The 102,613-nt window shown below is 69.2% G+C and carries 93 protein-coding genes, 3 tRNA genes and 3 pseudogenes; 40 read left to right on the top strand and 59 right to left on the bottom strand.

What is annotated here, in order from left to right:
• Positions 1-207: 207 nt before the first annotated feature.
• The 4 genes from ABGB08_RS32150 to ABGB08_RS32165 all read right to left on the bottom strand — a co-directional run bounded on the left by ABGB08_RS32150 (position 208) and on the right by ABGB08_RS32165 (position 3,297).
• Entirely contained in the window at positions 208-819 is a 612-nt protein-coding gene (locus ABGB08_RS32150; RefSeq protein WP_347597839.1) for an AMP-binding protein, read from the bottom strand.
• Positions 820-838: 19 nt separating this feature from the next.
• Complete coding sequence (locus tag ABGB08_RS32155; RefSeq protein ID WP_347597842.1) at positions 839-1,921, bottom strand: aminoglycoside phosphotransferase family protein; 1,083 nt, start codon at positions 1,919-1,921, stop codon at positions 839-841.
• 420 nt (positions 1,922-2,341) lie between these two features.
• A complete protein-coding gene (locus tag ABGB08_RS32160) occupies positions 2,342-2,533 on the bottom strand; it encodes a ferredoxin (RefSeq protein ID WP_347597845.1) in 192 nt (63 codons plus the stop codon).
• Positions 2,534-2,592: 59 nt separating this feature from the next.
• Complete coding sequence (locus ABGB08_RS32165; protein ID WP_347597848.1) at positions 2,593-3,297, bottom strand: TIGR03857 family LLM class F420-dependent oxidoreductase; 705 nt, start codon at positions 3,295-3,297, stop codon at positions 2,593-2,595.
• A 218-nt stretch (positions 3,298-3,515) separates the two neighbouring features.
• Between ABGB08_RS32165 and ABGB08_RS32170 the strand changes: the two genes are divergently transcribed.
• Positions 3,516-4,070: a TetR/AcrR family transcriptional regulator gene (locus tag ABGB08_RS32170; protein WP_347597851.1), complete on the top strand. Its 555-nt coding sequence runs from the start codon at positions 3,516-3,518 to the stop codon at positions 4,068-4,070.
• Positions 4,071-4,108: 38 nt separating this feature from the next.
• Here ABGB08_RS32170 and ABGB08_RS32175 read toward each other — a convergent pair whose 3' ends face one another.
• The 3 genes from ABGB08_RS32175 to ABGB08_RS32185 form a co-directional block, all read right to left on the bottom strand.
• Positions 4,109-6,280, bottom strand: coding sequence for a 3-hydroxyacyl-CoA dehydrogenase NAD-binding domain-containing protein (locus tag ABGB08_RS32175; protein ID WP_347597854.1), 2,172 nt, complete (start codon positions 6,278-6,280; stop codon positions 4,109-4,111).
• 39 nt (positions 6,281-6,319) lie between these two features.
• Positions 6,320-7,543, bottom strand: coding sequence for an acetyl-CoA C-acetyltransferase (locus ABGB08_RS32180; protein WP_347598092.1), 1,224 nt, complete (start codon positions 7,541-7,543; stop codon positions 6,320-6,322).
• A gap of 120 nt (positions 7,544-7,663) precedes the next feature.
• Positions 7,664-8,923 (bottom strand): FAD-dependent oxidoreductase, encoded by a 1,260-nt coding sequence (locus tag ABGB08_RS32185; protein ID WP_347597857.1) that lies wholly within the window; start codon positions 8,921-8,923, stop codon positions 7,664-7,666.
• A gap of 439 nt (positions 8,924-9,362) precedes the next feature.
• Between ABGB08_RS32185 and ABGB08_RS32190 the strand changes: the two genes are divergently transcribed.
• Positions 9,363-9,731, top strand: a complete 369-nt coding sequence (locus ABGB08_RS32190) for an SDR family oxidoreductase (protein WP_347597860.1) — start codon at positions 9,363-9,365, stop codon at positions 9,729-9,731.
• A gap of 109 nt (positions 9,732-9,840) precedes the next feature.
• Here the strand turns inward: ABGB08_RS32190 and ABGB08_RS32195 are convergent, their stop codons facing one another.
• Genes ABGB08_RS32195 through ABGB08_RS32210 form a run of 4 tightly spaced genes read right to left on the bottom strand, consistent with a single transcriptional unit; the run spans position 9,841 to position 16,697 of the window.
• On the bottom strand, positions 9,841-12,018 hold the full coding sequence (locus tag ABGB08_RS32195; RefSeq protein WP_347597863.1) for a hydantoinase B/oxoprolinase family protein: 2,178 nt from the start codon (positions 12,016-12,018) through the stop codon (positions 9,841-9,843).
• Positions 12,015-14,123, bottom strand: a complete 2,109-nt coding sequence (locus tag ABGB08_RS32200) for a hydantoinase/oxoprolinase family protein (protein WP_347597866.1) — start codon at positions 14,121-14,123, stop codon at positions 12,015-12,017. The genes ABGB08_RS32195 and ABGB08_RS32200 overlap by 4 nt, the downstream gene beginning before the upstream one ends.
• Before the next feature lie 25 nt (positions 14,124-14,148).
• Positions 14,149-15,759: a class I adenylate-forming enzyme family protein gene (locus tag ABGB08_RS32205; RefSeq protein WP_347597869.1), complete on the bottom strand. Its 1,611-nt coding sequence runs from the start codon at positions 15,757-15,759 to the stop codon at positions 14,149-14,151.
• A 44-nt stretch (positions 15,760-15,803) separates the two neighbouring features.
• On the bottom strand, positions 15,804-16,697 hold the full coding sequence (locus ABGB08_RS32210; protein WP_347597872.1) for an MBL fold metallo-hydrolase: 894 nt from the start codon (positions 16,695-16,697) through the stop codon (positions 15,804-15,806).
• 188 nt (positions 16,698-16,885) lie between these two features.
• Between ABGB08_RS32210 and ABGB08_RS32215 the strand changes: the two genes are divergently transcribed.
• Both ABGB08_RS32215 and ABGB08_RS32220 read left to right on the top strand, forming a co-directional pair.
• On the top strand, positions 16,886-17,539 hold the full coding sequence (locus tag ABGB08_RS32215; RefSeq protein ID WP_347597875.1) for a hypothetical protein: 654 nt from the start codon (positions 16,886-16,888) through the stop codon (positions 17,537-17,539).
• Entirely contained in the window at positions 17,476-18,267 is a 792-nt protein-coding gene (locus ABGB08_RS32220) for a hypothetical protein (RefSeq protein WP_347597878.1), read from the top strand. Before ABGB08_RS32215 ends, ABGB08_RS32220 begins: the two co-directional genes overlap by 64 nt.
• 31 nt (positions 18,268-18,298) lie before the next feature.
• On the opposite strand, the gene ABGB08_RS32225 is transcribed toward ABGB08_RS32220, so the two are convergent.
• From ABGB08_RS32225 to ABGB08_RS32235, 3 genes are all read right to left on the bottom strand, one after another.
• On the bottom strand, positions 18,299-19,813 hold the full coding sequence (locus tag ABGB08_RS32225; protein WP_347597881.1) for an FAD-dependent oxidoreductase: 1,515 nt from the start codon (positions 19,811-19,813) through the stop codon (positions 18,299-18,301).
• A 29-nt stretch (positions 19,814-19,842) separates the two neighbouring features.
• Positions 19,843-21,408, bottom strand: coding sequence for an AMP-binding protein (locus ABGB08_RS32230; protein WP_347597883.1), 1,566 nt, complete (start codon positions 21,406-21,408; stop codon positions 19,843-19,845).
• A gap of 244 nt (positions 21,409-21,652) precedes the next feature.
• Entirely contained in the window at positions 21,653-22,525 is an 873-nt protein-coding gene (locus tag ABGB08_RS32235) for a hypothetical protein (RefSeq protein ID WP_347597886.1), read from the bottom strand.
• A gap of 206 nt (positions 22,526-22,731) precedes the next feature.
• On the opposite strand from ABGB08_RS32235, the pseudogene ABGB08_RS32240 reads away from it, so the two are divergent.
• Positions 22,732-23,160, top strand: a pseudogene (locus tag ABGB08_RS32240) (nucleotide disphospho-sugar-binding domain-containing protein); the annotation flags it as partial.
• Positions 23,161-23,508: 348 nt separating this feature from the next.
• Here the strand turns inward: ABGB08_RS32240 and ABGB08_RS32245 are convergent.
• Positions 23,509-23,688, bottom strand: a pseudogene (locus tag ABGB08_RS32245) (hypothetical protein); the annotation flags it as partial.
• An 83-nt stretch (positions 23,689-23,771) separates the two neighbouring features.
• Here ABGB08_RS32245 and ABGB08_RS32250 point away from each other — a divergent pair.
• Positions 23,772-24,329 (top strand): hypothetical protein, encoded by a 558-nt coding sequence (locus ABGB08_RS32250; protein WP_347597889.1) that lies wholly within the window; start codon positions 23,772-23,774, stop codon positions 24,327-24,329.
• A 478-nt stretch (positions 24,330-24,807) separates the two neighbouring features.
• Here the strand turns inward: ABGB08_RS32250 and ABGB08_RS32255 are convergent, their stop codons facing one another.
• Positions 24,808-25,053: a hypothetical protein gene (locus ABGB08_RS32255; RefSeq protein ID WP_347597892.1), complete on the bottom strand. Its 246-nt coding sequence runs from the start codon at positions 25,051-25,053 to the stop codon at positions 24,808-24,810.
• Positions 25,054-25,214: 161 nt separating this feature from the next.
• Positions 25,215-25,886: an alpha/beta fold hydrolase gene (locus tag ABGB08_RS32260; protein WP_347597895.1), complete on the bottom strand. Its 672-nt coding sequence runs from the start codon at positions 25,884-25,886 to the stop codon at positions 25,215-25,217.
• Between the two features lie 207 nt (positions 25,887-26,093).
• Here ABGB08_RS32260 and ABGB08_RS32265 point away from each other — a divergent pair, with 207 nt between their 5' ends.
• A complete protein-coding gene (locus tag ABGB08_RS32265) occupies positions 26,094-27,206 on the top strand; it encodes an NAD(P)-binding protein (protein ID WP_347597898.1) in 1,113 nt (370 codons plus the stop codon).
• A 70-nt stretch (positions 27,207-27,276) separates the two neighbouring features.
• Here the strand turns inward: ABGB08_RS32265 and ABGB08_RS32270 are convergent, their stop codons facing one another.
• Complete coding sequence (locus tag ABGB08_RS32270) at positions 27,277-29,715, bottom strand: ATP-binding protein (protein WP_347597901.1); 2,439 nt, start codon at positions 29,713-29,715, stop codon at positions 27,277-27,279.
• Between the two features lie 126 nt (positions 29,716-29,841).
• Here ABGB08_RS32270 and ABGB08_RS32275 point away from each other — a divergent pair, with 126 nt between their 5' ends.
• From ABGB08_RS32275 to ABGB08_RS32285, 3 genes are all read left to right on the top strand, one after another.
• Positions 29,842-29,988: a hypothetical protein gene (locus ABGB08_RS32275; protein WP_347597904.1), complete on the top strand. Its 147-nt coding sequence runs from the start codon at positions 29,842-29,844 to the stop codon at positions 29,986-29,988.
• Positions 29,985-31,394, top strand: a complete 1,410-nt coding sequence (locus ABGB08_RS32280; RefSeq protein WP_347597907.1) for a cytosine permease — start codon at positions 29,985-29,987, stop codon at positions 31,392-31,394. Before ABGB08_RS32275 ends, ABGB08_RS32280 begins: the two co-directional genes overlap by 4 nt.
• 303 nt (positions 31,395-31,697) lie before the next feature.
• A complete protein-coding gene (locus ABGB08_RS32285) occupies positions 31,698-32,870 on the top strand; it encodes a hypothetical protein (protein WP_347597910.1) in 1,173 nt (390 codons plus the stop codon).
• Between the two features lie 277 nt (positions 32,871-33,147).
• Here the strand turns inward: ABGB08_RS32285 and ABGB08_RS32290 are convergent, their stop codons facing one another.
• Positions 33,148-33,525 (bottom strand): DUF4190 domain-containing protein, encoded by a 378-nt coding sequence (locus tag ABGB08_RS32290; RefSeq protein WP_347597913.1) that lies wholly within the window; start codon positions 33,523-33,525, stop codon positions 33,148-33,150.
• A 30-nt stretch (positions 33,526-33,555) separates the two neighbouring features.
• Positions 33,556-33,630 (bottom strand) — tRNA-Val (locus ABGB08_RS32295).
• Between the two features lie 499 nt (positions 33,631-34,129).
• Here ABGB08_RS32295 and ABGB08_RS32300 point away from each other — a divergent pair.
• Together ABGB08_RS32300 and ABGB08_RS32305 are read left to right on the top strand one after the other, a co-directional pair.
• The gene (locus ABGB08_RS32300) at positions 34,130-34,546 is read left to right on the top strand and encodes an SsgA family sporulation/cell division regulator (protein ID WP_155343490.1); all 417 of its coding nucleotides are present in this window, start codon (positions 34,130-34,132) and stop codon (positions 34,544-34,546) included.
• 72 nt (positions 34,547-34,618) lie between these two features.
• The gene (locus ABGB08_RS32305; RefSeq protein WP_347597916.1) at positions 34,619-36,025 is read left to right on the top strand and encodes a hypothetical protein; all 1,407 of its coding nucleotides are present in this window, start codon (positions 34,619-34,621) and stop codon (positions 36,023-36,025) included.
• Here the strand turns inward: ABGB08_RS32305 and ABGB08_RS32310 are convergent.
• The 4 genes from ABGB08_RS32310 to hutH are packed head-to-tail and all read right to left on the bottom strand — an operon-like array spanning position 36,022 to position 40,043.
• Complete coding sequence (locus tag ABGB08_RS32310; protein ID WP_347597919.1) at positions 36,022-36,627, bottom strand: DUF305 domain-containing protein; 606 nt, start codon at positions 36,625-36,627, stop codon at positions 36,022-36,024. The two genes, ABGB08_RS32305 and ABGB08_RS32310, sit on opposite strands and share 4 nt — an antisense overlap.
• Positions 36,624-37,454: an aminotransferase class IV gene (locus ABGB08_RS32315; protein WP_347597922.1), complete on the bottom strand. Its 831-nt coding sequence runs from the start codon at positions 37,452-37,454 to the stop codon at positions 36,624-36,626. The genes ABGB08_RS32310 and ABGB08_RS32315 overlap by 4 nt, the downstream gene beginning before the upstream one ends.
• A gap of 3 nt (positions 37,455-37,457) precedes the next feature.
• Entirely contained in the window at positions 37,458-38,450 is a 993-nt protein-coding gene (locus ABGB08_RS32320; protein WP_347597925.1) for a chorismate-binding protein, read from the bottom strand.
• Between the two features lie 57 nt (positions 38,451-38,507).
• Positions 38,508-40,043 carry a histidine ammonia-lyase gene (gene hutH, locus ABGB08_RS32325; RefSeq protein WP_347597928.1) on the bottom strand — a complete coding sequence of 512 codons (1,536 nt, stop codon included), beginning with the start codon at positions 40,041-40,043 and terminating at the stop codon, positions 38,508-38,510.
• Positions 40,044-40,166: 123 nt separating this feature from the next.
• On the opposite strand from hutH, the gene ABGB08_RS32330 reads away from it, so the two are divergent.
• The 10 genes from ABGB08_RS32330 (at position 40,167) to ABGB08_RS32375 (ending at position 46,974) form a co-directional block, all read left to right on the top strand.
• Positions 40,167-40,238: transfer RNA gene (locus ABGB08_RS32330), tRNA-Gly, on the top strand.
• 10 nt (positions 40,239-40,248) lie between these two features.
• Positions 40,249-40,320, top strand: a tRNA-Val gene (locus tag ABGB08_RS32335).
• 540 nt (positions 40,321-40,860) lie between these two features.
• On the top strand, positions 40,861-41,640 hold the full coding sequence (locus ABGB08_RS32340) for a hypothetical protein (protein ID WP_347597931.1): 780 nt from the start codon (positions 40,861-40,863) through the stop codon (positions 41,638-41,640).
• Between the two features lie 262 nt (positions 41,641-41,902).
• Positions 41,903-42,178: a hypothetical protein gene (locus tag ABGB08_RS32345; protein WP_347597934.1), complete on the top strand. Its 276-nt coding sequence runs from the start codon at positions 41,903-41,905 to the stop codon at positions 42,176-42,178.
• A gap of 566 nt (positions 42,179-42,744) precedes the next feature.
• Positions 42,745-43,980 (top strand): FAD/NAD(P)-binding oxidoreductase, encoded by a 1,236-nt coding sequence (locus tag ABGB08_RS32350; RefSeq protein ID WP_347597937.1) that lies wholly within the window; start codon positions 42,745-42,747, stop codon positions 43,978-43,980.
• Positions 43,981-44,011: 31 nt separating this feature from the next.
• Positions 44,012-44,329, top strand: a complete 318-nt coding sequence (locus ABGB08_RS32355) for a TusE/DsrC/DsvC family sulfur relay protein (protein ID WP_347597940.1) — start codon at positions 44,012-44,014, stop codon at positions 44,327-44,329.
• 46 nt (positions 44,330-44,375) lie between these two features.
• Complete coding sequence (locus ABGB08_RS32360; RefSeq protein WP_347597943.1) at positions 44,376-44,843, top strand: DsrE/DsrF/DrsH-like family protein; 468 nt, start codon at positions 44,376-44,378, stop codon at positions 44,841-44,843.
• A 120-nt stretch (positions 44,844-44,963) separates the two neighbouring features.
• Positions 44,964-45,533: an aminotransferase class V-fold PLP-dependent enzyme gene (locus ABGB08_RS32365; RefSeq protein WP_347597946.1), complete on the top strand. Its 570-nt coding sequence runs from the start codon at positions 44,964-44,966 to the stop codon at positions 45,531-45,533.
• 295 nt (positions 45,534-45,828) lie between these two features.
• On the top strand, positions 45,829-46,218 hold the full coding sequence (locus ABGB08_RS32370) for a DUF302 domain-containing protein (RefSeq protein ID WP_347597949.1): 390 nt from the start codon (positions 45,829-45,831) through the stop codon (positions 46,216-46,218).
• Positions 46,219-46,332: 114 nt separating this feature from the next.
• Positions 46,333-46,974 carry a DUF2202 domain-containing protein gene (locus ABGB08_RS32375; RefSeq protein WP_347597952.1) on the top strand — a complete coding sequence of 214 codons (642 nt, stop codon included), beginning with the start codon at positions 46,333-46,335 and terminating at the stop codon, positions 46,972-46,974.
• A 372-nt stretch (positions 46,975-47,346) separates the two neighbouring features.
• Here ABGB08_RS32375 and ABGB08_RS32380 read toward each other — a convergent pair whose 3' ends face one another.
• The 10 genes from ABGB08_RS32380 to ABGB08_RS32425 all read right to left on the bottom strand — a co-directional run bounded on the left by ABGB08_RS32380 (position 47,347) and on the right by ABGB08_RS32425 (position 57,955).
• A complete protein-coding gene (locus tag ABGB08_RS32380) occupies positions 47,347-48,729 on the bottom strand; it encodes a HAMP domain-containing sensor histidine kinase (RefSeq protein WP_347597955.1) in 1,383 nt (460 codons plus the stop codon).
• Complete coding sequence (locus tag ABGB08_RS32385) at positions 48,719-49,390, bottom strand: response regulator transcription factor (protein ID WP_347597958.1); 672 nt, start codon at positions 49,388-49,390, stop codon at positions 48,719-48,721. The genes ABGB08_RS32380 and ABGB08_RS32385 overlap by 11 nt, the downstream gene beginning before the upstream one ends.
• Positions 49,391-49,727: 337 nt before the next feature.
• Complete coding sequence (locus tag ABGB08_RS32390) at positions 49,728-50,492, bottom strand: sulfite exporter TauE/SafE family protein (RefSeq protein WP_347597961.1); 765 nt, start codon at positions 50,490-50,492, stop codon at positions 49,728-49,730.
• On the bottom strand, positions 50,489-51,079 hold the full coding sequence (locus ABGB08_RS32395; RefSeq protein ID WP_347597964.1) for a rhodanese-like domain-containing protein: 591 nt from the start codon (positions 51,077-51,079) through the stop codon (positions 50,489-50,491). Before ABGB08_RS32395 ends, ABGB08_RS32390 begins: the two co-directional genes overlap by 4 nt.
• A 78-nt stretch (positions 51,080-51,157) precedes the next feature.
• Positions 51,158-52,498 carry a rhodanese-like domain-containing protein gene (locus ABGB08_RS32400; protein ID WP_347597967.1) on the bottom strand — a complete coding sequence of 447 codons (1,341 nt, stop codon included), beginning with the start codon at positions 52,496-52,498 and terminating at the stop codon, positions 51,158-51,160.
• 341 nt (positions 52,499-52,839) lie between these two features.
• On the bottom strand, positions 52,840-53,109 hold the full coding sequence (locus tag ABGB08_RS32405; RefSeq protein WP_347597970.1) for a metal-sensitive transcriptional regulator: 270 nt from the start codon (positions 53,107-53,109) through the stop codon (positions 52,840-52,842).
• 398 nt (positions 53,110-53,507) lie between these two features.
• Positions 53,508-55,124, bottom strand: a complete 1,617-nt coding sequence (locus tag ABGB08_RS32410) for an NAD(P)-binding protein (protein WP_347597973.1) — start codon at positions 55,122-55,124, stop codon at positions 53,508-53,510.
• A 17-nt stretch (positions 55,125-55,141) separates the two neighbouring features.
• On the bottom strand, positions 55,142-56,131 hold the full coding sequence (locus tag ABGB08_RS32415; protein WP_347598095.1) for a thiamine pyrophosphate-dependent enzyme: 990 nt from the start codon (positions 56,129-56,131) through the stop codon (positions 55,142-55,144).
• Positions 56,132-56,133: 2 nt separating this feature from the next.
• Complete coding sequence (locus ABGB08_RS32420) at positions 56,134-57,369, bottom strand: transketolase C-terminal domain-containing protein (RefSeq protein WP_347597976.1); 1,236 nt, start codon at positions 57,367-57,369, stop codon at positions 56,134-56,136.
• Positions 57,370-57,373: 4 nt separating this feature from the next.
• A complete protein-coding gene (locus tag ABGB08_RS32425; RefSeq protein ID WP_347597979.1) occupies positions 57,374-57,955 on the bottom strand; it encodes a 2-oxoacid:acceptor oxidoreductase family protein in 582 nt (193 codons plus the stop codon).
• Positions 57,956-58,133: 178 nt separating this feature from the next.
• On the opposite strand from ABGB08_RS32425, the gene ABGB08_RS32430 reads away from it, so the two are divergent.
• The 3 genes from ABGB08_RS32430 to ABGB08_RS32440 are packed head-to-tail and all read left to right on the top strand — an operon-like array spanning position 58,134 to position 60,978.
• Complete coding sequence (locus ABGB08_RS32430; protein ID WP_347597982.1) at positions 58,134-59,279, top strand: NAD(P) transhydrogenase subunit alpha; 1,146 nt, start codon at positions 58,134-58,136, stop codon at positions 59,277-59,279.
• Positions 59,276-59,578: an NAD(P) transhydrogenase subunit alpha gene (locus tag ABGB08_RS32435; RefSeq protein ID WP_347597985.1), complete on the top strand. Its 303-nt coding sequence runs from the start codon at positions 59,276-59,278 to the stop codon at positions 59,576-59,578. Before ABGB08_RS32430 ends, ABGB08_RS32435 begins: the two co-directional genes overlap by 4 nt.
• Positions 59,575-60,978: an NAD(P)(+) transhydrogenase (Re/Si-specific) subunit beta gene (locus ABGB08_RS32440; RefSeq protein ID WP_347597988.1), complete on the top strand. Its 1,404-nt coding sequence runs from the start codon at positions 59,575-59,577 to the stop codon at positions 60,976-60,978. The genes ABGB08_RS32435 and ABGB08_RS32440 overlap by 4 nt, the downstream gene beginning before the upstream one ends.
• Positions 60,979-61,107: 129 nt before the next feature.
• Here the strand turns inward: ABGB08_RS32440 and panD are convergent, their stop codons facing one another.
• On the bottom strand, positions 61,108-61,530 hold the full coding sequence (panD, locus tag ABGB08_RS32445) for an aspartate 1-decarboxylase (RefSeq protein ID WP_347598098.1): 423 nt from the start codon (positions 61,528-61,530) through the stop codon (positions 61,108-61,110).
• Positions 61,531-61,977: 447 nt separating this feature from the next.
• Here panD and ABGB08_RS32450 point away from each other — a divergent pair, with 447 nt between their 5' ends.
• The gene (locus ABGB08_RS32450) at positions 61,978-64,125 is read left to right on the top strand and encodes a DUF6055 domain-containing protein (RefSeq protein WP_347597991.1); all 2,148 of its coding nucleotides are present in this window, start codon (positions 61,978-61,980) and stop codon (positions 64,123-64,125) included.
• A gap of 49 nt (positions 64,126-64,174) precedes the next feature.
• On the opposite strand, the gene ABGB08_RS32455 is transcribed toward ABGB08_RS32450, so the two are convergent.
• On the bottom strand, positions 64,175-65,146 hold the full coding sequence (locus ABGB08_RS32455; protein ID WP_347597994.1) for a metallophosphoesterase: 972 nt from the start codon (positions 65,144-65,146) through the stop codon (positions 64,175-64,177).
• A gap of 161 nt (positions 65,147-65,307) precedes the next feature.
• Here ABGB08_RS32455 and ABGB08_RS32460 point away from each other — a divergent pair, with 161 nt between their 5' ends.
• Together ABGB08_RS32460 and ABGB08_RS32465 are read left to right on the top strand one after the other, a co-directional pair.
• Positions 65,308-65,973: a hypothetical protein gene (locus ABGB08_RS32460; protein WP_347597997.1), complete on the top strand. Its 666-nt coding sequence runs from the start codon at positions 65,308-65,310 to the stop codon at positions 65,971-65,973.
• Between the two features lie 38 nt (positions 65,974-66,011).
• The gene (locus ABGB08_RS32465) at positions 66,012-66,419 is read left to right on the top strand and encodes a hypothetical protein (protein WP_347598000.1); all 408 of its coding nucleotides are present in this window, start codon (positions 66,012-66,014) and stop codon (positions 66,417-66,419) included.
• Positions 66,420-66,448: 29 nt separating this feature from the next.
• On the opposite strand, the gene ABGB08_RS32470 is transcribed toward ABGB08_RS32465, so the two are convergent.
• Positions 66,449-67,027, bottom strand: coding sequence for a dienelactone hydrolase family protein (locus tag ABGB08_RS32470; RefSeq protein WP_347598003.1), 579 nt, complete (start codon positions 67,025-67,027; stop codon positions 66,449-66,451).
• Between the two features lie 249 nt (positions 67,028-67,276).
• Here ABGB08_RS32470 and ABGB08_RS32475 point away from each other — a divergent pair, with 249 nt between their 5' ends.
• On the top strand, positions 67,277-67,714 hold the full coding sequence (locus ABGB08_RS32475) for an MFS transporter (protein WP_347598006.1): 438 nt from the start codon (positions 67,277-67,279) through the stop codon (positions 67,712-67,714).
• 45 nt (positions 67,715-67,759) lie between these two features.
• On the opposite strand, the gene ABGB08_RS32480 is transcribed toward ABGB08_RS32475, so the two are convergent.
• A complete protein-coding gene (locus ABGB08_RS32480) occupies positions 67,760-68,239 on the bottom strand; it encodes a TetR/AcrR family transcriptional regulator (RefSeq protein WP_347598008.1) in 480 nt (159 codons plus the stop codon).
• 5 nt (positions 68,240-68,244) lie between these two features.
• Here ABGB08_RS32480 and ABGB08_RS32485 point away from each other — a divergent pair, with 5 nt between their 5' ends.
• The gene (locus tag ABGB08_RS32485; protein ID WP_347598101.1) at positions 68,245-69,147 is read left to right on the top strand and encodes an NmrA family NAD(P)-binding protein; all 903 of its coding nucleotides are present in this window, start codon (positions 68,245-68,247) and stop codon (positions 69,145-69,147) included.
• A gap of 132 nt (positions 69,148-69,279) precedes the next feature.
• On the opposite strand, the gene ABGB08_RS32490 is transcribed toward ABGB08_RS32485, so the two are convergent.
• From ABGB08_RS32490 to ABGB08_RS32505, 4 genes are all read right to left on the bottom strand, one after another.
• The gene (locus ABGB08_RS32490) at positions 69,280-70,011 is read right to left on the bottom strand and encodes an SDR family oxidoreductase (protein ID WP_347598011.1); all 732 of its coding nucleotides are present in this window, start codon (positions 70,009-70,011) and stop codon (positions 69,280-69,282) included.
• Positions 70,012-70,217: 206 nt separating this feature from the next.
• A complete protein-coding gene (locus tag ABGB08_RS32495) occupies positions 70,218-71,246 on the bottom strand; it encodes a permease prefix domain 1-containing protein (RefSeq protein ID WP_347598014.1) in 1,029 nt (342 codons plus the stop codon).
• Complete coding sequence (locus ABGB08_RS32500; protein WP_347598017.1) at positions 71,243-71,578, bottom strand: PadR family transcriptional regulator; 336 nt, start codon at positions 71,576-71,578, stop codon at positions 71,243-71,245. The genes ABGB08_RS32495 and ABGB08_RS32500 overlap by 4 nt, the downstream gene beginning before the upstream one ends.
• A gap of 248 nt (positions 71,579-71,826) precedes the next feature.
• Positions 71,827-72,174, bottom strand: coding sequence for a CATRA system-associated protein (locus ABGB08_RS32505; RefSeq protein ID WP_347598020.1), 348 nt, complete (start codon positions 72,172-72,174; stop codon positions 71,827-71,829).
• 106 nt (positions 72,175-72,280) lie between these two features.
• Between ABGB08_RS32505 and ABGB08_RS32510 the strand changes: the two genes are divergently transcribed.
• Positions 72,281-74,341 (top strand): CATRA conflict system CASPASE/TPR repeat-associated protein, encoded by a 2,061-nt coding sequence (locus tag ABGB08_RS32510; RefSeq protein WP_347598023.1) that lies wholly within the window; start codon positions 72,281-72,283, stop codon positions 74,339-74,341.
• 26 nt (positions 74,342-74,367) lie between these two features.
• A complete protein-coding gene (locus ABGB08_RS32515; RefSeq protein WP_347598026.1) occupies positions 74,368-75,480 on the top strand; it encodes a macro domain-containing protein in 1,113 nt (370 codons plus the stop codon).
• A 1,410-nt stretch (positions 75,481-76,890) separates the two neighbouring features.
• Here ABGB08_RS32515 and ABGB08_RS32520 read toward each other — a convergent pair.
• From ABGB08_RS32520 to ABGB08_RS32530, 3 genes are all read right to left on the bottom strand, one after another.
• On the bottom strand, positions 76,891-77,070 hold the full coding sequence (locus ABGB08_RS32520; protein WP_347598029.1) for a hypothetical protein: 180 nt from the start codon (positions 77,068-77,070) through the stop codon (positions 76,891-76,893).
• A gap of 169 nt (positions 77,071-77,239) precedes the next feature.
• A complete protein-coding gene (locus ABGB08_RS32525) occupies positions 77,240-77,962 on the bottom strand; it encodes a tetratricopeptide repeat protein (protein ID WP_347598032.1) in 723 nt (240 codons plus the stop codon).
• Between the two features lie 5 nt (positions 77,963-77,967).
• Entirely contained in the window at positions 77,968-81,087 is a 3,120-nt protein-coding gene (locus tag ABGB08_RS32530) for a CHAT domain-containing protein (protein WP_347598035.1), read from the bottom strand.
• 174 nt (positions 81,088-81,261) lie between these two features.
• Between ABGB08_RS32530 and ABGB08_RS32535 the strand changes: the two genes are divergently transcribed.
• Positions 81,262-82,848, top strand: coding sequence for an alkaline phosphatase D family protein (locus ABGB08_RS32535; RefSeq protein WP_347598038.1), 1,587 nt, complete (start codon positions 81,262-81,264; stop codon positions 82,846-82,848).
• A gap of 5 nt (positions 82,849-82,853) precedes the next feature.
• On the opposite strand, the gene ABGB08_RS32540 is transcribed toward ABGB08_RS32535, so the two are convergent.
• Positions 82,854-83,807 carry an HD domain-containing protein gene (locus ABGB08_RS32540; RefSeq protein ID WP_347598041.1) on the bottom strand — a complete coding sequence of 318 codons (954 nt, stop codon included), beginning with the start codon at positions 83,805-83,807 and terminating at the stop codon, positions 82,854-82,856.
• Positions 83,804-84,115 carry a helix-turn-helix transcriptional regulator gene (locus ABGB08_RS32545; protein ID WP_347598044.1) on the bottom strand — a complete coding sequence of 104 codons (312 nt, stop codon included), beginning with the start codon at positions 84,113-84,115 and terminating at the stop codon, positions 83,804-83,806. The genes ABGB08_RS32540 and ABGB08_RS32545 overlap by 4 nt, the downstream gene beginning before the upstream one ends.
• 414 nt (positions 84,116-84,529) lie before the next feature.
• Here ABGB08_RS32545 and ABGB08_RS32550 point away from each other — a divergent pair, with 414 nt between their 5' ends.
• Positions 84,530-85,591 carry an acyltransferase family protein gene (locus ABGB08_RS32550; protein WP_347598047.1) on the top strand — a complete coding sequence of 354 codons (1,062 nt, stop codon included), beginning with the start codon at positions 84,530-84,532 and terminating at the stop codon, positions 85,589-85,591.
• A gap of 45 nt (positions 85,592-85,636) precedes the next feature.
• Here ABGB08_RS32550 and ABGB08_RS32555 read toward each other — a convergent pair whose 3' ends face one another.
• Positions 85,637-86,347 carry an SDR family oxidoreductase gene (locus ABGB08_RS32555; protein ID WP_347598050.1) on the bottom strand — a complete coding sequence of 237 codons (711 nt, stop codon included), beginning with the start codon at positions 86,345-86,347 and terminating at the stop codon, positions 85,637-85,639.
• Between ABGB08_RS32555 and ABGB08_RS32560 the strand changes: the two genes are divergently transcribed.
• Positions 86,262-86,642 carry a substrate-binding domain-containing protein gene (locus ABGB08_RS32560; RefSeq protein ID WP_347598053.1) on the top strand — a complete coding sequence of 127 codons (381 nt, stop codon included), beginning with the start codon at positions 86,262-86,264 and terminating at the stop codon, positions 86,640-86,642. The two genes, ABGB08_RS32555 and ABGB08_RS32560, sit on opposite strands and share 86 nt — an antisense overlap.
• A 234-nt stretch (positions 86,643-86,876) precedes the next feature.
• On the opposite strand, the gene ABGB08_RS32565 is transcribed toward ABGB08_RS32560, so the two are convergent.
• The 5 genes from ABGB08_RS32565 to ABGB08_RS32585 all read right to left on the bottom strand — a co-directional run bounded on the left by ABGB08_RS32565 (position 86,877) and on the right by ABGB08_RS32585 (position 90,130).
• Positions 86,877-87,590, bottom strand: a complete 714-nt coding sequence (locus tag ABGB08_RS32565) for a sigma-70 family RNA polymerase sigma factor (protein ID WP_347598104.1) — start codon at positions 87,588-87,590, stop codon at positions 86,877-86,879.
• Positions 87,591-87,604: 14 nt separating this feature from the next.
• Positions 87,605-88,162 carry a hypothetical protein gene (locus ABGB08_RS32570; protein ID WP_347598056.1) on the bottom strand — a complete coding sequence of 186 codons (558 nt, stop codon included), beginning with the start codon at positions 88,160-88,162 and terminating at the stop codon, positions 87,605-87,607.
• A 199-nt stretch (positions 88,163-88,361) separates the two neighbouring features.
• A complete protein-coding gene (locus ABGB08_RS32575) occupies positions 88,362-88,853 on the bottom strand; it encodes a CBS domain-containing protein (RefSeq protein ID WP_347598059.1) in 492 nt (163 codons plus the stop codon).
• The gene (locus ABGB08_RS32580) at positions 88,850-89,719 is read right to left on the bottom strand and encodes a universal stress protein (protein WP_347598062.1); all 870 of its coding nucleotides are present in this window, start codon (positions 89,717-89,719) and stop codon (positions 88,850-88,852) included. The genes ABGB08_RS32575 and ABGB08_RS32580 overlap by 4 nt, the downstream gene beginning before the upstream one ends.
• A 129-nt stretch (positions 89,720-89,848) precedes the next feature.
• Positions 89,849-90,130: a PLDc N-terminal domain-containing protein gene (locus ABGB08_RS32585; protein ID WP_347598065.1), complete on the bottom strand. Its 282-nt coding sequence runs from the start codon at positions 90,128-90,130 to the stop codon at positions 89,849-89,851.
• A 201-nt stretch (positions 90,131-90,331) separates the two neighbouring features.
• On the opposite strand from ABGB08_RS32585, the gene ABGB08_RS32590 reads away from it, so the two are divergent.
• The 3 genes from ABGB08_RS32590 to ABGB08_RS32600 are packed head-to-tail and all read left to right on the top strand — an operon-like array spanning position 90,332 to position 93,599.
• Entirely contained in the window at positions 90,332-91,270 is a 939-nt protein-coding gene (locus ABGB08_RS32590) for an ABC transporter ATP-binding protein (protein ID WP_347598068.1), read from the top strand.
• A gap of 5 nt (positions 91,271-91,275) precedes the next feature.
• Complete coding sequence (locus ABGB08_RS32595) at positions 91,276-92,445, top strand: ABC transporter permease (RefSeq protein WP_347598071.1); 1,170 nt, start codon at positions 91,276-91,278, stop codon at positions 92,443-92,445.
• Positions 92,442-93,599, top strand: coding sequence for an ABC transporter permease (locus ABGB08_RS32600; RefSeq protein WP_347598074.1), 1,158 nt, complete (start codon positions 92,442-92,444; stop codon positions 93,597-93,599). Before ABGB08_RS32595 ends, ABGB08_RS32600 begins: the two co-directional genes overlap by 4 nt.
• A gap of 34 nt (positions 93,600-93,633) precedes the next feature.
• Here the strand turns inward: ABGB08_RS32600 and ABGB08_RS32605 are convergent, their stop codons facing one another.
• The gene (locus tag ABGB08_RS32605; RefSeq protein ID WP_347598077.1) at positions 93,634-94,470 is read right to left on the bottom strand and encodes a universal stress protein; all 837 of its coding nucleotides are present in this window, start codon (positions 94,468-94,470) and stop codon (positions 93,634-93,636) included.
• Between the two features lie 229 nt (positions 94,471-94,699).
• On the opposite strand from ABGB08_RS32605, the gene ABGB08_RS32610 reads away from it, so the two are divergent.
• Positions 94,700-95,047 (top strand): spore germination protein GerW family protein, encoded by a 348-nt coding sequence (locus ABGB08_RS32610; protein WP_347598080.1) that lies wholly within the window; start codon positions 94,700-94,702, stop codon positions 95,045-95,047.
• 13 nt (positions 95,048-95,060) lie between these two features.
• Here ABGB08_RS32610 and ABGB08_RS32615 read toward each other — a convergent pair whose 3' ends face one another.
• The 5 genes from ABGB08_RS32615 to ABGB08_RS32635 form a co-directional block, all read right to left on the bottom strand.
• A complete protein-coding gene (locus tag ABGB08_RS32615) occupies positions 95,061-95,777 on the bottom strand; it encodes a CBS domain-containing protein (protein ID WP_347598082.1) in 717 nt (238 codons plus the stop codon).
• A gap of 78 nt (positions 95,778-95,855) precedes the next feature.
• Positions 95,856-96,908: a site-2 protease family protein gene (locus ABGB08_RS32620; RefSeq protein ID WP_347598084.1), complete on the bottom strand. Its 1,053-nt coding sequence runs from the start codon at positions 96,906-96,908 to the stop codon at positions 95,856-95,858.
• Positions 96,909-97,344: 436 nt separating this feature from the next.
• Positions 97,345-97,782, bottom strand: a complete 438-nt coding sequence (locus tag ABGB08_RS32625; RefSeq protein ID WP_347598086.1) for a hypothetical protein — start codon at positions 97,780-97,782, stop codon at positions 97,345-97,347.
• A 237-nt stretch (positions 97,783-98,019) separates the two neighbouring features.
• Entirely contained in the window at positions 98,020-98,178 is a 159-nt protein-coding gene (locus tag ABGB08_RS32630) for a hypothetical protein (RefSeq protein ID WP_347598088.1), read from the bottom strand.
• 660 nt (positions 98,179-98,838) lie between these two features.
• Positions 98,839-100,287, bottom strand: coding sequence for an IS110 family transposase (locus tag ABGB08_RS32635; protein ID WP_347598090.1), 1,449 nt, complete (start codon positions 100,285-100,287; stop codon positions 98,839-98,841).
• A 419-nt stretch (positions 100,288-100,706) separates the two neighbouring features.
• Between ABGB08_RS32635 and ABGB08_RS32640 the strand changes: the two are divergent.
• Positions 100,707-102,613, top strand: a pseudogene (locus tag ABGB08_RS32640) (hypothetical protein); the annotation flags it as partial.

A 102,613-nucleotide genomic window follows, 5' to 3' on the forward strand; every position in this document is an offset into this window, starting at 1 on the left:
CACCAAGCGGATCACCTCATCAGGGACAAAGCACGCACCCGGCTCGGCGTGTCGCCCGGCAACCCATGAACCTTGCTCGCCACACGAGGCTCACGAACACCCAGAGTCACTGGCGTGAATGTTTACCATGATTTCTCCTTTGAAGGTTTCGGTGTCTCGGATATGAATGCGCGAACACCGCCCTAGTCGAAAGTAACATAGAGCAGTCTATGAAGAAAGGTGGCGCGTCGAGAATGGCATGCCCGTGAAACTCAGGCACCCTCGTCGAGCACGCTCTTCCTCAGCTCGCCCTTCATCAACTTGCCCGTTTCGGTCCGCGGCAGGGAGTCGACGAAGCGCACGGACTTCGGCGCCTTGTAGGACGCGATCTTCGACTTCACGAAGGCGATGATCTCCACCTCGAGCTCCCGGCCGGGCCGCACGCCCGCCGCCGGGTGCACGAAGGCGGTGACGGATCGCGGGCAGAACCTTCTCCACCGTCTCGGCCATGGCCGAGTTCACGATCAGCGCGGTCGCGCCGGAGTCGTCGACGATGTAGGCGGTCTCTTCGGGCGAGAGATGATGATTGATCGACGTGATGTAGCAGCCGGTCCGGAGCGCGGCCCAGAAGATCTCGAAGGCGCGGAGGTCGTTGTCCGTGAGCAGGGCCACCACGTCGCCCCGTCGCAGGCCCGCGTCCCGGAGGACGTGCGAGAGCCTGACAGACTGGTCCTCGAGCCTGCCGAAGGTCAGCGACTCGCCGGTTTCAAGCATCAGGGCGGCGATCCGATCGGGTGCGGCGGCCGCATGGGTGCCGGGATAAATCAGTGGTCCCTCCAAAGGCTTCGTCCGAGGGTGATCATGCGGGCAGGGCGTCGAAGGAGTCGTTCTCCAGGACCTGGTAGGCGTGCCTGCGCAGCATCGTCGAGAACATCTGTTCGCCGCGCTCGGTCTGCTCGACCTGGACCGCGGAGATCAGCGTGACGACGAACCCCGCGAAGGCCTGCGCGCGGTAGGTGGTGAGGCAGTCCTCCCAGGAGAACCCCTCCACTCCGCCCGCCCGGAGGGCATCGTGGTACTCACGGAGCAGATCCCGTTCGTGTGTCCGGCGATCCGACTCGGTCAGGCCGTTGCCCAGGAAGTAGCTGACGTCCGCGACCGGCGGCCCGGGCATGATCCCCTGCCAGTCCACCACGACGAGCGGGTCCCGGTCGTCGGGCCGGAACAGCATGTTGTCCAGCCGGAAGTCGCAGTGCCACAGGCACCGCGGCCGGAGCGAGGACAGCCAGCGCGGGAACGCCTCGACGAAGCGATCCCCGATGTCCAGGTGTTCGGGCTCCACCAGGTCGGAGTACCGGGCCCGGAACATCGCCTGCAGGGCGGCGAGATTCGCACCGAGCTTTGCGAAGAACGCGAAGGGGTCCCGTTGCCAGGTGAGCCCGAGGAGGTCCTTCCGCCCCCACGAAGACGCGTGCAGAGCCGCGGCCTGCCGCACGGCCAGTGCGGCGCACGCCGTCGTCGTCCCGGTGAGCTGATCCTGGATCTCGGCCGGGTCGATGTCCTCCAGGAGCAGAACGAAATCCCGCTCGTCCGCGGACACGTCGGCGTGGTAGCACCTGGGCGTCCGGACGGCGAGCCTGTCCGCGACGTCCCGGTAGAAGTCGACCTCGACCGCGTGGAGACGCGCGCCGCGGGCGAACTCCAGACTTGCGGGGTCCTTCGACAGAAGTTTGGCCACCAGGCTCGGCGGGGCCTCGCCCCGGTCGCCGTCGTAGGTGGGAACGAGGCGGTGGCATTCGCCGAGCTGCCCGGTTCCGATCTTCTCGGTGCGCAGGTCGGCGACCGCTCCGTCGGGAGGCAGGACCGAGCGGCGCAGCACGTCCGTGAGCCACTGGGGGGTCATGGTCTCCGCGCTGTAGACCGGGGTCGGGGAACTCATCATCGGATCTCCTGTGTGTCCAGAAGCTGGACGGGATATTTCCGCTACGGCCACTCCGCCATCCGCTTCGACAAGATCAGGAACTACGCGTTCAACCGGCTGGCCGGATTCGTCGGCAAGAGGCACAAGCGGGGATACCGCTTCGGCCTGCCAGCCGTTGCCTACCTGTCGGCTGACCAGTACGGCCTGATCCGCCTTGCGGGAACACCAGGGCGGGCAAGCCCTGGCGGGAGAAACCGAATGCCGCCGGTGAACGGCGTCGGTGAGCCGCGTGCGGGAGAACCGCATGCACGGTTCGAGGCGGCGGGAGCAGGAGAAGGGAAGAGCCGACCGGGAACCGGCGGAAGAAAAGCCCTGGGCCCTACCGTTGAGCATCACTCACCTCGCCTGCTCCCGACCCAACCGGGGGTGGGCTTCGAGGGTTCAGTCCATGAGCTTCAGCGCGGCCGTCGGGCAGCCGCTGACGGCGGCCTCGACCGCGGCCAGATCCGCTTCGGACACGTTCTCCTGCAGCACCGCGAGCTCGCCGTCGTCGTCGACCTCGAAGTGATCAGACGCGAGTGACTCGCACACCCCCAGGGATGTGCACAGGGCACGGTCGACGACGATCTTCATAATGGATGCTCCTTCCTCCGGCCCGCGGGCCGGACTCCAACCTTGCTTGCGGCGACGAACTAGTTTGCGCCGCCGCTCGGCCTCGGCAGGTAGTCGCCGACGGTGGCCAGGCAGGCCCAGACCTTCACCGCGTCCGGATCGCGGCCCGCCCGTTCCGCGGACCGTTTGACCAGGTCGACGCAGCGGCTGGTCGTCTCGTCGGTGAAGAAGGTGTGCAGCACGACGGTGTCGAACGCCCTGCCGGCGAGTTCCAGCGTGCGCGGGCCCAATGCCACGAGGCCGAGCGGGATGACCTCGTCGAAGGCCGGATCGAGCGCGAGCAGCTGGTGATCTCCTGCTGGGCCGGAATGGCCGACGATGGTCTCGCCACGCCACAGCCTGCGCATCAGGCCCGCGAAGTCCTCCAGCTCCGCCGTGGTGATCGCCGGCAGGCCGAACATGTCGAACATGACCTTCGAGCCGCGCCCGAGACCGAGCGTGAACCGTCCTCCCGTGAGCCGGTGCATCGTCGTCGCGAAAGAGGCCGTGACCAGGGATGGCGGGTGTTGCTGTTCGTCGCCGGTGACGATCCGCAGCGAACTGCTCACGGCACCGGCGGCGCCGCACAGCGTGGCCGCCTCCTTGATGTTCCACCGCTCCGAGATGAAGGCAGAGCCCAGCCCGAGTCGCTCCGCCTGCACGACCTCGTCGATCAGGTCGCGCGGTGAGCGGGGCGCGCCCGCGAGTAGATAGCAGCCGAGCTCCGGATAAGTGGTGTCCTGCATGTCTTCCACTCCTGACAAAGAACGTCGGAGAATTGGAAATGAGCGGGTTAATCGCCGCGTCGAATTCCGTTCCGCGCATCCCGATGACGAATGAAGTACAAATGATCAAAAGGGTCTCGAACGGCGTTTCAAGACGGTAACATAGAACACTCTATCATTAAAGACCAGCCGATATCATGCTGGTACGATTCAGCGCGCAGTCCGATGGAGGTCATCCCTTGCCGCACTACGTCAGCCGAGACGACTACTTCGAGGCGGCGACCGCGATCCTTTCCGAGGTCGGCGTCAAGGGCCTGAAGATGACCGCGCTCCACCAGCGCCTCGGCGTCAGCAGCGGTTCGTTCTACAACTACTTCCGCAACTGGCCCGACTTCGTCGGGCAGTTCCTCGAGCACTGGGTCGGCCGCACCGACCAGATCGCCGAACAGGCCGCGGCGCCCAGCAACGCGCTCGACCGGCTGGAGCTGTTGCGCAAGCTCTCGCGAACCGTCCCCCACGACGCCGAGGCGGCGATCCGGATCTGGAGCACCATGGATCCCGCCGTCGCGGAGGTGCAGGCCGAAGTCGACCGGCGCCGACTGGCCCTGATCCGCCTGGCGGTCGCCGAGGTACGGGGCCATGAGACGGACGCCGAGGACCTCGCCCGCTTCTGCCTGTCGCTCGTGGTCGGCGCCCAGCAGTTCTCCCGACCGGTCGATATCGACGTGCTCGACGACCATCTCGAACGGTTCATCAAGATGGTCGTCGGCGAGCCGGGGCGACCGCCGCGGTGAGCCCCCGGTAGAGCCCCGGTGAGCATGGTCATCGCCGCTCAGACGTACTCCTCCTTCGCCTCGGCCCGGCGCACCAGCGACTCCGGCGGGGTGAACCGGTCGCCGTAGCGCTCCGCCAGTTGACGGGCCCGCGCGACGAAACCCGCCAGGCCGCCGTCGTACTGGTTGATGTACTGCAGGACACCGCCGGTCCAGGCCGGGAAGCCGATGCCCAGGATCGAGCCGACGTTGGCGTCCGCCACGGAGCGCAGGACCCCCTCGTCCAGGCATCGGACGGTTTCGGCCGCCTCGGCGAACAGCATCCGCTCCTGCATGTCGACCAGGGGGATCTCGGTGTTCGACGCGCCGAACCACTCCGCGAGGCCGGGCCACAGGCCCGCTCTGCGGCCTTCGCGGTACGCGTAGAACCCGCCGCCCGCGAGCCTTCCGCCCCGGGCGAACTCGTCCACCATCCGGTCCACGACCGCCGCCGACGGGTGCTGGGGCTTGTCCACGCCCTCCGCGGCCAGGCCCGCGATCGTCTCCTCGCGGATCCTGCGGCTCAGCGTCAGGCTGATCTCGTCGATCAGGGCCAGCGCGCCGACCGGGTAACCGGCCTGGGTGGCGGCCTGCTCGACCGATGCGGCGGGGACTCCCTCGCCGACCAGCGCGATGGCCTCGTTGATGAACTCGCCGATGACCCGGCTGGTGAAGAAGCTCCGGCTGTCGTTGACGACGATCGGCGTCTTGCCGATCTGCCGCGCGATGTCGATGGTCCTCGCCAGGGTGGCGTCGCTGGTCTTGGCTCCGACCACGATCTCGAGCAGCGCCATCTTGTCGACAGGCGAGAAGAAGTGGGTGCCGATGAAGGCGTCCGGCCGCGGCACGCCGCCGGCCAGGCCGGTGATGGGCAGTGTGGAGGTGTTGCTGGCCAGGACCGCGTCCGGGGCGAGGTACGGCAGGATCTCGGCGAAAACCTTCTTCTTGAGCTCCGGGTCTTCGAACACCGCCTCGATCACCAGGTCGGCCCCCGCGGCGTCCGCCGGGTCGGCCGTGGGGTGGATGCGGGCGAGCACCTCGTCCCGCTTCTCCGGCGTACTCCTGCCCTTCGCCACCTCCTTGTCCAGGATGACCACGCTGTAGGCCTTGCCCCGCTCGGCGGCCTCGACGGTGACGTCCTTGAGTACGACGTCCAGTCCGGCCTTGGCACTGACGTAGGCGATCCCCGCCCCCATCATCCCGGCCCCGACCACGACGATCTTCGACGCCCGATGGGGCGGCACTCCCTCGGGCCTGCTCGCACCGCGGTTGATCGCCTGCATGTCGTAGAACATCGCCTTGATGATGTTCCCCGACTCCTTGCCGCAGATCAGGTCGGTGATGTAGCGGGACTCGATGACGAGTGCGTTGTCGAAGTCGACCTGCGCCCCCTCGACGGCCGCCGACAGCACCGCGGCCTGCGCCGTGGCGGGGGCGCCGCGGGTCCGCTTGCGCAGGGTCGCGGGAAGGCTGGGCAGCACTGCGGCGATCTTGGGCGAGGCGGGGCCACCGCCGGGGATCGAAAACCCCTTGCGGTCCCACGGCTGGGACGGCTCGGGGTTGGCGGCGATCCACGCGCGCGCCGCGGTCAGCCCGGCATCGACATCCGGCACAACCGCGTCCACCAGGCCCTTCTCCAGGGCGGCGGCGGGACGGAACCTCGTGCCCGTCATCAGGATGTCCTGCAGCGCCGGGAGCAGACCGAAGAGGCGAACGGTGCGGACCACGCCGCCACCACCCGGGAGCAGGCCCAGCGTCACCTCGGGGAGACCCACGGTCATACCGGGTACGTCGACGGCGACGCGGTGATGGGAGGCGAGAGCGAGCTCGTAACCGCCGCCCAGCGCCGCGCCCGCGATGACCGCGACGACGGGACGGCCGAGCGTCTCGAGCCGCCGAAGCTGCGCCTTGGAGGTGTCCAGCATGGACCGGATCGCGGGACGGTCGTCCTCCGTCGCCCGCATCATCATGGCGAGGTCGCCGCCGGCCAGGAAGGTCTTCTTCGCCGAGGTCAGGATCACGCCGGTGATCCGGTCGCGCTCCGCGTACAAGTGGTCGACGAGCTCGGACAGTTCTGCGCGGAACCGGTCGTTCATGGTGTTGGCCGACTGGTCGGGATCGTCCATGGTGACGGTGACGACGCCGTCGCCGTCGAGCTCCCAGCCGAACATCGCGTGGTTGAAGTCGCTCATCGTGAGAGTCAGCCCCTTGGGTGTCGTGTTCGAGGATGGTCAGAGGCGCTCGACGAGCGTCGCCACGCCCATCCCGCCGCCGATGCAGAGGGTGACGACCGCGCGGCGGGCCTGCCGCCGCTCCAACTCGTCGAGCACGGTGCCGACCAGCATCGCGCCGGTCGCGCCGAGCGGATGGCCCATCGCGATGGCGCCACCGTTGACGTTGACCTTCTCCGCGGGCAGATGGAGATCCTTCATGTACTTGAGCACGACGGACGCGAAGGCCTCGTTGATCTCGAACAGGTCGATGTCGTCGACGGTCAGCCCGGTGCGGTCGAGCAGCTTGCGCGTGGCCGGCGTCGGACCGGTCAGCATGATCGTCGAGTCGGCGCCGGACGTCGCCGTTGCCGCGATCCGCCCGCGCGGCGCCATGCCGAGCCGGGCGCCGATCTCCTCGCTGCCGACCAGCACGAGAGCCGCCCCGTCGACGATTCCCGAGGAGTTGCCCGCGTGGTGCACGTGCTCGACCCGCTCGATCCAGTGGTAGTTCTGCAGCGCGACGGCGTCGAAGCCGCCCAGGGAGCCCATCGCCTCGAACGAGGGCTTCAGCCCCGCCAGCGACTCCACGGTGGTGCCCGGCCGCATGTACTCGTCGCGGTCCAGCACAACGAACCCGTTCTGATCACGCACCGGCACGATCGACTTCTCGAAGTACCCGCCTGACCAGGCGGCGGCGGCCCGCTGCTGGGACTGCTCGGCGTACCGGTCGACGTCCTCGCGGCTGAAACCCTCGATCGTCGCGATCAGGTCCGCGCTCACCCCCTGGGGAATGAACGAGGTCGCGTAGTTCGTCGCCGGGTCGTTCATCCAGGCCCCGCCGTCCGCGCCGAGCGGGCACCGGGACATCGACTCGACTCCGCCCGCGAGGACCAGGTCGTCCCACCCCGACCGGACCTTCTGCGCCGAGGTGTTGACCGCCTCCAGGCCCGAGCCGCAGAAGCGGTTGAGCTGGAGCCCGCCCACGGTGTCCGGGAGCCCCGCCGCCAACGCCACGGTGCGCGGGAGTACCGAGCCCTGGTCGCCGACCGGGGTGACGATGCCCAGCACGATGTCGTCAATGAGGGCAGGGTCCAGGCCGGGATGCCGGCGCCGCAGCTCCTCGACGAGGCCGACCACCAGCGACACCGGCTTGACCGTGTGCAGGGAGCCGGAACTCTTGCCGCGGCCGCGCGGGGTTCGAAGGGCGTCGTAGATCACTGCTTCCGAGGAGGATGCGGACATCATTGCTCCGTTCATGCCGGGATTCGCGGTGCGGCGCATCGTCGAGGCGTGCCGTACCATAACCTAGCGAATATTAACTAGGCAAGTGTCTGCGGCGCGGGCGGGGGCCTCGGGCACGGATCAGGCCTTCGCCCAAGCGGCCTCGCGGGTGCGCGCGAAGTCCAGAGCTTCGCTCCAGCTGGCCCGCTTGGCGATCTGCTTGCGGTACTTCATGACGTCCGACTGCCGGTCCACGGTCAGCGCCCCCGTGAGCCGGTCCCCGGTGCGGTAGAGCGCCACGAACGCGCCGGTTTCGACCGAGCCCGAGACCACCTCGACCTGGTCACCGCCTGGAACGCCCACGAACTGGATCCGGCAGCCGTACCAGTCCGACCAGAAGTACGGGACGGTCTCGTACGGCGTGGCCGCCCCCGGGTCCAGCGCGTTGCGGGCCGCGATCGCGCCCTGCTCGGCCGCGCAGGTCCAGTGCTCGATCCGCATCGCGGCGCCGAACAGCGGGTTGTGCCAGCGCACCACGTCGCCCGCGGCGTAGACGCCGGGGAATCCGGTCCACAGTGTCTCGTCGCAGACGACGCCGTTGTCCAGCGAGAGCCCGGAGGACTCCAGCCAGCCGGTCTCCGGAGTCGCGCCGATACCGACCACCACGAGGTCCGCGGGGATCACCGTGCCGTCCACGAGCCGGACGCCGGACACCCGGGCGGTGCCTCCTGCCCCCTCAGGGGAGGTGCTCTCCAGCCCGTCGACCGAGGTGCCGCACCGCATCTCGGTGCCGTGGGCGCTGTGGAGCCCGGTGAGAGCCGCGCCCATCTCGGTCCCGATCGAGCGGACCAGCGGGGTGGGCATCGCCTCCACGATCGTCGCCGACAGGCCGCGCTTGCGGGCGGCGGAGGCGACCTCCGATCCGATGAACCCCGCGCCGATGACCACGGTGCGGGCGCCCGCGTCGAGCGCCTCCCGCACCGCGATCGCGTCGTCCAGTGTGCGGAGCGTGTGGACGCCCTTGAGGTGCTCGGTCCCCGGCAGAACGCGTGCGCGGGCTCCGGTGGCGAGGACCGCGGCGTCGTAGGGCAGCTCGCGCCCGCCCACCCGCAGGACCCGCCGCTCCGGGTCGAGGGCGGTCGCGGGCTCGCCCAGGGCCAGGTCCACGTCCAGCTCCGCCAGCTTCTCCCGCTCCCGGTAGAGCACGGAGGGGGGCTCGGCGTCGTCCAGGTAGGCCTTCGACAGCGGCGGCCGGTCGTAGGGCAGGTGCGGCTCGGAGCCGACCAGCGTGATCCGCCCGTCGTACCCGGTCCGCCGGGCGGACTCGACCGCGCGGAGCCCCGCGAGCGAGGCCCCCACCACGACCATGTCCCGCACCGATCCAGTGGCGCCGTCCGTCATGCTCTCCTCCGCTCCTTCATGGGCAATTCCGCGTTAGTTAATCATGACTAGGCTGACGATTCCACATGAGTCTCGTCACGTTCAGTAGGGGTGGGTGACCCGGAGCCCCTTGACCGTCTACATAGAACAGTCTATGTTGCGGTGGACTGATCGAGTCATACCCGTTAGGCGACGAGCCGTGCCGACGTCCTCGCACACCGAGCGGCGCTGCCGACGGACGAGAAACCGCGTCGTTCGCGCGGGAAGGATGCCATGGACGTACAGGGCCTGAGGTGCCTTGTGACCGGTAGTGCCTCCGGGATCGGCGACGCGGTGGTGCGTCAGCTGACCGCGGGAGGTGCCGAGGTTGTGAGCCTCGACCGCAGCAAGCCGACCGCCGAGGTCGCGCGGCACGTCGCTGTACAAGGACCTCCTCGGCAGGGAGACCTTCGACGAGGGCGTGGCCTGGTTCAACGAGCACCCGCCGCCGGGCAACGCCTACAACTACTCCAAGGAGGCGGCCACCTTCTACACCCTGGCCATGGGCGGCGCGGTCCGGGACATCAACGAACTGCGGATCAACGCCGTCCTGCCGGGGCCCGTCGAGACCCCGATCCTCGCCGACTTCGAGCAGTCGATGGGCAAGGACACCCTCGACGGCGTGAAGGCGTTCCTGGGCAGGCACGCCACCGTCGAGGACATCGCCCCCGCCGTCGTCTTCCTCGCGTCCCGGGAATCCCGCTGGATCAACGGAACCGCCATCGTGGCTGACGGTGGCATCTCCGGCGCCCTGCTGACCGCCCTCGTCCCGCCCCCGGACGACTTCTGACCGTTTCTTCTCCATCGAAGAGAGGAACGGGACGCCCAACGATGTCCGTGTGTGTGCAGGTCGGGGACCTGCACACACACGGTCCGCATCGTGCCGCCTATGAGTGCCGTCAGGCGAGCTCGGGCTGAGTGTCCGGCGGCGAGCCGGCGATCCCGACATCGACCGTCAGCGCTCCCGCGCAGGAGCCGCAGAAGTACTCACGCATGTTCACCACGGGCTCCTCCAACCGCTCCTTCACGTACATGTCCAGCTCACGGAACCGCTCATGGACAGGCGTCTCGCGCAGCACGACACTGCCGGCGGTCCGCCAGTTCTCCGCCGACGGCGCGAGGGTTGCCCCGCAGTACCCGCAGCCCCAGTCCGCACCCGCCTGTACGACCGCGATGCCGACGTCCGCGGGAACCCCTTGCTCCGCCGTGGGTGCGCGACCGATCCGCGCCTCCCGGACCTCGGCCCGGGTCCTGGCCGTCGCCTCGGCGTCGCAGCCGTTGTCGGGCCCGACGACCACACCGTAGGCGGCTTCCGCGTGCCGGGTGGTGATGTAGCCGTCCCGCACGTCCTGCTCGACCCGGTGCGCCGGACGGAGCAGCGGGTCGCCCAGCCCCCCTCCGCCTCCGCTGGTCCAGACTTCCACGTCGCCCCGGCCGACCCGCATCCGGCCGATCGCCGACCGGACCCGGCGCTGCGTCCCGCCGATCGCCTCCAGCTTGGGAGCCTTACCCTCCGCGATCGCCCGTGCGGCGTGGTGGTCGTCCAGCGGGGCGTGGTTGCTGCTGGCGCCCGGATATCCCCCACCGAAACCGCGCGCGGGGATCTCCGCGCTGCTGTTGAACGCCGGGCCCGCGACGCCATCGCTGAAGCGCAGCTCCCACGCCTGTTCGAGGCCCTGTCCGCCGCGGTGGTACCCCGGACCGCCGGAGTTGGGAACCACGCGGCGCCACAGCATCAGGATGGGGTCAAGTGATTCGTGGGTCTCCACTTCGCCGATGCCACAGCCGGTCTGCGCGGTGGCCCCGTAGGCGTCGAGCCCGTCGCCGATGGACTGGGCGGCGCCCCCGGCGCCGGAGGCGTTGTCGGTGTAGAACATGACCGACACGCCGCCGTGCTGGTTGCCGCCGAACAGTGCCGCACCCGCGAATCCGTCGTGGTTCTGCCCCGCGACCCGGCCGCGCAGCTCGCGATCGTCGGAGAGTGAGAACGCCTGGGCCAGCAGCGCACGGGTGATCTTGCAGGCGCGGGTTCCGATCTCCGCGTGCGCGTTGCTGCACGGGGCGGGGTCGATCGAGTTGACGACGGTGCCGGGCTCACCGACCGAGATCGTCACGGGCCGCCAGAGACCGGCGTTCACCGGGAAGTCCCCGTACACCATCATGGTCATCACCGCGTCCATGATGTTGGCCTCCATCGCCGCCGGCGCGGAGTTGACGAACGCCCCGACCTGCGGCGCCCCGGTGAAGTCGAAGCGCAGGTCGCTGCCGGAGACGGTCATCGTGCCGGTGACCTCGAGCAGGTGGTCCGGGCCCTCGTGGCCGTCGAACTCGTGCCAGTCGGTCACCCGGTAGACGCCATCCGGCATCCGCGCCACCCGCTGGCGCATCACCTTCTCCGACAGCGCCTTGTTCACCAGGTTGAGCTCGCGGAACGTGTCGAGGCCGAACTCGTCGATGATCGCCGTCAACCGCTCGGCGGCGACCCCGGTATTCGCCGCGATCATGCCACGGATGTCGTTGAGCACCGGGTCCGGCGTACGGACGTTGGCCGCGATGAAACGCTCCCACTCCGAGTCCAGCCGACCGTTGCGGATGACCTTGATCGGAGGAAAGCGCAGTCCCTCCTCGAACACGTCGTGCGCACCGGGGGCGAACCCAGACACGCCGACCCCGCCGATGTCGAGAACGTGCATGTTGGAGAAGCTCCAGCCGACGAGCTCGTCTCGGTAGAACATCGGCGTGATCGTCGCGACGTCGGCCTGGTGCATGGCGCCGCCGAAGCGCGGGTCGTTGGTCAGGAACGCGTCCCCGGGCCGCAGCGCGTCCATGTCGACGACATCGTTGATCGCCCGCACCCCGCCGAGCGACGACGCCAGGTGCATGAGCACATATCCGGAGAAGCCCAGTTGCTCCGGCACGGCGTCGAACAGCGACGTGCAGAAGTCCTTGGCCTCGTAGACGATCGGCGAGCCCGAGGTACGCACCATCGCGGTGGCCATCTCCTCGGTGAGGTGCTCGAGCGCCTTGCGGTGCAGTTCCGCGGCGACCAGGTCGACGCCGGAGGTTGTGATCGTCATCGGCCGCCCTCCCGGGACAGAATGTAGGTGAAGTGCCCGTCACGCCGCAGCCGGTGACCGGGCGGGGCGAAGATCGTGGTGTCGCCCTCGTCGACGATCGCCGGACCCACCGTGTGCGCGCCGGGACCGAAGTCGGCCGCGGCGTGGACCGGGACCTCCTCGACCGTGCCGGCCATCGGCAGGTGGACCAGCCTGGCGCCGACCGGTTCCGGGGTGAACGGCTCCGCCTCCTGCTCCTCCCGGAACGGGCTGCGGTGTGCCTGCCTGCCGCCGGCGGTCACCGACAGGTTGAGCAGCAGGACGTCCGCGCCCCGCCACACCGTCCCGGCGCCGTAGGTGTCCTCGTACAGCCGGTGGAAGTCCGCGGCCAGTTTCGGCAGGTCGTCCGGATTCAGCGGGCGGTCCGGCAGCGGCAGCGTCAGCTCGAAGATCTGTCCCTGGAAGCGCAGGTCCGCGCTGCGCCGCACCGTGATCTCGGAGTCCGCGAAGCCCTCGGCCCGGATCGCGGAGTGTGCCTGCGCCACCATCGCGTCGGCGATCGTGTTGACCTCGGCCAGCCCGTCGGCCTGGTCGAGCGGCCAGCCGACGGTCCGGTCCAGCTTCAGGACGAAGTCCGCGCCGTGCAGACCGAGGGCCGAGAACGCCGAGCTGTTCTCCGGGATGACCACCTCGGGGATGCCGAGCCGGTCGGCGATCTGCCCGGCGAGCAGCGGCAGCGTGCCGCCGTAAGCCATGAACGTGAACGACCGCGGGTCCAAGCCCCGCCCCACACTGACCTGCCGCACCGCGTTCGACATGTTCGCCACGACGATGTCGTGGATGGCCGAAGCGGCGACGTTGACATCCCAGCCGAGAACCGATCCGACCTGGTCCATGATGGCCCGGCGCGCCAGCTCGGGATCGACGGGCTGCCTGCCGCGGAGGTAGTTCGCGGGGTCGATCAGACCGAGCACGATCAACGCGTCGGTCACCGTCGGCTCGGTGCCTCCACGCCCCAGCGCCGCGGGGCCCGGCGTCGAGGACGCGCTGCGCGGCCCGACCTGCGGGGTTCCGCGCTCGCCAACCCAGGCGATGCTGCCGCCGCCAGCCCCGACGGAGATGATGTCGACGACGTTGACACCGGTGAGGAACGGACCGATCTCGATGTTCTTGGTCGTCCTGACCTCGTTGCCGATGATCACGCCGGTGTCGAAGCTGGTCCCGCCCATGTCGCCGACCAGGACCCGGTCGATGCCCATCCGCTGAGCGAGGGCCTTCGCTCCGCTGGCGCCCGCAGCGGGCCCCGAGGCGAGCAGTGCGAGCGGCGAGGACTCCGCCCGTTCCCGGCTGATCCCGCCGCCGATGCCCTGAAAGAACACCGGCTCCGAGCGCAGCCCCTCCCGCCGCAGCTCGCGGGAGACGGAATCGAGATACACGCGGGCCTCTTTGTGCACGAAGCAGTTGAGAACGGCGGTCGTCCACCGCCGGGTTTCCCCGCGGACCGGGAAGACGTTCGAGCCCATGCAGGTGAAGAGGTCCGGGTACTGCTCCCCGATGATCTCCCGGGCGCGTTTCTCGTGCGCGGGATTGAGGTGGCTGTTGAGGAAGCAGAGCGCGATGGCCTCCACCCCCTCTTCCTCCACGAGGCGTTTGGCGGACAGCGCGACGGCCGACTCGTCCAGCGGCACCACGACCGCTCCGCTGTGGTCGACCCGCTCGTCGATCTCGACGATGGCCCGGCGGAGCACCAGGTCCGGCACGTTCACCTGGAGATGGTCGTCCGTCTCGTTCAGCCGCGGACCGCCGGCGAGGCGGAAGGTGTCCCTGAAACCCGCGGTGACCAGCGCGCCCACCTTCGCCCCGCGCAGCTCGGTGATCATGTTGGTCACCACGGTGGTGGCGTTCATGCAGAGTGAGGTCGCGGCGAGCAGGTCCGTGCGGGTCGTCTCCAACTGCTCGGCGCACAGCTCGATCCCCGCGAGGATGCCGCGGCTGAAGTCGTCGTAGGTGGTCAGCGCCTTCCCGCGGACCACGCAGTCCGACGCGACGACGACCACATCGGTGTTCGTGCCGCCGACGTCGACTCCGATCGCGTACCCGGTGGGCGGTCTTTCTCCATCACTCATGCATTCCTCCCCGGTCAGGCCGGTGTCATCTGACATCGGCCACCGTCTTCTCCCGCCACGCCTGCAGCTCGTGCTTGCGGACCTTTCCCGACGCCGTCATCGGCAGGGCGTCCACCACGTGCCACTCCACGGGGATCTTCTGCTTCGCCAACCGCACCGACTCCAGATACGCGACGACCGCCTCAGGCCCGGACCACGGCACCCCGTCGGCGGGCACCACGAATGCGCAGACCTTCTCGCCCAGCCGGGGCTCCGGCACCCCGACCACGGCCGCCCGGGCCACGCCCGGGAAGGAGGTGAGTGCGTCCTCTATGTCCTTGCAGGGCAGTTTCTCCCCGCCGCGGTTGATGATGTCCTTGATCCGCCCGTCGATCCGGACCCAGCCCTCGGCGTCGACGATCCCGACGTCGCCGGTGCGGAACCAGCCCTCGGCGTCGACCTGCTCCGCCGTGAGGGCGGGATCGGTGTAGCCGATCATCAGCTGGGGGCTGCGGATCCACAGCTCGCCAGGCTTTCCGGGCGGAAGCGCGGCACCGCCTGCGTCCCGCGCCTCGATCTCGGAGCCGGGGAAGATCCGGCCCTCGAACTCGCCCGCCCGGGCCGGCGGGGTGCCCGGTGGCACCACGACCACCGTGCCGGACATCTCGGTCATTCCGTAGCCGCGCGCGGCGGAGACACCCAGGGCCGCGGCCCGTTCGAGCAGGTGCCCCGGCGTCGACGAACCACCGCTGACATAGGTCGTCAGCCGGTGGCTCGGCGATCGCCCCGCCTCGTAGAGATCGACCATGTCCTGCAGGAAGACCGGCACGCCGTGCGAGTAGGTGCCGCCCTCCCGCTCCGCGACGTCGACGACCGCCTTCGCGTCCCACTTGCGCAGCAGCACGACCCGGCAGCCGGTGACCAGCGGGATCACGCAAGCGCAGAGGAATCCGGACAGGTGGGATACGGGCGCGCCGTTGACGATCACTTCACCGCGGTGAAAACCCTGGACCCGGCGCATCGAGTGCACCGTCGCCAGCACACCGCGGCCGCTGAGCTGGGCGCCCTTCGGGGCCGCGGTGGTGCCGGAAGTGTAGAGGATCGTGCAGCACTCCTCCGCCGCCGCGGGCTCGGGCAGCGTGACCGCGCCTGCCGCGGCCGTCGGCACTGCCTCCCAGCCCGGCGCCCCGCCGTCGACGACGTACCTGGCTCGCGGCTCCACCCCGGTGTCGGCCAGCACGCGGTCGATCTCCGCGACCGGCTCCCGTCCGCCGAAGACCGCCGCAGTGACGACGGCCGCGGGCCTGCAGTCCGCGACGATCTGGCGCATCTCGTGCTCGCGGTAGATCGTGATCACCGGGACGGCCACCGCGCCGATCCGCCAGGCGGCGAGCTGGGCGACGATCGACTCCAGCGTGTTGGGCAGGTACACCAGCACCCGGTCGCCTCGCCCGACTCCGCGCCGCACGAGGTCCGACCCCACCGACCGCACCCAGTCCGCCAACTCGGCATAGGTGAGTCTGCGGCCCTCGAAGAGCAGGTACTCGCGATCCGGCCAGGTCGCGGCGGCGGAGTCGAGCAGCAGCCCGATGCGCTGCTCGGTCCACAGACCGAGGTCCCGGTAGCGCGCGGAGCGCGGGTCGGTGAGGAAAGACATGGGTGGCTCCTTGTTCTACGTCGGATGAGCCTCAGTCGGATGGCTCACCCGGCGACGGCTTGGTAGCGGCCGGGCTCGATCTCCGCGACGGCGCCGGTTCGGATGAGCCGGGCGATGTGCTGCTCCGCGGTGCGCGCCTCGACGGTCGGGACGTACGGCTCGTCGACATGGGCGCGGTAGACGAACCGGTGCCCGACGACGTCGGCGAGCGACCGCGGTTCGGCGAGGAAGCCGGTCAGCGCGGCGTCCCGCCGCACCACGACCTCCCGGTAGGCCCGGAGCCTGTCGCGGAACTCCTCCGCCCCCTCCACGACGCCCTTCTGGTGGTACGTCCCGTACCACCGGGCCTCGATTTCGGCGCAGGTCTCGATCGACCTCTCGAAGCCCTCAAGACTGCTGCCCAGGTCCCCGTAGAACGGCCCGAAGGAGGTGAGGTCGATGTCGGCGACGAAGAAGAACCCGTCTGGCTCGACCAGCAGCCCGCTGTGACCCGCCGTGTGCCCCGGCAGGTGCACGACGGTGGCCGTGCGGTCGCCGAGGTCGAAGCGGTGTCCGTCCGGCACGCCGACCGCGTCGGGCCTGCCGCGCACGCCGAACTGCGAGGCCAGGGTCTCGCGGAAGGCCGCGGCGGCCTCCTCCGGCAGCCCGTATCCCGCGAGCAGGACCTCGCTGGAGCGGACCGCGGCCAGGTCGGCCTCGTGCACGTGGACCGGCGCCGCGACGAGGTCGATCCCGGCCAGGTGGTCCTCGTGCGCGTGGCTGACCAGCACGGCGTCCGCCCCGGGCACACCGCCCTCGGCCAGGGCAAGAGAGGGGTCGACGAGGAGTGTGCCAGCGCGGCCGCGGACCATGAGCGAGTTGCCGTAGGGGTACCCGCCGCCGTTCGCCGCCTTGAGTACCCTGACCGCCCCATAGTCGTGCGGTGTCCATCCGGGCATCACCATCGACTCCGCTCAGACTTCCCGCTGGTACGGAGGCAGGATCTGCTCCATGTAGTTCTTTCCGGTGACGGCGTCCGCCGTCAGGAGGGCGGTGTAGGCGACGCCGTCCATGAACTGCCCGTAGTTCTTCACCGAGTCGCCGACGAAGAACAGCCCCTCCGATCCCGGGGCACTGCGGGTCCAGCATGCCGTCCCAGGCCTGGTCCGGCGTCGGCTGCACCGAGGTGACCCCGTCGATCGCCGGGAAGAGCGCCCACTCCAGTGCCTCGGCGAAGCCGGGGTGGCTCGCCTTCATGAAGTCGGTGATCGCCTCGGCGAGCATGACCAGCTTCCCGGCCTTCTCCAGCTCACCGAGCTCCTCGGTGGACAACCCGATCCAGCATTCGATGATCTCCTTGCCGGTCGGGGCTTTGCCCTCGACGAACAGGGAGTGCGCCTCGTACCCGAGCATGACGCCGTCCGGCAGGGCCGGGTCGTCGATCGGTACCTTCGTGAACAGCATCCCCGGGATGTCGATCACCGACCGGCTCAGCCCGAAGATCGGCACGAACGCCCCGCCGGACTTCAGCCCGCGGACGTGCTCCACGAACTCTCCGGGCAGCGCCTGCTGCGGGATCAGCCGCTCCACCGCCAGCACGGCGGGCACGTTGAGGATCACGGTGTCCGCCAGCAGGTCCCGGGTCTCCCCCGCCGAGTCCGTGACCCGCAGGCCTTTCGCCACGCCGTCGTCGACCAGCACGGTCTGCACCGTCTGGCCCGTCTTGACGTCGCCACCGTGCTCCCGGATGACGTCCGCCAGGTTGAACGCCATCTGCATGAAGCTCTCGCCGCCCATCTGACCGAGCGTGCCGTCCGCGAAGTGCAGACCGGCGTTCATCGGCATCCGGGTGGCGAGGATGAACTCCCCGGCGGACAGGTCGCGCGCCGAGTTCATCCCGACGGTGAATGCGCCGAGGATGTCGAAGAACTCCAGCACGGTCGGGTTCTGCGTGCGCGGCTCGACGAAGTCCAGCAGCGAGATGCGGTTGGCCTCGCGGATCTGCTCGATCGGCATGCGCAGCATCTCGCCGAGGATCTGCTTCATCTCCCGGTGGTCCTGCTCCTCGAACCACGGGAAGGAGCCCCGCTTGAGCTCGTGCAGCACGCCGTCGTGCCAGAAGCCGCACGCCTTCAGCGGCACGATCTCCACGGGTACGCCCAGGTGCTCCAGCACGTGCGCCATCCGGGAGTGGGCGCCGTTGACGATGTCGTGCATGCCCAGTTCGAAGCTGTACCCGGCCAGGAGCTTCCGGTCGATGATCGTATCGAGGTCCGGGATACTGTGCCCCAGTCGGCCGCGAGAGGCCCGCAGCGGACCGAGATAGTCCTCGGCCGTGGCGATCTCGTCGCCCTTGTAGTGATGGATGCGGCCGCCCGTGCCCGTCTCCCTCTCCACCACCAGGACGCGCTTGCCCTCGTCCTTCGCGAGCAGGGCGGCAACGCTCAGCCCGCCCAGGCCCGCGCCCGCTACCAGTACGTCAAAACGATCTTGGGTCATCGGTACTCCTTCGTGCCGTCGCTGTCATGATTCTAGTGATAATTCACTAGGTTGCTAGACGTCAGCGGAGATAGTCCGGGAGCAGCGGCAGGAAGTCCCGTCCGGCGACCGCGTTGGCGCACAGGATCGCCCCGTGCGCGGCCCCGTTGGTCCCGACGTCGGTCTGGGTGACCGTGTCCCCGGTGAAGAACAGGTTGGGCACCAGCGGATGCTGCACGGGCGGCCGCCGGTCGCCCCCGATACCCGGCGCGGGAGCGGCCCCGTAGATCCGGTCGGCCTGGGTGAAGATCGCCCATTCCATGTTCTCGTCGAAGCCGGGGTAGCGGCTGCGGAAAAAGTCCAGGTGGGCCTCGGAGATCCGGCGGAGCAGCTCGTCGTCCGTCGCCTCGCCCTTCGCGTGGAGCACGGTCCAGGTCTGCAGGTAGTGCCCCTCCGCTGCGCCCACCCGCCGCGTCGGGTCCAGCGCGGTGGTCTGTTCGAAGGCCAACCAGGCGTCCCCGCCCTTGAGGGGGATGCGCTGGGGCAGCGGGTCGATGAGGAACACACCGGTCGGCCGGGCCGGCTCGATCAGTTCCTTGACCCCGATGAACCCGGTCATTCCGACAGCCGAGTAGATTTTCGCGATCCGCTCGCGCAGCTCCGCCGGGAAGGACTCGATCGGTACCACGCGTCCGATCGCGTCCATCGGCAAGTTGACGATCACGGCCTGGGCGTCGATCCGCTCGGGCCCCGCCGGGCCGTCGATCTCCACGCCGGTGGCCCGGTTGCGGTCGAGCAGGACCTGACGCACCGGGGTGCCTGTCCGGATCTCGCCGCCGTTCTCCCGGATGATCTCGGCGAACACGTCCGCGATGGTCTTGAACCCGCGACAGACCTCACCGTTGCCGCCGCCGTGCGACAGGTGCATCCCGGCCGCGATCGGCAGGTTGTTCGTCCGGATGAACTCCCCCGCCGAGCCCTCGGTGGGGTCGTTCAGGGCGAGCACGAACCGGCCGAGCCACAGGTAGTAGTCACGGACGAGCTGGTCCTCGGTCACCATGTTCACGTACGACAGCAGGTCGATGTGGTCGTAGCGGGCGGACTCCGCCGGGGAGATCGCGACGCGCTCGGCGGCCACCCGCCGGTGCTCGCGGCGGGACTCCTCCGGCCAGGTGGCGCTGACGTCCTTAAGGTCGACGAACCCGTCGCCGGAATCGAAGTAGAAGCCGATCTGCGGCGCCACCGGGATGGACTTGCCGAGGGCCTTGGCCAACAGCGAGAACCGGTTGCGCCCGGTGGCGCCGACGGTGTGCCAGCCGGGATCGAGGATGAACCGGTCGAAGATCTTGTGGTCGTCGACGATCTCCTCGAGCGCGGGCTCGGTGTGCACGATCCTGACGTTCGCCGCGCCCTTGAGTGTTCGCCGGTACTCCTCGGCGGACGGGCTACCGTGGTGGCCGCCGAACGACATCACCCGGCCCCCGATCGTGTTCTCCTTCTCCAGCACCAGGACCGAGCGGCGGTCCTTGGCGGCGAGCAGCGCACCGGTGATCAGGCCACCGATGCCGCCCCCGACGACGATCGTGTCGTGCGCCATGCGAGACTTCCCTTCCTGAAGAGCGTGGGTCAAACCGTCGAACGCGCGGTGTCCGCGAGCTCGGCGCGCAGTACGCGCTTGAGCACCTTGCCGGTGGAGTTGCGGGGAAGCTGGTCGACGAAGGCGAACGAGCGTGGCTGCTTGTACCGGGCGAGTCGCTCGGCCACGTGCTCGAGCAGTTCCGCCTCGGTCACGGTCGAGCCCGGGGTCCGGACGACGACCGCGTGCACGGCTTCACCCCAGCGCTCGTCCTGGCGGCCGACTACGGCGCACTCCGCGACCCCCGGATGACTGGCGAGCTGCGTTTCGACCTCGCCGCACGCGACGTTCATGCCGCCCGAGATGATGATGTCCTTCAACCGGTCGACGACGGTGACGAACCCGTCCGCATCGATCACCGCGAGGTCCCCGGTGCGCAGCCAGTCCCCGGCCCTGGACGCGGCGGTCTCCTCGGGCATCGCGTAGTACCCCGAGGAGACCGAGCCGCCGCGGAACCACAGCTCACCAGGAGTGCTGCCGTCCCGCGGGACATCCGCACCCCCTGCGGCGACGATCCGAGCGTCGAGGTGGCAGTGCGGCCTGCCCAGCGAGCCGAGCTGCCTGCGCTGCTCCGGGGTCCCGTCCGGGTGCTGGTTCTGCGGGCTGAGGACAAGCCCGCAGGAGAAGGTCTCGGCCATGCCGAGGGTCGGGTACAGGCAGTCCCCCAGCGAGGCCCGCGCCGCAAGCACGAGTTCGCGGGTCACTGGGGCACCGCCGAGGACCACCGCCCGCAGGCTCGACGTGTCCAGCTCGTCGATCCGCGGATGCGCGAGCACCGCTGACACCATCGTCGGGACGGCCACGGTGTGGGTGACCCGGTACTCGGCGACCGAGCGCACGAAGGAGTCCGGGTCGAAACCGGGCAGCACCACGGTGCGGCCGCCCTTGAGGAACACCGGTGAGAGGTGCGCGGGCCCGCCCGCGTTGAGGTACTGGGGGATGCACTGCAGATTCGTGTCCCATTCGAGGACCGGATACTCTGCGGCCCAGGCGAAGATCGCAGACATCGCGTTGTCCTGGGTGAGCACTGCGGCCTTGAGCCGGCCGGTCGTGCCGGAGGTCGGGCACAGCATGTACGGGGCGTCGGAGGGCGGGAGCGGCGCGGGCGGCACCCCGTCCTCAGCGGCCAGGATCCGTTCGAGGTCCAGGTCGAACGGATGAGGTCCGCCGAACCCGATCACATGCCGCACCGACGGCGTTTTCCCCAGCCAGCGCCGGGCCGCCTCCGCCTGGTGGGCGTGCACGAGCAGGGCAGTGGGCTCGACGTAGTTGACGTAGTCGATCTGCTCGTGCGTCGAGTGCCGCAGGTTGAGCGGGGCGCCCACGATGCCACTGCGGGCGCAGCCGAAGAAGAACTCGACGAACTCGGCACAGTTCTCCGCGAGCATCGCGACCCGGTCCCCGCGGCCGAGGCCCAGTCGGGTCATGGCGTTAGCCCAACGTTCGGTGCGCTCGTGGAGGCTCCCCCACGTCTCGGTGCGCACCCCGGGGACGACCACGGCGTCGCGGTCGGCGTAGTACTCGGCGTTCCTGCGGGTGAGGTCACTGACCAGCACGACGTTGTCCTCTCATCGAGGCATGCCCTGGACCGAATCCCGACGCTGGTCCAGCAGCATGTGATCCAGCTCACGGATTCTAGTGATACATCACTAGGTTGCAGAAACGCAACCGTCGAGCCCGACCCGTTGTGACGCGGCCGAGCGAGCTTGCAATGCCAGCCTTATCGTCATTAACTTGTCGTCCTGGGCAGCCCTGACCACCGACGCCGCTCCGGAAGGCGGCGGCCTACCGCGGACGAAGTCATCCCCTCGATGTGCAGGCTGATCTCGTCTTGGCAGAGGACTTGCAGGAAGTCCAGGGGGCCGAGGTCGCCGGCGTGGGCTTGGGCGAGCCTGGCGTCCGGGTGAACTCGGCTGGCCAGCGGAGTCCGCGCGGCAGGATGCTGAACGCGTTCATGACGAGCTCGCCGAGGTGCTGCTGCTCGCGGGCACCAATGAGGCCGCCGACCGGCTGAACGCAGCCGCCCGAGCGATCCGCCGCGCCCGCGGCGAGCTGGATGGCCCGGACCGCCTTTACCTTCTCCCCGGCGGAAAGACGCTGCCGCTGGCGGTCGGCGAACACGTCCGCGTACGCCGCAACGATTACCGGGCCCGGCGCGGTGAGGGCCTGGACGTGCTGAACGGCTACCGGGGCCGCATCACCGCCATCGGTGCTGACCGGCGGGTGGAGGTGGAGTGGCGCTCCCGTACGGCGGACGGCCCGCGGCTGGTCCGCGAGTGGATCAGCCCGGACTACATCGCGGCCGGTGGCCTGACCCACGGCACCGCCATGACGGTGGCGGCCGCCCAGGGCTTGACCGCCGAGCACGCCCTGATCTACGGGCCGGGCCTGGACCCGCACCCCTTGTACGCCGCGATGACCCGCGACCGGCAGACCGCCCGCCTCTACCTCCCCCGCGACCTGCTGGAATCCGACGCCGACCGGGCCCGCCACGGCCAGGCCCGCACCCCCAGCGAAGAGCTGCAGCGCGCCCTGGCCGCCTACGCCGCCGCCCTGGAAGGCGACCGGGCCGACCGGCTGCTCATCCCCGAGCCCGATCCGATCGCCACCCCCGCTGGCGAGGGTCAGGGCGTGTCCGGCGAACCAGCCCGCGATCCGGATCGCGGGGCACACCGCGAGCAGCGCGCCGAGGCCCTCCGGACAACCGAACCCAAGGGCCAGGACGCGCGGCAGGTGCTGGACCCGTCCGCCGCGCCAACCTGCTGCTGTCCCTCACCCGCATCCCGCACGGGCTGGGCCTGGCCGACGACCAATAGCTGGCCGCACGCACCCGCCGCCTGGCCGCCGGGCAGGGGCTACCGACGGCCGGGGCGGAGGCAGTGTCCTGGCTGTCGCCGCTGGCCTGGGCCCAGAGCACGCGGGCCTTCGCCGATGAACGCTGGTGGCTGCTGGCCGCCGTCGCCGCCACAGGGGCCGACCTGGTCATCCACGGGCCCAGCATCCCCGGCCACCGCACCGCCATCGTCCACCACGGCGGCAGCGGCACCACCGGCGCGGCGCTGGCATCCGGCCGACCCCAGGTCATCTGCCCCTTCGTCGCCGACCAGCCGTTCTGGGCCGCCCGCGCCCACGCCATCGGCGCCGCCACCGCGCCGCTGCCGCAACGCCACCTCACCGCCCAGCAGCTCGCCGACGCGATCCGCCAGGCCGTCACAGACCCGGCCGTCACCACGCGCGCCGGCCAGCTCGCCGGCGCCGTCCGCGACGAAGAAGGGACCAAGACCGCGGTCAACATCGTGGAATCCCTCCTTCATCGCCATCGGACCGCATCGGCAACCACCCCGCGACCCTGGGTGCAGGGCCACAGCCGGCGGGGGAATAACCGGCGGGGCCTCCCGCAGGATGGGCAGCCCGATCGGGTCGTATCCCATGCCGAGCGTGAAGCGGTGGTAGCTCTCCCCCGCGTGCGCGAACGCCTCCCCCAGCAAGCCACTGGCCGCCGGAGCGGCATGGTGCAGCGGAAGAAGCCCGTCGTCGTCCGCCGATATCCACGGATTTCCCGTGCTGGTGCTCGGATCCGGCACCGCCGTCCAGCTGCCCGCCCCCTGGCGGCTGTCCAGATAGCCCTGCTCGCGCAGCCGGTCGTAGGCTGCCGTCACCCTGGTACGGCTCACGCCCAGCGCTCCGGCCAGATGCCGCTCGGCGGGCATCCCGCACCCGCGCCGGCAGCCGCCCGTCCAGAATCCGATCCCGTACCGCTTCCGCCAGCGCCCGATAGTACGGCTGGGCGTCGGCCGGCACCTCGACCAGCCGGGCCAGCTGCCCCGGGCTGACATACCGCTCCATCCCCCACGATAAAGCCATTTTCCAGAATTGGCTCTTTATTACTTCGGGAGGCGTCGGCGACCATCGACGCATTATGACCGCAACGACAGAGCTCGCGATCCCCGTCTTATCCCTTCCGGCACGGCTGGCCCGCCTCTACGCCGGCCTGGCCGCATACGGCGTCGGCATGGGGCTCCAGATCGAGTCCACCCTGGGCAACGATCCGTGGAACACCTTCCACCAGGGCCTGTCGGTGCGGACCGGATGGTCGGTCGGGACCTGGCTCGTCATTGTCGGCGCACTGGTCATGCTGGTGTGGATCCCGCTGCGCCAGAAGCCCGGGCTGGGCACCATCAGCAACGTCGTCCTGCTCGGCGTGTTCACCGACGCGACCATTTGGCTCGTTCCAGCACCCGACCACCTGGCCGTCCGCTGGGCGTACCTGCTGGTAGCGGTCGTGCTAGCGGCCGCCGCCACCGGCCTGTACATCAGCGCGGGCCTGGGGCCGGGCCCCCGCGACGGCGTCATGACCGGCCTGCACCGGCTCGGCCTGTCCATCCGGATGGCCCGAACCCTCATCGAGGCCACCGTGCTGTCGGCCGGATTTCCGTTGGAGAAGCCGGTGAGGTTGATCACCGCGTTGGGGTCGTAGTCGTCGTACACCACGTTGAGGGTTGCGGTGAGGCCTTGGTTGTCGATGACGTCCAGGGTCGCGGTGACGTGGCCGGTTTCGCGGTTCCATTTGCCGGATCCGGAGACTTTCACGTCGCTGGTCCAGCGGATGTTGCGGAAGGTGAAGGCGTAGACCGGGCCGTCGCCTTCTGTGCGGAATGTTCCGCCGCGGAGGCCGACGCCGCGGTCAACTGAGACGTAGTACCACTGCCAGATCGCGTCCTCGACGACGGCCGCGCCGATGGTGGCGAGCCGGAGCGCGTGCGCACCGGCCTGATTCCCGGGCCCGGGCACGGCCGGGACGACTTGGGCGCGCTTCGCGGGGAACGCGTCGACCAGGCGGACTTCAGGCATCTCGGTCGCGCAGGAAGCGTCCAAGGGTTGAGCCGGATGGCGGATGAACGTGCGTACCAGACCTTCGGCGCAGCCGACGTAGTCGGCTAGCGCGGAGACGTGGATCATGTTGCTGACCTGGACCCACTGGGCGTGTGGGCCCATGTGCTGGCGACCCGCTCGCCATCGGCGGGGGTGGTGAGCGAGTCCAGCTCGCCGGAGAGGACGAGCACCGGCAGGGACGGGGGCGCGATCGGGGTGCCGGACACGATGGGCGGGTCGTCCGCGGCGGGTTTCGGCCACTTCAGGCAGGAGTCGAATTCCTCGGCGCCGCTGGTCGTCCATTCCTCGACGGTGAAGGGGGCGAACATGTCGGCGGGGAGGGCGGCGACGGCCTGCCGGTATTGGGCGGCGCGGTCGCCGGTGTAGGCGAACGCCTGGGGGTAGTCGTTGCAGAAGACGGCGGAGTAGAGGCCGGCGGAGAATTCGGCGGCGGGGCCGGAGTCCTCATCGGGGAAGACCGTCCGGGCGGTCAGGCGGAGGATCGGCTGCTTGTCGCCCCGGTCGAGGTGAAGACCTGGGCGAAGTAGGTGCCGTAGGAGTCGCCGTACAGGTCGACGCGGCCGGGGGCCAGCAGGTCGAGCAGGCGGGCGATGTCGCGGGCGGCGTTGGCCGTGGTGTAGAGGTCGCTGCCGCGCACGTACGAGCCGTCGGGCCGCTGCCGGGTGTGGTTGAGACGGCGGCCGCAGGCGCCGACGGCGTCGATGTAGGCCTGGTTGCCGTCGGCCGTGGTCGCGTTCTGCAACCGGGGGCAGCGGACCGGGTCGGAGCGGCCGGTTCCGCGCAGGTCGGCGATCAGGACGTTCCGGGTCCTGGTCAGCGGGCCGAGCATGTCCAGGTAGTAGTCGCGGGAGGACGTCGAGGAGTATCCGGGGCCGCCCTCGACCGCCAGCACGGTCCCCTGGGCGTTCTCGGTCGCGGGGAACCACTCGAAATAGAGGCCGGTGGTCCCGGCTTGCGGGTCGGCGTACGAGAACGGCACCTGAACGGTCGCGCACCAGGCCAGCGCCGAGGTCTCGCACGGTTCCAGGGTCAGCGACCCGACCGTGATCGGCGCGCGCCCGGCCGCCTGGACCAGTGGGGTAGCGGTGCCGAGGCCGGCGACGATGGCCGCTACGAGCGCGACCACACGCAAGGGGGACATACCTCCAGACGATCTCCCCGGAAGTCCCCGCCGTCAATATCCGAATTGAGCGCTCAGTCAGGCTTGCCCTAGATGACGTGCTTGGAATGCGACATCGGACGCGATGCTGTCCCCGGCATGACGTCCCCTGAGTGCCACTGGCAGACCGGCCTTTGACCCGGCTCCGGTGATCTCGCCTTCGGAAATCTCAGGAGAGGACCCTTTTCCATGCGTTACGACGTCGTCATCGCCGGTGGCGGGCACAACGGCCTGGTCGCGGCGGCCTATCTGGCCCGTGCCGGGCGGCGGGTGCTGGTCCTGGAACGGCTGGACCACATCGGCGGCCTCACCGTCTCGGCCAAGGCCTTCCCCGGCGTGGACGCCCGCCTCTCCCGCTACTCCTACCTCGTCAGCCTGCTCCCCACGAAGATCGTCAAAGACCTGGGACTCTCGCTCGAACTCCGCCGCCGCCGGGTGGCGTCCTACACCCCGATCGGCGACACCGGCCTGCTGATCGACAACGCGGACCCCGCCCGCACCGCCGCCTCGTTCACCCGGACCGGCTCGTCCGACCTGAACGCCTGGAACGACTTCCACACCGCCCTCTCCCGGCTCGCCGCCCGCGTCGCCCCCACGCTGCTCGAACCCCTCCCATCCCGTACGGCCCTGCGCAAGACGATCGACGACGACACGGCCTGGCACGACCTGTTCGAACGCCCCATCGGCCAGGTGATCGACGACCGCTTCGGCAGCGACCTGATCCGCGGCATCGTCCTCACCGACGCGCTGACCACCGCCTTCACCGGCACCTTCCGCGTCAACGAGAGCGCCTCCCAGCTCGCCACCGCCTTCGACCGGGCCTCGCGCGGGCTCATCCCCGACCTGCCCCCGTCGGAGATCTACTGCCACTCCCTGACCGACGACTCCATCTTCGGCCCTTCCCTGCGCGAGACCGGCGCCCAGACGCTGACCCTGTTCGGCCTGTGCATGCCCGCCCGCCTGTTCACCACCCCCGAGGCCAAGGAACTCGCGGTGGCCAGGGCAATCGCCTCAATCAACACCGTCCTGGCCGAGCCGATCGAGAACTGCCTGCTCACCACCCCGGACGGGCAGCCCTGCCTGGAAGCCAAGACGCCCCTCGACCTGGAACGGGACGTAGCCCTACCCGGTGGGCACATCTTCCACGGCGACCTCTCCTGGCCGTACGCGGAGGACGATCACGGCCCGTGGGGCGTGGAAACAGAACACCCCCGAATCCTGCGCTGCGGCGCGAGCGCCCGCCGCGGCGGCGGCGTGAGCGGAATCCCCGGCCACAACGCCGCCATGGCCGCCCTCGGCTGAAGCCGTTCGTCCGCGCGGACGGACTTCGTGCCATCGGCCCGCTTCGCCGCGATACTCCAGCTCCAGCTGCTCACCCCGGATCCGTGAGCGGCAGGCGGAGGACGAAGCGCGCGCCGGAGGTGGGCGGGTGTTCGACGTGGAGGGTCCCGCGGTGGGCGCGGGCGATGTCACGGGCGATCGCCAGGCCGAGGCCGGTGCCTCCCGCGCCGCGGCTGCGGGCGGTGTCCAGGCGGGCGAAGCGCTCGAAGATGTGCTCGCGTTCGGCTTCGGGGACGCCAAGACCGTCGTCGGTGACCGTGAGCTCGGCGCTGCCGCCGTTGCGGCGCAGGCCGACCTCGACGTCGCGCTCCGCGTGGCGCTGGGCGTTGTCGAGCAGATTGGTCAGCACCCGGCCGAGTTGCTGGGGGACGGCGTCGATCATCACGCCGGGTTCGAGCCGGAGCCGTACCGGGTGCCGGTCGCGCCCGCGGCGGGAGACCTCGGTCTCGATCAGCCGGGCCAGGTCGACCCGCTCCGGCGTGGCCGACAGGTCGGCCCCCAGCCTGGCCAGCAGGAGCAGGTCGGCGGCGATGTCCTGCAGCCGGTCCACGTCGCCGAGCGCGTGTTCGAGCAGCTCGTCGAGGTCGGTCTCATCGGGGTGGAGCTGGGCCTCCTCGAGCTGGGCGCGCAGCCCGGCCAGCGGGGTGCGCAGTTCGTGTGAGGCGTCGGTGGTGAAGCGCCGCTCCCGATCGAGGGACTCCGTCAGCCACGCCTCCAGGCGCTCCAACTCCTGGACGCGGGTGCGCTCCATGTCGTACAGGCGGGCCCGCGCCAGGGCCTGGGAGACCAGCCCGCTGAGCCCGGTGAGCGCGGTGCGCTCCTCGCTGGAAAGGCGGCGGGGCCGGTCGAAGGAGATCAGGCACCACCCGGTGTACTGGCCGGGCACGAGCAGCGGGAGGATCGCCGAGGCGCCCAGGTCGGGGCCGTCCGGATACTCGGTCTTCGAGGTGATGAAGAGCGGAGTGCGTGATCGAAGCGCGTCGGAGAGGGCGGAGCGCTCCGGCAGCGTCTGGTTGTCCAGACGGCGGAGGATGTCCGCGGGGTAGTTGAAGGCTCCGGCCACGTGCAGACGGCCGCGGTCGATGGTGAGGATGGCCAGCCCCGCCGCGCCGAACGCCGGCAGCGCCCGCTCGGCGATGACCCGCACCAGGTCACAGGCGGTCACGGCGTCGCCGAAGGCGCGGGTCAGCTCCTGGATCCAGGCGGCCCGCTCGGCGGCGGCGCGTTCGGCCGCCGCACGCTCGGCGTCGCGCAGCCGCTTCTCCGTGACATCGGCGAGGTAGAGGGTCAGGCCGTCGGGCACCGGCACCAGCCGCACCTGGTACCAGCGCTGATCGGTCGGCCACTGCACCTCGAGGCCGACGGGCACGCGCTCGGCGGCGGCCCTGCGGCACGACGCCTGCAGCTCGTGCAGCTTCCCCGCGGGCAGGTCCCACAACACCTGACCGTAGGGGTCCACGACCCCCAGGAGGCGTTCGGCGTCGAGGTTGACGAATGTGACCCGCCAGTCACGGTCCACCGCGAGGAAGGCGTCGCTCATGTAGCGGAGCGCACAGCTGACCGATTCGCGCGCGGCGCGGCTCTCCGTGGTGTCCCAGACCGTGCCGATCATGCGTACCGGCTCACCCGCGTCGTCCAGCACCAGGTGGCCGCGCTCCTGCACCCAGCCCATCGTCCCGTCCGGGCGGCAGGCGCGGTACTCGACGTCGTACAGGCCCCTGGTGCGGAGGGCCTCCTCGGTCGCGATCATCACCCTGGGATGGTCCTCCGGGTGGATGAGGCTGACCCAGGAGTCCGTGTTGTGGGGGGCGGTGCCGGGATCGATGCCCAGGACGGTCAGCGCGGGCTCGTCCCAGTACAGCTCTCCGGTCAGGATGTTCCAGTCCCAGGATCCGATCCTGGTCGCCTTCAGCGCCTGCCGGAGATGGGAGTCGGCGGCATGCCACCACGGGCGCCTGGTGTCCGAGTCGGCGCTGGATCTCGCCAGCCGCTGGGCCAGCCAGTCGGCCAGCGACTGGAGGAACGCCTGCTGGCGGCCGGTCGGCTTGGCGGACCCGAGGGAGAGCACCGACAGCACGCCGATCGGTGCGGCACGGCCGGGCAGTGGCACGGCCGTCAGCGTCACGGCGGGCGCCGTGACCGCCTCGTCCCTCTTGTCGCGCCGGACCCGCAGGGCAGCGGACGCGCACACGGGCGCCCCGTCGCGCAGCGCCCGGACGATGACCTCCCTGATCTCCCCCCACTCCCGCAGTTCCGCCGGGGGCAGTCCGGTGGCGACCACCAGGCGCGGCTCGCCGCTGCTGGCGGGGGCGCCGGACCAGTGCACCATCCCGCTCAGCGCGCCCAGGTCGGCGACCGCCTGGTCCAGCGCGTACTTCAGCACTTCGATCTCACCGAGGCCGGCGGACGCGAGCGCGAGAACGCGCAGCCGCTCGTCCTCTTCGGAAGCCACGGCCCAGGGTTCGTCCATCGCCGTTCTCACCCCCCTGGCGGTCATGCCAGAGGCATGACGCTGGGCCGATTCGTCCGAACACTTGTCCCGTTTGTCATAATAATGACCGGTTTCTAGAGTGGGGTAAAGCTCCTGGAGGGCGTCGTGCCAAAGCAGCTCATCGAGCGGATCGAGCAGATCGACGATCCCGCGGAGCAGGGCGTGCCCTTCACCCGGGGCGACTATGTCCTGCTGTTGCTGGTGACCTTGGTGGTGCCGCTCATCGCGCTCTGGGCCGGGGCGGCGATGTGATCGAGCAGGGCGAGAGCGGGTGGCCGATTCCCCGCTCGGAGCGTCCGTGGAGTGGCCTGCCCGTGTTCTTCGCCTCGGCCTCGACCGCCATCGCCACCTGGTGCTTCTTCATCGGAGGGCAGGTCGCGGATTATCTGAACGCCACGGCGGGCACCCTGACCATCATCTGCGGGTCACTCCTCGGCATCCTGCCCGTGATCCTCGCCTGCCTGCCCCCATGCGGGAAGTACGGCGTCGACTCCGTCGTCACCAGCAAGGCCCAGCTCGGTACGCGCGGCTCGATCTTCGCCATCGCGCTCATCTACGTCTCCGTCGTCGGCTGGAACGTCCTCCTGATGATCTCCTTCAGCCGTGCGGGCGCCGAGATCCTCATCGCGACGGGGAGCGCGCCGCGGTCGGCGCGTACCCTGCTGGAGACGGCCATGTCTCTTATCGGCGCGGCCGTCGTCTGGTACGCCCTGCGCAAAGGGGCGGACTCACTGCGGAGCGCGACAACCTTCATGGCCCCCGGAGTGATCATGCTCGGGCTCGTCGTGCTGGGCCTGCTGATCCAGCGGATCGGATGGCACGAGATCGCCGCCGCCGAGCCGGTCGCCGCCCGCCCCGACCCGCGGTACAACTACGCCACGAGCGTGGAACTGCTGGTATCGAGCAACCTGTCCTGGTGGCCGTACGCCGGCGCGATCATCAGGCTCTCCCCCAGCGTCCGGGCCACGCTCTGGCCGGCGGTGTTCGGCCTGGGCCTGTCCGTGGGCCTGGTCTCACTGATCGGCCTCTACACCGGCCTGGCCGTGCCGGGCTCCGGCGGCGACCCGACCCGGCACCTCCTCGCGCTCGGCGGCCTGTGGGTCGCCCTGGCGGGCCTGGCGTTCATCGTGCTCGCCAACGTCGCCACCATCGTCGTGGGCAGCTACGTGGCCGCCCTCGCGCTGAGCCAGGTCCCTCCCCTGAACCGCGCCCACTGGAACGTCAGCACCCTCGCCGCCATCATCCCGGCCGTGATCGCCTCGGCGTTCTTCGCCGTCCCCTCCGCCGAGCACTTCCGCACATTCCTCGCGTTCTGCGGCGTCCTGTTCGGCCCGATGGCGGGAATCCAGATCGCCGACTACTACCTGCTGCGCGGCCGGCGCCTCGACATCGCGGCGGCGTTCGACAACTCGCGCCACTCCGCCTACTACTTCTGGAACGGCATCAACCCGGTCGGCTTCGCCGCGCTGGCCGCAGGCTTCGCCGGCTACTTCTACCTGCTCAACCCGCTCACCTACACATCCCACCCGCCCTACGACTACATCACGGCCGCCATCCCCGCCGCCCTGCTCTCCGCCGCGCTCTACACCCTAGGCGTCACGCTCATCCTCCGCCCGTCCGGGAAGGGCGGCTACCACCGCCAGGGCAAGTCCCGATGACAGCCGATCTATGTCCAGCGCTCGAAGAATCGGGGTCAGCTAATCAAGAAGGCCGGTTCGGCCGCTGGCCTGATGCTGCCATTCCCCTGTCGGTGGTACTGCTGGCTTTCTGTTGCGCCCATCGATCGCGTTGTGAAGCGCCTCTCTCGGTCACCCGGAACTCTCATGATCGCCCACCCGTTATCCCCCCGTGACTGGATTGACCTAGGGTGTCCTTCGATAAAACGGGGAGGCGTGGGGAGCTTGACGTCATCTGTCGAGACGAATGGATCTGCTTCTAGCGAGTCGGCCGGGATCGGTTCCATGCCTGATGCCGAAGGATACATTGTCCGGCCTGGGCCTGGTCGGCGCATTGGATTTTTCCTCCTTCTCATGGGCGTATTAGGAGCAGGCTACCTCTATCTGAATCCCGGCAATAAACCCCAGGCGATACCGGAATGGAAGCCAGGACCATATGATCCGCCGGTGCAGTACGCATTCATTCCGGATGATTCAGATTGCCCCGGTCCACTTACCGCCGAAGAAGAGGATGCCCCACCAAAAGTAGTCAGGTGTAGCGAATGGCGGCTGCGCGTGCACTACAAAACAGGTGAAGGAAAACAGGAGATAGGGATCACTTACGGCGCGGGCTGTGGCGGATATGGGGCTGATTTTAGCGAGGACGACTGCACGTCCGACATCCCCCTCTTTGATGCGGCAAGCCAAGCCCAAGTAGAAGAATCCTTCAGCCGAGGCGTACCACTCCGTGTCAGCCCTGACGGCCACCACATTGCATACTTCAGTAAGACGCGTATGCAGTTCGTCGGATGGGATCTGCCCGCCGCACAGCTCAAGCCCATCTCACCACGACTCGACGGTAAGGCGCTCGATCGTGTACGCAGTCTGGAGATATCGCCCGATGGCCGGTTCTTCGCAGTCGCATTTTCTGGCACCCAACCCCAAGTACTTCTCACCGAGTTAGCCACCGGACAGACTTCAACCTTCCCGGGCTTCTGCCGCGTTCTTGGTATCAGCGAAAGCGCCACTGCCATCGCAGTCAAGCGGACTTGCCCGGAACTCGAAGAGGATAACTCTGCTAGTAACACTGTAACCATGCTGAACCGGCAAGGCATAGTTACCAGCGAATGGGTGGGAGGTTATTTCAGTGGTGTTCTTTCCCCGGACGGCCGCCTGCTGGTAGAGGCACTTCCCGATATTAACGAGGACAACAAAGACTACCTTGTCACCTATGACACCAAGACCGGAAAAACTTCCAAGAAGCTCGAACTTCGGCTTCTGTCCGAGCCAAGCTATGCCAGTGGATATGACTGGATCAATGCCCAGGAGTACATCGTTCAGGCTAATGCCCCAGAGGGTGGCGGATCCTTCGGTTATTACGCGGTCAACGTGCAAACCGGGAAGTCTCAACGAATCCGGGACCTCGGCTTAGATCCGGGCAATATTATCTCCCTAGGCAAAGTGCGTATTAAGAACTGAAAGGTGCTTCACGCTCCCTTCGGTGGCGCCACTCCCCCACCCGAATCCGGTCGGCCAGATCGGCGGCGATCTGGCGGTACGGCGGCAGCGCGGTTGGTTCGGTGGGCCGACTCGGGATCGCGCCGGGCGAAGGTGCCCTCATCGGGAACGGTGTTGATCAGGCCTTCGTCCTGGAGCGGGCGCGTGGCCGGGCGGACGGTGGTCCGGGCGATCCCGAGCTCGCGCACAAGTTCGGGTTCGCTGGGGGGCTGCTGGCCGGGCGCGATTTCGGCCCCCTCTACTGGTCGATGCTGCTGCCCACGAACCCGATCGCCAGGAAGATCATAGGTGCGACGAGCAGGTAGCCCAGGATCAACCCGGTCACGGCCATGCCCCGGCCGCCCTTCTGGCCGTACTTGGTCTCGCTCAGCCCGACGTGCCCGCAGATGACCGCGATAATGCACGGCACGCCGAAGGAGCACCACCCGGCGAAAAGGCGAGGATCCCGAAGACCATGGATGCCGTGGCCGCGCCGGATGTGGGCGGCATGTGGACGTAGATGGGCTGAGGATAGCCGTAGGGCGGCTGCTGGCCGACGGAGCAGGCCGGGGTGCCGTGTATGACGTGCGTGGCGGCAGGTGGCCTCAGGAACGACAGAAGCCCCGCTCAGCGACACGCCAGAGGGGGCTTCACCAGGGGATTCTCTTGGTGGGCGATACTGGGATCGAACCAGTGACCTCTTCGGTGTGAACGAAGCGCTCTCCCGCTGAGCTAATCGCCCGGGATGGCCGGGCGTTGGCCCGACGTGGAAAACCATACCGCACTCGGGGGGTGGTGCGCGAAGGGCTTGGGGACGGGCGGGTGAGGATGCGATGGGTGAGCGAGTGAGTGCGGAGCGGTGGATTCCGGGGTGTTCTGGTGGTGTGAGGGGCAGCGCACCGCAAGTTGGGGCGCATCGTCACCGAAAGGTTCTCTGGAGTGCGGCGGCGTGGCGGTGTGTTGTCATAGCATCGTGATGCCCCACACTCGACCAATACGCACCACCTGAGACCGATACACCCCTCCCGACGACACGCAAAACCCTTGCAAACATGCACCTGTTGGTGACGTTTGCGCAGGTAGTCGCCTAAATGTCTTGCTGTGAACTGCGTTACAGAAGGGCCTGAGAGCGGAATCTTTCCTACAGGTTTCTTCGTTCCGCGTCATAGCACGGGACGTAGTCCGTGTGAGCAGTGAAAGCCCCGTTGAGGGGACCCGACGACGAAAAGGTTTGGCTGACGATGAACAGCACCACCGTCTCTGCCGAGCTGGGCCTTCGGCTTGTGGTCCCTGACCGTACTACCGTCCCCCTGCTCGCCGGACTCAGCTACACGGCCGAGGATCCGTACGCCATCCGGATGGCCTTCCACGTGGGGAACGACGAGCCGGTCGAGTGGATCTTCGCGCGCGAGTTGCTGACCGTCGGCATCGTCCGGCGGGTGGGTGACGGGGATGTCCAGGTCTGGCCGGCGCGGTCGGACGGTGAGCGCACGCTCAACATCAGCCTGACGTCGCCGTTCGGGCAAGCCCTGTTCGAGGTGCCGCTGGCGCCGCTGACCGAGTTCCTGCACCGTACGTATGAGCTGGTGCCGGCTGGGCGTGAAGTCGACTTCATGGACCTGGACGAAGAGTTGACGAATATGCTCTGGAGCTCCTGAACTGTTACCTATTCCCGACACAGCCCATGCTTTCCTGACATAGCGTCCTGTCTGGAGATAGGGGGCGCCGAGATGGGGCGTGGGACGGGAGCGTCGCTGCTCGCGGGGGTCTTGCTGCTGGGGGCGTGCGCGTCGCCGACGGTGGAGGAACCGCCGCAAACCCGGCCCCCGGTCGCCACCACGATCCCCCCGGAGACGGGGGGCATGCCCGGCGTCGACGAGATCAAGCACAGTGACAACGTCAGGCTGGTCGCCAACGTGCCGCTGGAAGCGCCGTTCGACGGACCGCAGGCCTGGGGGACGGATCTCGCGTTCCAAGGCACGTACGCATATGTCGGCAATTATGAGGGTTTTACGGTTGTTGATATAGCGGATCCGGCGGAACCCGCGGTGGTGTCGCGGACCGTGTGCCTGGGTGGGCAGAACGATATTTCGGTATCTGGGAATTTGCTCTTTCTGTCGGTGGATTCGCCCAGGAGCGATGACACCTGCCAGGGTCAGGCGTCGGATCCGGGCGCGCCGACGGCCTGGGAGGGCATCCGCGTGTTCGACATTTCCGACAAGGCCAAGCCGGAGTACGTGACCTCGGTGCGGACCGACTGCGGATCCCACACGCACGCGCTCGTTCCCGGTGAGACGTCGATATATGTGTACGTGTCGTCGCCGGCTTCCGTACCGGACGAGCGGAACTGCCCGCCACCGCATCAGAACCTGACGATCGTCGACGTACCGGTGCAGAACCCCAAGGCCGCCCGGGTGGCCGCGAAACCCGACGTCTTCCAGGATCGGCCGGGCGGGGACGGGGAGTCCGAGTTCAATCCGGCCGGATGTCATGACATCACCGTCTATCCGGAGCGGAAACTGGCGGCGGCCGCGTGCTTCGGGGACGGTTTCCTGCTGGACATCACCGATCCTTTGCGGCCGAAGACGCTGCAGGTCGTCCAGGACGAGAATTTCGCGATCTGGCATTCCGCGACGTTCAACAACGCGGGCACCAAGGTCGTCTTCGGGGACGAGCTGGGCGGCGGCATGGCTCCGACCTGCGACGCGAACGTGGACGAGACCCAGGGCGCGAACGCCATCTACGACCTCGTCGCCGGTCCGAAGCTCCAGAAACGGGGATATTTCAAGATTCCGCGGGCGCAGAGTCCGGAGGAGAACTGCGTCGCGCACAACGGTTCGCTGATCCCGGTGCCAGGCAAGGACGTCATGGTCCAGGGCTGGTACCAGGGCGGCGTCTCGGTCTGGGACTTCACCGATTCCGACAATCCTCGCGAGATCGGGTTCTTCGAGCGCGGCCCGCTGCCGCCGGGCAAGCAGCTCGGCGGGTCATGGTCGGCGTACTACTACAACGGTTACATCTACTCCAGTGACATCACCAAGGGCTTGGACGTCCTGGAAATCACCGATCCGCTGACCGATCCCGCCAAAGCCGTGAAAATGACCGAGCTGAACGTGCAGACCCAGCGGTCGTACTAGAGCATCTCCCGCATGCGGGCGATCTCGATCCGCTGACCGCGCGCCACGTCGGTGGCCAGGGTGCGCATCATGCGGTCGCGGCCGTCGCGGAGCTCCTCGGCCGCCATCGTCAGCGCGCCTTCGTGGTGCCTGATCATCAGGGTGAGGAAAAGCCGGTCGAAGGCCGCGTTCCTGGCCGTGCGGAGGTTGTTCATTTCGGGCAGGCTGGCCATGCCGTACCCATCCGGGTGATCGTGGGCGGGCGCGCGGCCGAGAGCGGCCAGCCAGGAGGTCATGACCGCGATCTCGGGGCGCTGCGCCACCTCGATGCGGCGTGCCAAGGCCGTGACCTGGGCATTCGTGGTACGGTCCGGGACGAGCCCGGCCATCTCCAGGGCCTGCCGGTGATGCGGGATCATCATCTCCGCGAACCGGACATCCGCGCCGGTCGAGCGGGACTCCCCCGTCCCGATCCGCTCCCCCGGCGTCGCCGTACGGCCCACGCCGCCGGGCCCGCCCGGCACGACCACCGGCGCGCCGGACCCGGCGACCAGCGGCGTTTCCGGCGTGGCCGCCGAGCAGGCGGCCACGAGCACGGCGGCGAGGGCGACGGCCGCTCTCACGGATCGAGATCGTCCGCCGAGCGCGCGGCGAAGGTCCGCATGGCGGCCAGCGTCACCGGGCCCGGCGCCTGCGGCAGGGGCTTGCCGTCGACCCAGCCGATGGGCTGGATGTCGCGGGTGGTCGAGGTGAGGAAGGCCTCTTCCGCGTCGTAAAGCGCGGAAAGCGGAACGTCCTGCTCGGCGCCGTCGCACCATTCGAGGGTCAGCGCCCTGGTCACCCCGGCCAGGCAGCCGGACGCGAGGGTCGGCGTGATCAGCCGCCCCTTGGTCACCAGGAACACGTTGCTGCCGGTGCCCTCGCACAGGTTGCCGGCCAGATTCTCGAAGATGGCCTCGCCGCCGCCGCGTTCCTTGGCGTAGGCGAGGGCTTTGGCGTTGTCGCCGTACGAGGTGGACTTCACGCCGGCGAGGGCGCCGCGCTCGTTGCGCGACCAGGGCACGACGACGACCTCGGCCGCTGCGGGGAACGGCTTCTGCTCGCCCACGATGATGATCGTGTTGGTGCCCTCGGCGCCCCGGTCGGAACCGAGCGGGCCCGGGCCGCTGGTGTAGGTGACGCGGATGCGGCCGAGCGCCCAGGCCGGGGCGGCTTCCAGGCAGCGCCGGACCCCGTCGGCGATGGCGGCCAGGTCGGGTTCGGGGAGATCGACCCGCTTCGCGGAGAGCGCCAGCCGGTCGAGGTGGCGGGTGAGCGCGAACGATTTCCCGTCCATGCATTTGATCGTCTCGAAGACGCCGTCGCCGACCATCAGGCCGTGGTCGAAGACGGACACGACCGCCTGCTCCGGTGCCAGCAGGTCGCCGTTGACCCAGATGGGGACACTCATTACCTAACCTCCAAAGGACGCCAGACCGATGAGCCGTTCGGCCTTCAGTTCGGTTTCCCGCCACTCAAGCCGGGGATCGGAGCCCCAGGTTATGCCCGCTCCGGTGCCGAAATGGATCTCTTCGCCGGAGATCCAGAAGGTGCGGATGCCAACGGCCAGCGCCGCTTCGCGCCGATCGGCATCCACCCAGCCCACCGCCCCACAGTAGGGCCCGCGCGGCTCTGGTTCGAGCCGATTGATGATGCGAAGCGCCGAAGACTTGGGGGCCCCGGTGACGGAACCGGGCGGAAAGGTCGCGCCGAACAGCTGCGGCCAGCCCGCGGTGGTACGCGCCCGGACGGTCGAGACAAGATGCACGAGACCGGGATGTTCCTCGACTTCGCACAGCGCGGGAACGCTGACGGTTCCGACCTCGGCGACCCGGCCGAGATCGTTGCGCACCAGGTCGACGATCATCACATTCTCGGCGTAGTCCTTTTCGAGAAGGTCGTCCGGGGTCACGCCGGTGCCTTTGATCGGGCGTGACTCAACTATGTCGCCATTTTTACCGAGATAGAGCTCCGGGGAGGCGGAGATCACGGCCAGGCCGGGGACGCTGATCACGGCCTCGTACGGGGCGGGGTTGCCCTCGGCCAGGCGGACGGCGAGGGCAAGGGGGTCCTGCGGGCCTTCGAGGGGGGCGGACATGATTCGGCAGAGGTTGGCCTGGTAGACCTCACCTCGTTCGATCTCGTCGCGAATCTCCTGGGCGGCGTGCTCGTAGCCCTTCTGGTCGAGGGAGGAACGCCAGGAATCCTGGGCAGGTCCTCGCCAGGGGCGGGTGGGCGTGGGGAGCGGGGAAGGCCGTACCTGGTCGAAGCGGGCGCAGGTGACCTTGCCCTCGAAATCCACGACGACCGCCCACCAGCCCTCGGAGTCCAACGCCGCGAGGTCGGTGGTCACATCCCGCAGGCCGACGGCCAGCCGGCCGCCGATATGGGCGAATGCGTCGTGCATCCCCCCATTCTCCCAGCCCTCCGCCCCTGGCGGCATTCGGCTCAGCGTCCCGAAATTTCAGGACAACTGGCCGGTTGCGGCCTCGACTGCCGCGACGAGGGATCCGTCCGCGACTAGCCGTACCATCGCCTCGATCTCGGGCGCGAGGAACCGGTCCGGCCCCGGCCCCGAGACGGACTCGCGCAGCAGCGCCACGACCGCGCCCGTCCCCGCCGCCGGCCGGTACGGCTGCCGCAACTCGATCGCCCGCGCCGCGGTCAGCACCTCGACGGCGAGCACCCGGGTGAGCCCGTCGATCGCCCGCCGCAGCTTCCGCCCCGCCGACCACCCCATCGACACATGATCTTCCTGCATGGCCGAACTCGGAATCGAGTCCACACTCGCCGGAACGGCCAGCCGCTTGAGCTCGGAAACGATCGCCGCCTGGGTGTATTGGGCGATCATGTGCCCCGAGTCCACTCCCGGGTCGTCCGCCAGAAACGCCGGAAGCCCATGGTTCCGCGCCACATCGAGCATCCGGTCGGTACGCCTTTCGGACATGGAAGCCACATCCGCCACCGCGATGGCCAGGAAATCGAGGACATATCCCACCGGCGCACCATGGAAGTTCCCGTTGGACTCCACCCGCCCGTCCGCGAGCACGACCGGATTGTCGATCGCGCTGGCCAGCTCCCGCTCCGCCACCGCCGCCGCGTGCGCGACCGTGTCCCGCGCGGCCCCCGCCACCTGGGGCGCGCACCGCAACGAGTAGGCGTCCTGCACCCGCGTGCAGGTCCCGTCCCGATGCGACTCCATGATTCCCGAACCGCTCAGCAACCGCCGCAGATTGCCCGCGCTCGCCGCCTGCCCCGGATGCGGGCGCAACGCCTGCAGATCAGCCGAGAACACCCGATCGGTCCCCAGCAGCCCTTCCACGCTCATCGCCGCGCTGATGTCCGCGACCTTCAGCAACCGGGTCAGGTCCTCGATGGCGAGGACCAGCATCCCCAGCATCCCGTCGGTCCCGTTGATCAGCGCGAGCCCTTCCTTGGCCGCCAGCTCGACCGGCTCGATCCCGGCCCGCTTGAGCGCCTCGGGCGCGTCCATGAGCACACCATCCGCATCCCGGACGACCCCCTCCCCCATGATCGTCAACGCCACGTGGGAAAGCGGAGCGAGGTCCCCGGAACAGCCCAGACTGCCGTACTCATGCACAACCGGCGTGATCCCCGCGTTGAGCAGGCTCTCCAGCACCCGCGCCGTCTTCGGCCGGATCCCCGTATGCCCCGACGCCAGCGTCCTGAGCCGCAACAACATCAGCGCCCGCGTGACCTCGTCCTCGACCTCGGCCCCCGACCCCGCCGCATGCGACCGCACCAGGCTCCGCTGCAACTGCGCCCGCAGCCCCGGATCGATATGCCTGGTCGCCAGCGCCCCGAACCCGGTCGAAACCCCATAGGCCGGAGTATCTCCCTCAGCGAGCTCCTCGATCCTCCCCCGCGAGGCGAACATCTCCGCGACGGCCACCTCACTCAGCCGCACCCCGGCCCCGTACCTGGCCACCCGCACGACATCCGCAAAGCCCAACGGCCCAGGCCCAACCTCAACGTCCATAATCACCCTCCGGAGGTAACCATCGTCAAGCATGGTAGCTCCTTACACGACAATTGATTTGGGGAGTCAGCCAGGATTCGCTAGTGTTCTCTCCGTGAGCCGGGCCCCGCCCGGCAAGATCACGCGGAAGTGGCTCAGTGGTAGAGCATCACCTTGCCAAGGTGAGGGTCGCGGGTTCGAATCCCGTCTTCCGCTCGCAGTCCCCGGACGATTAGCTCAGCGGGAGAGCGCTTCCCTGACACGGAAGAGGTCACTGGTTCAATCCCAGTATCGTCCACCCAAGAAACCCCAGGCCAACGGCCTGGGGTTTGCCGTTTCCAAGATTGTTGATCATGGAATCGGGAGCAAATCGGGAGCACACTGCTCCACCATGATCGAGACCGCTACCCGACTCGGTAGTGGTCACCGGGTAGTGGTCGGGGAGCAACCGGGAGCAGGGGTGCTCCACCACCCAGGACCGATGCAGATGAACCATCTGATGATCCAGACCACCCGGGCTGGAATGTCGCGGTTCCTCCGCCTCGGCTCGCTCTTCTAGATCTGTCCCGGTAGCAGCGGGCGCGCGACCTATGGGGCTCAAGAACTCGAATCACTTCCAGCGCAGAGCCCTTCGTCTGGTGGGACGGAAGAGTTGAGGGGTGCCGAGCGGCTGGTCCGGGCCCCTGGGATCATGTTTCGTGATCTTATCCACGGTGTACGCCGTCACCTGGCGCCTGCTGTCTTGCCCGCACTGCTGTTACGGAGCGATATCTCCAAGGAGGCGGAACTGCTGATGCTTCGGCATCAAAACGCGGTCCTACGCCGTCAGGTCCCGCGAGTGCGGTACGAACCAGCCGACCGCTTGTGGTTGGCGGCGCTCTCGCAGCTGATACCCCGCCGCCTATGGGAGAAGATCTTCCCGATCACGCCGACCACCCTTCTGGCCTGGCACCGCAAGTTCGTGGCGAAGAAGTGGGACTACAGCAAGCATCGCCGTCCCGGACGCCCGCCCACCGCGGCTGCGGTCAAGGTCCTCATCCTGCGCATGGCCGCGGAGAACCCGAGATGGGGCCACCGGCGCATTCACGGTGAACTGACCCGCCTGGGACACGCGATCGCCGCCTCGACCGTCTGGAACATCCTGAACCGGGCCGGAATCGACCCCGCCCCGCGCCGCGGCGGCCCAACGTGGAAGCAGTTCCTGACCGCCCAGGCCGAGCACATCGTCGCCGTCGACTTCCTGCACGTGGACACCGTCAACCTCAAACGCCTCCACGCCCTGGTCATGCTCGAACACGGCAGCCGCCGTACCCATCTGCTCGGCGTCACCGCCAACCCCACGGGCCAATGGGCTACCCAAGCCACCCGCAACTTCCTTATGAACTCCGCCACCAACGCGACGGACGTGAAGTTCTTGATTCGCGATCGTGCCGGCCAGTTCACCGGTGCCTTCGACGCGGTGTTCGCCGACGCCGGCCTTCGAGTCCTCAAGAGCCCACCGCAAGCCCCGAAAGCGAACGCACACTGCGAAAGGATCATCGGCACCCTACGCCGCGAAGTCCTCGACCGCATGCTCATCCTCAACGAGCACCATCTACACCGGACACTCACCCGCTAACTGCAGCACTACAACACGGCCCGACCTCACCGCGGCATCGGACAGTTATCCCCATCGCAAGCCGAAACCGGACCGCCAACCCCAATCGACCTGGCCAACCACCGAGTCCATCGCAGAGCGATCCTCGGCGGACTTATCAACGAGCACCAGATCGCCAGCTGACACCACCGAGAACCGGCAGGTTAGACATCACATCCTATTCCTGAGCCCCACAGAATCAGCCCAGTCCCGCCAGGGCCGCTACACCGAGATCTCCGACAACATGCGGGCAAAGAGGTGCGAATCAGCGAGACCCGAACGGTTCGTGATCTGCCGCAACCCCCAAGCCGCAGAGCGGGACAAGCACATACGCGAGCAGCTCGTCGCCCAACTGCAGCAGCTGATCGACGGCACCGACCCGTTGTCGGACTTCAAGCGGGGTGAGCCGCACGGGAAGATCGCGGGCAGGCCCGGCCTGAACCGCCACAGCGACACCTGCCGGGAAGCTCCGCCTCGATACCGTGAAATCAAAGCCGAGGAGAACATCGACGGCGAGTAGCTGCTTCGCTGCAGCGCCCCCACCTGCCCGCCGAGGACATTGCCCTGGGCTACAGGCAGCTCCTGGAGGTCGAACGAGGCTGGCAGGACATGAAACAGATCATCGACCTGCGGCCGGTCTATCACCGGCTCAAAGAACGCATCCACGCCCACGTCATCCTCTGCTGGCCCGCCCTGCTCCTGATCAGTCTCGTCGAGACAGCACCGGCAGCATCTGGCAGACGGCTCGCCGTGAACTCGACCGGCTCCACGCAGGCACCTTCACCGGCCTTGCAGGCCTGTACCGGCAGACCACCAACCTCACCAAGCCACAACGCGACCCGCTCGCCAAGCTCGGCATCCCTGCCCCAAGCAGGTCATCGACCTCCAGCCCGCCCCCCGCTGACCAGGCCGAACAGCACCGCCTAAAGAAACGCTCTCCAGGCGGCCTCACCCACGAACCCGGGCCACTGAAAGTGCCTATTGCTTGCGAGTCCCACTTCCACCATCGCGATCGTGGGCTTTGGTGCCGGTAAGTAGGGTCCAAAGCCACTAAGGGCCGTGAGCGTAACGGGTCACTGTGGAGTCATGCGGAAGCGGATTGTGATTTTGGGCGCGGGCACCGGCGGAACATTGACGGCCAACCGCCTGCGACGCCTGTACAGCGAGCAGGAGGCGGAGATCGTCGTCGTCGACCAGGACGACGACCATGTATACCAGCCGGGCCTGCTGTTCGTGCCGTTCGGGCTCGCCGATCCGGATGAGATCGTCCGTCCCCGGCACCGCCAGCTTGACGACGGGATCACGTTCCACCGCGCGGCCGTCGATCGCGTCGATCTCGCCGCCGACGTGGTGCGCCTGGCGGACGGGGCGGCGCTCGGCTACGACGTCCTGGTCGTCGCCACCGGCTCGGTACTGGCTCTGGACGAGACCGAAGGGCTGACCGATCCGGGATGGATGGACAAGGTCTTCACCTTCTACGACCGTGAGGGTGCGGCCGGCCTGCGGAACGCGCTGGAGCGCTTCGACGGGGGGCGCCTTGTGGTCAACGTGGTCGACATGCCGATCAAGTGCCCGGTCGCCCCGCTGGAGTTCTGCTTCCTGGCCGACTGGTACTTCCGGCAGCGGGGGATCCGCGACCGGGTCGAGCTGACCTACGTGACCCCGCTGGACGCGGCCTTCACCAAGCCGGTGGCGGCCAAGACGCTCGGCGGCCTGCTGCAGAGCAAGGGCATCGAGCTGGTGACCGAATTCAACACTGGCACCGTCGCGGCGGACCGCCTGATCTCCTACGACGAACGCGAGGTCCCCTTCGACCTGGCGGTGGTCATCCCGCCGCACGCCGGCGCCGCTTACGTTGGCCGCTCCGCGGGCCTGGGCGACGAGCTGGGGTTCGTGCCCGTGGACGAGCACACCCTGCAGTCCAAGGCCAAGCGGAACGTGTTCGCCATCGGCGACGCGGCTGGCGTGCCCACCTCCAAGGCCGGTTCGGTCACGCACTTCGAGGGCGAGGTGCTGGTGGAGAACATCCGCCGCCTTCTGGACGGCCGGCCGCTGGAGGCGTCCTTCGACGGGCACACCAACTGCTTCATCGAGACCGGTTTCGGCAAGGCACTGCTGATCGACTTCAACTACGACACCGAGCCGCTGCCCGGCCACTACCCGGCGGCGGTGGGGCTGCCGCTGCTCAAGCAGTCACGCCTGAACCACCTCGGCAAGCTCATGTTCCAGTGGTTCTACTGGCACGGCCTGCTCCCCGGCCGCGACATCCCCGGTATCGGCTCGGCGATGCCCGAGCACGGTAAGAACCGCCGGTCCGCGTGACCAGCCCCGCACACCAAGGAAGGTGCCGACCATGACCACCACAACCTACGCCGGGACGCCCGTCGCCCTCAACGACGAGGGGTTCTTCCAGGACCCCGCCCAGTGGACCGAGGACATGGCGACCGAGATCGCCGAGGCTCAGGGGATCGACGAGCTCACACCGCGGCACTGGCAGGTCATCCACTTCGTCCGGGCCGAGTTCGCGGCCAAGGGCACCGGCCCCACCGTGCGGGCCCTGGGCAAGACGTCCGGGGTGTCGGTCAAGGAGCTGTACCAGCTGTTCCCCAAAGGCCCGGCGAAGATCGCCGCCAAGATCGCGGGCATCCCCAAGCCGCACGGCTGCATCTGAGCGACCTCGCACCGCCCCGGCGCCATTCACCAAGGAGGGTCTCGTCATGGGCGAGAGCATCGAAAAGGTCTCGATCATCGTTTCCAAAGGATCTCTGGAAGGCATCTACCCGGCTCTGATCATGGCCAACGGCGCCCGGGCCGAAGGCATCGAGGCCAACCTGTTCTTCACTTTCTTCGGCCTGGACGCCGTCGCCAAGAAGTACCACGAGCACATCAAGGTCGCCACCGTCGGCAACCCCGGACTGCACCTGGCCACGCTCCTCGGCGGACTGCCCGGAATGCCGAGCCTGATGACCCGTTACCTCGAACGCAAGATGGACAAGCTCGACATCCCCTCCATCCCCGAGTTCATCGAGATGATCGCCGACACCGGCGCCGGCCTGTACGCCTGCAAGGCCTCGGTCGACCTGTTCGACATGGACAAGGACGACCTCGTCCCCCAGGTCCAGGACATCATCACCGTCGGCGACTTCTACGCCCTGGCCGCCGGCGGCCAGATCATCTACACCTGACCACCGGCGAGAAAGCAAGCCACGACATGGCGACGCGAGAAGCCGGCCCTGCGCGGGCCGCCGACGGCCGCCGGGCGCCGACCTCACCCCTGGTGGAGCGCATCCGGCTCCGGCACCGGGTTGCAGACGACCAGGTTGCGCGAGCAGGCCCGTGCGATCGTCCACCAGGCGGTCGGCGGCGGCCCCGACGACCTGGTCATCTTCTGTGGATCCGGCGCCACCGCCGCGATCAACAAGCTCATCGGCATCCTGGAGCTGCGGATCCCTCGCGGCCTGGCCGACCGGTACCGGCTGCTCGACCGGATTCCGCCGGAGGAGCGGCCGGTGGTGTTCGTCGGCCCGTACGAGCACCACTCCAACGAGTTGCCCTGGCGCGAGTCCATCGCCGAGGTCGTCGTCATCAGCGAGGACCACGACGGCCACATCGATCTGCCCGAGCTGGAGGCGCAGCTCGTCCGGCACGCCGGCCGCCCGCTGCTCATCGGCAGCTTCTCGGCGGCCTCGAACGTGACCGGCATCCTCCGCAGACCTGTGCCCGCGTCGGCGAGGAGGCCCTGGCCGGCTACCTCGACCGGGCCCGCACTCTTCTGGACGGCAGGCCCGACGAGATCGACGACCGCCATCCGGGACTCCCCGACGACTTCGAAAGGTTGCTGGTTCCACCTGCCTCGCATCTGCCTGACCTCCTGATTCCGGCGGCGGACACGCACCACGACGAGCCCCGGCTCCTCATACCGAGTTGAGGAAGGGGGTTCGGCCGAGCCGCACATGCCGCCTATACCCCCTGGGGTATAATGAACGCGTGCGATGAGGGGAGTTCACCTTGCGTCAGGAAGCCGTCCGGCTACCGCCTCGAAGTGCTGGGCGACACCGAATACCTGCGGGGACGGCGGGCCGGAGAGGAAACCGAACCGGTTCAGACGAGCACCGCGTCAACGGCCTCGCAGGCACCACAGGTACAACGACGAGATCTGGGGAGAAGACCATGGACTACGGCATGACCGTCAAGCTGCCGACACCGTTCGCCGACGCCGTGAAGCAGGTCCGAGCGGCCCTCAAGGAGCAGGGTTTCGGCGTGCTCACTGAGATCGACGTGCGGGCCACCTTGCGGGAGAAGATCGGCGCGGAAATGGAGGACTATCTCATCCTCGGCGCCTGCAATCCTGCGCTGGCCCACCGGGCTCTGCAGGCCGACCGGCGGATCGGCCTGCTGCTCCCCTGCAACGTGGTCGTACGCGTGGAGGGAGAGGAGACGATCGTCGAGGTGCTCGACGCGCAGGTCATGGTCTCCGTGGCGGGCGAGCCGACGCTCCAGTCCGTCGCCGACGAAGCCACCCGGAGACTGACTCTCGCGCTCGACGCACTGCGTCCCTGACCCGGGTCGCCAGCAGGTCTCCACGGCATCTCCACATGCGCCACACGGCGCCTGCGTGCCGACGATGGAGTGTGAAGGGGACAGCAAAAGAACAAGGAGACTCCAGGAGGAGTCATGAAGCGCACGCAGAAGATTGCCCTCGCCCTCGCGGCCGGAGCGGTCACCGGTGGCGCGTTGATCGCCGGACCGGCCGTCGCGGCCTTCGACAACGGATACTTCTCGGGAGGCACGTCGCAGAGCCGGCAGTGGGGCCCGGGCGGCGGGATGGGTGGCGGGATCGGCGGCTGCTACCTGTCGGACATCTCGACAGTGCCTAGCGGGACGCTGACCAGCGCCCAGAAGACCGCCCTCGCGTCGATGGCCGAGGAGGAGAAGCTCGCCCACGACCTCTACACCGCCTTCGCTGGCCGCTACGACAGCCCTGTCTTCAACCGCGTCGCCACCGCTGAGACCCAGCACCTGGCCGCCGTCCGGACGCTGCTGTCGCGCTACCAGCTCGCCGACCTCACGGCGGGCAAGGCGCAGGGCAAGTTCGCCACCGCCCCGGTCCAGGCCACCTATGACCGGCTGCTCGCTCAGGGCAAGACGAGCGAGCAGGCGGCGTTGCGGGTCGGCCAGACCGTGGAGAAGGACGACATCGCGGCCCTGAAGAAGGCCCTGACCGGACTCGACGCCCCCGACGTGCAGCGCGTCTACACCCAGCTGCTGAACGCGTCGCGGATGCACCAGGTCGCCTTCGAACGCTGGATCAGCTGAGCACCCGAGGAACCGGAGGCCGGGCGCCTCCGGTTCCTCGCTCGGTCGTGCCAGCGACGCCGAGCCGCCGAGCTGGTGGCTGAAACTTATAGATCAAGACAAATGCATCGGCTGCCACGCGTGTACCACCGCGTGCAAGTCCGAGAACGAGGTGCTCTCTCGGTCACCCGCACCTATGTCAAGAGCGTCGACTGTCAAGTGCGTCGACGTGGGGGTGTTCCCGCAGGCCAGGCGCGCCTACCAGGTGACCCGCCGCAACCAGCGCGACGAGCTGACCATCGCCGACAAACACCGGCGGCACGCAGCACTGTCCGGTGGTCACCGCCCGGGACAAGATGCTGCTGACCGAGTTCGACCACGACCTACAGATGGTCATAGCGCGTTGCGACGGCCGGCCGGGGGCGTGCTCGATGGCAGGTGGATGGCGAAGGCCAGGCCGCCGGCCGCCCTCGGGGTGGCCGTCACCGTGCCGTGGTGGGCGGTGATCAGTTCGCGCACCACGGCCAGCCCGATGCCCGAACCGGCGATGCCGGTGCTGGCCGGGCCGCGCCAGAGCCGGTCGAAGATGTGGGGCAGGTCCTCGGCGGGGACTCCGGGGCCGGTGTCGGCGACCTCCACGGTGGCCTGGCCGCCGGCGGCGCCGACGGTGACCATGACCGTGTCGCCGGGGCGGCAGTAGCGGGCGGCGTTGTCCAGCAGGTTGCCGACGGCCTGGTGCAGTCGGTCGGGATCGGCCTGCACGGTGACGCCTTCGGCCAGGTCGGCACGCATGTCGAGGCCGGCCGCCCGAAGCCGCGGCTCCCTGCTCCTGAGCACCGTCGCGGCGAGTTCGGCCAGGTCCACCTCGCACCGATGCAGCGACAGGGCCGCCGATTCGGCGGCCGACAGCTCGGCGAGGTCGCCGACGATCCGGCCCAGCCGCAGCGTCTGGTCGTGCAGGGCGGCCAGACGGTCCGGATCGGGCGCGGAAAGCCCGTCGCGAAGCTCCTCCAGCCCTGCCTGGAGCGCGCTGAGCGGGGTGCGCAGCTCGTGGGCGACGTCAGCGGCCAGGTGTCTTCGTGATCGCTCGGCCTGGGCGACCCGGCCAGCCATCTCGTCGAAGGCGCGCCCCAGCTCTCCCAGCTCTCCCGGGCCGGTCACCCCGGTGCGGGCGGCGCGGTCCCCGGCGGCGAAGGCATGGGCGGCGCGAGTCACACCGGAGAGCGGCCTGGTCAGCCTGCGGGTCACCAGCAGGCTCGCCGCCGACGCGACCGCCAGCGCAGCCAGGGCCGCTGCGGCGATCCACCCCCAGGCCACGCTGCGCGCCGCCTGGGTCGTCGGTGTGCCGAACCGCAACTGCGCCCATCCCACCGTGACGCCATCGACGATCACCGCGGCCATCGTGGCGCCCACCCCGGAGTGCATGCCGGGCCCTGTCATCCCGTCCTGCGGGAAGGCGCCTCCGGGGGAGAGGACCACCTGCTCGTTCCGGTCCAGGACGAACAGCCGGGCGTCGGCGCCCGCCGCGATGGCGCGCGCCGGTCCGAGATCGGCTGAGACCCAACCGCCCGCCGAAGTGTAGGCGGCCCCGGCCGCCGCGGCGGTCGCGCGCGCGGCCTCCGCCCGGTCGGCCTCGCGTGCCGCGGTGATCCCGCGGTCGGTGCCGACCAGCGCCGCGAGGCTAAGCAGGACCACCGACGAGAGGGCGACCAGCAGGAACGCCGCCAGCAGCCGCCAGCCCAGCGGTCCGAGACCGGCCGGCCGTTCAACGGTCACGGCCGACTCCCAGCCGGTAGCCCACGCCGAGGACGGTCTGAACGATGTCGGCCCCGGACAGGCCGAGCTTGTGGCGCAGATTCTTCACGTGCGAATCGATCGTGCGCTCGTAGCCGGCGAACTCGTATCCCCTGACCCGGTTGATCAGCTCATAGCGGGAGAAGACCCGACCGGGAATCGAGGCCAGGGCGGTGAGCAGCCCCCATTCGGTCAGTGTGAGATCGAGCCGGTCCCCGTCCAAGCTGGCCTCATGCCGGGCCTCGTCGATGAGCAGCCGGCCGCCGCTGTAGGAGGCGGCCTTGGCCGGGCCGGCGTCGCCGCAGGTTCGGTTCAGCACCGCCTGCACCCGCAGCGTCACCTCCATCGGGCTGAACGGCTTGACCACGTAGTCGTCGGCGCCGAGTTCGAGCCCGTAGATCCGATCCTCGACCGCGCTGCGCGCCGTCAGCACCACCACCGGCACCCGCCCCTCGCCGCGCGCGGCGCGCAGCACCTCAGTACCGTCGACATCTGGCAGCCCCAGATCGAGCACGGCCAGATCGATACCGCCCGCGTCTATCAGGCGCAGCGCCTCGGCTCCCGAACCGGTCGTCACCACTCCGTACCCGGCTCGCTCCAGGTAACGGCGCAGCAGTTCCCGGATGTCCTTCTCATCCTCCACGACTATCACTGTCCTAGCCACAACCCATATGTAACGCCTGGCGAGAAGGGGCAGGAAGGGACGAAAGCCCTGTCGTGCCAGGACTCCGGCCCATCCGGTGCAGGGGGGCCGGCGGGCGGCACCCATCGCTCTCGCGCTCGGGGAGCGCCGGCGGGCGATCGAAGGGCCGGGGACGTACGTCAACTACTCCGACGTCCTCGTGGAACGCTGGCGGAGAGGAGAACCTGTCTCGGCAGGTGGTGGGGCGGAGGAGGCTGGTGCGCGACCATCAAGCGCTGAAATGAGCAAGACCGGCAGCCGGACGGGCACTGCTCCCTTGCCGGAGGCGCTCTGCCGTTCACATGAGCGCGGGGATCTGCTGGGCGAGGACGAACACCCCCATGGCTAGGACGAACCAGCCGAAGGCCCGGCGTAGCCGGTCAGGGTTGAGGTGACCGGCCAGCCGTCCGCCTATCAGGCCGCCGATGACGGCGGCCACGGTCACGATCGCCGCCAGACGCCAGTCGATGGTGACGGAGTGCAGGTAGCCGAACAGCCCGGCCAGCGACTTCATCGCGATGACCAGTAGGGAGGTGCCGACGGCGGCGGCCATCGGCATGCCGCCGAGCAGTACCAGGGCGGGCACGACCAGGAAGCCGCCGCCGGCCCCGACGAGTCCGGTGACGATGCCGACGATGACGCCTTCGATGAGGATTTTGCCGATCGGGAGGTCGGCATGCGTCGTGGCGGTTGTGCGGTGGCGGCCCTTGATCATGGCGGTGGCGGTGAGCACCATCATGACGGCGAATCCGCCGATCAGGAGGGCTTCGGGCAGGAGCGGGCCGATCAGGCCTCCGGTGTAGGCGCCGGCCATCCCTGCGGCGCCGAACAGCAGTCCGGTGCGCCAGCGGACCCGGCCGGCGCGGGCGTGGGAGATGAGGCTGCCGGCGCTGGTGGCGGCGACCACCAGCAGCGACATCGCGATGGCGGTCTTGCCGGGCACGCCGGCGATGTACATCAGCATGGGCACCATGAGGATGGAGCCACCGCCGCCGAACAGGCCGAGGGTGACGCCGACCACGACGGCGGCGAGCACCGTCGCGATGAGGGCCGTGGTGATCACGCTGCGGTCTCACTGCCGCGCAGCCGGGTGATGGCGGCGTCGATGTCGAAGCGGGGGCCGCGGTTGTAGGGCAGCTTGGCCAGGGCCATGCCCATCGCGCAGGTGTTGGTCACGGCGGCGATCGTCAGCCCGGCTCCGATGAACCCGGCGATGAATCGAGCCGGGGCCCACCAGATGCTGGCCAGGACCGAGACGGCCACGATGCTTCCGGCCACCAGCCGCACCTGCCGCTCCAGTCCCCAGCGGACCCGGCCACCGGCGGTGGAGGTGGTGGGGGCGCCGGCGGCGGTCCAGGCGTTCATCCCGCCGTCCAGCACCACCACGCCCGCCAGGCCCTCGCGGGTCAGAGCGGTGCGCGCCTGGGTGGCGCGGCTACCGGACTGGCAGATCAGCAGCATCGTCCCGCCAGCGTCGCTGACGATGCGGCGCAGGTGCCTGTCCACCTGGTCCAGAGGAAGGTTGATGGCGCCGGGGATGTGGGCGGAGGCGAACTCGCCGGGAGTGCGGACGTCGACGACGAGCACGTCGGGGTTGGCCGAGATCAAAGCGCGGGCACTGGGCACATCGACGTTGGTCTTGACGGTCATGGAGAGGAAGGTTCCTGTTCTTCAGCGCATGGTGGATGGGTCGAAAGCGGTTGAGGGGACGGCGGATACCCGCCGGGGTCAGGCGGCGGCCTGGTGCCCGATCAGGTCGGCGACACCGGCGCTGTTCAGCACGACCGGCTGGTGGCCGGCGGCCAGCAGAAGGGACGCGGCGATGGCAGCCCGGCGGCCGGCACCGCAGGCGACCAGGACCGGGCGGGATGCGTCCAACTCGACGGGGATGCCTTCGGTGATCAGGTCGGGCACGAAACGGTGGATTCCTTCGGGCAGCGCGGCGGCGGCGTGCTCGCTGGGCATCCGCACATCCAGCAGCTGGGCGCCGGGCTGGGCCAAGCGGGCGGCGAAGGTGTCCAGGTCCAGCAGCTCGAAGGTCTGGTCGGCGGCCGGTCCGAGGTCGGTGATGACACCGCGCACGGTGTCGATGCCGATCTGGGCGAGCTGGGTGAGAGCCTCGGTGACGTCCTGGCTTGGATCGGCGACCAGCACCAGGGGGCTCTGGTAGGGCACCAGCCAGCCGGCCCAGCTGCCGAAGTCGATGTCCAGCTCGATCCCGATCGAGCCAGGGAGCAGGCCGGTGGCCTGCCGGGCGCGCGGGCGGATGTCCACCACGCGGGTGCTCTCGGGCTGGTCGGCCAGATCCTGGACGGTCAGGGCGGGCACCCTCAGTGAGGGCATCGGCGGCACGCCCAGGGTGTTGGCCGGGCCCATGTACTGGTAGAACGCCGGGATCGGCATCGGCGCGGCGAGCAGCTCGTCGGCGAACTTCTCGGCGTCGCCGATGGCCAGCAGCGGGTTCTCCGCGGTTTCGGTGCCGATGGTGGAGGTGTAGCGGCCGACGCCGCTGGAGGTGCAGAACGATCCCTCGCCGTGGGTGGGCAACAGCTCCACCCCGCCGGGCAGGCCGGCCAGCCGGTGCAGCGAGATGTACTGCAGCTTGGCGAGCGTGCGGGCCCGCGGCATGCCGAGCAGGTCGGGACGGCCGGCGGAGGACACCAGCAGGCTGCCGCCGGAGAACACCGCGACCGGCTCGCCGTCGATGAGGACCAGGTAGCTGGTGTGCTCGGGCGTGTGGCCGGGGGTGTGGATCGGGCGGATGCTCAGCCCTCGCTCGCCGGAGATGTCCTCCATGTGGAACGCCGGGATATGGGGGTAGGCCGCGGCGGCGGCTGCGGGCAGCACCAGCTGCGCGCCGGTGGCCAGCGCGGCCTGCTCGCCGCCGGAGACGTAGTCGTTGTGCAGGTGGGTCTCCAGCACGAACCGCAGTTCCACGTCGAGCTCGGCGGCCCTGGTCAGGAAGCGGTCAATGTCACGTTGGGGGTCGACCAGGACGCCGTGGCCCTGGTGGGTGAGCAGGTGGCTCTGATCTCCCAAGCCGGGGGTGTGAAAAGAGATGATCTCCATTAGTGATCCTTTCGGCCATATACCCTACCCCGTAGGGTATGTCTCGGGCCAATGTGTGCCATGGTCTGAAGCGATGTTCACGGAACTTCAGCCGGCTACGCGCCGGGTGGCACCGAGTTCGGCGCCACCTGGCGGTTCCGGTGCCGGATGCGGGGAGCCACGTCATCCCGGGTGTGCGGGCGGATCCCGATCGCGTCCGCGCGCCGTGCTCTCGGGCGATTAGGGCAGGTGGTGCGACGCGCTAGCGATGTTCGGCGCGCCCTGGGCGCATGCGGAGCCGATCGGCGCTGACCACATGAGCGTGAGTCGCCGAAGCGGGACTCCGGTCCTGGCCGGGTGGTTCAGGCGAGCGCCAGAAACAGCTTCTCCAACTCCTCCACGCTCATCGGCGCCTCCTCCCCACGCGCCTGCGCGTCCTGGCAGTGGCGTAATCCGCTGGCCACGATCTTGAAGCCGGCCCGATCGAGTGCCTTGGACACGGCCGCCAACTGGGTGAGCACCTTGGTGCAGTCTTCGCCGGCCTCGATCATCGCGATCACACCGCCCAACTGCCCGTAGGCCCGGCGCAACCGGAGCGCCGCGTCACCGACCATCGACTCGTTCATCTCCATGCCACTCACTATACCCTGGGGGGTACCCAGCGGCAAACGGCCGCATCCTTGACCCCATCCCCCGGCTCCGCGCGCAGGCACCATCGGCCGGGGCCGTACCAGGTGCAGTGCGCTGGAATTGACCGCCAGCCCCCGCCCAGAGGCGCTCCTGCGAGAACGGCCGAGCTGGTAATAGCGCCGGCGGTGATCGAGATCATTTCTGCCCGCCGCGTCTCGGTATGGCGGGTACCTTCAGCCTGGCGCATGCCGCCCGGACGGCTTCGTGCGCGAGCACGCGGTAGGCGGCGCTCACCACATCCAGCGGAAGCCCGCAGCAGCGTTGTTCTCCATGTACGGCAGGAAGTGCTGCACGCTGATGACATCGCGGGCTCTGCCTTCAGGACCAAGACCCCTGGCGGTCAAGTCTGTTCAGGTTCCATGGTGATGGCGCCGCAGGGGCATTCGGCGGCGCACAGCCCGCAGCCTTTGCAGTAGTCGTAGTCGATGGCGTAGCGCTCGCCGGGGCCGAGCTTGATGACGGCGTTGTCGGGGCAGACGCCGTAGCAGTTGTCGCATTCGAAGCAGTTGCCGCACGACAGGCAGCGACGGGCCTCGAATAGCGCCGTGGACTCGTCCAGTCCGCCCTGCACCTCGTCGAAGGTGGAGGTGCGGCGGGCGAGTTCCAGAGTCGGACGGACCGTGGCGGGGGCGTCGCTGTAGTACCAGGGGTTCAGGATGTCGAAGGCCGCTGGTGCGGGCCGTGGCGCGGGCCCGTAGGTCGTGCCGCGCAGCCAGGCGTCGATGTGCCGGGCGGCGTTCTTGCCGTGGCCGACGGCGACGGTGACGGTGCGTTCCGAGGGGACCATGTCGCCGCCGGCGAACACGCCGGGATAGCCCGTCATCAGGTTGGCGCCGACCTTCACCACGCCGTCCTCCACCTCGACGCCGGGCAGGCCCCGCAGGAGGGTCAGGTCGGCCTGTTGGCCAAGGGCGAGGACCACGGTGTCGGCGGCCAGTTCCTCGAACTCGCCGGTGGGCTGGGGGAAGCCGGTTTCGTCCAGGCACATCTTCTCGATGGTGATGCTCCCGCCGTCGGCGTGGGCGATGGTGGACAGCCACTTCATCGTCACGCCCTCTTCGATGGCCTCCTCGACCTCGAAGTCATGGGCGGGCATGCGGTCGCGGGTGCGGCGGTAGACCACGACCGTTTCGGTGGCACCCAGCCTCCGGGCGGTGCGGGCGGTGTCCATGGCGGTGTTCCCGCCGCCGTACACCACGACCCTGCGGCCGAGCATCGGCACTCCGCCCTCCATGCCGCGCAGCACCGAGACCGCGTCCAGGATGCGGGCGGCGTCTCCGGCGGGGATGTACGCACGCCGGCCGATGTGCGCCCCGACCGCCAGGAACGCGGCGTCGAAGTGCCGCATGGCGGCCGGCAGGTTCTTGACCGTGTGGCCGAGCTCGAGGGTCACGCCCATGTCGAGGATGCGCTGGATCTCGGCGGACAGGATGGTACGTGGCAGCCGGTAGCGGGGGATCCCGAAGCGCATCATGCCCCCTGCGTACGCGCCGGAGTCCATGACGGTGACGGCGTGGCCCAGCAAGGTCAGCTGGTACGCCGCTGACAAGCCCGCAGGTCCGGCCCCGACCACCATGACCCGCTTGCCGGTCGGTTCGGTGGTTACGGGGACCGTCCAGCCGCGCCGGATCGCCTCGTCGCCGAGGAATCGCTCGACCGAGTTGATGCCGACGGCCTCGTCGAGCTGGGCGCGATTGCAGGAGGTCTCGCAAGGGTGGTAGCAGACCCTCCCCATGATCGCGGGGAACGGGTTGTCGGCCATGATCTCGCGCCAGGCGCGCTCGTAGGAGCCGTCCTCGGCCAGGTACAGCCATCGCTGCACGTTCTCCCCGGCCGGGCACGCCTGCGCGCACGGCGGCAGGCGGTCGACGTAGACGGGGCGTTCGGTGCGCCAGGCACCGGTCTTGTTGGCCTTGCTCGAACCCACGGCCAAGGTGATCGCGAACGGCTTGTCCATTTCAATCCCACCAATCCTCAGTCCACCAGTCCGAAGCGGCGGATGTTGCGGTCGGCCATCGCCTGGATGCGGGCGATGACATCGGTGCGGGGCGGGTCGCCGAACAGGTGGGCATAGCGCCTCTGCAGCCGCAGGTAGTCCTCCACCGGCACCTGGTGACGGATCTTCACCACATCGGTGACCTCGCCGTGCTCGGCCTCGAAGACCGGGAACAGGCCGGACTCCTTAGCCAGCCGCGCCACCCGGATGGTGTCGCAGGACGCGCTGCCCCAGCCCAGCGGACAGGGCACCATGACGTGGATGTAGCGGGCGCCACGGAACTCCATCGCCTTCCGCACCTTGCACTCCAGGTCGCGGAGCTCGGCGACGGTCGCGGTCGCCACGTACGAGATCTCGTGGGCCATGGCGATCAGCGGCACGTTCTTGCCCTGGCCGAACACGTTGCCCGGCTCGGGACCGACCGCCTGGGTGGTCATGGTGCGCGCGGCCGGCGGGGTGGCGCCGGAGCGCTGCACCCCGGTGTTCATGTAGGCCTCGTTGTCGTAACAGATGTACAGCACGTCGTCGTTACGCTCGAACATGCCGGACAGGCACGCGAAGCCGATGTCGACGGTGCCGCCGTCGCCGCCCTGGCCGACCACCCGGACGTCGGTGCGGCCCTTGGCCTTCATCGCCGCCGCCACTCCGGTGGCCACGGCGGGCGCGTTGCCGAACAGCGAGTGGATCCACGGGATCCGCCAGGACGTCTCCGGGTAGGGCGTGGAGAACACTTCCAGGCATCCGGTGGCGTTCACGGCGATTACCTGGCCATCGGTGGCGCGCATGGCCGCGTCCAGGGCGTACCGTGCGCCGAGCGCCTCGCCGCAGCCCTGGCAGGCCCGGTGGCCCAAGGTCAGCGAGTTGGTGCGGTCGGCGGTGGATTGCACAGATCGCTGTCCGGGGTCCAGGAGCCGGTTGCCGGCCGCGTAGCTGCCGATCTGGTAGAACTTGATCTGCTGTGCGGGCATGGTCACACCACTCCTCCAGCCGCCAGGTCACGCAGCATGTTCTCGGCGCTCGGCCCGGAACGCCTGGTCCGCTGGGCGCGCCGCAGCTCACGCTCGATCAGGTCCTGGTTGAGGTCGAGGAAGGTCAGCGGGTGGAGCCGGTCGGCCGTGGCGTCTGCGACCAGGCGGTGCAGGGACGCCTTGGTGATCGGCCGGCCGCCCAGTCCCGCGATCACCGTATAGCCGTGCAGGTGGATGCCCGACAGGGCCATCCGCACGTTGGCGGACACGATTCCGCCGATGCCGACGGCCAGCGCCTTCTCCAGCACCACGACGCGCTTGGCGTGGCCCAGCGCCTGCCGTACGGCGTCCAGGGGAAAGGGGCGGAACGAGGTGATGCCGACCACGCCGATCTTCACGCCGCGGTCGCGCTGCTCGTCCACCACATCCTTGATCGTTCCCAGGACCGAGCCGAGTGCGACGACGATCGTCTCCGCGTCCTCGGTGCGGTAGGTGCGGATAAGACCGCCAGAGACCCGGCCGAACGCCTTCTCGAAGTCGATCGCGATCAGGGGGATGAGCTCGAGTGCCGCCATCTGCCGGGCGTGCGCGAGATAGCGCACCTCGGTGAACGCCTCCGGGCCGACCATGGCGCCGATCGAGACCGGCTCGGCCGGGTCGAGCACCTGGCGCGGGACGAAGGGCGGCAGAAACGCGTCGACCTGCTCCTGCGAGGGCAGGTCCACGCGTTCGTAGGCGTGCGTGAGGATGAAGCCGTCCATGCACACCATTACCGGCAGCGACAGCTCCTCGGCGATCTTGAAGGCCTGGATGTGCAGGTCGGCCGCCTCCTGGTTGGTCTCGGCGTACAGCTGGATCCAGCCGGAGTCGCGCTGGGACATGGCGTCGCTGTGGTCGTTCCAGATGTTGATCGGTGCCCCGATCGCCCGGTTGGCCACCGTCATCACGATCGGCAGGCCGAGGCCGGAGGCGTTGTAGAGGGCCTCGACCATGTACAGCAGGCCCTGGCTGGCGGTGGCGGTGTAGGCGCGGGCGCCGGCCGCGGAAGCGCCGATCGCCACCGACATCGCCGCGAACTCCGACTCCACGTTGACGAACTCGCACGGCGCCAGCCGCCCCGACTTCACCAGGGCGCTGAGCGCCTCGACGATGTGCGTCTGCGGGGAGATCGGGTACGCGCAGATCACCTCGGGACGGCAGAACCCCACCGTCTCCGCGACGGCCTGAGAGCCCTCCATCTGCCTAAGCATCCACGGCCTCCCTCAGCTGCCCCCGCACGTACGCGAACGCCTCCTCGGCGGCGGCCGTGTTGGCCTCCGCCAGACGCCCGGAGAACTTTTCGCCGATGGCCTTGCACACCGACTCCAGCGACACGAGTCCGCTGATGGCGGAGAACCCGCCGAGCAGCACCATGTTCGGGACCGGGCGGCCCACGTGCTTGAGCGCGAGTTCGGTCGCGGGCACCGTCACCAGCCGCTCCGGGCGGAACCTCGTCACGAACTCGCGCAGCCCCAGCTCGGTGAACCCGCGCGTGGAGTTGATCAGCATGTATCCGTCCGCCGCCAAACCGTTGAAGACGTCGGCCTGATGCAGCAGCGTCGCGTCCTGGATGATCAAAGCCTCCGGGCGCGTGATCGGTTCCCGGACGCGGATCGGCTGGTCGTCGATCCGGCAGAACGCCACCACCGGCGCGCCTGTCCGCTCGGAGCCGAACGTGGGAAAGGCCTGTGCCTGCCGGCCTTCGAGGAACGCGGCAATCGACAGCAACTCGGCCGCGGTCACGACCCCTTGGCCGCCTCGTCCGTGGATCCGTACCTGGAACACGGCCTTCTCCCTTCAACCCGCTTCAGCCCTGTCTACGCCTAGGTCCGCGGACCCGGCAGGGCCGAATGTCCTGAATGGAAAAGGGCTACACGGCCTGATCTAAGGGTCTTCGGCCTCTCGGCGAAGCGCCCGCGACGGCGAAGCCTGGCGAAAGGGTCCCGGACGAAAGGTGCCGCGCATGAACGCGCTAACGGTAGGGGTCGTCAAGGAGGCCGCGGCAGGGGAGCGCAGGGTGGCGCTGATCCCGGACGCGGTCGCCCGCCTTCGTGATCAAGGGTTCAACGTGCTGGTGGAGTCTCGCGCGGGCACCGCCGCCTGGTTCCCCGACACCGCCTACGCTCAGGCCGGAGCTGTGATCGTCACCCATGCCGAGCTGTACGACCAGTCCGATGTCATCGTGGCTGTACGGCGGCCGCCCACAGCCGGCCTCGCGCCGGGCAAGGTCGTGATCGGCATGCTGCGGCCATTCGCGGATCCGAAGTTCGCCGCGGAGGCGGCGGACCTGCACGTCACGGCGATCGCCTTCGAGGGTCTGCCGCGCCGGCTCAGCGCCGCCCAGCCCATGGACGCCCTTACGTCCCAGGACAACATCGCCGGCTACAAGGCGGCCATCCTGACCGCCGACAGCTACGACCGGTTCTTCCCGCTCCTGGTCACCGCGGCCGGCACCGCACGGCCCGCCCGGGTGCTGGTGCTGGGTGCCGGTGTCGCCGGCCTCCAAGCGATCAGTACGGTCCGGCGGCTCGGCGCGGTCGTCACCGGGTACGACATCCGCCTCGAAGCCCAAGAGGAGATCGCCTCCCTCGGCGCATCATTCCTGGACCTCGGCGGTCCGGCGGCGGGCGCGGGATCGGGCGGCTACGCCAGAGCGCTCGACACCGGCGAGCAGCGATCCGAACAGGACGGGCTGGCCGCGCGCATCGGCGACTACGACGTGGTCATCACCACCGCACGCGTCCCAGGGCGGCGACCGCCGCTCCTGGTGACGGAGACGGCCGTGAAGGCCATGGCCGCAGGTTCCATCGTGGCCGACCTGGCCGCCGGAGAGCTGGGCGGCAATGTCGAGATGTCCCAGCCGGGGCAGACAATCGTCACCGAGAACGGCGTCACCGTGATCGGCGACGACGAGCTGGCCGCCCGGATGCCGGTCGCCGCCTCGACCGCCTACTCTAGCAACGTCCGTGCGCTGCTGAAGCATTTGGTCCAGGACGGGGTCCTGACCATCGACCTGGCCGACGAGATCCAAGCCGGAGTCGTCGTCACCCACGCGGGCGCCGTAGTCCACCCCCTACTCGCGGGGACCTCATCGCGAGGCAGGTCATGAGCGCCGGGCTGCTCGCCGACCTGAGCGTGTTCGTGCTGAGCCTGCTCGTCGGCTTCGAGGTGATCAGCAAAGTGCCCACCACCCTGCACACCCCGCTGATGTCCGCGGCCAACGCGATCCACGGCATCGTGCTCGCCGGGGCCCTGCTCATCGCACTCACCGCCCATGACCTCACCGGCTACGTGATCCTTTTCGTCGCGACGGCGTTCGCCGCCGCGAACGTCGTGGGCGGCTATGCGGTCACCGACCGGATGCTGCACATGTTCCGGCCGCAGATGCGCAAGGAGACCGGGAAATGAGCGCCTTCGACACCGTGATCCGGCTCGTCTACCTCGCCGCCGCGACCTGCTTCGTGCTCGGACTCCACCTGATGAACTCTCCGGTGACCGCGCGGCGCGGCAATCTGCTGTCGGCGGCCGGTATGGTCGGCGGAGTCGTCGCCGCGGCTACGGTCCTCGTCCGGGCGCAGAGCGTTTCCATGACCGCGCGGATCGTGCTCGCGGCGGGAGCCGCGTTCGGCGCCGGGCTCGGCCTGCTGGCCGCCCGCCGCGTCAAGATGACCGCGATGCCGCAGCTGGTCAGCCTGTTCAACGCCGTAGGCGGCGGCGCGGCCGCGCTGGTCGGTGTACACGACTTCGTCCGTTCGGGCGCGCTGAGCGCACAGGTCTCGATCCCGCTGGCCGTGGACGTGCTGATCGGCGCGGTCACGCTGGCGGGATCCCTGATCGCCTCGGGCAAGCTGCAGGGCTGGATCCCGGGACGGCCGATCCTGGTCAGCGGCGGCCGGGCGACCACCGTCGCCCTCGTGGTCGCGACGCTCACGGCGGCCGTACTGCTCGGCGCCGGATTCGGCGGCACCGCCACACTGGCCGTGCTCGCGCTGGGCGCGCTGGCGTTCGGCGTGGTGATGGTGCTGCCGATCGGCGGCGCCGACATGCCCGTGGTCATCTCGCTGCTCAACGCGTTCACCGGGACCGCCGTCGCGATGGCCGGCTTCGTCATCGGCAACACCGTGCTGATCACCGCAGGCGCCCTGGTCGGGGCCTCGGGCGCCATACTTACCAGACTCATGGCCGACGCCATGAACCGCTCCATCGGCGCCATCATCGTGGGTGGCTTCGGCACGGGTGACAGCGCCACGCCGGTCGCCGCCGGACCCGACGCGCGGATCCGGTCACTGTCCGCCGACGACGCCGCCATCCAGCTGGCGTACGCCGCCAAGGTGGCGGTGGTCCCCGGCTACGGGCTGGCCGCCGCGCAGGCACAACACGAGCTCGCCGAGCTCGCCGAACTGCTGGAATCACGAGGCGTCGAGGTTTCCTACGCCGTCCACCCGGTCGCCGGCCGGATGCCCGGGCACATGAACGTGCTGCTCGCCGAGGCCGGCGTGCCGTATGGGCAGCTCAAGGAGATGGACCAGATCAACCCCGAGTTCGGTCAGGTGGATGTGGCCCTGGTGGTCGGCGCGAACGACGTCACCAACCCCGCCGCACGACGCCCTGGCACGGCCATCTCTGGGATGCCCATCCTGGACGTCGACAGGGCCAAGAGCGTGATCGTCATCAAGCGCTCGATGGGCCACGGCTACGCCGGGATCGACAACGAGCTCTACACCGACCCCAAGACCGGCATGTACTTCGCCGATGCCAAGAAGGCCCTCACGGGGCTGACCGCCGCCGTCAAAGTCCTGGTCGGCTAACCGAGCTTGTCCCGCTCATCCACCGACTCGCGATGTCTCATCTTGGAGATCCACCCGGGGCAGCGCCGTCTCGCGCTGCATGACCCAGAACTGACCGCCACGCCGCTCCCCCGCAGCGTTGAAGCTGGTTCAGCGCATCCCGGGAGCCAGGTCGCCCCGGACCAGGCCCACGCCGTCCGGCACGGCCGCCGGATCGCTGCCGAGATGGACCGGCCGGTTGCGCTGGTCGACGAAGACGACGCTCGGCTTCAGCGCACCGATCTCCTCCTCGGCCACCAGCGCGTACGCGATGATGATCACGAGGTCGCCCACGTCGATGAGCCGGGCCGCGGCCCCGTTGATCCCGATCACTCCGGAGCCCGCCGGGCCCTCGATCACGTACGTGGACAGACGGTTGCCGTTGTCGATGTCGACGATGTCGACCTTCTCGCCCTCGACCAGGTTGGCCGCGGCCATCAGGTCCGCGCTGATCGTCACCGACCCGACGTAGTGCAGGTCCGCGTGCGTGACGGTGGCGCGGTGGATCTTCGACTTCATCAGCGTACGGAACATCATCCCCCACAGGGTCTGCGCGGTCCCTCAAAGTGGGCCCCCAACGGCGCCTCGATGGTACGTCACCACCGAGGGGTTGCCGCCATCCGGGGATCACCATCGGTGTCGCTTAGTCGTCCATGTTGAGGCCAGTGCCCGCAAGACAGCCGTCAACGAGGTCCGAACGGCACTCGACCATTTCCCCTGCGAAGCCCAGGTCGTGGCAGCAGTCACGAGGCGGCGCCGTGAGGTGGAGTCCGGGCAGGTGCGGTGCGCGAGCCAGCGCGTCCTACTACGGCGGGTACGAGCAGCTGTGACCGAAACTCGGCCGATGGCGCCCGGTCGCCGGAGAGCAGGCCGCGCCGTTGCCGTAAACCCACCGCGCGATCATCCGTTCGGTCCGAAACTTACATGGCTCAGGCCGTACCCGCCGATGCCGGCTGGAGCTGATCGACAAAGCTTCTGCTCGTGGTCAGTGCGCTCTGGCGGCGGCGAGAGGAGCTGCCCAGCCCTCCCGATCGGGTGCTCGCCGCCTTCGCCGCGACGCCCCTCCCCCATTCCGCGGCCGTCGCCAAGACGGTCTACATCCCCAGCCGCTGGGTGACCACGGGCGAGGTGCCCTGGGCCCAGAATCGCACCAGGGAGTCGGCCAACTTCATCCTGCTGTGGGGCGAGCGGTCCGGCACCAACCCGCTGACCGCGCCGGCGGACGTCCGGTTCGACCCGGACAACATCCTCAATCAGCTGGAGAGCCTCTACAACTTCTACGTGAACACGATGCGGTTCACGCCCGAGACCGGCCTGCTGGCCCAGTACAAGATCATCGTCATCGTCACCCGGACCTGGAACCGCACGGCCCTGGACGCCTGGGCCACCGGGGGCTCGGTGGACGGCCTGGTGGGGGTCATCAACATCGCGCCCGCCGCCGCGGCGCCCGGATCCTGGGGGCTGGCCCACGAACTGGCGCACGTGTTCCAGAACTACACCTTCCTCGGCCGCTCGGGGATGGGCTTCACCCACGCCTCCGCGGGCACCTTCTGGGAGACCAGCGCCGAGTTCATGGCGATGCAGGTCTACCCCACCGTGGCCGCCGGCGACCTGACCCGGTTCATCCGCACCGAGCACCTGGCCTACAGCAGCAGCCGGCACCACTACGGCAACTGGATGCTGATGCAGTACATCAAGGAACGCGACGGCCTGGCCATGTTCAACCGGATGTGGAACGAGGCCCGCAACACCGAGCACCCGCTTGAGGTCTACCGGCGGCTGGCCGGAATCACCCAGGCCGAGCTCAACCGGCGCATCGGCGAGTACGCCCAGCGCAACGTCACCTGGGACTACGCCAATCGCGCCGACATCATGCCCTTCATCAACCGGCTGTATCCCTTCGTGACCGTCTACAACGGCCATCCGGCCGAGGCGGTCAACGCCGCGGCGGGGCACTACCGCATCCCCGAGGCGCTGGCGCCGTCCACCTACGGATACAACAAGATCCGGCTCGTCCCGGCCAGCGACGGCGCCCTCATCCGGGTACGCATCCGGGCTCACGTCAGCGCCGCCGGGCAGAACGGTCTCGGGGTCGGGTTCGTGGCCGTACGCAACGGGACGCCGCGCTACAGCCCGGTGACCGTGACGACCGACAGCACGCTCAGCTTCCAGACACAGGCCGGTGAGCGGGAGGTGTACCTCGTCGTGGCGGGCACGCCGGGGGTCGTCCACAAGTACGCGTTCCTGGACGGGTACCCGCGCAACTACCGCAACCCCTACGAGTTCCGCATCGAGGGGGCCGTCCCGTACGGGCACGAGGCCGGGCACACCCGGCCCACCCCCACGGGCGGCCGGTGGCACTCCAACGGCGGCGGCTGGGTCGACAGCCGCGCCAACGTGCCGGCCAGCGCGTACGTGGGGCCACGGGCGGCGGTCTACGGCAACAGCACGGTCAGCGGCAACGCCCGGATCGAGGGCATGGCCTGGGTCAACAGCGGTGCCACGGTCACCGGCAACGCGATCGTCCGCGACAGCGCCCTGGTGCAGGGTGGCGCGAACCTCAGCGGGAACGTGGTCATCGGCGGCGACGCCGAGCCGGCCATCGCCTGCGGTTCGGGCACCTACCTGATGTTCAACCCCGACCGGGGCTGCAACGGCGCGGGCGGCGAGGCCGACGTGAACCCGGCGCACGGGACATTCACCGATGCCGATCTGGCGCTGAGTTCCGGCCCTTCGCCAAGCCCCAGTCCGTCACCGTCACCCTCGCCGAGCCCTTCCCCTTCACCGAGCCCTTCTCCCTCGCCCTCACCGAGCCCTTCCGGGGGTGCGCGCACCTGCTCGGCCAGCTACGCGATCACGAGTGCCTGGCAGGGTGGCTTCCAGGGCGACGTGACCGTCCGGGCCGGCAGCTCGGCGATCACCGGGTGGACCGTGACCTGGACCTACGCCAACGGCCAGGCGATCACGCAGTCGTGGAACGCCACGGTCACCAGTAGCGGTGCCAGTGTCACCGCCGGCAGCCTGGACTGGAACGGCAGCCTCGGGGCCGGCGCGACCGCCACGTTCGGCTTCCTCGCCAACGCCGGCGCGACCAACTCCGTACCCGCCTTGACCTGCACAGCGAGGTAGCGACCCCCGGCCCCCCTGCCGCCCACCGGCGGCAGGGGGTTTCCGCGCGTCAGGCGGCCGGGACGGTCCGCTGCTCCCAGGTGAACACCTCGGGCGACTTCGGCTTGATGGTGACGCTCAGCCACTGGCTCGCGGTGTCGCCGAACGTCTCCAGCCTGGTCAGGTTGGGCACGCCGGCGTAGTTCGGCTCGGACTCCTGGACGTGCTCGTCCCCGTGCACGAGCAGGACCGGCTTGCCGTACGCGCGGGAGCGCTCGACGATGCGCTCGCGGATGGCGGCGAACCCTGCGGTCTGCGTGGGCTCGGCCTGCAGCATGAGCAGGACGCCGGGGGCGTGGGTGCGCCGGGCGGTGTCGAAGGCGTTGTCGATCCAGTCGAGCGCGGCGGCCTGGCGCGCCTCGAACTCCGCCAGCCGCAGCTCCGGCCGGTCGCCGCCGGGCAGCTCGGCCCACGGAGCCAGGTTGTTCGCGCTGCCCACCACGTGCACCGTCGCGAAGACGACGCGCTTCTCGGTGAACAGCACGTTCTCGACGTAGTCGCGGTGGTCGCGGTCGCGTGCCTGGGTCTCCACCTTCATCGGGTGGCGGCCGAGGGTACGCCCGGCCACCGGGTAGTAGGTGCGGCGGAAGAAATCGAGTCGCTCGGTGGGCAGGAAGCCGCCCGCGGCGGCGCGGTGGCAGTCGGTCCAGTCATTGTCGCCGGGAGTCAGCACGAACGGGTCTGCGAAGGTCTGGTACTGCTTCAGCGTCGCGGTCAGGTGCGCGTCGTCACAGGAGGAGGAGCCGCTCTTGACGTCGCCCGCGTGCAGGACGAGCTTGACGTCCCGGTCGGCGTTGATGTCGTCGACCAGCAGGGGGAAGGCGGCTTCCTGCGCCGCGCCGTACGGGGTGTCGCCGAGCAGGGCGAAAGTGAAGGAGGACCCGCGACCCAACTGGGCGCCGGTGTGACCGGCCTCGGCGTCGGCGATGCCGCCGGTTAGGGACGCGGCGATGAGGGTGGCCGCGAACAGAGATTTGCGCATGGTAGATGTATCGCGGCTCCCGGCCACCAATCCATGACACGAAACACAAGCCACAGAAAACCCTCTCATAACTCCGCCCCGGACCCCGGGCACGGCAACGGCGCTGAAGGTCCATCGGCGGTACGGTGTCGCCTGGAGATCGTCCGGAAGGGTCACCGCCCATGAGCCCGTCGCAGCCCGTGCTCCCCATGGCGAGCGTCGCGCTCGCGCCCGCCGCCGTGCTGAGGATGCTCGCGAGGGCGGCCGGGCAGTCCGGGCTCGGGGAGGATGATCTTCCCGTCGTGCGAGTGGGCCTGTCCAACGGCCAGGTCGTGGCGGGGCGGCTGGTCCTGGTGGGCACCGACGACGGGCACGAGGTGGTGGTGCTCGCGCCCGACTCGGGTTTCGCGCTCACCTACCTGTCCGCGCGAGACGTCGTCACCGTCACCGTCGACGACCCCCGCCCCTTCCAGGACGTGCTCACCGGGGGTGCCCTGCCGCCCCCGGCAACAGACTCGCCGGTGACCCGGCTCTCGCTGCGGCGCGGGTACGCCCCCACGGAGGAGTTTCCGCTGCAGGTGGACTGGGAGGCGCTGCCCGACTCCGCGCTGCACAATCTCAGTCAGGTGCTTCGCGAGCTGCGGGCGGCCGCCCAGGAGGTGGCGGTCGACGAGCTCGGGCGACAGGCATGGGCGCAAATTCGGGCGGTTCGTGTCGAACACCGCCTGCGGGAACCCCTGTCGATGCGCAAGGATGCGGACGTGCTGTTGGTGGTTGCCGATCTGACCGCGGCGCTCCCCCGCGGCATGGGAGTCGAGCTGCGCAGGCAGTTCAACATATTGCTCTAAATCGCCCGTACTCTAATCGCCGTCACAAGGAGGACCCTATGGGCCTGGCGGAACGACGCGCCGCCGAGCGCTTCAAGAATGAGGACTACCCCCAGTGGGCGACCAGGATCGAGGAGGCGGCGGGCTTCGCCGTACCCGTCGAGGTGTTCTGGGACGAACTGGCCGTTAACGACTATGCCGACTCCTACGCCGAATTCTTCCCGCAGGTCTACTTCCAGCCCTTGGTAGACGCCCTGGCCGGGGTCACCATCGACCAGCTCGGCCGCGACGCCCTCCGCGCGGGCCTCACCCGCATCATCATCCGCAACACCGGCGACTACTACAGCGACTCCGGCTTCAGCTTCACCGACGGCACCCTCACCATCGACCACCGCCCCGACACCAACGTCGCCTACGGTGAGGAACGCGCCGAGTCTCTCCGCAAACTCCTGGAATCCGCCCTCTAGCCACAACCCCGGGGGCGTGAGCGTTCACCTCACGCGACGGTCTCAAGAAAAGCCAGCGTGCGGGAAAGCAGCAGTGCGGCGGCGTCCGGATCGTAGGAGGGCAGCGTGCGGTCGGCGAAGTAGTGCTGGTCGCCGGGATAGAGGAACAGCTCGCCCTGCCCGGCCGACTCGACCACCTCCCGAGCGAAACCGATGTCGCCCTCGCCAACGAAGATGGGATCGGCGTCCATGCCGTGCACCTGGACCGGCACGCCGTCCGGCCAGGCGTCGCCGAACTCCGAGAGCGGTACACAGGCGTAGTACAGCAGCGCGCCCCGCGCGCCCGATCGAGTCTGAGCCAGCTTCTGCGCACAGAGCACACCGAGCGAGAAGCCGGCATAGACCAGGTCGGCGGGCAGGTTCTCGACCGCTCGCGTACCACGTTCGATCACCGCACCGAAGCCGACCTGCTGGACATAACCCATCCCCTCCTCGATGCCGCCGAAGGTGCGGCTCTCGAAGAGGTCAGGCGTGTGGACGATGTGCCCGGCCTGACGCAGTTCATCGGCGAACGCGGTGATGCCCGGCGTGAGCCCCAACACGTGATGAAACAGAACAATATTCGCCATATCTCCCCGACCGCCACCGCCACCACGAATGATCCATCAATGCAGCATATTCGGGTGTCCTCGATCAATACGGGCTTCTCCTGATGCGCTTCTGGAACGTCGCCGACGGCGCGATCACCATCGGCGGCGGCCGGCCTGCTCTCCGGCAACGCCGGCTACCGTCGCCTGCTGGCCGGTCAGGTGGCGGGCGTGGAGTGACGGGCGCGATGGCGTCGTACCGCGTGCCAGGCGGGGCTGCCGCTCGGGGGCGTGGTCGCCGCGTTCGCGCTCCCCTCGCTCGCCGCGGCTTTCGGATGGCGTTCGACGCCCGCGGCCGGCGCGCTCGTGGCACTGTCGGGCGCCGTGGTCTTCATGGCTTTCTGCCGTCGGCCACCGGGCCGAAGCCCTGTCCATACCGCGTCCCGCGTGCGCCTGCGGATGCTCCGCGAACCCTTCATTGTGAAGATCGTTCTGTCGGGCACGAGCATGGTCTCGGTGCACAGCGGGGTGGGAATCTTCACCGTGCTCTACCTCCACGAGGTGACGTCCCTCGACCCCGCCTCGGCGGCGCTGGTCTACGTCGCCGTGCAGTGCGCGGGCGCGGTGGGCCGCATCTGCCTGGCGGCCTGGAGCGACCGCCACCGCTCCGGACGCTACGCCTGCGTCCTTACCTGCATGGCCGCCACTGGGCGCAAGCGCAGCCGGTGATGTCGTCTGACTTGTCGCAGTGGTTCCGGTCCGCCACACACTCATTCACTGATGAGGGCTGATTCCAGCTATGGTCAGCCCGAGTAGCCGATTCGCCTCGGCAGCAGGATCCGGATGATTCTCCGTGGCCAGAGCGATGCCGGTGATCAGTGCAAGCAGGTCGGCGATGGTTACGCCTGGTCTCAGCGCGCCATCGTCCGCGGCGCGGCGCACCAGCGGGTCGCCCGCCTCGGTGAGCTGCGCCGAGGCGCAGTGCTCGTGTGCCACCTCGGGGTCGGCCGCTCTGTCCCGGGTCAGTGCGATGGCCAGCCCCCGGATGGTCGCGGCGTACGCGGTGACGGCGCCCAGCCACTCCAGCAGCGCGGCCCGGGTGTCGGCCCTGCCGGTCAGATCGCGAGCGTGGACGCACAGCGTCTCGATCCGTTCACGGAAGACCGCCTCCAGCAGGGCATGGCGGCTGGGGAAATGCCGGCGCACGGTGCCCGATCCGACTCCCGCGATGCGGGCGATCTGCTGATTCCGCACCCATCCTGGTCACCGGCGCCACCGGACAGCAAGGCGGCGCCACCGCCCGCGCCCTGATCGCGGCGGGCGTTCCCGTCCGGGCGCTGGTCCGCGACCCCGCAACCGACCGGGCCAAGGCCGTCCAAGCGCTCGGTGCCGAGCTGGTGACCGGCGACCTGGACGACCGCGACTCGCTGATCAAAGCCGCGCGAGGAGCCCGAGCCGTCTTCTCGGTGCAGATGCCCGCGATGAAGGCGGACGCTATCGACTTCGACGGCGAGCTGGCCCAAGCCGTCAACCTGATCGAAGGAGCACTGGCCGCCGATGTGCCGCAGTTCGTGCACACCTCCGTCTCCGGCGCCGGACAACACACCCAGACCGCCGGCTGGGCCGAAGGCCGCTGGGCGCCCCTGGAGCCCTACTACACCACCAAGACCGGCATCCAGGACCGGGTACGCGAGGCCGGCTTCACACACTGGACTCTCATCAAGCCGGGCTGGTTCATGGAGAACTTCCTGCCCTCCGTCGCGTACCTGTTCCCGCGCGGCGTCGAGGGCGGCCTGGCGACCGTCCTGAAGCCCCAGACCCGGCTCTCCCTCGTCGCGGTCGAGGACATCGGCAAGGCCGCCGCCGCGGCCATCGCCGAACCCGATCGGTTCAACACGACCGAACTGGAACTGGCCAGCGACTACCTGACGATGACGGAGATCGCCGAGATCCTCTCCGCCGCTCTGGGCACCGAGCTGACCGCGCCCGACATGACCGAGGAAGAGGCGATCGCCGCAGGAATGCCCCAGTGGGCGGGCGTCTCGCACGAACGTATCAACGTGACCGAGCAACCCGCCCGCCCGGAGTACGCGCGGGCCCTCGGTATCCCGCTCACCACCTTCAAGGAGTGGACGCGCAAACACCTCCAGGCTGCGGCCTGACCCGGTCAGGAGCCCGGCGCGCCGCTCCGCGAGATGACATGATCCTGCCATCAGGCGGTGGTCTGTCACGATCGTGCCGGTGCTCCTGGTCACGACCCCCGGGAAGGGCTGCGCGGAGTGGGTGGGGGCTGTTCACCCCGCTGCGGGGTGAGGAAGGTCCGCGTGCTGGTAGGGCGTCGGTTCCATTCCCGGTTGTACGACGAGAACGGTGCCGGAGGACTCGGTGTGGAAGGCGGTCTCCACGGCGGCCGCCACGTCCTCGGCCGTCAGCAGCGGGAGCCCGAGTTTGATCATCATTTCTTTGGCGGGCGCGACCAGGGGTGTGTCGGTGAAGCCCGGGCAGACAGCGCTGATCTTGACATCGTCCCTGGTCAGCGGCTCCATCAGGGCGCGGACCAGGCCGACGGTGGCGTGCTTGCTCATGGAGTAGATCGGGTCGATGCCGAAGCCGACGAGCCCGGCCATGGAGGAGGTGACCACGATCGAGCCGCCGCCGGAGCGCTTGAGCAGCGGGAGGGCGGCGGCGACGCCGTAGACGACGGCGTCGACATTGACCCCCATCACCGTCCGGTACCGCTGCGCGTCGAAGGCCGACATGTCGATGCCGCCGTTGGTGCCGGCGTTGAGGTGGACGAGGTCGAGGCGGCCGTACCGCTCATCGGCGAGCGCGACGGCCCGCAGCGAGGTCTCCTCCGAACTGACGTCGCCCACCACCCAGCCGCCGCCGACCTCCTCGGCGACCCGTTCGACGCCCTCGCCGTCGCGGTCGACCAGGACGCAGGCGACCCCGCTCGCGGACAGGCGCCGGGCGACGGCAGCTCCGATGCCGCTCGCCGCTCCGGTGATCAGTGCAACAGTGCTCATGAGCGCTCCTTGGGGATGGCCGCGACAGGGAAGGCCGCGACAAGGGGATGGCGGCGAGGGATGTACACGAACTGGTGGAGCATGCGCCCGGCGCCGCGAGCAGGCGGGAACGGCCGGGCCGACGCACAGACAGCTGTTAACGGGGGTTTTGTCCTGGATTTGGCCCGCCCGGACGCGAGGGCGTTCCGGGCGTGTGTGCCTGTCGATCAGCGGCGAGAGGCTCGGGCCGGGATCTTTTCGACGATGGTGTGGATCATTGGTTTCCAGCTGGGGGTCACCCATGATCTGGCCGCGAATCCGGCGGCCGCTTCGACCACGGCGTGGACGACCGCGAGCACGGCGGCGATGATCAGGCCCGCGTTGGTCCAGTACGCCACCTCCGACGGCCACCCGGCCGCGTCCACGAAGGCGGGGTTGAGCAACCGGTCGCCGGCCGCGATCCAGATCAGCAATGTGGTGGTGGCGATGCTGAGCAGCACGGCGGTGACGGCGACGGGAACGCTCCAGCGGACGTAGCTCTTGGCGACGGTGACGCCGAGAGCGGCGATCGCGAGGCCGAGGAACACGTACACCACACCGGTCTGCCATAGCCAGGGCGAGAGGATGCCGATGGGGTCGCCGGTGGCGTCGGTCTGGGTGCTCACGACCGGGGAGAGCATCACCAAGATGGCGAACAGGACCACCATCACGATCTCGGCGATCACGGCGCCATGGCGGGCGCGGCGGCTGGGCGGCTGCGGGAGCGCGTCGGGGGTCCACTGCCGGGCCGGGCCGGCTCGCAGGCTTGAGGTGCGTTCGATGACGGCGAACAGCAGCGTGGTCCAGAAGACGATGTGGACGGTCGTGGTGAGCGCCGTGCCGATCGTGTCCCCGATCACCGGCCCGGCGGCGCCGCCTCGCAGGATGCGGATGAATCCGGTGGCTGCCGCGGTGGCGGGCACAACGGTCACGAGAATGGCCACGATGAGCCGGATGTAGTCCAGATAGAGGCTCGGGCCGATGAGGTGCAACGGGCGATCGGCGTAGTCGGCGGCCAGCCGCGCCGGGTCGCCGAGTTCGGTGAGCACCGCGTGCTCCGCCTCGGCGGGGTCGCTGCCGGCGTCGGTGCGGTCATCGATGGCGTCCGCGATCGAGGCGCGTAATTCTCTTTCGATGTCCGGGCGTTGTTTCGCCGGTAAGCGGCGCAGGGTCAGGTCCACGTATCGGTCGGTGAGGGTGCTGGTGGTGGCGGTCATGATTCCTCTTTCAGGGCGTGAAAGGCGGCGTGCAGCTCTTCCCAGTCGCGTCTGAGGGCGTCGGCGAGCATGAGGCCTTGGTCGCTGGTGCGGTAGAACTTGCGCGGCCGGGATTCCTCGGTGTTCCAGTCGCTGGTCAGCAACCCCTGTTTTTCCAGCCGGCGCAGCAGCGGGTAGAGGGTGTTGGCGTCGACGGCGAAGCCGGATTGGTCGAGCTGGTCGAGCAGGGCGTATCCGTAGTTCGGCTGTTTGAGGATGAGCAGGCAGGCGAGCACGATGGTCCCTCGCCGCAGTTCCTGCTGGTGTAGCGCGTACAACTCGTCTGCCGGCATGCTCACACGATAGTGTGCGTCACACACTAATGCAAGACGCACGATGACGTGTTCCGGCCATGTGACGACGTCGCGGGGAGGCCGGCTTACTGGTTCGTTGATTTGCGCGGGCCCACCTGGCCGGCGTCACCGCTCATCCCAGCGGTGCCTGGGCCGTGCGGCAGGCCCGTAATCTGCTCATAGATCTGCAGGAGCACATCAGTGCCCAGGTGTGGAATTTCCTCGTACGTGACCGCGATGGACGATCCTCACCGCGGTTCCGAGAAACTTTCGGGATGCTTGGGTTCCAATGTGTGGATCAAGCGGACCGTCTGTTCGTGCACGTGATCCGGTGCGGAGTCGTCGCCCTCTCCCACTTTGAGGACCCGATAAGGGCTCGCGAGATCGAGCTCGATCGTGGCTGTGCGCAGGCCGGCCAGGTCGTTTCGCTCAAGGGCGGCGACCATCGCGTCGATGATCCGGGAGATCTTGGCCCAGTGCGCCGGGGTCGAACGCCAGTCGAGAACGTCCCGGAGCGAATCGAGCGCGTCGGCCATGATCTGGGTCGCGCCGATCGGCTGTTCTTCGTCATCGGCGCCGAGGCCGTACTCGTGCATGACATAACTTTATTCGCTGCCGCTTCGCCGCGAGTCGCTGTCGATACACTTGATTCACGGCATTTCCCCGCGGCTGCCCGCCGCGCTCGTAGCCGGGGAGTCGACGATGAAAACGAACGCTCTCATGGTGGCGGAGCAGGAACTCGTCGCGCATTTATTTGTGGTCGCGGACGGGCCGTCCCGCGACGGCGCCGGCCAGACTATCGATCTTTTGATTTCGCGGGGCGAGGAACATCTGCGGATGACCGATCCGATCCCGGTGAACGGAGGCCCATTCGATGGCGTGGTCGCCCTCCGGCAGAGCCCGGATCGCGACGCCCAGCTGGTGATGCGCAAAGAGAACGGCGTCCTGCGCGTGTCGATCCTGCTCGCCGCCTCGAAAAACGCCTTCGACGAGCACGAGGAATCGACGCCGTGGCAAGGTATGGACCGGGTGCTGGACGCGGTCATCGGGGACGTGACCAACGGGCTCATCGGCGTCGCTCGCCTCTATCTCGGTAAACGCACCGAGAAGAGCCTTGCCATGGAGCCGGCGGAGACCGGTGCGGCGATCGCCGCCCTGCTGCCGGCCTCCGGCCAGGAGCGGGGCTGGTGGCGTCGACCCTCGTCGGCCGTCCACGGGCTGACCGCTTGGGAGTTGACGCCCCGGCTGAAAACGCGCACCGAGAGAAGGATCGTGGTTCTCGCCGCTCCCGACGGCGATCGGGAGCTCAGCGTATGGACCTGGTCCGACGGGAGGCCGCTGTTTCCGCCGTTCGCCCGCTACCTCGAGCACGTCGCGAAGGTCCGCTATCAGGCGCGCGTACACGCTTGCGCCACCCCGGTGAGCGAGCTCTGCGAGCGGATCGACGGTGGCATCCTCGAGCTTCAGGGGCTGGTGAACGCCGGGAGAGGGACGAACGGCCCGTTCGTCCCGACGGACGCGATCAGCCATGGGCTCGCCACCCTGCGCGCCGGCCAGACGCAGGTGGCGACGCGGGCCGCATTCCTCAAGACCATGCACGAGACGGTCAAGACCGCCAATACCAGCGCACAGTCGGCGCTCGGCGGCGACGCATCCGGCCAGGGTGCCCTTTTCCACGACGACAGGGAGCTCGGCGCCTGGTTCGAGCGGCAACTGGAGGGCGACATCTCTTACTTGGAATCGGCATACGAGGGCGCGTCCCGGCTGAATGAGAGCCTCGGGATGCTCGCCGTCCCGCACGCCCCTGCCCAGACGCCCGCCGCTGATCCGGTTCTGGGCATCGTCACGGCGATGCCCGAGGAATTCGCGGCCATGTACGTCATGCTCCAGGACCGGACCCGGGTGAATATCGCCAACGACCGGGCCGACTACATCCTCGGCACCCTGCCGGGGCCTGACCCGGACACCCCCCATCGGGTCGTGCTGACGCTGCTGGGCGACGTCGGCAACGATCTCGCCGCCGACGGCTGTGCCAACCTCGCCCGGAGCTTCGGCTCGGTGGCGCTGATCCTCATGGTGGGCATCGCGGCCGGGGTGCCCGACCCCGAACACCCGGACAGGCACGTACGGCTCGGCGACATCGTCGTCTCCACCTGGGGGATCGTCGACTACGACCACGTGATCGACCGACCCGGCGGCGCGGTTCTCCGCCAGCCGTTCCCCCGGCCGTCCCGGCTTCTCGCGCACCGCGCGAACTGGCTCACCGCCGAGGAATTGCAGGGCAGGCGCCCCTGGGAAGAGCTGCTCGCCCGGGCCGCGGAGACCGACCTGCCGGAATTCGCCCGGCCGGACGCGGCCACCGATCAGCTCTTCCTCGCCGACGAGTCTGCGGATATCGTGCCGCATCCGGACATGGGGCTCAGCGGACATCGGCCCGGCTGGCCGAAGGTGCACTACGGCCACATCGGGAGCGCCGACCGCTCCCTGCGAAACGCCCGCGTACGCGCCGACGTCGCCGCCCGGTACAACCTTCGCGCTCTCGAGATGGAGGGCAAAGGAATCGGGAACTCCGGCTTCGCCAACGGCCTCGAGTGGCTCGTCATCCGCGGCATCAGCGACTACGGCGACAACCACACCGGCGGCCTCTGGCGGAAGTACGCCTCGCTGGCGGCGGCGTCCTATACGCGGGCACTGCTGGCCGTGTGCCCGCCAATAGCGCCGCGCGGCGGGCACACGGGAACGGCCCGCGCGTCCGCGGGGTGAACCCATGCATCAGAGAAGTCGAGCCGATGAGTGACCTGTTCACGGAGTTGATTCAGCTGCGTCCCGGTCGCGGTGTCCTGACCGGCAACCTGGTCGCGCGCATCGGCCCGCTGCTGCGCGCCCGGGCGGGGATCGACGACTCCGACGGGCCCGGGGAGATCAGCGAACGCTTGATCGCCTACCTGGAGTCTCTGGCCGGCACGTTGCCGCCCGATCTCGCGCTGGCCTTCCGCGTCGGTCTCTCGTTACATCCGCAAGCCCAGTTCCGCTTTCTCGACGAACGCATGGAATGGCTCGCCATGCAGCTCGACCGGGACGCCCGCACCGCCAGACGCCGTTTCGACGAGGCCGCCCGCCTGCTCGAGCTGAAGAGCCGGGAGGCCGGCGGGGCCGTGGCCATGGCATCCGGGTCCATGACATCCGGGTCCATGACATCTGTTCCGGCCGAGCTGCCGGCCCATCAGACCGAATACCTGTACCGGCCGCAGGCGCTGGCCCAGGACATCCGCATCGGCTTCATCACCGGAGACATCCGGCGCGTCAAGTGCGCGGACATATGGGTGAACCCTGAGAACACCCGCATGGAAATGGCGAGGTTCGAGGAGCACTCCGTTTCGGCCATCATCCGGTACCTCGGCGCCCGGCGCGACGAGACGGGCCAGGTGGTCGAGGATCGGATCGCCGACGCGCTCCTCCAGAAGGTGGGGCAGCACGGCCAGGTCGCCCCCTGTACGGCCATCGCCACCGATTCGGGAAATCTTCTCGACAGCAACAGGGTCCGCTCCATCGTGCACGTGGCGACGGTCCAGGGAGAGCCGGGCGCGGGATACCGGCAGGTGCACGACATCGGGCACTGCGTGACCAAGGCCCTCGAGGCGGCGGAGAAACTGGCCGCCGCCGAGCCGGTCCACACGACCATCCTGTTCCCCATCCTCGGCGCCGGAGTCGGTGGCGCCGAGCCGACCGAGACGCTCCGGACGCTGGTCGGCGCGGCCCTGGATCACCTTCTGACGGCCCGGGGCGGTATTCGGACCATTCTCTTCCTCGCCTACAGCACCACGGATTTCATCGCCTGCAGGACTGTTTTCGAGGCCAATCCGCAATTTCTCCCCGAAGTCGGCCACGCTCACGACCACTGACCACAGCCGATAACGCCGCCCATCTGTCCGGAAACTGTCCAGGAACTGTCCACAACACCGCGAAAGCGCGTGGCAGCATATGGCCAAATCACTTTCGGTCATGGCCGGAGGATGCGGTGGCCATATTTGGCGTTGCCGAATCCTGTCAGGAAAGATGGACGATTTCGAATGGCTGGGGCCCCTCGGATTTCGCCCGATCCTTTTCCGCCGGGCGTTCCGACCGGCGGCGCGCCTTCGCCGTCTCCGTTAGTACTCCCCATTCTCGACAGAAAGCGGCTTGAAAATGAATGACACGCATGCCACAACAGCGCACGGAATTCCCGGCGCAGTCCCCCCCGGCGAAAGCGGCGGAGCCGGAACCAAGCGCGACTCCGCCGTCGGCGGCGCGGCGGCCGGGACGCCATGAAACGGGACGCCAGGAAAGGGAGCCGATGAGCGGCCTCGGCGTTGATTCGGCGACAGCCTGGAGGACCTTCTCACGTCCTGAGCCGCTCACCGCCGACACCCGGACCGGGTAGACCAGGGAGCCGTCCGATGCCCTCAACCGGACGGCTCCGATCCCCACGTTCGGGACCCAATCATCGCCTGTCGCCGGTGCAACAGACAGGACGAAAACTGGGACGAAAGCTGGACAAAAAGGCAGTGGCATTGCCGCGTGAGCTGCCCGGCAGGCGAGAGCGCGGCCCCCGAGCACATCGGCCCTGATCCTGAATCAACGACCTGATGCCCTTCCAAGCGGACCACGCGCCCTGTTGCATGTGTCCTATGGTTCCTGCGGACGTGCTCGTCTGGGCAGCCCGTGAGGATCTGTCCGGTCAGCCAGGGAAGATCTTCGCCGAGGCGGACCGCGCGGGCGACGTGACGGTCTGCGACTTCGCGTGCCTCGCGGCCGGAGAGCCGGGGCGTGCCGCCCAGCTGGCGCCACGAGCTCCCGAGGGCCTCCGAAGTCTCATGGGCGTCCTGATCACGCGCCTGGCCCGGGCCTGGTTTCCGGGCAATCTCTCGGGCGACGACCTGACGGCGGTGCGTTACCTCGGCCGGAAGCATCTCGACACCCTCGGCCTGGACCGGAGCGACTGGCTGGTCATGTGTCCCATGGCAGAAGTGGGCATGCTGCGGTCGACGGTGATGGGGGCCGCACGGGTGGGTGTGCCGCAAGGACGTGCGGCCGCGCACCGATACGGCGACTATGTGAACGACTTCATGGTGCTGGCCCGCGACCATGGCCTCGACCGCTACGTCGATCTTCTGAGCTGTCTCCAGGCCGAGCTGCTCGGGCTGGGCGGACTCTCGGAGGATTCCGTACGGCTGGCCGAAGCGGTGCTGGAGCGGAGCCGGCGCGCCGCGGATCATTCCATGGCGGCGCGCGCCCGGCTGCTCATCGGGGACGCCTACGCCACTCCCGGCAGCTCACCGGAGATTCTCAGGTTTCATCTGGAGCGCGGGCTGTCGCGGCTGCGCGGGGCGGGCGTCGAGGCGTACCACGTCGGCGGCCTGCTGGGCGTGACGCCGCTGCAGGGCGGAGCCGCGCGCAAGGCGGCGGTACGCGACCGGGCCATGGGCGCGCGGATCCTGCACTTCGCCACGCATGGCCTCATTTCCCCGCAGGCGCCGACGGCATCGGCGATCGCGCTGGCCGGAGCCGACGAGCTGACCTTGGCCGACCTCGCGGGACTCGCCCTCCGCGCCGACCTGGTCGTGCTCAGCGCATGTGACACCGGCCAGGGAGAGCCGACATTCGGCGGCGAGCTGGTGGGGTTCACCCGCGCCCTGATCGCCGCCGGAGCGCGCCGCACAGGTTGGACAGGATGCGCGGCCGATGCGCGGCGGCGCCCCCGGCGGAGACGGCCAGGCGGCCGAGCGCGATCGACTGGTCGAGGTCGGCCCGGACGCCGGTGTGCTCATAGCGTGCCTGGTAGGCGCCGGCCAGGTTGGCCAGGACTCCGGCTCGTTCGAGGTAACCCTCCGGCATGGCGTCGACCGCCTGCCGGCACGCGGCTATCGCCGCGTCCACGTCTCCCTCGGCGCCCGTCGCCTGGAATCTGATCCGCAGGCACAGTCCCAGGTTCGTCTGCACGACGACGCGCACCTCCGGGCTGAGTGCGGGGATCGCCGCGACTCGCCGATTGAGCTGGACGGCCTCCTCCAGGTCCGCGTCCTGGCCGGCGGTGTCGAAGCGGATGCGCAGCATGTTCGCCAGGTTCACCAGGACGGCGACCTGATCGGGGTGGTCGTCGGCGCAACGGGCGACGGCGCCGCGGTGCGCCGCGACCGCGTCGTCGAGGTCGTGACGGTCACCCGACCGCTCGTACCGCTGGTGCAGCGCGACCCCGAGCGCGGAGAGCACGGCGGCGTCGGCGGACGGTTCCGCCGCCAGCCGGCGCAGCAGGTGGACAGCCTGGTCGAGCAGTCCGTCCTCGCCCGTTCGCCAGGCGTGTTCCAGCAGGTCAACAGCATCGTTGTACGCCGTGGAGTCCGTCATGATCTCTACGCGCCCATGTGCACGTACACGGCCCAAGCATAAGGATGCCGGGAATAGCGGTCGCGCAACCGCCGGTTCGCGTCGTGCACCGTCCACGGCAGCCGGCTGAGATCGTCAGTGTCCGCCAGCCGTCCGTACACCGCCTTGCTCATGTGCAGAGCCGGCCGGTCGATGACCGGCCACAGGCTGGCGATCACCTGCCGGAAGCCGGCCACGAGCAGGGCCGACGCCAGGTGCATGGCCTCGTCCGACAGGGCTGGACCGGTGCGCGCGGCCTCGCAGGCGGCCAGGAACGCCAGCTCGGCGCCCGGCAGGCTCAGCCGCGCGAGGTCCACCGCGGCCAAGGAGCCGCCTTCTTCGCCGGTAAGTAACAGGCTGCTCTTGGACGGATTGACCAGATCGATCCTGGTGTGGCAGGCGAAGTGCGCACGGCGGTGCCGCAGCATGGCCGTCCGCACCGCGGCGCGCGTGGCACCCGCACCGACAAGGGCGGTGACCTTGCCAGGGAACAGGTCGGCCAGGAGCCGTGCCTCCTTGGCCGCGGCGGGTAGCCGCGGCGCTCCGACCATGTCCGGAATCGCCACAACCATGATCTCCGCGACATCACGAGCCGGCTCCGGTGGCCTCCGGGCATGGGCCAGCGCCGCGAGCGTGGGCACGGAAGAGCAGACGACCCGATCCAGCAGGTTCATGGCGTTCTCCCGCGACGCCGGGTCGTGCCGTCCCGCGGCGTGGAGCGGCAGCAGGGACAGCAGTCCGGTGGGACACCACCACATCCGCGGCGCCCACGTGTCCAATTGCGCCAGGCTGCCCGTTTGCGCCAGGCGGTCGAGAACGGGATGCGCGATGGTGTCCCAGAGCCACGCCAGAATCTCGGACAGGTCCGCTTCCGCCCCGATCGCCTCTTCCTCGGTGGACTCCGGCGACCGGTGCGTCTCCAGTGCGACGAGGAATCGGCCCACTTGGTGGCGTACGGCGTCCGGGGTCAGCCCGCGCAGCCGGAGCTCGTCCAGGCCGTCGCGCGTGAGCAGGAGCGCGTCCGACCGCAGGCGGCTCACGTTGAGCATGACGATCGGTCCCGGCGCGGCCAGTGCCCGGATCGCCGCCTCGTCCGGCCACTGGTCCGGTGGCTGCGCGGAATTCTCACCGGCGAGCGCGTGGCTGAGCACGAGGCCGCGGCCACGTTCGAGCAGGTGGACGGCGGCGAGCGGATCTCCGTTGTTCAGGGCGCAAGCGGCGGCGTCCGTGCCGAGGCCGCCGAGGCGGGCCAGTTCGAATTCCTGATCGGTCGTGGGGAGGTCACGAGGCGCGACGGTGCGCAGCAGCCGCACCGCCTCGGCCAGCCCGGCCACGCCCTCGGTCCAGTCCCGGGCGTTCGCCGACCAGTTTCCCCACCGTGCGGCGGCTCGGATCCGGACGGCCGCGGGCCCCGCGGGCACGTGGGCCGCGCTGCGTGCGGCCGTCACCGCCTGGGCCAGGTCGCCGGTGTCGCCCGTGAGCTCATAGCGGGTACGGATGGCGACTGCCAGGTTGGCGAGACAGGTGGACAGGAAGGGGCTCGCCGGCGGACAGGCCAGGACCGCCTGCTCGCCCGTGCCGACGGCCGCGTCCAGGTCGGCGACATCGTGGGTGGCCTCGTAGCGGGTCAGCAGGGCATCGGCCGTGTTGGACAGGTACATCGCACGGCGCGGGTGGCCCGCCGCGACCGCCACCGATCGGCGCCCGGCCGCGATGGCCTCGTCCAGGTGCGCCTGTCCCCCGGATGTGCCGGCGGCCTGGCTCAGCAGGATGGTGCACAGGTTGGACAGCCGGCCCGGCAGATCCGGATCGTGTTTCCCCGAGCCGGTCACGGCCTCGCGCATCGCGGCGATCGCACGATCGAGGTCACCGGCGACGCCCAGGCGCTGATATCGGGAGTGCGCCGCCAGGCCAAGGTTGGTCAGCGCCATGAGGCGTTCGGGGCGCCCGGACGGCAGGAGCCGCAGCGCCGCCTCGCCGGACTCCACGGCCTCGTTCAGGTCGGCCGATTCATTGGTGTAACGGAAACGCGCCCGCAGGTTGTCACAAAGGTTCAAATATGCGGCGGCGCGGACCAGATCCGTCGCGCCCGGCTCCGCCACGGCCTGCCGCGCGACGGCGACCGACTCTTCCAGCTCGGCGTATCCGCCGGTCCCCTCGTAGAGGCTGTACAGGGCGGTGGCCAGGTTGCACGCCCGGGCCGTGCGCTGCCGGTGCCCGGCCGGCGTCATCTCGACCGCCTCCCGGGCCGTGTCGACGGCCTGCCGCGCGTCCTCGGCGCTGCCCGTCCATTCGGCGCGGAACCGCAGGGCCACCGACAGGTTGGACAACCGGTCGGCGCGGACCGGATCACCCACCGGCGTGGCGTCCACGGCTTCCCTGCTCAGCGACACGGCCGTGTCGAGGTCGTCACCTTGCCCCGCGCAGTCGAAGCGCCGCCGGTACGCGACCGCCAGGCATGCCACGGCGACGAGCCGGCCGGGGTCTCCGCCGGGGAAGGCCGCGGCCGCCTGCCGGGCCGCCTCGATCGCCTGGTCGAGGTCGGCCGCGCCACCCCGGCATTCGTACCGCTGCTGGAGGGCGATGGAAAGGTTGGTCAGGCATGGGGCGTACTCCTCGTCGTCGAGCCCTATCGCGCCGACGACCCGGCGAAACAGACGAACGACCAGATCGGCGGCGTCGGCGTCGCCCGTCTGGACCGTGTGGTCGGCCAGGGTGTGGGCGAGGCCGTGCCAGATGTCGTACGGCCTGACCACGCCCGACCCCACGGTCGCGAAGAATTCGGCGAGTTCGGGCGGCACCCGGCTCTGGTCAGCCGTCCACACCGGGGCCAGGAGCGCGAGGGCGGGGATGAGGTCCCGATCGTCGTCCTCATCGTCGCGGTGACCGCTGCGGCACCACATGAGCAGGCCGGTCGCCCGGGCGACCGCCAGATCCTGCGCGGCGCCCGGCACGTGGACGAGCAGCTCGCCGGCCACCATGAGCGCGCCGGGCGACAGAACCGCCTGGTCGTCCCCGGACGCGTAACGGCGCACGCGTCCGCGGACGTCCTCGAGCAGCCGCTCACGCGCCTCCTCGCCAAACCCCGGCACTCGAAATTCGTTCACAAGGCAAGCCTGGCACCGGACTTCGCCTCATCCGGCAGCCGGACGCCCAGCGCGTACACCCGAGTCGTCGCTTCCGAAACGCCCGCGCCGTGTTCACCGGGCTTTCGGCGAGGCGCTGTTTCTGTGTCATGCCGGAGATGCTGGGCGGTCGGCGAGAGGCGATGTCATTTGGTCATGATCGCGAACTCCGCTGCGCAGTCCCGGCCGGACCGTCGCCGTTTCCTCGGCGGAATCGGGGCCATCGCCGGACTGGCGGCTTTCAGCCAGGTGCCGCTGGAGGGCAGTGCGCTCGCCGCCCCGCGCGTCCGCGGTGGCGAATACCCGTTCAAGCTCGGCATCGCCTCGGGCGATCCGACTCCGTACGGCCTGGTGCTGTGGACCCGGCTCGTCCCCGAGCTGTTCAGCCCCGACGGCGGCATGCCGAGCCGGCCGGTGCCGGTCGACTGGCAGATCGCGCTCGACGCGGGTATGCGGAAGGTCGTCAAGCGGGGCACGGTGTCGGCCCTGCCCGAGCTGGCGCACTCGGTGCACGTCGAGGTCGAAGGGCTCGAGCCGGGCCGGGAGTACTACTACCGCTTCCGCTACCGCGGCGACGTCTCGGAGGCGGGCCGGACCCGTACCGCGCCGCGCGAGCACGGCGCGCTGGGCTCGCTGAGCTTCGCGTTCGCCTCCTGCCAGGACTGGACGCACGGCTTCTACTCGGCCTACCGCAACATGGCCGAGGAGGATCTCGATCTCGTGATCCACCTGGGCGACTACGTGTACGAGTACGGCATCCCGGCCGACGGCGGCGCCCGCCAGACTCCGACGCCGGACGTGCTGCGCGAGGGACCCACCGACCTCGACCGCTGGCGGATGCAGTACGCGCTCTACAAGTCCGACCCGGACCTGCAGCGCGTCCACGCCCGCTTCCCGTGGCTGGTCACCTGGGACGATCACGAGGTCCAGAACGACTACGTCGGGGACTACGACGGCACGATCAGCCCGTCTCGCGTGGCGGCGTACAAGGCCTGGTATGAACACCAGCCCGTGGGCCGCCGGTCGCTGCCGCGCCGGGACGGATCGCTGCTGCTCCATCGCCGGCGCGACTGGGGCCGCCTGGCCCAGCTCGACGTGCTCGACACGCGGCAGTACCGTACGGCGCCGCCGTGCGGCTGGGGTGAGGCGCCGGCGTGCGACGCCGGCAACGACCCGGCGAAGGGGACCATGCTCGGCGCCACCCAGGAGAAGTGGCTGCTCGACGGGCTGCGCGACAGCAAGGCCCGCTGGAACGTCATCGCGACGAGCGTGATGATGGCGCGCCTGGACCACGACGGCCCGACCGGCGACATCATCTGGCACGACGCGTGGGACGGCTTCCCGGCCTCCCGCAGGGCCATCACCGACACCTTCACCGCGGCCAAGGTGCGCAACCCCGTGCTCGTCGCCGGCGACTGGCACTCCACCTTCGTCAACGACATCAAGAGCGACTTCGACAATCCCGACTCGCCGGTCGTGGCGACGGAGTTCGTCGGCACCTCCATCAGCACCAACGGCGACGGTGAGGTGTACGGGCCGTACTACGGGCCGATGATCCAGTGGAACCCGCACATCACGTTCTTTGACGGCGATCGCCGCGGCTACGTCACCTGCCGGCTCAACGCGGACGAATGGCGGACCGACCTGCGGATGGTGCCGACGGTCAGCCGGGCGGACGCGGCCGCGACGACCTTCGCGTCGTTCGTGATCGAGGACCGCAAGCCGGGTGCGGTGAGAATCTGAGGCACTTAGATGGGCTCGTCTGGTTGGTCGAGACCGAGCTTCTTGCGCAGGCGGGTGACGCCGGCGTGGAGGACGGGAGGCACGGTGATCAGGATGACCGCGGCGTCGCCGAGGCTGTTCCGTGCGGTCTCCACGATCATCCAGCCGAGCAGCACGGTCAGCGGGGTCCAGGTGCGCAGGTCTGTCCGCAAGATCCAGCGGAGAACGGTCAGGGTGTGCCGTGTCGGGCGGCGCAGGGTGAGAGCCAGCGCGGGCATGCTGAGGGCCAGCCTGAGCGCGAAACGGGTGCGGGCCCGTCGGTCCCGCAGCACGTCGAGCTCGCCGAGCCATTCGTCCAGATAGCTCGCTCTGACCGCCGCTGGGAGGAGCAGCGCGCCGAGGGCGAGCACCTGGTACGTCGCGCCGGTGTCCCCGGGAAGGTGGGTCAGGCGGTCGCGTGCGATCGATTCGAGTTCGTCCGCGACGGCCCGCAGGCCGAGGCGCCCGGCGAGGGGCGCCACGATGTCCAGTGTCTGCTGGCTCTTCAGCCGCTGTTTCTCCTGGTCGAGGTGCTGGATGGTGCGCATGTTGTGCAGCCGGTCGAGCACCTTCAGGGCAAGGGTGCGGTCGTCCGCGGCGTCGATGGCCGCCTGATCGTGCCGGTGGTCGAGCTCGGTCATGCTCTGGACCAGCGTGGTGATCTCGTCGCCGAACTCCGCGCGGAGCTGTGCGGCGTCGCATCCGGTGTCCTCGATGACATCGTGGAGCAGGGCAGCGCAGACCGTGGCACAGTCCAGGCCGGCGTCGATCGCGATCTCCGCCACGGCGACGGGGTGCGTGATGTACGGGTCGCCGCTCTTGCGCACCTGGCCCGCATGGCGACGGGCGGCGAACTCGTAGGCGCGCTGGATCCTGCCACGCTCCGCAGCCGTGAATTGGGCGGGCAGCCGGGCCAGCAGCGGCTCCACCAGGCCGGTCATGACGTCGCCGGCCGGAGGTTCACGGCCGGTCCGCGGGACCGCTCGGCTCGATCGAGGGCGGCGCGGGCCCGAAGCGCACCCTCCTCGGTCAGCGTGTAGTAGTACCGGGCGCGGCGCCCCTGAGCCAGGTGCTCGGCCGGGGACTCCTTGCGGCGTTCGATCCAACCGAATTCACGCTCCAGCCGGGCCAGGATCGGGTAAATGGTGCCGCTGGGCTGGCGCGTCTTCTCGCACAGTTCCAGCCCGTAGCGGCGCTTGGCCGGGTCGGACAACATCTCTTCCAGCACGAGCATCGTCTGCAGGGTCATTCGCGGACCATCCGTCATATGTCGGACTCTAGATATCCAACGCGGAACGTGACATCACCTCACGGGTGATAACCATCTGACCAGTCGCTAGGCCGGATCAAGCTCCTGACCGCCGCCCGTGATCGCCTGGTGGATCGGCTCGATCTTGTTCACATCCGGCATTCTCCAACTCCGCGGTCCAGCACATCATGATCGGCGATCAATCGTTTCAAGGGGATTGAAAGTTCACTGAAGGCGGATGGAGCTATTTCTGAATATGCCCAGATCGAAGGCTTTCCAGAACCTCGGATTCGGCGAAAGACCACCCTTGTGAATTGAGGCGTGTGCGTACTTATCCGCATTGCGGATTCCGCCATCCTCATCGTCGCCGTACCGGAACAGATTTGCCCTACTCACCGGGAAGGCGTGATGGAGATGGCAACGGCGACGACGATCAAAGTCGAAAGCACGAAGACCCGGGCGGTATGGGCGGATGTCGCGAAGGGCGTCTGCATCCTGCTGGTCGTGCTCTGGCACACGCTCAACAAGCACTACCTGCAAGTGGACTGGAAGATCGGCGCGCCGATCCCGGCCATGTGGGGATTCTTCGGCGACCAGCTGATGACCCTGCGGATGCCGCTGTTCTTCACCATCTCCGGCATGTTCGCGGTCAGCGCCTTCCACCGCCCCTGGCGGCAGGTCGTACGCTCCCGCGTCGCCAAGTTCCTCTACCTCTACCTGGTCTGGATGCTCATCCACACCGCCATCCTGTGGTTCACCCCCAGCTTCGACACCCTCAGCGCCCGCAGCCTCGGCCAATTCGCCGAACAGCTCACGATCACCCCGCCCAACCTGTGGTACCTGTACGCGCTGGCCCTCTACTTCGTCGCCGCCAAGGCCCTCCACCGGGTGCCGGTACCGATCCTGCTCGGCGCCGCCGCCCTGCTGGCCGTCGTGGCCACCGCCGACCTGATCGCCACCCCCGGCAACCGCGGCTCACTGCTCCAGAACTTCGTGTTCTTCCTGCTCGGCCTGCACCTGCGCCCCCACATCGAGCGCCTGGCCCAGCACACCAACTGGCGCCGGGCCGGCGCGATCGGCGCGGTATACGCGGTCGCGCTGCTGGCCATGGCCGCCACCGCCACCCAGCAAACCCCCACGATCTGGACGGCAGTCTCCCTGATCGCCACCGTCTTCGGCCTCAGCGCCGCCCCCCTGGTGGCCCGCTGGACCCACATCGGCGCGGCCCTGTCCTGGCTCGGCCGCCGCACCCTCCCGATCTACGTCATCCACATGCCGATCCTGGCCCTGCTGCACGTGGCCCTGATCGGAAGACTGTCGAACGCGAGCCCGGCCGTACAGACCGTGCTCGCCGTCGCCTACCCGGTCATCGTGACGGCACTGCTCGTGGCGCTGTGCCTGCTCGCTGAGTACGGCCTGAAGGCGGCACGGGCGACCTGGCTGTTCGAGCTCGCCTCACGACGTACTCGAGTCTGACTCCCCCCAAATATGCGCAGAGACTGCCGGATGCTTCTTCACCGGTCACAGTTGCCTCGTCGCTTCCGGGTCGTGCGCGAGGACCGTCCGGCCTCCGTCGACCGGGAGGGTCGCGCCGGTGATGAAGCCGGCGTCTTGCGACAGCAAGTACGTGATGGCGGCGGCGATCTCCTGCGCATCAGCCACCCGGCCCAGCGGGTGCAAAACGGCCATCTGTTCTTCGATGCGGGCGGCGGCCGCCGTTTCTTGGGAGGACAGGAAGCCCGCGTAGCGCTCGGTGCGCACCGAACCGGGCGCCACCGCGTTGACCCGGATACCCCGTGGGCCGTACTCGACCGCCAGCGCCCGGGTCATCCCCTCGATGGCCGCCTTGGCGGTCACGTACGGCAGCGAGCCCGGGACCGCCTGGCGCGCCTGATGGGAGGAGACGTTGACGATCGCCCCAGGCGTTCCGGCGGCGAGGAACCGGCGGACCGCGGTCATGCACCCGACCACGGCCGCGTCCAGGTTCAGCGCGATCAGCTCCAGCACCTGCCGGCCGGTGGCCGAATGCACCGAGACGTCCCGGAACACGGCGGCGTTGTTGACCCAGCCTGCCAGCGGCGCCACGGCCTCGGCCGCATCGGCGGCCCGCTCCGTGACACGCTCATCGGCGGCGTCACCGGCCACGATGACCAGGCGCCCTCCTGCGGGATGTTCCTTCGCCCAGGCCAAGGCCGCCGGATCCCGCTCGATCGCGACCACCGTGTCGCCCATGGCGACCAGCTCCCATAAGGAGCGCCCAACTGCGATCTTCGCCGCCGACGACACCCTCGCCGCTGGAATCCTGAGAGCCGCCCGCGACTTCGACCTGACCGTTCCCGGCGACATCTCCGTGATCGGCTTCGACGACGGCGACCTGGCCGAAATCATGGACCTCACCACCGTCCGCCAGCCGCTGGAGGAATCCGGCCACGCCGCCATGGAACGCCTCATCCAACAACTCGACCAACGCACCGCCCCCCGGGACGTGGCACTGGGACTAGAACTGATCGCCCGCGGAACGACCTGACCTGCCACACGCAAAGGCAAGCACCGACGGACCGTTCGCCGAGACCGTCGAGCAGCTGGGTGGCTTCTACCTGGACGAGGCACTGGAGTTCGCCAAGGCGTGCCCACATCAGGGCGGCTTGCGCGGCCGGCGACTCGTCGATGCCCACCGCGATCACGTAAGTCCTCCTCGCCGTCCGATCCTGACGGTGGCCACCGATCGGCAGTCGGCTCCGCTGGGTCATCTGCGTCCTCCTCACAGCATCGCGAGCAGGTCGCGCGAGCCGGACCGGGCGCGCAACCGTGCCAGGGATCGGTCCTCCAGCAGCCGCACCCAGGTGCGGGGCATGCCGAGCCGGCGTCCTACCTGCCCGAGTGTGTACGTCCGGCCGTCGTCCAGCCCGTACTTCAAGCTCAGGACCTGAGCCTCGCGAGCGTCGAGATCGCTCAGCATGGCCCGCACTCCGGCCGACAGTTCGGCGCTCTCCACGACCGCGTCGGGCCGGCGGCCCTCCTGGTCGGGCGCCTCGACGACCGGCACGGCGGCAAGCAGGGGCTGCTCCGCCAGAAGCCGGCGGATCGCCTTGCGGACCCACCACATCGCGTACGTCGAGAACTTGGCGCCCCGCCTGTAGTCGAAGCGGTCGACGGCGTCGATCAAGCCGACGTCGCCTTCCTGGATGAGGTCCATCAGGGGGACGCTTGGCTGGGCATGGCGGCGGGCGACCGCGACGACGAGCCGGAGGTTGGCCTCGATCATGCGGGCGCGGGCCGCGCGCCCCTCGCGGGCCAGCATTTCGAGCTCGGGCCTCGGGATGGAGGAGGTGAACGGGCGCTCATCCAGGAGATGGCGGGCGTAGCCGCCCGCCTCCATCCGCTTGGCGAGTTCGACCTCCTGCTCGGCGGTCAGCAGCGCGATCGCGCCGATCCGGGCCAGGTAGCCGCCGAGTTCGTCCGCGTAGGTTCGCATCGTGATCACCGAATTCAGGTTTGGCGAGGCCGGCGCCAGCGCTCGCCCGCCACGACCCACGCCGCGCTCCACTGGGCGTACCGGCCGCGATCAAGGAGGAACCGGGCCAGCATGTATCCGAGCCACACGAAAAGGAGCACGCCGAGCTCCAGTCCGAAGGCGGCGACCGAGGTCGACATGATGGTGTCGGCGTGGTCGCGCGGCCGGGTGGTCACCCTGTTGTCCGCATCGACCCACACCTGGTAGGTCATGCCGACCACCTGCACGCGGGGCGTGACCAGGCCGGTGACCTGGGCGCCGTCGTCCCGCTGCCACCGCAGAGCACCCGTCTGAGTACGCGCCAGAGTCACGGTCACGGATTCACGGACCCCGGACCCGGACAGCTCAGAGCGCAGGCCGCGCTGGTAGACCGCGGCGCTCACCACGGTGACCGGCCAGATCGACAACAGCACCAGGCCGATCGCGAGGGCCACGACCAGCGTCTCCCACCGATCCGATGGGCGCCGCAGTGGATTCCTGTCGGGGCGGTAGAGGCGCACGCGCCTCATGAGCCAGCCGGTCCGGGCTCTCATGACACACCTCCGAGTACCTTCGTCCCTTCACACGACCGAGGCCGGCGGCGTGCCGGACGAGTGCCGCCCGGCACGCCGTGCGGGGACTTTCGGCCCTCGTCTCACGTGCTCGCCATCGCGCCGGCGAGCGATTCGTCTCCGCTGGAAACACCCTCGGCACCTGGTGGTCACGCACCGCGATCGTCCAGAAGTACCGCCTTTAACGGCGGCCCGATTCATCATTCGATTCCGGGCTCACCATTTCGATACGGAACATCGCGGAATTGACCTGTCCCGTCCCGGTGGTCGTTTCCAGCCGGCCGGCGACTGCTTTGAGAATGTCGATTGTTGTGATGATGCCGGCGATCCAGCCCTGCTCGTCGACCACGGGGAGCGCGTCCCTGCCCGAGTCGAGCATCAAGGCGGCGACGTGCGCGATCGATTGATCCTTCTGGATCCGGGGCAGCCTGCGGTCGTTCAGGAAATCGCGGGCTTCCCGTTGGGCCAGGTCATTCATGGCGCCCGACCAGCCCATCGCCAGTTCGTGCAGACTGAGGATGCCATGCAGCCGGCGGCCCTCGTCGACGACCGGAATATGGTGGATCTTCGCACGCCGCATCACCTCCCACGCCATCAGCGGTGATTCCTGCGGCGTGATCGTCACCACGACGCGGGTCATGATGTCGGCCGCGGAGAGGGGGCGCGTGGTCATCGCTCCTCCTGGTACGGGCGGACGACGGCGACAGGACATGACGCGCCGTGGAGGACGCCGTGGCTCACCGAGCCGAGCACCGCCGAGCCGAAGGCGCCCATCCCGCGCGAGCCGACCACCACGAGGTCGGCCAGGCGCGACGCCTCGGTCAGCGCGGGGATCGGATGGCCGGTGAGGAACGACTCCTCGACCTTGACGTCCGGATTCCGCTCCCGCCACGAGGTCAGGCGTTGGTGGACGTCAGCCACCCGATCGTTGAAGACGCCTTGCAGGAGCTGGCTGTAACCGATCGCATACGGAGAGAAGATGAGCTCCTGCCAGGTGTAGATCACCTTCAGACCGGCTCCGCGCCTTCTCGCCTCGCCGAAGGCGTACTCCAGCGCCGCCTCGGAGTGGTCCGACCCGTCGTACCCCACGACGATCTCCCCGTACGAGACCGGGGCCATCTGCCTGACGACCACGATGGGTCCGGGCACGTGGCCTGCCACGCCCAGCCCCACCGATCCGAGCAGCAGACCGGCGAAGCCGCCCATGCCGCGGCTCCCCACCACGAGACAGTCAGCCTCAGCGGATTCGGATTTCAGCTGCTCCACGATCGAGCCGGTGACCATCCTGGTGACCACGTCGAGGTCCGGGACTCGCTCGCGGACCCGCTCCCTGGCGGCGGCCAGGATGTCCTCCCCATGCCGGGTGGCGGCCGCGGTCAAGTTGTCCAGGCCTCGCAACGCCAGATCGCCCGACCAGGGATCGCGTACATGGACGATCTTCAAAGCCGCCCCCCTGCGCACCGCGTCGTCCACCGCGTAGTCGGCGGCCAGGGCGGCGGACGCCGATCCGTCCAGACCGACAACGACCAGTCCAGCCATGATGATCTCCTCTGCAGGCTCGGGTTCCCCTTCTATGGGACCCTGCCGACACGACCGCGAACTGCGGGCGAACGTCACTTTCCCAAGGGACCTTCGGACCACCGCGAGTACCGGCTCCGAAGACGACGATCATCCGGCTGGTCCTCCGCTTCGCTTCCTGGCCATGGTCAGGTAAGCGATCGGGCCGAAGGGCTGGATGACCAGAACCGGCCACCACAGCGCCTTGCGGCCGCGCAACCGGCCCTGCGGCCGGGAGAACAGGTCGACGGCGGCGGCCGCGGTCAGGGAGAACTCGACCGAGGCGAGCACCAGAATGGCCGCGCGCTGCCGCTCCGTCAGATCCGCCCACCGCTTCCGTGACCCCGCCCGGCCACCAGTACACCGACCGCCGCCACTCGCACGTACAGCCATGGGGTTCTACCTCCCGCATCATCGGGCGCCGAGGCGATCACCACGCGCCTTCACTCATCACACTCCGCCGAAACTGGCCGCGACACCGGTCGAAAGTCCCATCTGCCCCGGACCTCGGACCTCGCGGTCCCGACCTTCGCCGCGACATCATGGGACCTTCGCCTCGTACAGCGCCCCGCGCCGGCGGTGTCTGATGGAGTTATGAGGACTGTCCTGCTCTGCCGTGGGCTGCGTAAGAGTTACGGCGATCTGGTGGCCGTCGACGGGGTCGGCTTCACGATCGCGGAAGGCGAGACGTATGGCCTGCTCGGTCCCAACGGCGCCGGAAAGACCACCACGATCTCGATGATCGCCGGCGTGCTCCGCCGTGACGCGGGCGAGGTCTTCATCGCGGGCGAGCCGATGACGGCTTCGAGCGTGCGGCTGAAGGCGTCGATCGGGTACGTGCCGCAGGAACTCGCCCTCTATCCCGATCTGTCGGGCCGGGAGAACATGCGCTTCTTCGCCCAGCTGTACGGCATGCGCCGCCAGGAGGCACGCACGCGCATCGACCAGGTGCTCGGCATCGTGGGCCTGGCCGAACGCGCCAAGGACCTGGTCAGCACATATTCAGGCGGGATGAGGCGGCGACTGAACATCGGCGTCGGCCTGTTACACCGGCCCCGCCTGCTGATCCTGGACGAGCCCACCGCGGGCGTCGACCCGCAGAGCCGCAACGCCATCCTCGACAGCATCACCCAGTTAGCCGGGGAGGGCATCGCCATCCTCTACACCACGCACTACATGGAGGAGGCCGAGCGGCTGTGCGACAGGGTCGGCATCATCGACGCCGGCACGCTGATCGCCGAGGGCACCTCGCGCGAACTCGTCGCGCTGGTGGGCGAGCGTGACCGCGTGTCGCTGACGGTCGCGGGGGACGCCGTGGCCGCGGCGGCCGCGCTGGGCAAGCTGGACGGCGTACAGCAAGCCGGAAGCGCGGACTCGCGGATCCAGCTCCTGGTGGACGACGCGAGCGGGCGCCTGCCCCAGATCCTGGACGTCGCCGCCCGCGGCGGGGTGGCCATCCGATCGGTCAGCGTGGTGGAGCCCGACCTGGAGTCGGTCTTCCTCCACCTGACCGGCAAGGCGCTGAGGGACTGACCGGCATGCGCGCCATCGTCGTCATCACGGTCAAGGAACTGCGCCAGCGCATGCGTGACACGTCGCTCCTGATGTTCGCCCTCGTGCTCCCGTTCGGCCTGGCCGCCGTCTTCAACCTGATGATCGGCGGTATCGACACGGCGCAGGCCTTCCGTTACGCGGTAGCCGACGCGGATCGGGGGACGCACTCGGCCGCGTTCGTCGAGGACGTGCTCGGGCCCGCCGAGCGAGCCGGGGTGATCGAGGTCGAAGCGGTGGCCGACGCCACGACCGCGCGGGAGCGGGTCGAGCGGGGCGAGGCGACGGCGGCCTTCCTCATCCCCGCCGGGTTCTCCGCGGCGGTGCAGCGCGGCGGCGCGGCGCGGCTCGAGGTCCTGGGCGATGTGGACGCGCCCATCGCGACGCAGGTGGCACGGTCGCTGGCCGAGCAGTACGCCACCACCCTGGACGGGGTGCGGCTGTCGGTCGCCACCGCCCTGGCGACGGGCACCACGCGAGCGCCCGGCGAGCTGGCGCGGGACGCGAGCGCCGACAAGGCGGCGATCGAGGTCGATGACGTGACGGCCACCCGCAGGGAGCTGACCGGCCAGACCTACCTGGCCGCCGGCATGGCGGTGTTCTTTCTCTTCTTCACCGTCCAGTTCGGCGGGCTCGGGCTGCTGGCCGAACGCGACACCGGCACGCTCCCCCGCCTGCTGGCCGCGCCCGTCCCCAAGATCACCCTGCTGGCGGGCAAACTGCTGGCGGTGTTCCTGGTCGGCGTGGTCAGCATGGCGGTCCTCATCGCCGCCTCCAGCCTGCTGCTGAACGCGCGCTGGGGCGACGTGTCCGGACTCGCTTTGCTGATTCCGGCGGGAGTGCTGGCCGCCATCGGGATCATGTCGATCGTGGCCGCGCTGGCCAGGACGGCCGAGCAGGCCAGCAACTGGCACGCCGTCATCGCCGTGACGCTGGGCGCGCTCGGCGGTACCTTCTTCCCCGTCGCCCAGGTCGGCGGCCCGATCGAGACCATCAGTCTGATCACGCCGCACCGCTGGTTCCTGGCGGGGCTGGCCGACCTGTCCGGCGGAGGCGGCGCCGCGGCCGTCTGGCCGTCGGCGGCGGTGCTGTGCGCCTTCGCCCTCGTCACCGGCTCGATCGCGGTGATCGGATTCCGCCGGGAGGCACTGCGATGAAGATCCTCGCCATCGGCCTGGTCAGCGCGCGCGGCCTGGTCCGCGACCGCACCAACGTGTTCTTCGTCATCCTCTTCCCCCTCCTGCTCGTGCTCGTCCTCGGTACCGCGTTCGGCGGCTCCTACCAGCCTCGCCTCGGGATCGTGGACGCCGACCGCGGCGCGCTGTCCCAGCGCCTGGTCGAGGGAGCGCGGCAGGCCGCGTACCTGCGCGTCGAGCTGGTCCCCGACGAGCGCACCCTCCGCGCCGACGTGGAACACGGCCGGCTCCAAGCCGGGCTGGCCATCCCCGCCGGATACGAACGCGCTCTGCGCGCGGGCGGACGGCCGGTCCTGCGTCAGTTCGCGCGCCAGGACCTGGACGCCCAGCAGATCGCCCTGGCCGTCCGCGGCGCCATCGCCCGCGAGCTCCAGACCGCGCGGGCGGCCCGCTTTGCCCAGCGGGAGGCGAGGATCACCTTCGATCAGGCACTGGGAATCGCCTCGAGCACGTCCGCCGCCCTGCCGCGCGTCACGGTCACCAGCGAGACGACCGGGACCCCGCTGCTCCCCCAGACGCTCGGCCGCTACGACCTCGGGGCCAGTTCCCAGCTCATCCTGTTCGTCTTCCTCACCTCGCTGACCGCCGCCTCCGGGATCATCACCGGCAAGCGGCTCGGCGTCGCCCGCCGCATGCTGGCCACGCCCACCCCGGTCCGCGTCATCCTGGCCGGAGAGGCCGCCGGCCGGATGGCCGTCGCCGTGGCGCAGGGGCTCATCATCATGCTCGGTTCCGCGCTGCTGTTCGGCGTACGGTGGGGCGACCCGCTGGGAGCCGCGGCCGTCCTGCTGATGTTCAGCCTCGTGGGGAGCGGCGCCGCGATGCTGGTGGGCTCGGTGCTGCGGACCGAGCAGCAGGCCATCGCCGTCGGCCTGTTCCTCGGGCTCGGCCTCGGCGCGCTGGGCGGCTCGATGGCGCCCCTGGAGGTGTTCTCCCCGCCGGTACGGATCGCCGCCCACTTCACCCCGCACGCGTGGGCCAGCGACGCCTTCGCCGAACTCGTCCGCAGGGGCGGCGGCCTGGCCGACGTCCTGCCCCAACTCGGCGTCCTCGCCGCCTTCGCCGCCGTGCTCTTCGCCCTGGGCACCTGGCGGCTACGCCGTACCCTCACCTGACCCTCGGGAGCGAATCGGCGCTCTTATTCGGTACTCATCGCGTCCCTCTGACGACCGCAATGGGGCAGGTGGCACGGTGCAGGACCGGGCGGGTCACCGATCCGATGCGGCCCAGCGGACCAGGCGATCTCGCGGCGCCGACCACGAGCAGCGTCGCCGTGGCCGACAGCCGGGTCAGGACATCGGGAACCGGCCCTTCCTCCAGCAGGTGCGTGATCTCGACCTCGGGATACTTGGTCCGCCACGCTTCGGTGACCGGTCCGAGGACCTCCTCGCCTAACGGGCCAGGCTGGATCAGCGACGAGGCGCCGACCGGATACTGCCAGGCCTGCGCCACCACCAGGGGCAGGCCACGCATCGAGGCCTCCCGGCAGGCGAACTCCAGCACGTGATCGTCGGCAGGGTCGTCGTGCCCGGCGACCGCGGCGACGATCGGGCCGGGATCGGGCCGGCGGGGCACCGCGCCCGCGCCGCGGACCACGATGACCGGACTGCGGGCGTGGGTCACCACGCGGTCGGCGACCGAGCCGATCATCGTACGAACCAGCGCCCGCAGCCCGCGCGATCCGACGACGACCAGGTCGGCGGCACGGGACAGCTCGATCAGATGCTCGGCCGCCGGGCCCTCGCGCAGGTCGCTGTCCACGGTCAGGCCAGTGGTGCAGTTGCGGGCGCAGTCGGCGCCGTGCCACAGCACGTGCTCGGCCGCGCGCCGCAGCGAGTCGCGGCCGAGATCGTCGCCCGGCTCGTACGGCCAGTGCCAGGCGTGCGCGACCAGGAGGGGCGCGTGCCGGTATTCGGCCTCATCCATCGCCCAGTCCAGGGCCTGCATGGAATAGTCGGTTCCGTCATAGCCGACCACGATGGTCATCGCGCTCGCCTCCATCGAATGGGCGTCCGTCGACTCAACGCTCCCTCAAGGACGACGTGCTGATCAGAGCCCGAAGCCCGCCAGCCATGGGACCTTCGGCTCTGATCCAGACGTCGTGGGACATCTAGCGTTCCTGGCGTGGACAAGGGTCCTGGTGGACTCACGTGAGTCGTTGATCGCCGCGCAGGCGAACGGGTGGCGCACAATGCTCCAGAGCAGGAGGACAGACATGGACATCATGGAAATGATCGACAAAGCACGGGATTCCGCCACAGTCCGGCGTGTCTTCGGGGAGCCGATCACCGCTGACGGCGTGACCGTCATTCCCGCGGCCCGCATCGGCGGAGGTGGCGGTGGCGGCAGCGGCCGCCAAGACGGCGATCAGCCCGGCGAGGGCTCGGGCGGCGGCTTCGGTGTGGGAGCCGCACCGGCCGGCGTGTTCGTCATCAGGGACGGCGACGTCCGCTGGCACCCGGCGATCGACTACAACAAGATCATCCTGGGTGGTCAGGTCGTCGCCATCGTCGCCCTCCTCGTTGTGCGCGCCATCGCGCGCCGGCGCGCACGGCGGTCATAACCCTCGCCCCCGATCAACGGTGTGGCCACACCGGGCGATCCGACAGCGGATCATGCGTGGGGACGGAATCGTCTCGCGCGTAGGTGAGCCGGTTGTCGACGTCCACGACGCCGTCGACCGCCGCGATGAGGCGTCCGGTGAAGGAGATCATGCTCTTGAGTTCGATCTGCCCGGTCAAGGTCACCCTGCCTTCATTGACCTCGACCGACACGCTGGCCGGGGTCTCCCACAGGACCCGGACTATCACGTCATCGACGATCTCCCTTCGGATGGTCTCATCCGGGCGCAGGAAGACCTTCAGCAGGTCGGATCGGCTGACGATGCCGATGAGGCGGCCCGAGTAGTCGATCACCGGCAGTCGTTTGACGGAGCGCTCGGCCATCAGCCGGGCGGCGGCCGGAATTGATATGTCCGGATCCACGGTGGTAACCGGGCTGGTCATGAGCTCGTCGGCCCTCTCCCCCTGGGACTTCGCCCGTACCAGCCGGTCGCGGCGGGTCTCGAAGAACGGGCGCCGGTCCTCGTGAACGCTCTTGAACTCCTCCTTGCGAAGCAGGTCTGACTCGGTGACTATGCCGATGACCTGACCTTTGGTGTCGACCACGGGTGCGCCGCTCACCCCTCGGGCGGCCAGAGCCACCACGATGTCCTTGAACCCGGTGTCTTCGGTGATGCTCAGCACGTCTCTGGTCATGACGTCGGCGACGGTCGGCCGATGGTGCTTCCTCATCGCTCGCTCTCCCTTTCATTGTTTTCCAGGACCAGTGAACGGCTTCCGCCGATGGCCGGGGCAGAGGCGAAGGGCCTTTCAGCCAGGGGCCGTCGGCGGGCCTGGGACGCTGGGTGGTCGCAAGCGGGCGAGTTGGATCGTCCGGACGAGATCGGCGCCGGTCACGGTGCCCACGATCCGACCGTCCTCGACGACCACCGCGAGCTGGTCGCCGGTCAGGGGCAGGTCCAGGAGAACGCTCGCCTCCTGCGCCGGCGACAGGATCCGGTCGGGCGGGAGTGGGCGCGCCAGGGAGTCCACCCGGGTGGTGCCACGCCGGCCGGGCGGGACGCCTTGGAACGTCTGCAACAGCACGTAGCCGGTGGGTGCACCGGAGGTGTCGACGACGGGAAAGGCCGTCTGGTGGGTCTGGCTGGCCACGCCGGAGACGAAGCGATCGATGTCGAACCAGGCCGGGGCCGCCACAGGGTCAGTTGTCATGACATCACGGACACGCATACCGGCCAGGCCGGCGCGCAGCTGCTGCTGAAGTAGCTGGGTGTGGGCCGCGGTCACCAGGAACATGCCGATGATGATCGTCCACAGCCCGCCCATAGCCGGCCAGAGGAGGAGCTGCGCGACGCCGAGGGCCACCAGCAGCCCGCCGAGAATCTTGCCGGCCCCGGCGGCCCGCTGATCAGCCTGAGCCCGGTCGCCCGTGCGGCGCCATATCAACGCGTGCAGGACACGCCCACCGTCCAGCGGCGCGCCGGGCAGCAGGTTGAAAACCCCGAGCACCAGGTTCATGAAGGCCAGCCAGATCATGGCCACCCGTACGACGGGCACCCCCTGCAGCGGCGCAGCCAGCAGAAAGCCGACGGCCGAAACCGCGATGCTGGCCAGCGGCCCCGCCACCGCGATCGCCAGTTCCGCGCGCGGGGTGCGCGGCTCGCCTTTCAGCTCGGTCACTCCGCCCATCAGCCAGAGCGTCAGCGAGATGGCGCCCACCCCGGTGCGCTGCGCCACCAGCAGGTGCGCGATCTCGTGGGCCAACAGGCAGGCCAGGAACAGCAGCGCGGTCACGACGGCCACGCTCCAGTAGATCAACGGGCCGCCCTCGCCGCCGGCGGCCGGCAGGACAGAGGCACCCAAGATCGCAACCAACAGGACGAGCACCACCAAGACCGACCAGTGAGCCCCGACGGGAACCTTGGCAATGGTGCCTAGCCGCACATTCGGTCTCATGACTCCACGCTGTGCTCACCGGCGGACTGAGGACAGAGCATCTCGGCCCTACCAGCAGGGACGTTGGTCGTATAGTCGCCAGATTGTGCGTCTTGGCCGCTGCCGAAGGAGGCGATGCCATCAATGTTTTCGGCCATGACCCCCGGATATGCGCTCCCGTGCACTGGCGCTTAGAGGCCAAAGGCCCGCATATGCCGGAGTGATGCCCTCAAACCCCACGCATGCCGTGCTCGCCTACCGCGGCTCCCGGCGGGAAGGGTCCGCCGTCACTGCGCTCACCTCACGACCACCCGTGACGAAAGGCCGGTGGGTGAAACGCCCACCGGCCTTCGCAGCGCGGCGATCAACGCCGTACTGGCTTCTCCGGGTCGATGACTTCATGATCGATGATCGTGCGGGGTTCGCTTGGGCGGGCCGTGACGGGCAGCATGTGCCGTACCGTCGCGAGCAGCCACAGCGTGGCCGTAGCGGCGAAAAGCACCGTCAGAGCCACCTCGCTGGCCGCGATCAGACCGACCACGGCCGCCGTCAGGGCGGTCACCCCGAGAACGGTCGTGACCACCGTGTAGGCCCGGGTGAACGTCGATCGCGATGCCCCGTACAGTTGGTCGGCCGCCCCGAACGCGCATCCTCCTACCATGCCGAGCACCAGGATCGAGACCGTGGTCCAGCGGACGCTGGATGCCAGCAACAGGTCACTGCCCTGCGTGTAGGCGACGTAGAGCGCCACCACGGCGGCCATGACCACGGTGGTGATCGCATCCTTCCAAGTCAGCCTCATCGCCCGCGCCTCCTTCCAGTTGGGAGAGGTACGGCTTCAGCTTCAGCCGCCTCACACACGGCCGTCAGAGGCGGAGGTCACCGGCGGGGCGGACTTCCGGCTGCCACCGCAGGGCGAAGACCGCCTTCACTGGCGCCATCCGCGCCGTCGCCCGCCTCACCCCGCACGCCAGGGCTGAAGGAGTTCTCAGATAGTGAGACCGAGAGCGATCAACGGGTTGTGAAGGTCGTCGCGGGTTCAGCGGGTTCCGTCGGCGATGTCGGTGAAGGTGAGCTGGCGTGACGCGCCGATCGCGTAGCTGCGCATGATCGCGGGGATCGATGGAGCTGTGGCGGTCCGGATCTTGCACCGGTCTTCGCCGAAGGCCACGTCCCGGGCTGTCGCAACATCACGCAACGCCCCTGGCGGCCCCCGGGAGAACGGAGGTGATGATCCTTGTTCTCCATCGATCGCTCGCCGCGGATGAACTCGGCCGGTCGGCGGGTCCGGCCCGGTGAGCGGTCAGGTTGATGACGACCCCAGGACCGCGGCGGCCGGCAAGGCTTGCAGTTCCGGTCGTCGACCTTCGGTTCGATCAGGTAGAGCTGCGTGACGTGCGGGAAGGGTGTTCCGGGTGGGGCGGGCACGGTCTGGATGGTGCGGATCTCGGTGCGGCCGTGGCCGCAGTCGTGGCGGTGGCCGTCTGCTCGATGGGGACCTCGCTCCAGGGCAGGGCGTTGAGCTGATCGAACAGACCCTGCTGATTCCCGCCGGCGGGGAAGACAGGGAAGGTCTCGCGGCGGTGCGGGTAGCGGGCGTGTTTGCGCCGGCAATGCGTCATGTCGGCGGAAACGACCGTGTTCTGATCGGGCCTGGCGGCTGGCTCTTCGGCTGGCGGCGGGTGGGTAGATCTTTTCACGAGCCGTGTGACCTGCGGTTTTGTCGCGGATCTAGGCCAGGTTTTGAGTTCCTAACGGAAGTCAAGCCGATCAAGCTTTGAAGGATCAGGGTAGGCGGGGTCGACGCCGGGACTGGGGGTCGCGGTGTTGCGCTGTCGGCTGGGGTGGTGAGGGCCGGTCAGGTCGTCGTGTGGCGGGTAGCCTTGCTGCTGGGCGGGCCGGCTGCCGGAGCGTTGTCTGGCGACTCCTGACCGCGTCGGCTCGTGCCCTGTTTCGTGCCCTGTTTCGTGCCCTGTTTCGTGCCCTGTTTCAGCCGTGTGCTGGCGCGTTTGGGCCGGTTCTTGGCGCGGTCGGCGTCGCGGACCGCATATCGCTCGGCGCAGATCGCCTTGGCCTCCTCCACGGTGAGGGGGCGGCCGTCGACATCGCGGAGCTGGTAGGGGGTGCGGCTGCGCCAGCAGGCGGCCAGCCGGGTGACCAGGACGGCGGCCAGGGTGCAGACGGCGGAGTTGTGGTGCTTGCCCTCGGCCACGACGAGGCGGTGGTAGCGGGCGGCCAGGGTGGGGTCGCTCTTGCGGGCGCGGTCGGCGGCGGCGAACAGGGCTTCGCGCAGGGCGGGGTCGCCGGCTTTGGCGGGCGGGCCGTGCCGGGAGCTGGTGCCGGACTCATCCAGGGTGGGGGTCAGGCCGGTGAAGGAGCGCACGCCGGCGAGGTTGTCGAAGCGGTCGGGGTTGCCCAGCGCGCCGAGTACGACGGCGGCGGAGATGGTGGCCATGCCGGGGCCGGAGGCGATCAGGCCGGTCGGGTCGGCTTCCTCATAGAGCACGCCGATGCGGGAGTCGAGGGCTTTGATCTCCTCGGTGAGCTGGAGGGCCAGGCGGGCTTCTCCGGCCAGGTCCTCGGCCAGTTCGGCGAAGTCCAGTCCGCCCGCGGCCCACAGGGCCAGCGTGGTGTGGGCGGCCTGCAGGATCGCCTCGGCGCGGTCCTCACGCCACTGGCCGCGGCTGGTGCGGATCAGCAGCGCGGTCAGGCGTTTGCGGCCCATCCGCTTGAGGGCGGCCGGGTCGGCGCCGGTGCGTTCCAGCACGGTCAGCGCGGCCTTGGAGTAGTCGCCCTCGCCGAGCACACCGGCCCACTGCGGGCCGTAGATCTCCAGCAGCGCGTCGATGCGCTGGTAGGTGGCGGTGCGGCGTTTGACCAGCGAGCGGCGGCGGCGGGTGGCCCGGCGCAGCGGGTCGGCCGGGCCGAGTTCACCCGCGCCGGACAGGCGCAGCCCTTCGGGGTGCAGCAGCGGGATGCGGGCCAGGATCCGGGCGTCCAGCCGGTCGTTTTTGGTGTGCTTGTGGTAGTAGCGGCGCAGGTCGGCCGACTGTTCGGGGGTGACCATGGCGATCTTGGCGCCTTTGGCGGCAAACCAGGCGGCCAGCGGGATCCAGGCGTTGCGGGTGGGTTCCATCACCACCAGCACCTCATCAGCCCCGTCGGGCAGGCCGGCCCACAGCCGTTCCAGGTCCTCCACGGTGGTGCGGAAGCGGCGGCCGGAGAAGAGGAACTCCCCGGCCTGGTCGGCGCAGGCCGCTTGATGCGCGGCCCGGCAGGCCACGTCGATGCCCAGCCGTACTTTCACGCCATCTCCTCATCGGTGGTGCGGGTGGTGCAGGTGAGGAGCCATTCCAGACACACGCTCGGGTGGGCATGATCCGCAGAGTGTCGCCGAGTGCCGGACCTGACATTCGGTAGCAGCGGTCCATCACACGATCTCGATCGGAATCGAGGTTCGGGATGGCCGCGAGTTCCTCAACAGGGATGCACATGCGCCGGGTAGATCCGTCCAGCCGGACGATCAAAAGAAAGGAGTCCCTGACCCTCGCAGATCAGAGCTACCAGTCGTAGAACAAGCCGTGCTGGAAGGACCCACCCGGACACTCTACGAAACCGCCAAGCATGTGGCTTGGTCGGCTCCATGAGCGAGGCTAAATGTCGTAGCCGCCCGATAGCGTGAGGGGAGTTGTTCGGATCCGCCGGTGCGAAAGGGGGGCGCCTTCGATGCTCGGGTCTCGGCTCGACGTGCGGGATTCCTCCCGTGCGGGGGGCGCCCGCGGGCGCGAGCTGCCCGCGTTCCTGAAGGGCACGGTGCTGGACCCGGACTACGTCCCGCCCCGGCGTTCCGCCGACGACGCCCACGACGACGCCCACGGCGACACATACGGCAACGCGTCCGGCGAGGCCGGGCCGCAGAACGCACGGCAGCAGTTCCTCCACGGCCGCTCCCCCGACACCGGCTCCTCCACAGACGCCGGCCGCTCCACCGACACCGACGCTGGCCGCTCCTCTGACGCTGGCCGCTGCACCGACAGCCCCACTGACGCTGGCCGTTCCACTGACGCCGGCCGCTGCACCGGCGGCGGCTGCTCGGCGGGGCCGGAGGGCTCTGCCGAGCCGGTGGGTTCGGGGGTGCTGGTGGCCGCGCTGCGACAGCTCGCCTCCCAGGTTGCGGTGACCGACCTGCCCGAGGGTGCCGGGTTGTGCGTGGGCGAGACGGAGGATCTGCTGTTCGCCCAGGATCGGCTGGACTCGGCGATCGCCGCGCGGGTGGGGCGCGTGCATGCCACCGGGGAGGCCAAAAGTGCCGGCAGCGGTGGGCATGCCTCGACCGGGACGTGGCTGCGCGCCTCAGCGGGCATGAGCGGCGGAGGCGCGTCCCGGCTGATCCGGCTGGCGACCCAGCTGGCCCGCCTGCCTGTCGTCCGGGACCGGTTCGCCTCCGGCACGCTGGCCGAGGGGTCGGCTGAGGCGATCTGTCGGGTCACCTCCCATCTGGACGATGCGCAGGCCGGGCTGGCCGAGCCGATCCTGCTGGAGTTGGCCGACCGCGCGTCCCCGGCGGAGATTCTCAAGGCCGGGCGATACCTGCGGGAGCTGCTGGACCCCGGCACCCTGGCCGATGACGCCGACACCGACTACGCCACCCGTTTCCTGCTGGTCCGCCCCTCCAGCACCGGCGGCGTGGAAGGCGAGTTCCGGCTGCCGCGGGAGGCCGGCGCCCGCCTGCGCGAGTTCCTCACCGCCTACGCCAGACCGAAAGGCAAAGACGAGGACCGCCCGCTCCGGGTCCGCCAGGCCGACGCCCTGTCAGCGCTGCTGAGCAAGAAAGTCACCACCGAACTGCTGGTCCTGGTCCGCGCCGAATCCCTCCCCACCGACCACCCTGCACACGGCCACCCCGCCACCGGCCACCCCGCACATGAGGCCGACTCCACCCATGCGGCCTCCACCCATGCGGCCTCCACTGCGGCGTCCGGCACGCCCGCCATGCCCGCTCCGGGGGCGCCGCCCTCGCCTAGCACATCCGGACGCGCCGACACGGCAGACCCCGACTCCGCCGACACCGACACCGCCCGCACCACCGGCTCCAGCGATACTCAGCCCGGAACGCCTCCGGCCGATGACCGCTCGACCTGCCGCGCGAGCGGCCCCTGCCACCCTGAAGGCACGGGTTCGGCCGGAGCGGGTACCGGCAGCGCGGACACGGGTTCAGCCGGAGCCGGTACCAGCAGCGCGGACACGGGTTCAGCCGGAGCCGGTACCAGCAGCGCGAGCGCGGGCTCGGCCGGGGCGAGTGCCGGCAGCGCTGATGCGGGTTCGGCCGGGGCAGGTGCCGGCGGCGTGGGTGAGGGGCCGGGGGAGGACGCGTGCAGGACCTGTGGGCACATGCCGGACCGGCTGGCACCCGGACTGCTGATCGCCACCGGGCAGCTGCTGCCCATCTCCGACGTCCACCGACTCGCCCGCACCTCACGACTGGTCCGCATGGTGGTCAACGCCCAGGGCCAAGTCCTGGACATGGGCCGTGCCGTGCGCCTGGCCACCCCCGCCCAGCGGCAGGCCATCCTGGCCCGCTATACCTCCTGTTACTGCCAGGGCTGTCCCATCCCCGCCGACATGGCCAAAAT

The sequence above is a fragment of the Acrocarpospora sp. B8E8 genome, assembly GCF_039871605.1.
GTDB lineage: Bacteria > Actinomycetota > Actinomycetes > Streptosporangiales > Streptosporangiaceae > Acrocarpospora > Acrocarpospora macrocephala.

What these genes read in the sequence shown, in the direction of transcription:
- ABGB08_RS32155 (WP_347597842.1), bottom strand. Translation starts at nt 1,921, where the DNA reads ATGATGAGTTCCCCGACCCCGGTCTACAGCGCGGAGACCATGACCCCC.
- ABGB08_RS32160 (WP_347597845.1), bottom strand. Translation starts at nt 2,533, where the DNA reads ATGAAGATCGTCGTCGACCGTGCCCTGTGCACATCCCTGGGGGTGTGC.
- ABGB08_RS32165 (WP_347597848.1), bottom strand. Translation starts at nt 3,297, where the DNA reads ATGCAGGACACCACTTATCCGGAGCTCGGCTGCTATCTACTCGCGGGC.
- ABGB08_RS32175 (WP_347597854.1), bottom strand. Translation starts at nt 6,280, where the DNA reads ATGAGCGACTTCAACCACGCGATGTTCGGCTGGGAGCTCGACGGCGAC.
- ABGB08_RS32180 (WP_347598092.1), bottom strand. Translation starts at nt 7,543, where the DNA reads ATGTCCGCATCCTCCTCGGAAGCAGTGATCTACGACGCCCTTCGAACC.
- ABGB08_RS32185 (WP_347597857.1), bottom strand. Translation starts at nt 8,923, where the DNA reads ATGACGGACGGCGCCACTGGATCGGTGCGGGACATGGTCGTGGTGGGG.
- ABGB08_RS32195 (WP_347597863.1), bottom strand. Translation starts at nt 12,018, where the DNA reads ATGACGATCACAACCTCCGGCGTCGACCTGGTCGCCGCGGAACTGCAC.
- ABGB08_RS32200 (WP_347597866.1), bottom strand. Translation starts at nt 14,123, where the DNA reads ATGAGTGATGGAGAAAGACCGCCCACCGGGTACGCGATCGGAGTCGAC.
- ABGB08_RS32205 (WP_347597869.1), bottom strand. Translation starts at nt 15,759, where the DNA reads ATGTCTTTCCTCACCGACCCGCGCTCCGCGCGCTACCGGGACCTCGGT.
- ABGB08_RS32210 (WP_347597872.1), bottom strand. Translation starts at nt 16,697, where the DNA reads ATGCCCGGATGGACACCGCACGACTATGGGGCGGTCAGGGTACTCAAG.
- ABGB08_RS32215 (WP_347597875.1), top strand. Translation starts at nt 16,886, where the DNA reads ATGCCGTCCCAGGCCTGGTCCGGCGTCGGCTGCACCGAGGTGACCCCG.
- ABGB08_RS32225 (WP_347597881.1), bottom strand. Translation starts at nt 19,813, where the DNA reads ATGGCGCACGACACGATCGTCGTCGGGGGCGGCATCGGTGGCCTGATC.
- ABGB08_RS32250 (WP_347597889.1), top strand. Translation starts at nt 23,772, where the DNA reads ATGACCGCAACGACAGAGCTCGCGATCCCCGTCTTATCCCTTCCGGCA.
- ABGB08_RS32255 (WP_347597892.1), bottom strand. Translation starts at nt 25,053, where the DNA reads ATGTTCGCCCCCTTCACCGTCGAGGAATGGACGACCAGCGGCGCCGAG.
- ABGB08_RS32260 (WP_347597895.1), bottom strand. Translation starts at nt 25,886, where the DNA reads ATGTCCCCCTTGCGTGTGGTCGCGCTCGTAGCGGCCATCGTCGCCGGC.
- ABGB08_RS32265 (WP_347597898.1), top strand. Translation starts at nt 26,094, where the DNA reads ATGCGTTACGACGTCGTCATCGCCGGTGGCGGGCACAACGGCCTGGTC.
- ABGB08_RS32270 (WP_347597901.1), bottom strand. Translation starts at nt 29,715, where the DNA reads ATGGACGAACCCTGGGCCGTGGCTTCCGAAGAGGACGAGCGGCTGCGC.
- ABGB08_RS32285 (WP_347597910.1), top strand. Translation starts at nt 31,698, where the DNA reads ATGCCTGATGCCGAAGGATACATTGTCCGGCCTGGGCCTGGTCGGCGC.
- ABGB08_RS32300 (WP_155343490.1), top strand. Translation starts at nt 34,130, where the DNA reads ATGAACAGCACCACCGTCTCTGCCGAGCTGGGCCTTCGGCTTGTGGTC.
- ABGB08_RS32305 (WP_347597916.1), top strand. Translation starts at nt 34,619, where the DNA reads ATGGGGCGTGGGACGGGAGCGTCGCTGCTCGCGGGGGTCTTGCTGCTG.
- ABGB08_RS32315 (WP_347597922.1), bottom strand. Translation starts at nt 37,454, where the DNA reads ATGAGTGTCCCCATCTGGGTCAACGGCGACCTGCTGGCACCGGAGCAG.
- ABGB08_RS32320 (WP_347597925.1), bottom strand. Translation starts at nt 38,450, where the DNA reads ATGCACGACGCATTCGCCCATATCGGCGGCCGGCTGGCCGTCGGCCTG.
- hutH (WP_347597928.1), bottom strand. Translation starts at nt 40,043, where the DNA reads ATGGACGTTGAGGTTGGGCCTGGGCCGTTGGGCTTTGCGGATGTCGTG.
- ABGB08_RS32345 (WP_347597934.1), top strand. Translation starts at nt 41,903, where the DNA reads ATGCGGGCAAAGAGGTGCGAATCAGCGAGACCCGAACGGTTCGTGATC.
- ABGB08_RS32350 (WP_347597937.1), top strand. Translation starts at nt 42,745, where the DNA reads ATGCGGAAGCGGATTGTGATTTTGGGCGCGGGCACCGGCGGAACATTG.
- ABGB08_RS32355 (WP_347597940.1), top strand. Translation starts at nt 44,012, where the DNA reads ATGACCACCACAACCTACGCCGGGACGCCCGTCGCCCTCAACGACGAG.
- ABGB08_RS32360 (WP_347597943.1), top strand. Translation starts at nt 44,376, where the DNA reads ATGGGCGAGAGCATCGAAAAGGTCTCGATCATCGTTTCCAAAGGATCT.
- ABGB08_RS32370 (WP_347597949.1), top strand. Translation starts at nt 45,829, where the DNA reads ATGGACTACGGCATGACCGTCAAGCTGCCGACACCGTTCGCCGACGCC.
- ABGB08_RS32375 (WP_347597952.1), top strand. Translation starts at nt 46,333, where the DNA reads ATGAAGCGCACGCAGAAGATTGCCCTCGCCCTCGCGGCCGGAGCGGTC.
- ABGB08_RS32395 (WP_347597964.1), bottom strand. Translation starts at nt 51,079, where the DNA reads ATGACCGTCAAGACCAACGTCGATGTGCCCAGTGCCCGCGCTTTGATC.
- ABGB08_RS32400 (WP_347597967.1), bottom strand. Translation starts at nt 52,498, where the DNA reads ATGGAGATCATCTCTTTTCACACCCCCGGCTTGGGAGATCAGAGCCAC.
- ABGB08_RS32405 (WP_347597970.1), bottom strand. Translation starts at nt 53,109, where the DNA reads ATGGAGATGAACGAGTCGATGGTCGGTGACGCGGCGCTCCGGTTGCGC.
- ABGB08_RS32410 (WP_347597973.1), bottom strand. Translation starts at nt 55,124, where the DNA reads ATGGACAAGCCGTTCGCGATCACCTTGGCCGTGGGTTCGAGCAAGGCC.
- ABGB08_RS32415 (WP_347598095.1), bottom strand. Translation starts at nt 56,131, where the DNA reads ATGCCCGCACAGCAGATCAAGTTCTACCAGATCGGCAGCTACGCGGCC.
- ABGB08_RS32420 (WP_347597976.1), bottom strand. Translation starts at nt 57,369, where the DNA reads ATGGAGGGCTCTCAGGCCGTCGCGGAGACGGTGGGGTTCTGCCGTCCC.
- ABGB08_RS32430 (WP_347597982.1), top strand. Translation starts at nt 58,134, where the DNA reads ATGAACGCGCTAACGGTAGGGGTCGTCAAGGAGGCCGCGGCAGGGGAG.
- ABGB08_RS32435 (WP_347597985.1), top strand. Translation starts at nt 59,276, where the DNA reads ATGAGCGCCGGGCTGCTCGCCGACCTGAGCGTGTTCGTGCTGAGCCTG.
- ABGB08_RS32440 (WP_347597988.1), top strand. Translation starts at nt 59,575, where the DNA reads ATGAGCGCCTTCGACACCGTGATCCGGCTCGTCTACCTCGCCGCCGCG.
- panD (WP_347598098.1), bottom strand. Translation starts at nt 61,530, where the DNA reads ATGTTCCGTACGCTGATGAAGTCGAAGATCCACCGCGCCACCGTCACG.
- ABGB08_RS32455 (WP_347597994.1), bottom strand. Translation starts at nt 65,146, where the DNA reads ATGCGCAAATCTCTGTTCGCGGCCACCCTCATCGCCGCGTCCCTAACC.
- ABGB08_RS32460 (WP_347597997.1), top strand. Translation starts at nt 65,308, where the DNA reads ATGAGCCCGTCGCAGCCCGTGCTCCCCATGGCGAGCGTCGCGCTCGCG.
- ABGB08_RS32465 (WP_347598000.1), top strand. Translation starts at nt 66,012, where the DNA reads ATGGGCCTGGCGGAACGACGCGCCGCCGAGCGCTTCAAGAATGAGGAC.
- ABGB08_RS32470 (WP_347598003.1), bottom strand. Translation starts at nt 67,027, where the DNA reads ATGGCGAATATTGTTCTGTTTCATCACGTGTTGGGGCTCACGCCGGGC.
- ABGB08_RS32490 (WP_347598011.1), bottom strand. Translation starts at nt 70,011, where the DNA reads ATGAGCACTGTTGCACTGATCACCGGAGCGGCGAGCGGCATCGGAGCT.
- ABGB08_RS32495 (WP_347598014.1), bottom strand. Translation starts at nt 71,246, where the DNA reads ATGACCGCCACCACCAGCACCCTCACCGACCGATACGTGGACCTGACC.
- ABGB08_RS32500 (WP_347598017.1), bottom strand. Translation starts at nt 71,578, where the DNA reads ATGCCGGCAGACGAGTTGTACGCGCTACACCAGCAGGAACTGCGGCGA.
- ABGB08_RS32505 (WP_347598020.1), bottom strand. Translation starts at nt 72,174, where the DNA reads ATGCACGAGTACGGCCTCGGCGCCGATGACGAAGAACAGCCGATCGGC.
- ABGB08_RS32510 (WP_347598023.1), top strand. Translation starts at nt 72,281, where the DNA reads ATGAAAACGAACGCTCTCATGGTGGCGGAGCAGGAACTCGTCGCGCAT.
- ABGB08_RS32515 (WP_347598026.1), top strand. Translation starts at nt 74,368, where the DNA reads ATGAGTGACCTGTTCACGGAGTTGATTCAGCTGCGTCCCGGTCGCGGT.
- ABGB08_RS32520 (WP_347598029.1), bottom strand. Translation starts at nt 77,070, where the DNA reads ATGCGTGGCGAAGTGCAGGATCCGCGCGCCCATGGCCCGGTCGCGTAC.
- ABGB08_RS32525 (WP_347598032.1), bottom strand. Translation starts at nt 77,962, where the DNA reads ATGACGGACTCCACGGCGTACAACGATGCTGTTGACCTGCTGGAACAC.
- ABGB08_RS32535 (WP_347598038.1), top strand. Translation starts at nt 81,262, where the DNA reads ATGATCGCGAACTCCGCTGCGCAGTCCCGGCCGGACCGTCGCCGTTTC.
- ABGB08_RS32540 (WP_347598041.1), bottom strand. Translation starts at nt 83,807, where the DNA reads ATGACCGGCCTGGTGGAGCCGCTGCTGGCCCGGCTGCCCGCCCAATTC.
- ABGB08_RS32545 (WP_347598044.1), bottom strand. Translation starts at nt 84,115, where the DNA reads ATGACCCTGCAGACGATGCTCGTGCTGGAAGAGATGTTGTCCGACCCG.
- ABGB08_RS32550 (WP_347598047.1), top strand. Translation starts at nt 84,530, where the DNA reads ATGGCAACGGCGACGACGATCAAAGTCGAAAGCACGAAGACCCGGGCG.
- ABGB08_RS32560 (WP_347598053.1), top strand. Translation starts at nt 86,262, where the DNA reads ATGACCAGGCGCCCTCCTGCGGGATGTTCCTTCGCCCAGGCCAAGGCC.
- ABGB08_RS32555 (WP_347598050.1), bottom strand. Translation starts at nt 86,347, where the DNA reads ATGGGCGACACGGTGGTCGCGATCGAGCGGGATCCGGCGGCCTTGGCC.
- ABGB08_RS32565 (WP_347598104.1), bottom strand. Translation starts at nt 87,590, where the DNA reads ATGCGAACCTACGCGGACGAACTCGGCGGCTACCTGGCCCGGATCGGC.
- ABGB08_RS32570 (WP_347598056.1), bottom strand. Translation starts at nt 88,162, where the DNA reads ATGAGAGCCCGGACCGGCTGGCTCATGAGGCGCGTGCGCCTCTACCGC.
- ABGB08_RS32575 (WP_347598059.1), bottom strand. Translation starts at nt 88,853, where the DNA reads ATGACCACGCGCCCCCTCTCCGCGGCCGACATCATGACCCGCGTCGTG.
- ABGB08_RS32580 (WP_347598062.1), bottom strand. Translation starts at nt 89,719, where the DNA reads ATGGCTGGACTGGTCGTTGTCGGTCTGGACGGATCGGCGTCCGCCGCC.
- ABGB08_RS32585 (WP_347598065.1), bottom strand. Translation starts at nt 90,130, where the DNA reads ATGGCTGTACGTGCGAGTGGCGGCGGTCGGTGTACTGGTGGCCGGGCG.
- ABGB08_RS32590 (WP_347598068.1), top strand. Translation starts at nt 90,332, where the DNA reads ATGAGGACTGTCCTGCTCTGCCGTGGGCTGCGTAAGAGTTACGGCGAT.
- ABGB08_RS32595 (WP_347598071.1), top strand. Translation starts at nt 91,276, where the DNA reads ATGCGCGCCATCGTCGTCATCACGGTCAAGGAACTGCGCCAGCGCATG.
- ABGB08_RS32600 (WP_347598074.1), top strand. Translation starts at nt 92,442, where the DNA reads ATGAAGATCCTCGCCATCGGCCTGGTCAGCGCGCGCGGCCTGGTCCGC.
- ABGB08_RS32605 (WP_347598077.1), bottom strand. Translation starts at nt 94,470, where the DNA reads ATGACCATCGTGGTCGGCTATGACGGAACCGACTATTCCATGCAGGCC.
- ABGB08_RS32610 (WP_347598080.1), top strand. Translation starts at nt 94,700, where the DNA reads ATGGACATCATGGAAATGATCGACAAAGCACGGGATTCCGCCACAGTC.
- ABGB08_RS32615 (WP_347598082.1), bottom strand. Translation starts at nt 95,777, where the DNA reads ATGAGGAAGCACCATCGGCCGACCGTCGCCGACGTCATGACCAGAGAC.
- ABGB08_RS32625 (WP_347598086.1), bottom strand. Translation starts at nt 97,782, where the DNA reads ATGAGGCTGACTTGGAAGGATGCGATCACCACCGTGGTCATGGCCGCC.